Here is a 112,324-nt window from a genome sequence, read left to right as displayed (position 1 = left end):
CGACGAGAATGTACGGATAGGCCGTCGTCATGGTGATGGGCGCGAAATCCTTCACCGGATCGTAGGGCAGCGTCTTGTAGACGGCCGGGTTGATCGAGATCGGGCCGGACTGGCCGAGCAGCAGCGTGTAGCCGTCGGGCTCGGCCTTGGCGACGAGGTCGGTGCCGACGATCGAGCCGGCGCCGCCCTTGTTCTCGATCACGATCGGCTGGCCGATATTCTCGGAGACCTTCTTCGCCACGATGCGCGCCACCGAATCGGCGCCACCGCCCGGGGCATAGGGCACCACGAGCTTGATGGGCCTGGTCGGAAAATCCTGCGCGAACACAGGGTTCACCACGGCCGTCAGGACCAGCGCGCAGGCCGCACGCCTCATTATCGTCTTCATCGTTCCTCCAAGAGACTTCATTGCGCCATCGTTGAGAATGGCGCCGACAATCGCTACTAAAATATCGGCATGGGGCAATCTGGTGTGTCTGGCGCGGCGCTAAGCCGCCTACCCCCTCAACTGGGCGAGTCCGCGCTGCATCATGGCCTTGGTGTAGCGCTCCCGGGTGATCAGCGGCACGACGGCGTCCTTGTCCGGCGGGGAGGCGAACACGCCGCTCAGTTCCATCAGTTCGGCCTCGGCCAACTTGAAATTTCCGCGCTTCATGTAGCCCAAGGCACGGAAGAGGCGCTCCTCCTCAAGATAGTTGGGCTCGCGATTCCAGTCGTCGAGCTGATGCAGCGCCGAGGCAAAGCGCGCCATAACCTTCGCCTTGAACTGGGAAGTTACCCTCTGCATGCCATCCACCCGATCCTGTTGCCGGCCGGGATGGTGCGCGCACCGTCCCCTTGCCGCAAGCGGCGTGGCCAACACTGCGTGTCGATTGGATGACAAGAAAGCCAAACGGATCGCTTGCCGATCTCACCCTGCTCGTGATCGGCAGCAGCGCGGTGCTGATCGCCGTCATCCTGTGGTTCGACAATGCGCAGGGCGGACTGACGGGCAACGGCGTCTTCAAGAGCCTCGAACTGAAGCCCTGGGTGGTCGATCCGGCGAACGCGCGGCTCTACCCCTCCAACTATCTCTTCTACCCCGTCTACGGCGCGCTCTGCCGGCTGCTCGACCTGCTGGGTGTCTTTGCCGGCGATCCGCGGCGCCAGCTCACGATTCTGAACGCTCTCAGCGCGAGCCTCTGCGTCGGCGTGGCCTATCTCCTCGCGCGCGCGATCACCGGCAACCGCATCATTGCCCTGCTGACGGCTGCGTTCCATCTCTCGACCAGCCACGTGATGTTCCTCGCCATCGTCAACGAGGACATCATGCCGAGCTACACGGTGATGTTCGCCTCGATGGCGCTGGCCGCGGTCTGGCTGGCGCGGCCGACGGTGGCTCGGGTCGCTTCCGTCGCGGCGCTGTTCTCGATCGGCTGGCTGTTCGAATGGCGGCTGATGTTCCCCACCCTGCCGGCGATGCTCGCCGCCCTGTGGTTCTGCGAGCGGCGTTGGCCCTTCCGCTTCGCCTGGATCGCGCTTTTCCTCGGCACCATGGTCGCCACGGCCGCCCTCGTGGCACTGGCCTCGCGCGGCCATCCCGGCGCCGTCGGCCCGTTCGACCTCATCTGGACGGGCAAGGCCGTGCAGTCCGTGTGGGCGGGCTTCACCTGGCCCAAGGTCGGCTATCTGTGGGACGGCATCGTGGCCTACCTGCTGGGAACCGGCGTCACGACGTTCGACGGCATTCCCGGCTGGGACATCTGGCGCTTCACCACGACCTTCTGGCTGATCGGCATGGCCTGGGTGGCGGGTTCGGTCCTGTGGCCAACCCGGGGCGACGGACGGACCCGCGCCCTCGTCGCCGTGTTTGGCGTCACCTTCCTCGCGGGCGAGGTGTTCAACTTCTATTCCCAGCCGCAGGATCCGCAGATGCAGGTCAACGTCATGGCCTGGGTGACGCCGGCCTGGGCGCTGGTGCTGCTGGCGGCGCACCGTCGCTGGCCCAACCGTGGCCTTGCCGCCCTGGCCGCGCTCACCGTGGCGCTGTTCGCCTACAATGTCTGGAGCATCGCGCCGCTGCGCGGCCTGGACAGCAAGTGGCGCGCGGCCATCGAGCGGCTGGAGCAGCAGGGCGATCCCTCGCGCACCGTCTTCCTGCTGCACGATTTCGACTGGACGATGATCTATGCCTCGCTGCACTGGGGCACAGTGGAGCCCGGCGTCGCCGAACTCGGGCCCGCGCCGCAGGCGCTGCCGAAATTCAAATGGATCGGCTTCACCGGCGACGCCCTGCGCCATGCCGACTGGAGCACCGAGCGGCTGGTCGACTCACTGCGCCGGCAGATCGACCGCGCGCTGGAGCTGGGCTACGCGGTGCTGGTCGTGCGCCTCTGGGACATCTCCGACGCCCAGCTGCTGACCGAGACCGGCATGGTCGCCGACGCCGGCCGGCTCGGTGCGCTGCAACACCTGCTGCGCACCGACTATGTCGCGACGCCAGTATCGGTCGATCCGGTCGCGGGGTCCGTCTACCGGCTGCAGCGCGCCGCCGGCCGCTAGTGCATTATGATTTTCGGGCGCTATCGTCTGTGACTCAAAGGTCCCTCACTGCGTTCGGGATGACAGCTTTTCCGCAGCGACGCACCGCGCCAATCTCAACAAAATTGTCATCCCGAACGCAGTGAGGGACCTTTCACTTCTCCCAAGAAAGAATAGGATGTCAGCCTACATCGCGGCCTGCTGGATCCGCCGCTCGTCGAGGCCGACCGAGCGGGCCGTCTCGACGATGGCGGCCCAGGTATCGTCCGGCAGCGGCACGCCCTCGGCGAGGCGCTTGGCGCGGGTGCGCGTTTCCTGCTCGCCCGGCACCAGGATCTCGACACCTGGCGTCGCGGGCTTGGAGCCCTTCACGAACGAGACGTACTTGGCGATGTCCGTCGGGAAGAAGCCCTCGGCGTCGAACACCTTGGGGTCGACGTAGAAGGACAGCATGCCGTTGGCGAAGCGGCCGCGCTTGGGGTCCGTCGCGCCCGTTCCCGAGAGCGAGCCGCCCAGGATCTCGCACATGAAGGCGAGGCCCGAGCCCTTGTGGTCGCCGAAGGCGCGGATGGCGCCGGTGCCCTTGCTGTGGTCGCGCGGGCCGGTCGGCGTGTAGTCGCCGTAGAGCAGGTGCGGGTCGGCGCTGGGCTGGCCGTCCGGACCGATCAGCGCCCCCTCGGGGAGCTTCTTGCCGCCCTGGCTGGTCACCAGGACCTTGCCCTCGGCCACGATCGAGGTGGCGAAATCGAGGACCAGCGGATCCTCGCCCGGCCGCGGGACGCCGACGCAATAGGGCGCCGTCGAGAAGCGGCGCTCGACGCCGCCGAACGGCGCCACGAGGACGCTGCCCGAGGCGTTGACGAAATGGACCGAGACGAGGCCGGCTTCGGCCGCCATCTCCGCCCAGTCGCCGACCCGGCCGACATGGCCGGCATTGCGCAGGGTCACGGCCGAGAGGCCGTTCTTCAGGCACTTGTCGATGCCGATCTGCACCGCCTGCGGCGTCACGGTCTGGCCGAAGCCGTACTTGCCGTCGACGACGGCGATCACCGGCGTATCGACGAGGACGTCGACCTTCACGTCGGCGACGACGGTGCCGCTCTTCTTCTGCGAAGCGTAGCGCGGCACGCGCACCACGCCGTGGCTGTCATGGCCCGACAGATTGGCGCTGACGAGGTAGCGGCCGATGCGTCCGCCCTCCTCCTTCGAGCATCCCGCGGAGGCAAAGATGTCCGCGACGAAGGATTCGAGCTCCTTCGCCTTGATGGTCACGGTCCCCATGTCAGGACTTGCCGCGCTTCAGGCTGGCGACGTAGCCGCGGTTCCAGGTCGGGGTGATCCAGACCTCGTTGATCGTGATGTGCGCCGGCGCGCAGGCGACGTAACGGATCAGGTCGCCGACATCCTCCGACTGCGCCATGCGCTTGCGCTCGGCCGGGGTGATCGGCACCGGCCGCTTGTCGAGGATCGGCGTCGCGACTTCGCCCGGCAGCAGCGCGCAGGAGCGGATGCCGTTGACGCATTCCTCCTGGTTGATGGTGTGGCTCATCGCGACGACGCCGTGCTTGGCGGCCGAATAGGCCGGCCCCGAGAGCAGGCTCGGAGTGCGGCCGGCCATCGAGGAGGTGTGGATCAGCACGCCATCCTTTTGCTTGCGCATCATCGGCAGCACCGCGGTCGTGCAGTAGAAGGCGCTGGCGAGATTGCCGTCGATCACCAGCTCGGCATCGGCCGGCGTCAGCTTGGCCCACTGGCGGTTCAGGATGTTGAGGCCGGCATTGTTCACCAGGATGTCGCAACGGCCGTACGTCTTCTCGATCTCCTTGGCGATCTTGGTGACCGCGGCCGCCTTCATCAGGTCGCCCGGCTTCACCTCGGACGTGCCGCCGGCCTTCTTGATCATGGCCGCCGTTTCCTTGAGCGGCGCGCTGCGCCGGCCGGTCAGCACGATCGTGGCGCCCTCTTTCGCCAGCGCGACCGCCGCCGCCTGACCAATACCCGAGCCAGCACCGGTCACCCAGGCGACCTTGCCCGTCAACGAACCCATGAAAATCTCCTCAACGCTTCGCTTGGAAAGCGACGATTAAAGCACCTTGCCGGTGCTGTCGTCGATCAGATGCATGTTGCTGAGGTCGGCCCTCAGTTTCATCGACTGTGCTGCCGCCGCACCCGCGTTGGGATTGACGCGGCCGCAGACCTCTCGGCCGTTCACCGTGAAGTAGACCAGCGTCTCCATGCCCATCGGCTCGACGACGTCGATCAGCATGTCGAAATCGTGCTGGTTGGGCTCGATGTGCGGCCGGGTCTCGGTGATGTGCTCGGGCCGCAGGCCCAGCAGCAGGTTGGCCTTGCCGGCATGGGCGGTGTAACGCGCCGTCCGCTCGGCCGGCACCGGGAACGACAGCGTGTCGTTCACGCGGACGCGCAACGCGCCCGCCGCCTGCTCGAGCTGGCAGGAAATGAAGTTCATTGCCGGCGAGCCGATGAAGCCGGCAACGAACTTGGTGGCCGGCGAATGATAGAGGTCGTTGGGGGAGCCGACCTGCTCGATCAGTCCACCGTTCATCACCACCACGCGGTCGGCGAGCGTCATCGCCTCGACCTGGTCGTGGGTCACGTAGACCGTCGTCGTGCGGACCTTCTGGTGCACCTTCTTGATCTCGGTGCGCATCTGCACGCGCAGCTTGGCGTCGAGGTTGGACAGCGGCTCGTCGAACAGGAACACCTTGGGATCGCGCACGATGGCGCGGCCCATGGCAACGCGCTGGCGCTGGCCGCCCGAGAGCTGCTTGGGCTTGCGCTCGAGCAGCTCGGTGATGTCGAGGATCTGCGCCGCCTGCTTGACGCGCCGGTCGATCTCGTCCTTCGGCGTCTTCTTCAGCTTCAGGCCGAACGACATGTTCTCGTAGACGTTCATGTGCGGATAGAGCGCGTAGTTCTGGAACACCATGGCGATGTCCCGGTCCTTGGGCGGCACGTCGTTCACGACATCGCCGCCGATCGCGATGTCGCCGCCGCTGATCTCCTCCAGGCCCGCGATCATGCGCAGCGTGGTGCTCTTGCCGCACCCCGAAGGTCCGACCAGGACGATGAATTCCTTGTCGGTGATGTCGAGGTCGATGCCGCGAACGGCGAGGACTTCGTCGTACTTCTTGACGACCTTACGCAACGTTACCTGAGCCATGATTACTCTATCCCTTGGTCGCGCCGGCAGTGAGGCCCGCAATGTAGTAGTCCATGAGGAAGGCGTAGATGATGAGCGGCGGCGCGGCGCCGAGCAGCGCGCCGGTCATGATCTGGCCCCAGTTGAACACGTCGCCCTTGATCAGCGTCGTGATGATGCCGACCGGCAGCACCAGCTCGCTGGTCGAGGTGGTGAAGGCCAGCGGGTAGAGGAACTGCGCCCACGCGACGGTGAAGGTGAAGATCGTCGCGGCGATGATGCCGGGCAGCGCAACCGGGATGAAGATCTTGGTCAGCGTCTGCATCCAGGTGGCGCCGTCGATCAGCGCCGCCTCGTCGAGCTCTTTCGGGATCGACGCGAAGTAGCCGATCATGATCCAGGTGGCGAACGGCACCGTGAGCGTCGGGTAGAGGATGATCATCGTCCACCAATGATTCATCAGCTGGACACCGAACACCTCGTTCACCCAGGCGAACATCTTGAACAGCGGGATGAACAGCAGGGTTTCCGGGATCAGGTAGGTGAGGAACACGCCGGTCGCCAGCGTGGCCGATCCCCAGAACTTCATGCGCGCGAGCGCGAAGGCCGCGATCACGCTGATCAGCATGGTCAGGATGACGACGCAGATCGACACGATCGCGGAGTTCCGGAAGAAGACCAGGAACTGGTTCTGCGACAGGAGGTCGATGTAGTTCTGCAGCGTGGGGTTGGAGATCCACCACGGGTTCACCGCCGCCGAGATCTCCGCGCTGGTCTTCAGCGAGGTGATCAGCATGTAGATCGGCGGCATCAGGAAGAAGATGGCGAACAGCACGAGGAAGAAATAGGACCAGCGCAGCGCCCAGGTCCTGTCGCGGCTCATGCTGCCGTATTTGGGGCGGCTCGGCGCCCCGGTTGCGACTGCCGTGTTGGCCATCAGACTTCACTCCCCCGCTTGGTGATGTCGCGCAGGATGAAGGTCGCGGCGACGGCCAGGATGGGCACCATAAATAGCGACACGGCGGCGCCGAGCGGGATGTCGCCGCCCTCGATGCCGACGCGGAACGCCCAGGTGCCGAAGATGTGCGTACTGTTCAGCGGACCGCCCGCCGTCAGCACGCGCACGATGTCGAAGTTGGCGAAGGTGACGATCAGCGAGAACAGCGCAGTGATCGCGATGATGTTGCGCATCATCGGCAGGGTCACGTACCAGATGCGCTGCCACCAGGTGGCACCGTCGATCGAGGCCGCCTCGTAGAGCTGCTCGGGCACCGACTTCAGCGCCGCGAGGTACATGATCATGAAGAACGGCGAGCCGATCCAGACATTGACCAGGATCACCGAGAAGCGCGCCCAGCCCGCCTCGCCGGTCCACGGGATATTGCCGATGCCGAAGAGCGCCAGGATCCAGTTCAGCGCGCTGTAGGACGGGTCGAACAGCCACAGCCAGGCGAGCGTGCTCATGGCGGGCGGAATGACCCAGGGCACGAGCAGCATGCCGCGCCACTTGCGCTGGCCCTTCGAGGGAATGTTGTGGACGAAGTGGGCGACCACGAAGCCGATGATCGCCTTGAAGATCACCGCGGTGATCGCGAACAGGCAGGACTGGTAGACGACCAGCCAGAACGTGTCGCGGCCGAACAGGAAGTCGAAGTTCCCGAAGCCGACGAAGCGCGTCATGCCCTTGTTCAGGGTCGCGAGATAGATGGCAAAACCCGCCGGATAGGCGACCAGGGTTGCCAGGAGAAGGATCAGCGGCAGCGCCATCAGGAAGGCGATGGTCGACTTGCGCTGCATGAGCTTGTGAAGGCCGGTACGGCGATCGCCCGTCACGATGGCCGGATTCCGGGCGGCGATGTCTGCCATGTTTTACTCCCGCGGCGAGACCAAAGACGCAGTCGCAGGGACGCCGCGGTCAGGCGGCGTCCCCAACGGCTGCAGAACGACGCGTCAGTTGCGCGAGAAGCCCTCGAGCTCCTTCGCGGCCCAATCGAGCGTCTTGTCCATGGCTTCGCCCTTGGCGTACCGGACCACCATCTGGGTCTGGATCGCCTGGGTATAGATCTGCTCGGCGATCTTGTGCGGTGCGGGTGCCGCGGCGATCGAGAGCGTCTGGTGCTGGTGCGGGTTCGGGTAGTGGTAGAGCGTGCCCTTCGGCGGCCCTTCCTCGGCCCAGACCTTGAAGGTGGTGAGGTTGGCGAAGGCCGGCAGATCGTAGCCGCCGCTGGCGACCACCATCTTCTCCGCGGCCGAGGCCTGCGACAGGTAGGTGATCAGGCTCTTGGCCGCCGGCTGGTTCTTGCTGAAGTTCCAGACGCCCCAGAAGTAGGGGAGGAACGGCGCATAGCGGCCCTTCGGGCCGACCGGGAAGCCGTGCGTCCAGAGCTGTTCGGCAACCTGCGGCGCATCGCGCTTGGCGACGGCCCAGGCGCTCGGCGGGTTCATGATCAGCGAGCCCTGGCCCGAGACGATGAACTTGTTGTTCGAGGCGTCGTCCCAGGACGGGACGTCGGGCGGCAGGAAGGCCATCAGCTTCTTGTAGTAGTCGAGCGCCTGGCGGACCGGGTCGGACTTGACCGTGATGTCGCCCTTGGCGTTGACGAGTTGCGCGCCGAAGGCGTGGAAGATCGCGCCGGCTGTGTCGACATTGTCCGACGTCGTGCCGAGGCCGATGCCGAACGGATTGCCGCCCTTCTGGCAGGCTTCCGCCGCCTTCAGGAACGTGTCGAGGTTCCAGCCGTCGGCCTTCGGGGCCTCGCCGGCCGGGTACATCGCCTGGATGTCGATGCCGGCATGCTTCTTCAGGAGATCGATGCGCGAGCACGGTCCCTTGATCTGGCTGCCCGCTGTCGCCGGCACCGCGAGCCACTTGCCGTCGAGCTTGCCGAGATATTCGACGGTGCCGTTGACGGGACCGTTGGCCTTGATGAGCGGCTCGACGACGTCGTTCATCGCCACGAGCTGGTCGGAATAGCGGGCCGGCAGCCAGGTCGAGAAGGCCAGCACGTCGTGGCCCGACTTGGCCGTGCTTTCGGCGGCCGTGGTGAGCAGCAGCTTGTTGCCCTGGGAGGTGATGAAGTCCATCGAGACTTCAACCTTCTCCTTCTCGGCCCATTCCTTCACGAGATCCTCGGTCGCCTTGTTGGCGCCCGGCACCCAGTGATCCCAGAATCCGACGGAGAGCTTGCCGGCGGCGTAAGCGCCCCGGACGAACGGCGCAGCCACGAACGCTGCGGAAGCCGCAGCAGTACCGGCCACGAATCGACGACGATTGACCTTCCTCGAGACCATGTTTCCTCCTCAGAGCCGTTTCGAACGGCCGATTAACCCAGCCCGCGTCTGTGCGAAGGCGATGGCTCTCAAGCGGAGCCTTGCGGCGATGCTATGCACAAGACGCCGGTCAAGCAATGCATTTTGATATGCGGTTAGGAATCGAAGCGGATTTGACAGGTTGCAGGGAGACTTGGATGCTCCGCCGCCCTCGCCCCGGGCGAAGCCAAAATTCGCTCGGGAAATCACTGTGAAATCCACTTGGCCGAAAGGGCGTGCCCGCGTTTTGTGGCAGCCCGTCCCGAAAGAAGCGTAAACCTCCCTCATGAACACCGCCCTGACCGCCAATCCCTGGCTCGCCGCCGTCGCCCCCTCGCCCATCGGCGAGACCAAGCGTTGGGTCCTCAACCGCACTTTTCCCGCCGACCGGCCGCTGATCGACCTCAGCCAGGCGGTACCGGGCTATCCGCCGGCGCTGGAGCTGCGCCAGCACTTGGGCCAATTGCTGCTCGATCCCACGATGCACGGCTACACGCCGATCCTCGGCCTGCCGGTCCTGCGCGAGGCCTACTCGGCGCATCTCTCGGAATTCTACGGCGCGCCGATCGCACCGGGCGAAGTCGGGATCACGTCCGGTTGCAACCAGGCCTTCTGTCTGGCGCTCATGAGCATCGCCAAGGCCGGCGACCAGGTGATTATGCCGCGGCCGCATTACTTCAATCACGACATGTGGATGCGCATGCAGGGCGTCGAGCCGGTGTCGCTCGACTTCCGGCCGGGCTCCGGCGCCGTACCCAATGCCGAGGATGCCGCGAAGCTGATCGGCCCACGCACCCGCGCGATCATCCTGATCTCGCCCAACAATCCGACCGGCGCGGTCTATCCGCCCGAGACCATTCACGCCTTCTACGAGCTTGCGAAGAAGCACGGCATCGCCCTGCTGCTCGACGAGACCTACAAGGATTTCCTGCCCGAGGGCACGCGGCCGCACGACCTGTTCAGCCGGCCCGACTGGCGCGGCACGCTCGTGCACCTCTACAGCTTCTCCAAGGTCTTCGCGCTGACCGGCTACCGCGTCGGCGGCGTCACCGCGGGCGCCGCGTTGATATCGGAAATCGAGAAGGCGATGGACTGCGTCTCGATCTGCCCGCCGCGCCTCGCCCAAGAAGCCGCGCTCTACGGGCTGCGCAACCTGCTGCCGTGGGCGCGGAACAACACGGCCGGCCTCAAGGCGCGCGCCGACCTGCTGGGCCAGGGCCTCGAACGCTCCAACCGCTGGCGCCTCGTCAGCATCGGCGCCTACTTCGCCTATGTGGAACATCCCTTCCCCGGGACGCCCTCGACCGAAGTCTCCAAGCGCCTCGCCGACGGGGAGAACCTGCTCACTATTCCCGGCGACATGTTCGGCGCGGGCCAGGAACGCTTCATCCGCCTCGCCTTCGCCAACGTCACCGACGACAAGATCCCGACGGTGCTGGAACGGCTGGAGCGATTCGGCGTGTAGGCGCAAACGAAATAAACGCAATAAACGAAACAAATGAAACGGAGGGGCGGCCTCCCGGATTACCCCGATTCGCGTTCCTTTGGGTCAGTGATTTGAGAAGGCCGACGTAGAAGTGCGTCACTCCTTCCGCAGGATCTTCTCCATCGCCCTTCCTTTGGCGAGCTCGTCGATGAGTTTGTCGAGGTAGCGGATCTCGCGCATCGTCGGCTCCTCGACCTCCTCGACGCGCACGCCGCAGACCACGCCCTTGATGAGGGCGCGGGACGGGTTGGGCTTCGGAGCCTTGGCAAAGAATGTTTCGAAGTCGGTCTTATTCTTCAGCTGGGTGTCCAGCGCCTTGGCGCTGTAACCGGTCAGCCAGGCGATGATCTGGTCGACCTCCGCCTTGGTCCGCCCCTTCTTCTCCGCCTTGGTGACGTAGTGAGGGTAAACGCTCGCGAAGCTCGTCGTGTAGATGCGATGCTTTGCCATGAAGGCGATGCTAGCCTATCGGCCATTACCTTCAAGCTGATGAGGATCCGCGCCATGCCGCACGCCACCACGCCCGACGGAGTGAAGCTCTACTATGAGGAAGCGGGCACCGGCACGCCGATCCTGTTCGTCCACGAATATTGCGGCGACTGGCGTGCCTGGGAACCGCAGATGCGCTTCTTCGCCCGCCGCCATCGCTGCATCACTTACTCCTTCCGCGGCTATCCCGGCTCCGACGTCCCGGCATCCGGCGACATGTACGGCCAGCAATTTGCCGTCGATGACGCGAAGCACATGCTCGACCACCTCAAGATCCCGAAGGCGCATATCGTCGGCCTGTCGCAGGGCGCCTTCGCCACCGTGCATTTCGGCCGCTGCTATGCCGATCGCGCGCTCTCACTCACCCTTGCCGGGGTCGGCTCCGGTGCCGGTCGCGAAGGGCACGAGCAGTTCAAGAAGGATGCCGTCACGACGGCCGGGCTGATCCGCAAGGACGGCATGGCGAAGTATGCCGAGAGCCTGACGACCAATCCGACGCGCTCACGCTTCACAGTGAAGGACCCGCGCGGCTTCGCGGAGTTCTCGAAGCACCTCTCCGAGCATCCCGACGACGGCGCCGCCAACACCATGGAGAACTACCAGGGCAAGCGGCCGTCGCTCTACGACTTCGAGGAGGAATGGAAGACGCTCGACGTGCCGACGCTGATCATCTGCGGCGACGAGGACGATCCCTGCCTGCAGCCCAGCCTCTACCTGAAGCGCGTGCTGCCCAATGCCGGCCTCGCGATGTTTGCCAAGACCGGCCACGCGGTGAATCTCGAGGAGCCGGACGCGTTCAACCGCGAGCTCTGGAATTTCATCGTCATGTCGGAGGCCGGCAAGTGGACCGGCCGGCAGCCTGTCGCCAAAGGCGCCGGTCTTATCTGACCGTCACCGCGTGATTGAGCGGACCGAGGCCGCCGCCATAGTCTGGTGCGGTCTCGATGGCGGCCCGGACATAGGCGCGCGCACGGGCGACGGCGTCACGCAGCGACATCTTCTGTGCCAATCCCGCCGCGATCGCCGAGGCGAGCGTGCAGCCGGTGCCGTGCGTGTTGCGGCTTTGGATTCGCGCATCCTCGAAGCGGTCGAAACCTCCGTCATGGAACAGCAGATCGATCACCCGATCGCCCTCGAGATGGCCGCCTTTCATCAGGATCGCCTTGGCACCGAGCCGTGCGAGGCGCTCGGCCGCGCGGCACATGTCGGCCTCGCTCCGGACGGGAATGCCGGCCAGGACTTCCGCTTCCGGCAGGTTGGGCGTCAGCAGGGTTGCCATGGGCAACAGTACATCGCGCATCGCAGCTTCTGCGTCGCTCAACAGGAGCCGGTGCGCGCCCTTGCTGGCGATCATGACCGGATCGACAACGAGCGGAGCGGAGGGTGCCAGCCTGCCGATCGCGCCCGCCACCGCGCAGATCACCTCGGTGCTGTGCAGCATGCCGGTCTTGAGCGCGTCGGCCCCGATATCCTCCAGAACCACTTCGATCTGCTGGATGATGAAGGCAGGATCGATCGGCACGACACCGTGCACACCCTTGGTGTTCTGCGCCGTCAGCGCCGTGATGGCAGTCGCCGCGAAGCCGTTCATCGCGGTGACGGCCTTGATGTCGGCCTGGATACCGGCCCCGCCGCCGGAATCCGATCCGGCGACGATCAGCACGCGACCCTTCATGCCGCCTGCCGCGGTATCGCTTCGATGATCTGGTCGACGACGTTGCGCACGAGGTCGGAATCGTCGCCTTCGGCCATGACGCGGATGAGCGGCTCGGTTCCCGACTTGCGCACCAGGACGCGCCCGTTCCGGCCGAGCCTGGCCTCGGCCGAGGCGATCGCCTTGATCACGGCAGCCGCATCGAGGGCCATGGTCGCGTCGACCACGCGGACGTTCTTCAGCAGTTGCGGCACCGGCTCGAACGCCCGGAAAAGCTCGCTGGCCGAACGGCCGCTCCGCAGCAGGGCGGACAGCGCCTGCAAGGCCGCCATCAGCCCGTCGCCGGTCGTGGCGTGGTCGGTCATGATGATGTGGCCGGACTGCTCGCCGCCCAGATTGTAGCCGTCGGCCCGCATGCGCTCGAGGACGTAGCGGTCGCCGACCTGCGTGCGCACCAGCCTCAGCCGCCGCGCGTCGAGGTAACGCTCCAGGCCGAGGTTGGACATCACCGTCGCCACGACGCCGCCGCCCGACAGCACGCCGTTCTGCGTCCACTGATCGGCAATCGTCGCCATGAGCTGGTCGCCGTCGATCACCGCGCCGCGCTCGTCGACCATGATGACGCGATCGGCATCGCCGTCGAGGCCGATGCCGATATGGGCATGGTGCGCGACGACCTGCTCCTGCAGCACGCCGGGATGGGTCGAGCCGCAATTGCCGTTGATGTTGAAGCCATCGGGCGAGACGCCGACGCGAATGACGTCGGCGCCCAGTTCGGTGAGCACGGTTGGCGCCACCTTGTAGGCCGCGCCATTGGCGCAATCGATGACGACCTTGAGATCGCTGAGGTCGAGGCCGCGCGGCGCCGATGCCTTGACCGCCTCGATGTAGCGGCCCTGCACGTCGTCCAGCCGCTGCGCGCGGCCGATCGCGGCGGAGTCGGCAAGAACCAGGTCCGAGGGTGACATTACCAGCGCCTGGATCTCGGTCTCGACCGCATCCGACAGCTTGAACCCGTCCGGACCGAACAGCTTGATGCCGTTGTCCTCGTAGGGATTGTGCGACGCGGAGATCATCACGCCGACGTCGGCGCGCATCGAGCGCGTCAGGAAGCCGACGGCCGGCGTCGGGATCGGACCCAGGAGGAACACGTCGACGCCCACCGAGAGGAAGCCGGCGGTCAGGGCCTGCTCCAGCATGTAGCCCGACAGGCGCGTATCCTTGCCGATGACGGCGCGGTTGCGATGGGCCCCGCGGTGGAACACCTGCCCCGCGGCCATGCCGATGCGCATCGCCATCTCGGCGGTCATCGGGGCGGTGTTCGCACGACCGCGAACGCCGTCGGTGCCGAAAAGTGAACGAGCCATGATGGCGATTTTACCGCATCGCCTCGAAGACCGCGAGAGCCTGCCGTGTGGCTACCACGTTGTGGACGCGGACGATCGAAGCACCATGGCGCACGGCTTCGACGGCCAGAAAAGCCGAGGCCGGATCGCGATCGGCGGCCTTTTCGATGCCCGTCAGCCGGCCGATGAAGCTCTTGCGCGAGGAGCCGACGAGAACGGGGTAACCCGAATCCGCCAGCCGTCCCGCGCCTTTGATCAGGGCCAGTTCGTCCTCGACCTTCTTGCCAAAGCCGAGACCGGGATCGAGGGCGATGTCCCGTCGCTCGACGCCCTCCGCCTCGCAGGCTGCGGCGCGATCGAGCAGGAACCGGCGGACATCCTCGACGACATCGTCATAGGCAGGCCCGGCAAAGCGCTCCTCCGGCCGGCCGCGCCGGTGCATCAGCACGACGGCTGCCTTGCGCCGCGCGACCAGCGGCAGCATCGCCGCATCGTCGCGCAGCGCCGACACGTCGTTCACGATCCGCGCGCCGGCCATCAATCCGGCTTCGGCGACCAGGGCCCGACGCGTGTCGAGCGAGACGACGGCCCCTTGCCGGACCAGCCCTTCGACGACGGGAAGGATACGCCGGCATTCTTCCTCGGGAGAAACGGCGGCCGAGCCCGGACGTGTGGACTCGCCGCCGACATCGAGTATGTCCGCCCCTTCCGCGACGAAGCGCAGGCCATCGTCGATGGCCCGCGCCGGGTCGAGGCGTTCACCGCCGTCGGAAAAGGAGTCGGGCGTCACGTTCACAATCGCCATCACCAGAGGGCGATCGAGCGCGAGGCCCGCGAAGCGTCGCATCAAACGCCCGGCTGAGGCTCGGGGTTCGCGCCCGGCGCCGGGCCGGTGCTGGTCGGGACCGAGGCCCGGCGACGGCGATCCGAGGAGCCGGCGCCGCCGGTGTCGTCGCGCACGACCTTGTCGCCACGCAGGACCGTGCCGATCTCGTCGTTGCTCAGCGTCTCGTACTCGAGCAGCGCCTTGGCCACCGTATGCAGGTCCTCGAGACGCTCCGTCAGGATCGTGCGGGCGCGGCTTTCAGCCTCCTCGATCAGGCGGCGGACCTCCTGGTCGATCAGCTGGGCGGTCGCCTCGGAGACGTTCTGCGTCTGCGTGACGGCGTGGCCCAGGAAGACCTCCTGTTCGTTCGCCTGGTAGCGCACGCGGCCGAGCTTCTCGGACATGCCGTAGGCGGTGATCATGCCGCGCGCGGTCTGCGTCGCGACCTGGATGTCGCTGGCAGCACCCGTCGTCACGTTCTCCGGGCCGAACACCAGCTCCTCGGCGAGGCGGCCGCCGAACATGATGGCCAGCCGCGACTCGAGGTACTGCTTGGTGTGGCTGAGGTGATCGCGCTCCGGCAGCTGCATGGTGACGCCCAGCGCGCGACCGCGCGGGATGATCGTCACCTTGTGCAGCGGATCGCTCTTCGGCACGTGCATGGCGACCAGCGCATGGCCGGCCTCATGGTAGGCGGTGAGCGTCTTCTCCTCGTCGGTCATCGCCATCGAGCGGCGCTCGGTGCCCATCAGCACCTTGTCCTTGGCGTATTCGAAGTCGCCCATGGTCACGAGGCGCTTGCCGACACGCGCGGCGCGCAGGGCGGCCTCGTTCACCAGGTTGGCGAGGTCGGCACCGGAGAAGCCCGGCGTTCCACGGGCCAGCACGCGCGGATCGACGTCCGGCGCCAGCGGCACCTTGCGCATATGGACCTTGAGGATCTTCTCGCGGCCGCCGACGTCGGGGTTCGGCACCACGACCTGGCGGTCGAAGCGGCCCGGACGCAGCAGCGCGGGATCGAGCACGTCGGGACGGTTGGTGGCAGCGATCAGGATCACGCCCTCGTTGGCCTCGAAGCCGTCCATCTCGACCAGCAGCTGGTTCAGCGTCTGCTCGCGCTCGTCGTTGCCGCCGCCCAGGCCGGCGCCGCGATGGCGGCCGACGGCGTCGATTTCGTCGATGAACACGATGCAGGGCGCGTTCTTCTTGGCCTGCTCGAACATGTCGCGCACGCGGCTCGCGCCGACGCCCACGAACATCTCGACGAAGTCGGAGCCGGAGATGGTGAAGAACGGCACGTTGGCTTCGCCGGCGATGGCGCGCGCCAGCAAGGTCTTACCGGTACCCGGAGGGCCGACCAGCAAGCAGCCCTTGGGGATCTTGCCGCCCAGGCGCTGGAACTTCTGCGGATCCTTCAGGAAGTCGACGATCTCCTCGAGCTCGCCCTTGGCCTCGTCGATGCCGGCGACGTCGTCAAAGGTGACGCGGCCATGCTTCTCGGTGAGCAGGCGCGCCTTCGACTTGCCGAAGCCCATGGCCCGGCCGGTACCGCTCTGCATCTGGCGCAGGAAGAAGATGTAGACGCCGACCAGCACAAGCACGGGCAGCCAGCTCACGAAGATGCTGCCGAGGTTGACGCCCTCTTCCGCCGGACCCGCATCGACGCGGTCGACGTTCTTGATGAGCATCGGCATCAGCTGGTCGTCGGGCGGCGTGCTCGGCGCGTAGGTCGAGAATTTCTGCACGCCGTTGCGCGGCTCGCGGAAGCTGCCGCTGATCGTGTTGCCCTGGATGCGGACATCCTGGACCTGCCGCTGTTCAACCGCCCGGACGAACTCGGAGTAGGAGATCGTGTTGCCGGGAGACCGGGTCGCGCCACCCTGGAAGACGCTGTAGAGCAGCGCGAGCAGCAGGACGATGACGATCCACAGAGCAGCGTTACGATTGAACGGGTTCACGATGGCTTCCGTTTAAAGAGGGCTACGACCAAAGATGGGTTGCGGCCGCCGGGTCGCAAGCGAAAAATGCAGCTGGAATCAAGGGCTGCCTTCCTTTCCTGCCACTTTCGGGCCGGACAATCCACTCAAGCTGCCGCGAGTCGACAGCCTGACGCAGGACGAAGTGGCACCCCGACAGGGTGAAATCCTGACCGCGGCCTGATTTACCGCGTTCCGGCAGGGCAGACAGGCGGGCCAGCGCCCGGTCGAGCCGGTCCCGCCGCGGCGGATGATCGCCGCCGCCCAGGGCCTGCACGACCCGGCTCACCAGCCGGCGACGAAGATCCAGGGACAGGCCCTCGATGGTCGACCGGTCGATCGCGACGCTCCCATCCTCCCGCGCCTCGAGGAGCGCGATCCCGGCCCGGGCAGCCAGCATTTCCTGGCCGGCCCGCACCCGATCTGCATCCGGTTGGCCGGCTTCGATCGCGCCAGCCCCCATCGCACTGGTCAGGCGCAGGCGGGCACGCTCGAAGCGCGGATCGCTATTGGAGGGATCGTCGATCCAGGCGACGCCGCGCGCCGCGAGCGTTGCTGACAGGCGTGCCCGCGGCACCGCAAGTAGCGGCCGCAGGAGGCGGACCTCCGGCCATTCGACCAGCGCCGCCATGCCGGCCAGCCCGTCCGGGCCGCTCGCCCGGGCGGCGCGCATCGCGATCGTCTCGGCCTGATCGTCGGCATGGTGTGCTACCAGGAGATGAAGGATGCCGCGCGCCCGGCAGGCGTCGCGCAGCAGACGGTAGCGGGCCTCGCGCGCCGCCTCCTGCAGGCCCGCCTCCGGCTTGGCACCGGTCCAGCAGAGGACGAGGCTCTCGATCCCCTGACGCGCCAGCACACCTGCCGTAATCTGCGCTTCCTTGGCGGCTTCCGGCCGCAGGCCGTGATCGACGATCAGCGCCAGGACATGACCATCCAGCCCGGCCGCCCAGTCGTCCGCCAGCAGGGCGAGGCTTAGCGAATCGCGGCCGCCGGAAACGGCGACGGCAAGGTCGGGATGTGTCTCGAAAGGTGCGAACGGCGCCATCAGGCGCGCGAAAGTCGCTCCGTCGATGGGATGCGGTTCGGAGGGACGCGGCTCGACGGGACCGTTCACCCGCACCCGTTCTTCTGCCGCTCCTGGTCGATCCGGCGCTTCTGCAGGTCCGTCGCCCGCGGATAGTCCTGGTTGAAGCGGGCGAATACCGCGCAGGCATCGGGCTTGCGGCCCATCACGGACATGGTGATGCCGAGCTTCAGGAGATTGTCGGGCCCCTTCGGGCTGGTCTTGTAGACCTTGTAGCCCTCGGCGAAGGCCGTGAGGGCGTTGCCGTAGTCGCGACGCGCGTAATAGGTCTCGCCGAGCCAGTACTGGGCGTTGCCGGCCAGCTTGCTCTGCGGATTGCGCTGGATGAAGGTCTTGAAGCCGCGCTCGGCACCAGCGTAGTCGCCGTCCTGCAGCTTCTTGACCGACTCGTCGTAGAGTTGGTCCGCATTGCCAGTGCCTGCCGCAGGTGTCGGTGTCGGGGCCAACGGCGCCGCCGGAGCAGCCGCCTGGGCGCCCGGACGCGGCGCGGCGCCCCCGGGCTTGCCGGCCCCGCCCTTCTCCAATTGGTCGATCCGGTACTCGTAGTCAGCCTGCATCTTCTCCATCTGCTGCTGCAGCTTCGCGTTGCGATTCTGCAGCTGCTCGATCTGGCCGGTCATCATCGTGAGCGACTGCTGGAGCTGGTTGAACCGGTCTTCGAGGTAGACCGCGTCTCCCCCGCGCTGGGCCGCCGCCGCGGTCGGCAAGGCGAGAGCAACGAGTAGAGCAAACCGGGACGGAAGGATCTTCATGGCCGACGCTTTGTTCACATCAAACGCGGCCATTTTCAGGCATGACCGCCCCGCCTCCAAACGAAAAGGCTCCAAACGAAAACGCCGGTCGCATGGCGACCGGCGTTTCCTGTCCGCCTCGCAGCGAGGCGATCTCTATTCCAGGGCCGTGACGGCGCGGCGGTTGCGCGCCCAGGACGCTTCGTCGGAGCCGACCGGATCCGGACGCTCCTTGCCGTAGCTGACGGTCTTGATTCGCGCGGCGGGGATGCCCTGCGCGATCAGGTACTGGCGGGCGGCGTTGGCGCGGCGCTCGCCCAGCGCCAGGTTGTACTCGCGCGTGCCGCGCTCGTCGCAATGGCCTTCGACGGTGATCTGGTAGTTCGTGTACTTCTTCAGCCACTCGGCCTGACGATTCAGGGTCTGGCGACCATCCTCGCGAACCGTCGAGGAGTCGGTGTCGAAGAAGACGCGGTCGCCGACATTCTGCCGGAAGTCGCCGACCGATCCGGGGGTAACGGTCGTCGTGGCCGCAGATGCTGTCTGCGTGTCGTTGTTGCTGCAGGCTGCGATGAGGAACATCGCTGCAATGGCCGACAAAGCCCTGATCATGCTCATATTTCGATCCACTCCCTGACAGAAGCGACCCGGGCGAAAGGTACGCGCGGGTCGACGGCACTTACCATATACGTCGTTACTGCGGAATCAACGGTGACCATGCAGGGTCGGACGCGTCGGTCGGTGTCGGCACCTGCCGCTCGAAGCGGCCGGTGATATCGACCTGGTGCAGCGTCGCCGAACCGGCGCGGCCGCCCGAGCTGGGTTGCTGGCGGAAGAACATCAGCACGCGGCCGTTGGGTGCCCAGGTCGGGCCTTCGACGAGGAAGCCGCTGGCCAGCATGCGCTCGCCGCTGCCGTCGGACCGCATCACGCCGATGCCGAAGCCGCCCGATCCGATCTTCGTGAAGGCAATGAGGTCGCCGCGCGGCGACCAGACCGGCGTGGCGTAGCGCCCGTCGCCGAAGCTGACGCGGCGTTCACCGCCGCCGCCGGCGCTCATGATGTAGAGCTGCTGGGCGCCGCCACGGTCCGAGTTGAACACGATCTGCGAGCCGTCGGCCGAGAAGCACGGCGAGGTGTCGATGGCCGGCGAGTTGGTCAGGCGGCGCAGCTGCCGGCCGCGCACGTCCATCTCATAGAGGTTGGTGCGGCCGTTCTCCGCGATGCTCATGACGACCTTGCTGCCGTCCGGCGAGAAGCGCGGCGCGAAGCTCATGCCCGGGAAATTGCCCAGCAGCTCGCGGCGGCCGCTGTCGACGTTCTGCAGGTAGACGCGCGGCGGACCGTTGTTCTCGCCGTACGCCATGTAGACGATTTCCTGCAGGGTCGGCGAGAAGCGCGGCGTGAGCGCGATCGTCTTGCCGTCGGTCAGGTAGCGGTTGTTGGCGCCGTCCTGGTCCATGACGGCGATACGCTTGGTCCGGTTGTTGGCCGGGCCGGTCTCCGACACGTAGGCGACACGGGTATCGAAATACCCCTCCTCGCCCGTCACGCGCTTGTAGATCGCGTCGGAGATGATGTGCGCGAGACGCCGCCAGTTGCTGGGCTGGCTGGTAAACGAGAGCCCCGTCGCTTGCTGGCTGGTCACGACGTCCCACAGGCGGAAGTCGACCTTGATGTTGCCGCCGGCAGACGTCACCTGGCCGACGACGAGGCCGGCCGCTCCGACGCTGCGCCAGTCCTGGAAGCGTGGCGGCGCCGAGGCGTCGAGGTCCTGCTGGATGTAGGCGCTCGTGGGAATTACCCGGAACAGGCCGGAATTCTGCAGGTTGTTGCGGATCACGCCCGCCATCTGGGCGCCCACCGGATCGCCCTTGAAGTCGACGATGGCGATCGGCACCGGCTCGAAGCTCGGCCGCGTCATGTCGATGGTGAGCTGCGCGCGCGCCGCGCTCGCAGCGCCGATGGTGGCAAGGGCAACACCGCCCAGCAGGGTCGTCCGTCGGGGAAGCATCATGTCGGACCTCTTCATCTTAAGGTTTCTGTAACGCGGAGGGGTCTCAGTAGTCGCGTGGATCGAAATTGAACGTAATGGATTTCCAACTCGTGAACTTCTCCGGCGAGAGCGGCCACGGCTGGCAACGCGGATTCATGATGGCGCGGTGCGCGGCGTCAGCAGCGGCACGGAAGACCGGGTCGCTATTGTAGCGCCCCATATCACGCAGCTCAGCCTTAACCGGCGTGCCGTTCTGGTTCATTTCGACGGTCAGCGTGATGATCATAGCTTGATCACGGGAACCGCCCTGAGTGTTCCAGCACGGCCGGATCTTCTGGCGCACGCCCTCGATCTCGCTGGCCGTAACGACGGCGGCGAGGTTCGGCGCGGCGGGCGCCTGGCGCGTGACCTGCTGCACGGGCTTGGGGCTCTGCTCGGGCGTCTGGATCTTCTGTTGCGACTGCTTGTTCTTCAGGATGTCGTCGATCATCGAATCGACGCTCTGCTTGGGCGGCGCAGGTTTGGGCGGCGGCGGCTTCGGCGGCTCGGGCTTCTTCACCTCGGGCGCGGGCTTGGGCGGCTCCGGCGGCTTCTCGACCTTGGGCGGCTCGGGCTCCTTGGGCTTCATCGCCACGAGATCCTCGACGGGCTTGGCAGCCTCGGTCTTGGGCTTCTCCTCCGGCTTGGGCGGTGTCGGCGGCTTTGGAGGCTCGACGATCTCGGGCGGCTTGGGCGTGGGCGGCGACGGCGGCGGATCGGCCGACTTCACCGGCGGCGCCTTGGTCGTCTCCTGCGCGATCGGCGCGTCCTTGGGCTGCGGCGGGAGCGTGGCGACCTTCGGCGCGCCCGCCTTCTTGTCGATCGCCTCGAACTCGACCATCACCGGTTCGGGTTCCATCGGCGGCGGCTTGCCGAAGAAGTCGAGGTTGAGCACCGCCGCGCCCAGCACGAAGACGTGCACCATCGCCGACACGATGGCCGGTGTGCGCATCTCGATGCTGGCGGGGTAGCGTCGCACCATCGTCCTCTTCGTGTCCGTTTCTCTCAGCGCCGCGGAGCGGGCGCCTGTTGTTGCGGTTGTGCCGGCGCCTGAGGCGCGCGCGGCGCGGTCTGGCCCGGCGTGGCAGGCGTGACGGTCCCGCCGCCCCGTCCGAGCGCCTGCGCCTGCTCGCCGAGCAGGCCGAGTTGGCGGAAGCCGCTGTCGATCACGACGCCCATGACTTCCATCATCTTGCCGTAGTCGACGCTCTTGTCGCCGCGCATGAACACGCGCTGGTCGGGCTTCTCCTCGTGGATCGCCTTCAGCTTGGCCCCCAGTTCGGCGACGTCGTACTTGGTCTCCCCCAGGAACACCTCACCCTGCGCGTTCACCGAGACGACCATCGGCTCGTCCTTGCCGCCGACCTGCGTGGCGCTGGTCTTCGGCAGGTCGACCGGCACGCCGACCTGCAGCAGCGGCGCGGTCACCATGAAGATGATCAGCAACACCAGCATGACGTCGACCAGCGGCGTCACGTTGATGTCGGCGATGGGCGTATAGCTCCGCCGCTTGAACTTGCCGCCCGAGTTGGCGCCGGGGGCCGGAATGACGCCCGACATCAGACCTGTTCCTCGAGCTGACGCGACAGGATGGTGATGAACTCACCGGCGAAGGCCTCGAGCTGCTGGGCGTAGCGCGAGACCTGGCCCGACAGGATGTTGTAGGCGGCGGCCGCGGGAATGGCCGCGACCAGGCCGATCGCGGTGGCGAACAGCGCCTCCGAGATGCCCGGCGCCACGACCGCCAGCGAGGTGTTCTTCGACTGCGCGATGTGGCTGAAGCTGTTCATGATGCCCCAGACGGTGCCGAACAGACCGACGAAGGTGGCGTTGGCGCCGACCGTGGCCAGGAAGCCCAGCCGCTTCTCGATCGCTTCCATCTCGCGCTGGATGGTGACGCCCATCACCTGCTCGATGCGCTGGCGGAGCGCCGCGCGCGCCGTGGCGCTGGAGGCGAGGCCCTTGGAGACGGACCGGCGCCACTCACGCATGGCGGCCGAGAAGATGCTCGACATCGGATCGTCGGGCTTGGCGCCGACGCGGTCGTAGAGGTCTTCCAGCGAGACGCCGGACCAGAACGTGTCTTCGAAGGACTGGGCGCTGCGCTTCAGGGAGCGAAGACGGAGAACCTTTTCGAAGATGATCGCCCACGACCAGAAAGAGGCCAGCAGGAGCAGGATCATGATGGCCTTCACGACCCAGTCGGCCTGCATGAACAGGCCGTACACGGACATGTCGATTGTCCCCGTGCCGCCGCCGAGGGGGGCTCCGGCGACCTGCGCAAACGCGTCCATTTATGTTCTCCGTTGGTTCAAGAGGGTTGTATCCGAATATGGCGTGAGCGGGGCGATCCGCTCACCGCGACCTGGGCCAGGGCAGTCCGCACGAGCGGCGGCAATCGGACAGGCCGACCGCCCTCGCCCATGCAGGCGACGACGAGTTCGGCTCGAACCAGGATCTCTTCATTGCGGCGCGCATGCTGAATCATGTCCAGCGATGCACCACGCAACTCACCGCAGCTGGTGACGATCTCGATCGTATCGTCCAGCCGCGCGGGCTTGAGGTAGTCGATGGCGCAGCGACGCACGACCCAGTTGATGCCACGCTCCTCGCGCAGCGCCGTGTGCTGCTGTCCCAGCATCCGCAACAGTTCGGTGCGACCGCGTTCGAGGAAGCGCAGCCAGTTGGCGTAGTAGACGATGCCCGCGGCATCGGTGTCCTCATAGTAGACGCGCAGCGGCAGCACGTGGCCGCCGTCCTGGAGGCGGCCCGAGGTCGGCGCCGCGTTCACGCATCCTCCGGCGGATTGCCTGCGGCCAGGAGGTCGAGCTGCTGCTTCTGCCCCTTGGGCATCGCCAGGCCGAGATGGCGATAGCCGCTCTCGGACAGCAGCCGGCCGCGCGGTGTGCGCATCAACAAGCCGAGCTGCATCAGGTAGGGCTCGATCACGTCCTCGATGACATCGCGCTGTTCCGCCAGGGCGGCCGCCAGCGTCTCGGCGCCCACCGGACCGCCACCGTAATTCTCGGCGATGCAGGCGAGGTAACGGCGATCCATGGCGTCGAGCCCGCGCCCGTCGACTTCCAGCCGCGTCAGCGCCGCATCGGCCACCCGGGCGTTGACGCCGGCATCGCCGGCGACTGTCGCAAAGTCGCGGACCCGGCGCAGCAGGCGGTTGGCGACGCGCGGCGTGCCTCGTGACCTTTTGGCGATCTCGGCACTGCCGTCCGGCGCCAGCGACATCTTCAGGACACGCGCGGCGCGCTGGACGATGGTCTCGAGCTCGGCCGGTTCGTAGAACACCATGCGCAGCGGGATACCGAAGCGCTCGCGCAACGGCCTCGTCATGAGGCCGGAGCGAGTCGTGGCGCCGACCAGGGTGAAGGGCGGCAGCTCGATGCGCACGGAGCGCGCCGCCGGCCCCTCGCCGATCATCAGGTCGAGCTGGAAATCCTCCATCGCGGGATAGAGGACCTCCTCGATTGCAGGATTGAGACGATGGATCTCGTCGATGAACAGCACATCGTGCGGCTGTAGATTCGTGAGCTGCGCGGCGAGGTCGCCCGCCTTCTGGATCACCGGCCCCGAGGTCGCGCGGAATCCCACGCCCATCTCGCGCGCCACGATCTGCGCCATCGTCGTCTTGCCGAGGCCCGGCGGACCGTGCAGCAGCACGTGGTCCAGCGCCTCGCCGCGTCCCTTGGCAGCGGCGATGAAGATCTTGAGGTTCTCGCGGACCTGCTTCTGGCCGATGAAGTCGTCAAGGGTCTGCGGGCGCAGCGCCAGCTCCGCGGCGTCTTCCTCGGAGCGCTTGGCCGCTACCAGGCGTTCGGGCGCGGCGCTCATCGTGCAAGCTCCTGCAGGCCAGCGCGGATCACGGCATCAAGCTGGGCTTCGGCGCCGAGTCGCTGGGTGACGCGCGCGACGGCGCCAAAAGCCTCGACGCGCTTGTAGCCGAGATTGACCAGGGCCGAGATCGCATCCTCGTTGACCGACCCAGGTGTGCTCGCCGGCGCGCCGGGCTTGCTTGCCGCCGCGGGAATGGGTGCCACGCCAAACGCGGCCGCCTTGTCCTTCAGTTCGGTGGCGAGACGCGCGGCGAGCTTTGGCCCGACACCGGCCGGGCGGCTCAGGGTCGCGCGATCCTGCGCTGCAATTGCACGGGCGATCTCGTCCGGCGACAGGGTCGACAGGATCGACAGCGCCACGCGCGCGCCCACGCCTTGCACCGTCGTCAGGATACGGAACCAATCGCGCTCGCTGGTTTCGAGGAAGCCGTAGAGCGCGATCGCATCCTCGCGCACGATCGTCTCGACCAGCATGGTTGCCGCGCCGCCCACGGAGAGGTCGCGCAAGGTGCGGGCCGAGGCCGAGACGAGATAGCCGACGCCGCCCACGTCGATGACGGCGCTGTCGGTGTCGACCGAGTCGACGAGGCCCTTCAGCTTGGCGATCACAGCGCGGCCTCGATGCGGCGCGCCGTGGCGCGGTGATGGGCGTGGCAGATCGCGACGGCGAGCGCATCGGCGGCGTCCGCTTTGGCATCCACGCCGGGCAACAGCCGGCCGACCATCATGGCGATCTGGTTCTTGTCGGCATGGCCCGAGCCGACCACCGACTTCTTCACGAGATTTGTCGAATACTCGAACACTTCGAGGCCGGCGCGCGCCGGCGCCAGCATGACCACGCCGCGCGCCTGACCGAGCTTCAGGGTGGACCCCGGATTGACGTTCACGAAGGTCTCCTCGACCGCAGCCTCGACCGGCCGCTGCGCTTCGATGACGCCGGCGACGCCGTCGAACAATTCCCTCAGCCGCTCGGCCAGCGTGCCGGTCGTCGCGACCTTGACGACACCGTGCGCCACGTGGCGCAGCCGGTTGCCTTCGACCTCGATCACGCCCCAGCCGGTGAACCGCAGGCCGGGGTCGAGGCCGATCAGTCTCATCCCGCCCGGCTCAGGCCGCGAACTTCGCCAGAGCGTCGTCCGACACTTCGAAGTTGGCGTAGACGTTCTGGACGTCGTCGTTGTCTTCGAGGGCCGAGATGAGGTCGAGCATGGTCTGAACGGTGTCGCCCTCGATCGGCGCACCGGTCTTGGGACGCCAGGTGAGCTTGGCGACGCTGGGCTGGCCCAGCGACTTTTCGAGCGCCTCGCGCACCAGGTTGAAATCGTCCTGGGCGCAGTAGATCTCGTGGACGGCCTCCTCGCCTTCGCCGGTCACCACGTCGTCGGCGCCGGCCTCGATCGCCTTCTCCATCACCTCGTCGGCGCTGCCGACGGAAAGAGGGAAGCGGAATTCGCCCAGCCGGTCGAACATGAACGACACGCTGTTGGATTCACCGAGGTTGCCGCCATGCTTGGAGAAGCTCGACCGGACCTCGCCCGCGGTACGGTTGCGGTTGTTGGTCAGCGCCTCGACGATCACGGCAACGCCGCCCGGGCCGTAACCCTCGTAGCGCACCTCGTCGTAGTTCGCGTCCGCGTCGGGGCCCGAGCCGCGCTTGATGGCGCGATCGATCGTGTCGCGGGTCATGTTGGCGTCGCGCGCGGCGATCACCGCGGCCCGCAGGCGCGGGTTCGACGCCGGGTCGGCCGCCCCCAGCCGCGCCGCCGTGGTGATTTCACGGATCAGCTTGGTGAAGATCTTGGCCCGCACGGCGTCCTGACGCCCTTTGCGGTGCATGATGTTCTTGAATTGGGAATGCCCCGCCATCGCAGACAACCAGATTGAGTAACGAGATGAGCCGGCTATACCACTTCTCGTGGGTTTTGGCAGGCTGGAGACGTCCCAAGGGGGCTGTTGGGACAAAAAAAGGCGGGGGCCGAAGCCCCCGCTAAAAAACGTCGGAACCTTGATTCCGACGCCCCCTCTAACCTTGAAGACAGTTCGCCGATGCGGCGAAAAACCGTTTAACTTCAAAAGGATGCCGCTTTTTCCCCAGCCCGTCAATGACGCTCTTGGGGCACCGCTAATAGGTGTGCATGCCGCCTGCTGGATACAAGATGCAGGAAAGTCAGGCCGCCGGGGCGAGCCTGCCCCCCACCCGGACCGGCCGGATCGACTTGGCGAGCCCGGTCCGGTCGTCGGTTTCGACAACCGCCGCGCACAAAGTGCCCTCGCCCTCGGCCGGCGACAACCGCTCGCCCGGCATTTTCCGGATGAATCGCTGCATTGCGACCTCCTTCTTCATGCCGATCACGCTGTCGTAGTCGCCGCACATGCCGACATCGGTCTGGTAGGCCGTGCCGCCCGGCAGCACCCAGCCATCGGCCGTCGGAACGTGGCTGTGACTGCCCAGCACCGCCGAGGCGCGGCCGTCGCAGAAGTGCCCGATCGACTGTTTTTCGCTGGTCGCTTCACCGTGGACGTCGATCAGGATCAGGTTCGCACTGCCGCCAAGCGCATACTTCGACAGTTCAGCATCGAGCGCGCGGAACGGATCGTCGAGCGCGTCCATGAACAGGCGGCACATGACGTTGATCACGACGACCTTCTGACCGCGCGGAGTCTGGAAAAGGTTGGCGCCCCATCCCGGTGTGCCGGGCGGAAAGTTCAGCGGCCGCAGCAGGCGCTTGTCCTGTGCGATGTAGGGGATGATCTCGCGCTGGTCCCAGGCGTGATTGCCGGTGGTGATGCAGTCGACGCCCGCCTCGTGCAGCTCGGCGCAGATCTTGGCGGTGATGCCGAAACCGGCAGCCGCGTTCTCGCCGTTCACGACGACGAAATCGAGCCCCAGTTCGCGACGCAGCCGCGGCACTTCCTTGACGACCGCATCGCGGCCGGCGCGGCCGACGATGTCGCCGCAGAACATAATCTTCATCCGTTAGACAAAGGCGCAAGCGCGCCGGTCGGTCAACAGCCAATCCAACCGCTGGTCGTCGGCCCCGTGCGGCACCTCGGGCACGAGCTGCAGGTCGAAGCCGACGCCGATCGCCGTCACCAGGCGCTGCTTGCGCAGGTCGTCGAGCGTGCGGTCGTAGAAGCCGCCGCCATAGCCCAGCCGCCAGCCGTCGCCGTCGCAGGCGAGCATGGGCACCAGCAGTGCATCGGGTTCGAGGGCTTCGGCGCTTGCGGATGGGTGTAAGGTTCCGAACACACCGGCTTCGAGCGGGTCGCCCGGCTTCCACGCCCGAAACAGCAAGCGCTGGCCGCGCCCCTGCACCACCGGCAGGGCCAACTGGCATCCTTCGTCGAACAGCGCGTCCATCAGCGGCCTGATGTCGATCTCGTCCTTGATCGGCCAGAAGCCCGAGACGACGGCGGGCAATTCAACGGGACGTTCGAGCTGGAACATATCCACGAGCCCGGCAGCCGCGGCGCGGCGCTCATCCTCGGCAAGGCCTTGCCGGCGGGCCAGCATGGCGGCGCGAAGCGCCCGTTTGCTCTCGATCAGGGTCATGCCGGCATGAGGAATAAGTGGGGCGGCTCCACGATGGGCCGTGGCTCGAAGAACCTCCAAGGCCTGCAAAGCAGGTGGGCGTCGTGTAGCCAAGACCAGGGTCAAGGCCAGGAACAACTCCCAGGAGTTCTTATTGGCCCCGGGGTTTTTAGCGAACTACGCGCCGCGCAGAAATCCGCCCCGCGTCCAATGTAGGGACTCGGGGCGGTCGTCGCAATGAGAGGGAGCCGTACTGATGCAGATCCCTCGCGTTGCTCGGGATGTCAGGCACCGCCTACGCGGCGCCCGACACTTTCTTCGACATCTTGTCGACGCGCGCGGTGATCAGCTCCTCGAGCGCTGTGGCCAGCGTCTCGGCGCTGTCCGACGCTGTCGCACGGGCGCTCTCGGCCGCCTTGGCGACACCGCGGGCCTCACGACTTTCCTCGGCGAGCAATAGCGAGGCAAATACCAGAAGCTTGAACTCGGGCGTGCCGGGAAGCTGGCGACGGAGTTCCGTGACCTTCTCCTCGACATAGGCGGCCAGTTCCTGGACGCGTGCTTCCTCGCCTTCGCCACAAGCGAGATCGTAGCTACGACCGGCGATCAGAACCGAAACCTGCGGCATTTTCCGCTTCTCCTGTTTATTGCGCCTTATTCGGCGTTTGAGGGGACGTGCAGTTTGCCACGTCGCCTGCGGCGACGCACTCCCAGCCTTTGGACACGGCCTGGGGAGAAACGACGATTCGCTACGACTGGTCGGCAGCCAGCAGCGACCGGATATATTCCATGGCACGTTCGAGGCGGGCTTCGACCTCGGTCGCGACCCGCTTCAGCTCCTCGTGCTCGCCTTCGACCTTCGCGAGACGGGCCGCCAGTTCGTCGGAGCGCTCCCGTTCGACGCGCAGACGCTCGTCGACCATCGACTCGAGCCGGCTGAGCGCGCTGTCGACTCGGTCCGTTACGCTGGCTGCCTTGGACATCGTTCCCCCGACAGCGGATCGCCGTTGGTCACCCGGCTGAATCTGCTCCATCGCGAAAGGATAGGGGGTGTGCCTGTTAGCGGTCAACATCTTGACCCTGTGGAGGGCAAAGCCCCGCAATATGTTGGTTTTGCCCGCGTTTTTGCGCATTGACGCGTCAAGGGGTGGTCGTCATGTTGCGCGCCATTCGAAAAACCATATGGCATAAGCATAAAATGACCGATCAAACCGCTGCCTCGCGTGACATGGCGAACGCCATCCGGGCCTTGGCCATGGACGCCGTGCAGCTGGCAGATTCGGGTCATCCCGGCATGCCCATGGGCATGGCCGATGTGGCCACCGTCCTGTTCTCCAAGTTCCTGAAGTTCGACGCCTCGGAGCCCAACTGGCCCGACCGCGACCGCTTCATCCTGTCGGCCGGCCACGGCTCGATGCTGCTCTATTCGCTGCTGCATCTCACCGGCTACGCCGACATGACCCTCGACGAGCTGAAGAAGTTCCGCCAGCTCGGCGCCCGGACGGCAGGTCATCCCGAATACGGCCATGCGAGCGGCATCGAGACGACCACGGGTCCGCTGGGCCAGGGCCTCGGCAACTCGGTGGGCTTTGCGCTGGCCGAGCGCCTGCTGAGCGAGCGGTTCGGCCGCGACGTCGTCGACCATTTCACCTACGTGATCGCCGGCGACGGCTGCCTCATGGAAGGCGTCGGCCAGGAGGCCATCACCCTGGCCGGCCATCTCGGCCTCGGCCGCCTGATCGTGCTGTTCGACGACAACGGCATCTCGATCGACGGCCCGACCTCGCTGTCGACCTCGGAAGATCACAAGAAGCGCTTCGCCGCCGCCGGCTGGCACGTGCTCGCGGTCGACGGCCACGATGCCGAGGCCGTCACGCGCGCCATCCGCAAGGCGCGCAACGTCACCGACAAGCCCTCGCTGATCGCCTGCAAGACGGTGATCGGCTACGGCGCGCCGACCAAGGCCGGCACCGCCGCCACGCACGGCTCGCCGCTCGGCAAGGACGAGATCGCCGGCGCCCGCGCCAAGCTCGGCTGGAACCACGGCCCATTCGACATTCCCGAGGCGATCTTCTCCGCCTGGCGCAAGATCGGCGCGCGCGGCAAGTCGGCCCGCCGCAAGTGGAACAAGAACCTCGCCGCGATGGCCTCGGAGGATCGCGCCGAATTCGACCGCCGCCAGAAGGGCGACCTGCCGCCCGCCGTCGGCGAGGCGATCTCTGCCTTCAAGGGCAAGATCGCGGCCGAGAAGCCGTCCTGGGCCACCCGCAAGTCGAGCCAGGAAGCGCTCGAAGTCATCAACCCGGTGCTGCCCGACACGGTCGGCGGCTCGGCCGACCTGACCGGCTCGAACAACACCAAGACCGCCACCTTGAAGGGCGCCTCGCGGACTGATGCCACCGGCCGCTACATCTATTACGGCATCCGCGAGCACGCGATGGCCGCGGCGATGAACGGCATGGCGCTGCATGGCGGCATCATCCCCTACGGCGGCACCTTCATGGTGTTCACCGACTATTGCCGGCCGTCGATCCGCCTATCGGCGCTGATGGGCCTGCGGGTCATCTACGTGATGACCCACGATTCGATCGGCCTCGGCGAGGACGGTCCGACCCACCAGCCGGTCGAGCATCTCCCGGCCCTGCGCGCCATTCCCAACCTCCAGGTGCTGCGGCCCGCCGATGCCATCGAGACGGCGGAGTGCTGGCAGATCGCGCTGGAATCCAGGCACACGCCGAGCGTCATCGCGCTCACGCGCCAGAACGTGCCGACGGTGCGCGGTGCCGACGACGAGAACCTGTGCGCCAAGGGCGCCTACATCCTGGCCGGCGACGAGTCCGCGCCGATCCGCCTGATCGCCTCGGGCTCGGAAGTGCAGCTCGCCCTGGCCGCCCGCGATCTCCTGGCGCAGGAAGGCAAGGAGGCCGCCGTGGTCTCGATGCCGTCGTGGGAGTTGTTCGCAAGCCAGGACGACACATATCGAGCCAAGGTCATGGGCGGCGACGGCACGATCCGCGTCGCCTGCGAGGCGGCGACCGGCTTCGGCTGGGAACGCTGGCTCGGGGCCAAGGGCGCGTTCGTGGGCATGAAGGGCTTTGGCGCCTCGGCCAAGGCGACCGAGCTCTACAAGCATTTCGGCATCACGGCCGAAGCGATCGCGGAAGCGGCGCGCCGGCTGGCGCAATAACGGAGGGAAAAAGAAGATGGCTGTTCGTGTTGCAATCAACGGCTTCGGCCGCATCGGCCGCAATGTCATGCGCGCCATCATCGAATCGGGCCGCAAGGACATCGAGGTCGTGTCGATCAACGATCTCGGTCCGGTCGAGACCAATGCCCACCTCTTCCGCTTCGACTCCGTGCACGGCCGCTTCAACGGCGAAGTGAAGGTCGACGGCGACACGATCGACGTGGGCCGCGGCAAGATGAAGGTAACCGCCGAGCGCGATCCCTCCAAGCTGCCGCACAAGGAAATGGGCGTCGACATCGCGCTCGAGTGCACCGGCTTCTTCACCTCGAAGAAGGCGGCCTCGGCCCATCTCGAAGCCGGCGCCAAGCGCGTCCTGGTCTCCGCGCCGGCCGACGGCGCCGACCTGACGGTGGTCTACGGCGTCAACCACGACAAACTCACCAAGGACCATATCGTCGTCTCGAACGCCTCGTGCACGACGAACTGCCTGGCCCCGGTTGCCAAGGTCCTGCACGACGCGGTCGGCATCGACCACGGCTTCATGACCACGATCCACGCCTACACCGGCGACCAGCCGACGCTCGACACGATGCACAAGGACATGTACCGCGGCCGCGCCGCCGCGCTGTCGATGATCCCGACCTCCACGGGTGCTGCCAAGGCCGTCGGCCTCGTGCTGCCGGAACTGAACGGCAAGCTCGACGGCGTCTCGATCCGCGTGCCGACGCCGAACGTCTCGTGCATCGACTTCAAGTTCGTCGCCAAGCGCAAGACGGACAAGGAAGAGATCAACAAGGCCGTGAAGCTGGCCGCCGCCAACCAGCTCAAGGGCATCCTGGGCTGGACCGACCAGCCGAACGTCTCGATCGACTTCAACCATGACAGCCACTCGTCGACCTTCCACATGGACCAGACCAAGGTCATGGAAGGCACGCTTGTCCGCGTCATGAGCTGGTACGACAATGAATGGGGCTTCTCCAACCGCATGGCCGACACGGCCGTCGCGATGGGCAAGCTCGGCTGATCCCAGCTTCCGGCATCAAATCGAACGGGCGCCCCACGGGCGCCCGTTTTCGTTGCTGGAGCGCGCCACTCCAGTGGCGCTCATAGAATGCGTGCAACGAAAGAGACGAGCGCCACTGGAGTGGCGCGCTCCCAGCTATGAGTCTGCCTCGATGCCGCGGAAGGCGTCTTCCAGCGCGACCGGGCTGGGCGGCGGGCGCCAGTTGGATTGCCATTCGGCGAGGCCGACCAGATGGTCGAGCATCAGCTTCGCCGCCTTGCGGGCATCGCGCGCCAGCACGGCCTTCACGATGTCGGCATGGTCGTGCGGACCGGCGCAATTGTGAAAGCGCTCGGGGGCAGCCAGCGAGAAATGCATGGTCGAGCGCGTCAGCAGCCCGCGCAGCAGGCGCGTCAGTTGCTCGTTGCCCAGCAGCTCGGCCAGCAGCAGGTGGAAGTCGCCCGAGAGGCCGAACAGCCGGCCGCGATCGTCGTTGCGCAGCGCAGAGCGCTCCTCGGCGACGTGGGCGCGCAGCCGCTGCGCCGCCACGCTGTCGTGGCCTCTGCTGAGGCGCTGCACGATACCGGTCTCGAGCAGGGTGCGGACCTCGTAGATCTCGCGCACCTCCTGGATGGTGAGCGCCGGCACCAAGGTGCCGCGGTTCGGCACCGTCTCCAGCCAGCCCTCGTGCGCCAGGCGGTGAAGCGCCTTGCGCACCCTCTCGCGGCTCACCTTGAGCACGCGCGCCAGCGCCGGCTCGGCAAGCTTGGTGCCGGGCAGCAACCTGCCCATCAGTAGGGCACGACGGATCGCCTCGTACACGGCAAGGTCGGTCGCCACGTCGCCTTTGCGTGCGCGGGCAGCGGCGGTGCGGGAGGCTTTGGAGCGCGATCCCGTCATGTCAGGCGTGGTTGGATAATGTGCACATTCTGATTTCGTATGTGCACAAATCAGGCCAGTCGGGAAACGCTCTCCTCGGAAAAAGCGCGATTCCACGGGCATTTCACTTGGCACGCAGCTTGCGTCCTCTTCCTGTGAGGAGGAACGATGCAAACGACCCCGACGGGCCGCACGCTGGATGTCGAGGACCTCACGGTCCGCTACGGAACGTCGACCGCCGTCGACGGCGTGACGCTCGCCATCGAGCCCGGCGAGGTCGTCGCCCTGCTCGGCCCCTCGGGCTGCGGCAAGACCACCCTCCTGCGTGTCATCGCGGGTTTCGTGCGCCAGGCGGCCGGTCGCGTGCGCGTCGACGGCGCCGTTATCGACCACCTGCCGACCAACCAGCGCAACATCGGCATCGTCTTCCAGAACTACGCTCTCTTCCCGCACATGACGGTGGCGGAGAACGTGGCCTACGGCTTGCGCGCCCGCGGTGTGCGCGGCCCCGAGGTCGAGACCAAGGTCGCGCGCTTCCTCGAGACGGTGCAGCTCGGCGGCTTCAAGGAGCGCCTGCCCCGCCAGCTTTCGGGCGGCCAGCAGCAAAGGGTGGCGCTGGCACGGGCGCTCGCCATCGAACCCTCGATCCTGCTGCTCGACGAGCCCTTCGCCGCCCTAGACCGCAACCTCCGCCTCGACATGCAGATCGAGATCAAGCGCCTGCAACGGACGCTCGGCCTCACCACCATCCTGGTGACGCACGACCAGGACGAGGCGATGAGCGTCGCCGACCGCATCGCCGTCATGAACAAGGGCAGGGTCGAGCAGTTCGACACGCCGGTCGCGATCTACGACCAGCCGCAGACGCTGTTCGTGAACGGCTTCATCGGCACCACCAACCTGATGAACGGCAAGGTCGCTTCTCTGCAAAACGGCACCGCGACGGTCGCGCTGGATGCTGGCGCCAGTCTCACTTTGCCTGCGTCCGAGGGCCTCGGGATCGGCGCGCCCGTGCTGATGTCGGTGCGGCCCGAGCAGCTGGCTCTCTCCGCGGTTCCCGGTCCCGACGCATGGAAGGTCGAGCCGGGTCTCGCCCTGCCCATCGGCGCACAGCTCGTCCACGAGGCACGCACCGCCGATGGCGCGTTCCTCAAGATCATCGAACCGCGTCGCACGACCATGAGCGACGCGCCCCGCCTTTACTGCACGCTGGCCGCCGACGCGCGTCCCACCCTGTTCCCGCGTTCCACCTGACAACCACGGAGTCTCTTCCATGTTCAGTCGCAGACATCTGCTCGCCGGTGCGACCGCCCTCGGCGGCGCCTCTTTCCTTCCCTCGATCGCCCATGCGAAGGGCAGCGTTGCCGCCGCCATCTATCCCGGCAGCTGGGAGGAAGCCTTCCGCGCCATCGTGGCGCCGGCGCTGAAGAAGAAGGACAGCGTCGATCTCGAGCTGCAGCCGCTCTTCGCCGTCGACCAGGTCGCGAAGGCCAAGGCCGCGCGCGGTGCGCCGCCGTTCGACGCCTTCGTGCTCGATCCCGGCCCGCGCATCACCGCGATCCAGGACGGACTGTTCGACAAGTTCGATGCCAAGAAGATCAGCAACGCCTCCAAGCTGCCGGCCGGCCTGGTCGACGAATGGGGCGTCGGCGTCAACGCGCAGGTCGTGGGCATCGCCTACAATCCCAAGAAACTTCCCGCTCCCAAGGGCTGGAAGGATCTCTTCACCGATCCGTGGGTGTCGCGCCTCGGCCTGACGGGCTTCCAGACCACCTTCGGCACCGTGTCGCTGATCGAGATCGCCAAGGTGTTCGGCGGCTCGGAGACCAACATCGAGCCGGCGCTGGTCGAGCTGAAGAAGGTCCTGCCGAAGGTTGCCGCGGTCGGCCAGCCGGCCGCCATGCCCAGCCTGTTCCAGCAAGGCCAGTGCGACGTGATCTACACCAACACCCAGACCGTCGCGACGCTCAAGGGCCGCGGCGTCGACATCGAGTTCGTGAAGCCCGAGACGGGCGCCATCACCTTCCTGACGACCCTGCACATCGCCAAGGGCGCGACGGATGTCGAGAACGCCTACAAGTACATCGACATCGTCGCCGGCAAGGAAGTGCAGGAAGCACTCACCAAGCCGCCGTACAACTTCATCCCGGTGAACAAGGACGTCCCGCTCCCCGACTACCTGCCGATGAAGAACCTCGACGAGATGTCGACCTACATCCGTCACGACTGGGCGAAGATCAACCCGCTGCGCGCCGGCTGGATCGAGAAGTTCAACAAGGAAATGGCGAAGTGATCTTCGTTTTTGCCGGGGGCGCGCCACTCCAGTGGCGCGTCTTCTCATGATGCAAGAACGCGCCACTGGAGTGGCGCGCCCCCAGCGACGGCTGCCGTTTGCCGAGTGGCAGCTCGCGCTGCCGCTCGCGCTGGCCTTTGCATCGATCTTCCTGGCGCCGCTCCTCATGCTGGTCGGCGTCAGCTTCTTCAATGACGACAAGATCACGCAACCGGGCTTCGGCCAGTGGGCCAAGTTCCTCGGCGATCCCTTCAGCTACAAGGTGATCGCCGACACGATGCTGCTCGGCCTCAAGACGGTGTGCGCCACTATCGTGATCGGCTATCCGCTGGCGCTGATCTATCTCGATGCAGGACCGCGTCTGCAGAAGGTGCTGATCTTCATCATCGTCATGCCGCTGCTGCTCTCCGTGGTGGTTCGCACCTTCGCCTGGATCGTCGTGCTGGGCCGCGAGGGCGTGGTGAACACGCTGCTGATGCAGCTCGGCATCATCTCCGAGCCCTTGCGGCTGCTGCAGACCGAACTCGGCCTCGTGATCTCGCTGACCCAGATCGAGATGCCGCTGATGCTCCTGCCGCTGATCAGTGTGATGTCGCGGCTCGATCCCAATCTGCGCGACGCCTCGTCCGCCCTCGGCGCCTCGCGCTGGCGGACGCTGTTCAAGGTGATCGTGCCGCTCAGCATGCCGGGACTGGTCGCCGGTTGCCTGCTGGTATTCGCCAGCTCGACGACCGCCTTCATCTCGCAGACCGTGATCGGCGGCGTTCGCCTGATCTATCTGCCGCTGCTGATCTGGCAGCAGTCGCTGGTCGTCTTCAACTGGCCCTTCGCGGCCGTGGTGTCGCTCACGCTGCTCGTCTCGGTCCTGACCGTGGTGAGCGCGCTGTCCTATCTCGGCCGCCGCTCCGGAGGCTACGTCCATGGGTAGGCGCCGCAGCCTCGCCGACCTCTCCTACAGCCTCGTGGTAGGCACGCTGGCCACGCTGGCGCTGCTGATCATCGTGGCGCCGGTGGTGATCGTACTCACGACCTCCTTCACCGAGGGCCGCTCGCTCAAGTTCCCGCCGACCGGTTTCTCGCTGCAATGGTACGAGGCGCTGTTCGACGCCTCGAAGTCGCGCCAGATCCATCGCGCCGTCTACAATTCGCTCGAGGTCGCGGCCTGGTCGACCGGGTTCGGCATCCTGTTCGGCAGCATGGCGTCGCTGGGACTGGCACGCAGCCGCCACAAGCTCGCCCGCGCGGCCGACGGCCTCTTCATGTCGCCGCTGGTCCTGCCCGGCCTCACCTTCGGTCTGGCGGCGCTGATGTACTTCACCCTGATCGGCTTCCGGCCATCCATAAACCTGATCATCGCCGGCCACATGATCGTGACCGTGCCGTTCATCATTCGCACGACATCCGCCAGCATCTCGCAGCTCGATCCGGCGCTGAACGACTCCTCGCAGAGCCTGGGCGCCAGCTGGTTCTACACCTTGCGCCGCGTGACCCTGCCGCTGATTGCGCCCGGCATCTTCGCCGGCGCGTTCCTCGCTTTCATGGCGTCGATCGACAACGTCCCGGTGTCGCTGTTCCTGTCGACGGCGCGCACCGACATGCTGCCCATCCGCATGTGGGGCATGATGGAAGCCACGCTCGACCCGCGCATCGCCGCGGTATCCGGCGTATTGATCGCCGCGGCCTTCCTGTTGATGCTGATCATGGAATGGACGGTGGGATTGACCCGCCGCATGCGCGACTGACGAGGACCCGCCAATGGAACTGATCCCCCAGCCCCTCACGAAAGAAGCCTTCGCCCCCTTCGGCGACGTGATCGACGTGCCCGACGCTGCCGGCCGCACCTACTACGAGGACGCGCTGGGCAACCTGCGCCCGACCGCGCATGCCAGCCTCTCGGTCAGCATGAAGGCCGAGACGGCCGACCGGCCGCTGCGCAGCGACTATATGGAGCGCCACGAATTCTCCTCCCAGACCTTCGTTCCCCTCGACGTCGAGCGCTGGCTGATCGTCGTGGCGCCGCATGCCGCCGCGGGCGGTCCCGACGTGAGTGGCATGAAAGCCTTCGTCGCCACCGGCAAGCAGGGCGTCACCTATCGGCCGGACACCTGGCATCACGGCCTCACCGTGCTCGACCGGCCGGGCCGCTTCGCCGTCTTCATGTGGCGCGACGGCGGCAAGGGCGACGAGGAGTTCGTCCCGGTGCCGCCCTTCACAGTCAGCATTCCCTAAAGTCCTGCCGGAGTTTCATGATGCCCTACGAGGTCCGCCGCGATTTCATCGGCTACGGCGCCAATCCGCCCGATCCGAAATGGCCCGGCGGGGCGCGCATCGCCGTGAACTTCGTCATGAACTATGAGGAAGGCTCCGAGCCTTCCATCCAGGACGGCGAGGGCCATACCGAGATCGGCTTGAGCGATGCCGCCGGCATGGGCCAGTCGATCCAGGGCCGCGACCTCGCCGCCGAGGGTCTGTTCGAATATGGCAGCCGGGTCGGCTTCTGGCGGCTGATGCGTCTCTTCCAGGAACGCGGCCTGCCGATGACGATCTTCGGCTGCGGGCTCGCCATGGAGCGCAATCCCGAGGCCTCGGCGGCCATCGCCAAGTCGGGATTCGACGTCTGCTCGCATGGCTGGCGCTGGATCAAGCATTACGAGCTAGACGAGGCAACCGAGCGCGAGCACATCCGCAAGGCGATCGCGGCCATCCAGAAGATGACCGGCGAGCGGCCGCTCGGCTGGTACTGCCGCTATGGACCCGGCGTGAACACGCGCCGCCTCGTCGTCGAGGAAGGCGGCTTCCTCTACGACAGCGACTATTACGGCGAGGAGCTTCCCTTCTGGCTGACCGTCGACGGCAAGCCGCAACTGGTCGTGCCCTACTCCGTCACCAACAATGACGGCCAGTTCGGCGCCTCGATCGGCACGTCGGACCAATGGTTCTCTTTCGTGCGCGACGCCTTCGACATGCTTTATCGCGAGGGCGCGACGCATCCCAAGATGATGTCGATCGGCCTGCACATGCGCCTGATCGGCCATCCCGCGCGCGCCGTCGGCCTGCGGCGCCTGCTCGACCATATCCAGAAGCACGAAGGCGTCTGGGTGACTCGCCGCCTCGACATCGCGCGCCACTGGATCAAGACCCATCCCTATCCGGGCAAGGGCCTCAATGAGTGACAAAGGCTGCAGGGCCTTTGTCATCCCGAGCGCAGCGAGGGATCTTTGAGGCCACAGGAAAGGTCCCTCGCTACGCTCGGGATGACACCGTGTATTGTGGCAACCATGGACCACTCGGTGATCCTGGTACGCGACTGGAAGCAGACCGAAGCCGCGCTGCTGACCGCGCGCGCCTCGGGCACGGCGCCTGTCCTGCTGACGCCCGAGAATGCCGCCGCGATCTACGGCGCAGGTTATCTCGGCGCGCTGCAGGCGCGTGCGCGTGAGGAATTCCCCGACGTGGCCTTCACACTGATCGTCGATTGCGGCGACACGCCGGGCTACGCGCTCGCCTGCCTGCGTGCCGGCGTGCGCACGATCTCGATGGCCGAACACAATGAGAAGATTGCCGACATCGCCCGTCAGATGGGCGCCGAACTGGTAAGGAGACCTGCATGAGTTGGGAACCGACACGCGACTTCACGGGCTACGGCGCCAATCCGCCCGATCCGAAATGGCCCGGCGGCGCCCGCATCGCCATCAACTTCGTCGTGAACTACGAGGAAGGCTCTGAACCTTCCGTGCAGGACGGCGAGGGCTACACCGAAACAGGCCTCACCGAATCGAGCACCTCCTCGCAGGGGCTGAAGGGTCGCGATCTCGCCGGCGAAGGCATGTTCGAGTATGGCAGTCGCGTCGGTTTCTGGCGCATTCATCGCGCCTTCCAGGAGCGCGGCCTGCCCCTCACCGTGTTCGGCTGCGCGCTGGCGCTGGAACGCAACCGCCCCGCCGCGGACGCGATCAAGGCGGCCGGCTGGGACGTCTGCTGCCACGGCTGGCGCTGGGTGCGCCACTTCCAGCTTTCCGAGGCCGAGGAGCGCGAGCACATCCAGAAGGCCATCAAGTCGCTGGAGCAGACGGTCGGCGAGCGCCCGGCGGGCTGGTACTGCCGCTATGGACCCAGCGTGAACACGCGCCGCCTGCTGATCGAGGAAGGCGGCTTCACCTACGACAGCGATTACTACGGCGAGGAGTTGCCCTTCTGGCAGACGGTCGAGGGCAAGCCGCACCTCATCATCCCCTATTCGCTGACCAACAATGACGGCAAGTATGCCGCCGGCATGGTCCACGCCGACCAGTGGTTCGGCCTGGTGAAGGACGCGTTCGACGTCCTCTACAAGGAGGGCTCGACCCAGCCCAAGATGATGTCGGTCGGCCTGCACCAGCGCCTGATCGGCCATCCCGCGCGCATGGCAGGCCTCTGGCGTTTCCTCGACTATGTCCAGAAGCAGCAGGGCGTCTGGGTCACCAAGCGCCTGGACATCGCCAAGCACTGGATCGCGACCCATCCGTACCCCGGTAAAGGTCTCAACGAGTAGGCTTCAGACTTTGGCGCGCCCGGCAACCATGCGGACCTTGCCGGGCGACGCGAACCAGATCGAAATCGCGCCCAACGCACTGAAGCCCAGCGCCACGGCGAAGGCGATGCGATAGGCGCCTTCGTAATCGTACAGCACGCCGGTGATCCACGGCCCGGCGGCGCCGCCTGCCAGCAGCGAGACCATGATGATGCTGAAGATCGAGCCGAAGTGCGGGCCCTCGAAGATCTCGGCCACCACCGATCCCATCAGGCTGGTGAAGGAATAGCCCAGCACGCCCTGCGACAGGACCATGAGGTAGAGCAGCGGCTGCGACGGGCCGGCGCCCAGCGCCAGGAGCGCCGCGTAGCAGATCACGAAGCCCGTCCCCGCGATCGTCCAGACGATCTCGCGGCCGATACGATCCGACAGGGCGCCCAGCAGGATCTGGCCCGGGATGCCCACCATCGCCACGAGGCCCAGCGCCCAAGCCGCCTGCATCGGGCTGAAGCCGGTCTCGACCAGGTACTTGGTTTGGTGGACCTGCACGGCGTACCAGGCATAGCCCGTGCTGAAGAAGCCGATGCAGAGCCACCAGAAGCGTCCCGTGCGGACGGCTCGGGCAACCGTCCATTCGATCGCCACCCATTTCGGATCGACGATGGAAGCCGCCCGGCGCGCCGCGGCCGCGCCTGCTTCCTTCGCGCCGTCGGGCAGTAGACCCATATCCTGCGGCCGCTTGGTCACGAACAGGTTGATCGGCAGCAGCACGAACAGGGTCATCAGGCCGAGCGCCCAGCAGGCGCTGCGCCAGCCGTCCTTCAGGATGATGGTCTGCAGCCAGGGCAGGATCAGGATGGCACCCACGCCGACACCGGAGAAGGCCAGCCCAGTCGCCAGCGCGCGGCGGCGCACGAACCAGTTGGGCAGATACTGCGACTGCACGGAGAAGCTCATGCAGTTCGCCCCCGCACCGACCAGCACCCCAAGCGTCGCGTAGAGCTGCCACGGCTCGCTGATCACCGTGGCGCTGAGCAGGCCGGCCGCCGTCAGGACGACGCCGATCTCGATCACGAAACGAGGCCCGCGCCGGTCCATCGTCCGGCCGACGACGGGGCTGATCACGGCCGACACCAGGAAGCCGAAGGAGAAGGCGCCCGCCGCCAGGCCGCGGTCCCAGCCGAATTCGTCGACGATGGGCGGGAACATCAGCGAGAAGGCCGTGCGGGTGGTGACGCTCACCGCGACGGTGAGGAAGGCGATCAGGATGATGACCCAGCCGAAGAAGAACGGCAGGCGCGCCGCGAACGACGTGGGCCGCGCGGGCATTTGAGGAGACGGCACCGATTCTTCCTTATCCGTTTCGCCAGTCGCATTGTGGCCTGAAGGGGTACCCAGCCTGTCCATAGCTCCGCCCCGCGGTCAATGACGTGGCAGGTAGTCGGAACCGCCGGGGCTTGAACCGGCCCTCCGGCACCGCTATCACCGGCTCCGTTTCCCCTTGAATGAACTGATTTGGGAGCTGGCCCGTGAAGATCACCCGTACCGTCAAGAAGATCCTCGACAACTACGAGAGCGATTGCCCCGGCACCAAGGCCAACCTGGCCCGCATCCTGATGCACGGCCGCCTGGGCGGCACGGGCAAGATGGTGATCCTCCCGGTCGACCAGGGCTTCGAGCACGGCCCGGCCCGCTCCTTCGCGCCGAACCCGGACGCCTACGATCCGCACTATCATTACCAGCTGGCCATCGACGCCGGCCTGAACGCCTATGCCGCGCCGCTGGGCCCGCTCGAGGCCGGCGCCGACACCTTCGCCGGCGCCATCCCGACGATCCTCAAGTGCAACTCGGCCAACTCGCTGTCGACCAACAAGGACCAGGCCGTGACGGCCACCGTGGCCGACGCGCTGCGCCTCGGCTGCTCGGCGATCGGCTTCACGATCTATCCGGGCGCCGAAGACCAGTACGAGATGATGGAAGAAATTCGTGAGCTGTCGGCGGAAGCGAAGGCGTTCGGCCTCGCCGTCGTCATGTGGTCCTATCCGCGCGGCGGCAAGCTCGACAAGGCCGGCGAGACGGCGATGGACGTCTGCGCCTACGCCGCCCACATCGCGGCCCTGCTCGGCGCCCACATCATCAAGGTGAAGCCGCCGACCAACGTGCTGTGGCAGCCCGAGGCGAAGGCCGCCTACGAGAAGGCCAATGTCGACATCTCGACGATGGCCGCGCGCATCAAGCACGTGATGCAGGCGACCTTCAACGGCCGCCGCATCGTCGTCTTCTCGGGCGGTGAGTCGAAGGACCTCGAGGGCCTGTTCACCGAGATCCGCGGCCTGCGCGACGGCGGCGCCAACGGCTCGATCATCGGCCGCAACACCTTCCAGCGCCCGCGCGCCGAGGCGATCGACATGCTCGACAAGATCATCAGCATCTACCAGGGCAAGATGTAAGGACGGCCGTCAACCGATGCACACGAAGGGCGCTGGGCAACCAGCGCCCTTTTTGTTTGAGGCGGCAACGTTCAAGGCTTGGCGGGTATCTTTCGCGCGACCACTGTGTACAGCCACCTGGGCCGGCCGGAAAAAAGCTGGCGATGCCAGGTTATGGTTGAGTGCGCAAATCCGAGGATTGACAGATATTCCCGAACGAGGCGCGGCGGCAGCTTCCACCATGTCCCCCAATCCTCGGGCCGCCGATGATTGCCTTGGAACCTCGGCGCCGTCAGAAAGCGCCCAAAGCGGCCGTGCGGTGCGACATCGGTGACGATCACAGCCTCACGCGCCAATCGGGCGCCATTCTGCAGAGCCAGGAATGGATCGCGCAGATGCAAGAGAATGCTTCCGAAGACAGCTATGTCCACTGGCCCGATCGAGACGGGAATATCGTAAACAGTCCCATACGCGACCCGGGCTCTCGAGTTGAACGCTCCATGGGCAAGCCAGTAGCCGTTGTTGATCAATCTCATGTGTCTTCGACGCTCATTGTCGGTCTTGAGGCTGTCGGCAACCGAGAACGGAATAATGTCCCAAGGCCAATCCTCCGACAGGTCGTAGGAGACGACGTCCCCGCCCAGCTTCTCCATATGGAAACTCAAGAAGCCCGAGGCTGCGCCCACATCCAATACGCGCTTGCCCCTGAAGTCGTGCTGTCCAAGGTACTGTCGAATACCCGACCTCAAATCCCACTCTCCTGAGACGGCACCGTGACCGGGGATATCCATGGAGTGATAGAAATAGCATTCCGAGATGCTATCGACGGCACGCGTTTCAGCGAAAGGTGTCGTGGCAATGGGTGCAATCGTCATCCGGTGACTTTAGTACCGCGATCAGCGTCGTGCGAGATGCTCCGCTGAAGAGCTGCCAGAGAAGCTCGGCCTTCGCGATGCGATAGAAGCAGAGGAAGGCCGTGGTTCTCCGCAATCGCTTCCTCTACGCTGCCGGAAAGCAGGCGAAACGACCTGCTTCCGGAGGAAACATAAATGCGCCTGACACGCCGCGCCGCGCTTGGCGGCCTCTTGTCCACGCCGCCCGCTTTGGCCGCGGCGCCCGCAATCGCGCAGTCGCGCGATTGGCCCAACCGACGGCTTCGGCTTCTCGTTCCCAGTGCGGCCGGCGGCTACGAGGTCTACGCCCGCATCCTGGCGCCGCGACTCGCCGAATTGCTGGGACAGCCCGTGGTGGTCGACAACAAGCCCGGCGCCAACGGCATCATCGGCATGCAGGAGGTCCAGCGCAGCCCGCCCGACGGCTACACCTTCATGTTCGCCCATATCGGCGCCATCTCCATCGGCAGCAGCATCTATCCCAACATGCCGCTCGATCCGGTGGACGACCTGGCGTCGATCTCGGTGGCCGTCACCTCGCCGCTGGTCTGGGTGGTGACGCCGTCGCTGCCCTTCAAGTCGATGCCGGAGTTCATCGCCAAGGCGAAGGCCGAGCCCGGCCAGTGGCGCTACGGCCTGCCCGCGTCCGGCAGCATCCCGCACCTGGTCGCCGAGGACACGAAGATCCGCCACAAGCTCGACATGCCCGCCGTGCCCTATCGCAGCACGCCGCAATCGCTGATGGCGGTGATCAGCGGCGAAGTGCCGATCACGGTCGACAGTCTCGGCGCCAGCGCCGGCCACATCGCCGGCGGCAAGCTGCGCGCGCTGGCCGTCACTTCGAAGGAGCGTTCGGAGAAGCTGCCCGACGTGCCGACCATGATGGAACTCGGCCTCGATCCGCGCGAATGGGTGGCCTGGTACGCCTTCATGGCGCCCAAGGGCACGCCGGACGATGTCATCCAGAGACTGAACACGGTGATCAACCAGGCGCTGCAGGAAGAGGCCATTGCGACCAAGATCCGCGAGCTGGGCGCCTCGCCGCGCATCACGACACCGGCCGAGACGCTCGCCTTCATCACGCAGGAGCGCGCCGATTTCGGCGCCATCGCCAGGGCTGGCAAGATTCGCGTCGAATAGGCCGGGCGAAGTTCGGCTCGTCAGTCGACCGGATAGATTCCGTGCAGGACCGCGTCGAAATGGTCCTCGATCGCCGTGGTGCAGCTGCAGGATTTCTTCCGGAGCGCGGCGGCGTCGTTCACCTTGAAGACGCCGCGGCGCGTCTCGATGACGCCCTGCTCGCGAAACTCACGGACCACGCGCGTGACGAAGGTGCGTCCCGCGCCCAGCATCTCCGCCAGCTGGTCCTGCGTCATCTGGAATTCCGAACCGTTCGTGCGCGCCATTGCCGCCAGCAGCCACTTCGCCGTCCGCTGGCTGATCGTATGAGAGGCATTGCAGGCGGCCGTCTGGAACACCTGGGCCAGCAGGCAATCGGAGTAGCGCGAGAACCAGTGGCGCAGCGCGATGGACTCGAGCTTGGCCGTCTCCAGTGCCGCAGTCTTGATGCGTAGAAATCGTCCGGCGGCGCGGACCTGCGAGGCGGCGAAGGCCGGAAGCCTTCCATTGGACACGATCCCGCCGACCGCACCCTCGCGCCCGACCAGCGCGACTTCGATACTGGAACCACTTTCCTCGACCCACACACAAAAGCTTGCCATCGCAGAGCCGCACGGGAACCATGTCTGCAACACGTCTTCTCCGGCCTTCTGAAGAACGTCCTTTGCCTGCAGATCCACAATCACCATGTGCGGCGCCAGCCGCCGGCGATCCTCCTCCTTCAGGATAGCGAGGAGAGCGTTGCCAAGAAGATCCTCCGCGGTAGGCGCAGTCATCGATCGTATCTCCGGACGAGGTCATGCGGATTGTCGACTTGTGGACCGACGCGCTTCGTCAGCCATGGTACCGAACGCACCGCTTGCGCGAGGAGAGGATCATAGCGAAGTGAGTGCGTCGCTCGACGCAAAATCCGTCCTGGTGATCGAAGATCAGTTCCTGATCGCCATGGATACCGAGCAGGCCTTGCGCAAATCGGGCGCCGTCGATGTGCGCCTGGCGTCCTCCGTGCGCGACGCGCTCCAGATGCTGACGGGTTTCGTGCCCGATGCCGCCGTCCTGGATTTCGTCCTGGGCGACGGCACGGCTGCCGATGTCGCGGGAACGCTGACCGACTTGCAGGTCCCGTTCGTGTTTGCGACCGGCTACGACGACAACGTGGCGATCCCGGCGCCCTACAGGCACGTTCCCATCGTGCGAAAGCCATTCAGCGTCGAGGAGCTGGTATCCCGGCTCAACCTGGCTGTGGGGATGGCCACCAGGGAGATCTGTTGATCTAGAGCAGGCCGTTGTCGCGGACGTACTTTGCGATCTCTCGGGAGATGAGCTCGTGGGCGGCCCGGTTCGGATGGCCATCGCCCACGATGTACAGATTGGCGCCCTTGGCCTTCTCGCGCTGGAAGGCCTCGGTGAGGTCGAGTAGCCGGATGTCGCCGACGATGCGCTGCAGGGCTTTGGGGGCGGAGTAGTAGTTCGTCGGCAGATAGACCACGAGCAGCTCGGCGCCCATCTCGTCCGTCAGCCGTTCCATCTCGCGCAGCAGGAACGCCAGCGCCTCTTCCTTCTTCTCGTCGCTCGGCGTGCTGTAGGCGGCGCGGCCATATTCGATGCGGCCGCGGATCACGTCGATGCCATGCGACAGCCATGTCAGCGGATCGAGGAAGTCGCCCGCGAGGTGGCGCTGGAATCGGCGCACGCCGTCGCTGCTGGGCGGCGCGATCGACGGTTCGCCGGCCCCGTTCCAGGCGACGTGCGAGGCGCTGAAGCAGAACGGATAATAGGATGGCAGGCACGGCATCACGTTGCGCTCGAAATGATGCGCGATGATGCCGTAGACGACGAGCTTCGGAGCGAGGTCGCTGTTGCGGCGCAGGATCTGCAGCGACTGGGTCGTGCCGTAAGCCGCCATCGCGAAGTTCGAGACGGTGGCGTCGAGTTCGCGCGCCAGATGCCGGGCGTAGGTGTCCTGGTTGGGCAGCGCATAGCCCCAGGTGAACGAGTCGCCGATCGCCAGCACGTCGACGCGTTCCGGGCTGCGCTGTCCCGGCCCATCGACCCGTGCACCGCGGTCGTCGGTATAGATGTCGAAGGCGAAGGGCTGGCGGTCGGCAACGGCGGGGTAGATGCGCTTCGCGTGCGAGCTGGGATTGGCCCTCGCGCCTATCTCGGGGTCGAACACCAGAAGGCCGTCGCCTTCCGACATCAGCGGGATGCGCGGAACCGTCAGGTAACTGGCGACGGCTATGCCGGCAAGGAGGCTGACGGCGGTCGACACCAATACGAGAAGAACGGTCTTCCTGACTTTGCTCATGATTCCCGGCGAGAAGGCTCTTGCCAGTTAGCCGGACTGCCGCGCGAAGACAACGGCGGCATTTTCGCCTTCCTACCCCTCGACGGGGCGCCGGCTTCCGCATACACCACACCAAAATCAGGCATCCCGTGACCCGTCTCTATCTCATCTCCCCCGCCCGCATCGAGCATCCCGCGCTCTTCGCCGACGAGCTGCGCGCCGCCCTCGACGGCGGCGACGTCGCGGCCTTCCAGCTGCGGCTGAAGGACGTGCCCGACGAGGCGATCATCCGCGCCGCCGACACGCTGCGGCCGATCTGCCAGCAGCGCGGCGTGGCCCTGATCATGAACGACCGCCCCGACCTCGCGGTGAAGCTCGATTGCGACGGCGTCCATGTCGGCCAGGACGACATGCCCTACGCCGAGGCACGCCGCATCGTCGGCCCCGACCGCCAGGTCGGCGTCACCTGCAAGGACTCGCGGCATCTCGCCATGGAAGCGGCCGAGGCCGGCGCCGACTACGTGGCCTTCGGGGCGTTCTTTTCCTCCACCACCAAGCAGGTCACGACGCCTGCCGATATCGAGATCCTCCAATGGTGGAGCGAGATCATGGAAGTGCCCTGCGTGGCGATCGGCGGCATCACCGTCGAGAACTGCCAGCCCCTGATCGCGGCCGGCGCCGATTTCCTGGCGGTGGCCGGCGGCGTCTGGGATTACAAGGACGGCCCGGAAGCCGCGGTCCGCGCCTTCAACGAACTCTTCGCCGCGCACGGCTCAGCGGACGGGCAGCCATAGCACGTCCTCGATATGGCGCGCGCCGCTCGCCAGCATGACCAACCGGTCGAAGCCGAGCGCGATGCCGGAGCAGTCCGGCAGGCCGTGGTCCAGTGCGGCCAGGAAATCGTCGTCGACCGGCCAGCGCACGCCGTAGAGTTCGTCCTTCAGGTCCATGTCCGCCACCAGACGCTGCCGCTGGATGGCCGGATCGGTCAGTTCGCCGAAGGCATTGGCCAGTTCGACGCCGCAGACATAGAGCTCGAAACGCTCCGCCACCCGTGGATCGCCGGGCTTGGCGCGGGCCAGCGCCGCCATGGAGATCGGGTATTCGCAGAGGATCGTCGGGCGGCCCATGCCGAGCCGCGATTCGATCTTCTCGAACATGATGCGGAAGAAGACGTCTTCCCAACTGTCGCCGGCATGCATGGCGATGCCCGACGCGCCGGACAGCGCCTCGGCATTGCCGATGGTCGCGAACAGGTCGACGCCGGCGTAGCGCACGAAGGCCTCCGCCACCGTCAGCCGCTCCGGTTCGGCCCTGGGGTCGCAGACATGGCCGGACCAGCGCAGCTCATCGACGCCGGTCGCGGCCAGCAGCGCCTTGCAATCGGCCATGATCGTCTCGTAGCCCGTGCCGGCGCGGTACCATTCCAGCATCGTGAATTCGGGATGATGCAGGGCCGAGCCCTCGGCGTTGCGGAACACGCGCGCGAACTGGAAGATCTTCGGCAGTCCGCCGGCCAGAAGCTTCTTCATCGCGAATTCGGGCGAGCTGTGCAGCCAGCGCTCGTGGCTCTCGCCGTCGGGCAGCTCCCATTCGGTGGCAAAGCCGGTGAGATGGACCTCGGCGCCGGGCGCGGCCTGCAGGATCGGCGTCTCCACCTCGACGAAGCCTTCGGTGGCGAACCACTGCCGCATCGCGGCCTGGACGCGGGCACGCATCTGCAGGTGCGGCAGGCGCCGGGCAAGCCTGTCGGGACGCCATGCGGTCATGCCCGACCATCGCACGCGAATCGCGCGACGTGTAGGCTGTCATGATGACGCCCAAGCAGATCGACGCCTACTGCCGGAAACTGCCCGCCACGACGCGAACCGTGCAATGGGAAGGCGTCACCGTCTTCAAGGTCGGCGGCAAGATGTTCTGCCTGATCGGCCCTCCCGGCCATTCCGTTGCCCGCCTCTGCTTCAAGTGTCCGCCCGAGCATTTCGAGGCGCTCTCGCATGCCGAGGGCTTCAGACCGGCGCCCTACCTTGCCCGCGCGAAATGGGTCGCCCTCGAGGAGCCGTCGGTCCTGACACCGGCCGAGACGCGGGCCTACCTGAAGCAGGCGCACGCCGTCATCGCGGCTGCCCTGCCGAAGAGGAAACAGGCCGAATTGGGCCTGAAATAGCCCCAAAACGCCCCGGGCCGCCCGGTTGCGACCCCGCGCTGCCTTTGATAGAAGGCCCGCGCCGGCCTCGTCCCGCTCGCTGCGGGAGAGGCCGAATTCCATTCATCCGAGACAGCGGTAGGGCCGGGTAACTCCATGAAAGTCCAAGTCAATTCCATCCGAGCCGGCAACGTCATCGAGTACAACGGCAAGCTCTGGGTCGCCTCCAAGGTGCAGCATATCAGCCCCGGCAAGGGCGGCGCGTTCGTGGCCATCGAGGCCAAGGCGCTGCGCGAGGGCAACAAGCTGCAGGAACGCTTCCGCTCGGGCGAGACCATCGAGCGCGTCCATATCGACGAGCGCGAGTGCACCTACCTGTTCAAGGACGAGAACGGCTTCACGTTCATGGACAAGGAAAACTTCGAGCAGCTCGTGGTCGGCGCCGACGTCCTGGACGAGGACCAGTCGCGCTGGCTGCAGGACGGCATGGAAGTGACCGTATCGCTCTATGAAGGCGCGCCGGTCGGCGCCGAGCTGCCCAAGACCGTCGTTCTCGCCGTCACCGAGGCCGACGCCGTGGTGAAGGGCCAGACCGCCTCCTCGTCCTACAAGCCGGCCATCGTCGAGGGCGGCATCCGCGTGATGGTGCCGCCGCATATCGGCGTCGGCACGCGGCTGGTGATCAACACCGAAGAGGGCACTTACATGGAACGCGCCAAGGATTAGGCGCGCACCGTGGCCCTCCCCACCAACCGTCCCCCGCGAGAGACCCCGGTCGCCCGCGTCGGCCGCGCCCCGATGGGCGAGGGCCGCGAACGCTCGGGACCGCCCGAGCGGAAGTCGCTGGCGCAGCGCTCGGCCACCGTCACCGTGATGATCCGTGCCGCCTTTGCCGCCGCCAAGAATCTCAAGCGCGACTTCGGCGAGGTCGAGCATCTGCAGGTTTCCGAGAAGGGTCCGGGCGACTTCGTCAGCCACGCCGACATCAAGGCCGAGCGCACCCTGCGCGCCGAGCTGTCGCGCGTCCGTCCCGACTACGGCTTCCTCGGCGAGGAAGGCGGCGAGACCAAGGGCGACGGCCGCAACCGCTGGATCGTCGATCCGCTCGACGGCACGACCAACTTCCTGCACGGCGTCCCGCACTTCGCCATCTCGATCGCGCTGGAGCGCGAGAAGGAGATCATCGCCGGCGTCATCTACCAGCCGATCTCCGACGAGCTGTTCTGGGCCGAGAAGGGCAACGGCGCCTATATCGACACGCCGAACGCCCGCTCGCGCCGGCTGCGCGTGTCGGGCCGCAAGGAGCCGGCCCGCGCGCTGGTCGGCACCGGCATGCCTCATGTCGGCAAGGGCAACCACGCGGCCTATCACGCCAAGCTGGCCGCCGTGACCGAACGCACGGCCGGCGTCCGCCGCTGGGGCGCCGCGGCGCTCGACCTCGCCTTCGTGGCGGCCGGCCGCTACGACGCCTTCTTCGAGTTTGGCCTGGCGCCGTGGGACGTCGCAGCGGGCATCCTGATGGTGCGCGAGGCCGGCGGCCTCATCGGCGACATCGCGGGGCAGCCCTACGAACTCGGCGGTCCGTCGATCCTCGCCAGCAACTTCGGCCTGCGCGATTCGATGGTCGAGATTCTGTCCAAGGCCTGATCTCTGCTGCATTGCCGCAAGCGGTTGAGCGCTGATCGACCATTCGTTATGGTCGATCCGCCAAATCCCTTGGAAAGGCAATCGGTTATGCCCCCCTCTTCGGCCGCTGCACGCAGCCTTGCCTTCGCCGTGATCGGCGTCGGCGCGGCGTCGTTCGCGGCCCATGGGCAGAACGTCACCGCCTTCAATCCCTATACCGGCACCGGCCTGCAGGGCGGGCCGATCCCGCAATACGTGGCGCCGGACGCCGCCGCGACCGCAAATGCCAATCCGACGGCCGGGCCGGCTTTCAATCCCTGGTCGCCTCGCGGCCAGAGCCCGGCGGCCCAACCCAATGCCGGACCGCCCGTCGTGGCCTCCGTGCAGACTCCGGGCGCGACCCTGCCGTCTCCTCCTCCGGGACCGATCAAGAGCCGTATCGTGGCCGTCCCCGAGCTGACGACGAACCGCAAGCCCCGCGATGTACCGGCTCCCGTGACCATCGCGCCGGCCCCCGTCGCCAAGCCCGCGCCCAAGCCGGAGGCCCCTCCGGTTGCCGTTCCTGTTCCAGTGCCGCCGCCACCGGCATCCGCTGCAAAACCTGCCATGGCGGCAGCCCCTCCGCCCCCACCTCCTGCTGCCCCGCAAACCCAGATGGCGGCGATCGCGCCGGCGCCATCGCCACCGCCCGCTGCGCCAGCGCGCAGCGCCGTGGCCGTGACGGTGGCATTCACCGCCCGATCGACCGAACTTTCGGATGCGTCCAAGGCCGAACTCGACCGCCTCGCCAAGGACATCACCGAACGCACGCTGCGCCAGGTCGAGCTGCGGACCGTCGCCGACAATGGCGATCCGGACAGCCGCAAGATCTCGCTGGCGCGCGCGCTGATCGTGCGGAACTACCTGATGGACAAGGGCGTGCGGTCCAAGATCGAGATCGCCGCCATCGTGGGCGATGGCGGCGAACGGGTGGAAATCCTGGTGCCCAAGACATGAGTTCCCGCAAGCGCCACCCAGGCATCGGATGACCGCATGAGCAATCCGCTTCCGTATCTCGTCCGCATGTTGCTGTTCCTGGCGATCGTGATCTGCATCGCCTACCTGCTGCACCATGACCTGCTGCGCGTGTTCATGAACACGCCGATCCTCAACAGCGTGATCGTGGGCGTCCTCCTGGTCGGCATCTTCTTCGTGATGCGCCAGGTCCTCTCGCTGTGGCCCGAGGTGCGCTGGCTGCGACGCTTCCAGCATCGCGAGCCCGGGGCGCCCGTACTCGACACGGGCTCGATCGAGCTGATGGCGCCGATGGCCGCCATGATGGGCGACCGCCAGGACAATTTCCGCCTGTCGCCGACGGCGACGCGCGCCATGCTCGACGGCATCGCCAGCCGCCTCGACGAGCGGCGCGAACTCAGCCGCTACATGATCGGCCTGCTGATCTTCCTCGGCCTGCTCGGCACCTTCTGGGGCCTGCTCGAGACGATCGGCGCCGTCGCCGACGCCATCGTCGGCATGCAGGTCACGGGCGGCGACGCCGTGCAGATCTTCGCCAAGCTGAAGCAGGGCATCGAGGGACCGCTCAAGGGCATGTCCACGGCCTTCGGCGCCTCGCTGTTCGGCCTCTCCGGCTCGCTCGTGCTGGGCTTCCTCGAGCTGCAGGCCAGCCAGGCACAGGGCCGGTTCCATACCGAACTCGAGGAATGGCTGGCCGGCGCCACGCGCCTGTCCAGCGGCACCCTGCAGGCCGAAGGCGAACAGGGCGTCTCGGCCTATGTCGAAGCCCTGCTGGAGCGTACGGCCGACGGTCTCGACGACCTCACGCGCACGCTCCGCCGCAGTGAAGAGGGCCGCGAACAGGCAGCCGTCGCCAATGCCACCCTGGTCGAGCGCCTGTCGTCGCTGACCGAGAGCATGCGCTCGCAGCAGGCGCTGCTGGCGCGGCTCGCCGAACAGTCGATCGAGCTGCGCGGCACCGTCGCGCGCCTGACCGAACGCAAACCGGAGACCGACAGCGAGGCGCTGCTGGCGCACCAGCGCAATCTCGAAGCCGGCCTTGCCCGCCTGATCGATGAGAGCGTGCGCAGCCGCACGGCGCTGGCCGACGAGCTGCGCGGCGAGTTCCGTCTGCTGGCCCGCACCATCGCGTCGACGCGCGGCGCGACGCCCGGCGACGACTGATCGCCATGGCAGCCGCATCCCGTCGCCGAGGAGGAGGCTCAGCCGATTATACCTGGCCGGGTTACGTCGACGCGCTGACGACCCTGCTGATGGTGCTGATCTTCCTGCTGTCGCTGTTCAGCGTGGCGCAGTTCACGCTGACCGATACGCTGAGCAACCGCGACAACGCCATCGACGCCCTCAACAAGCAGCTCGGCAGCCTCGCCAGCGTGCTGTCGCTCGAGAAGGCGGCAAGCGACAACCTGAAGCAGGACCTCGAGAAGCTCACCTTGCAGCTTCGCAGCAACCAGGCCGAGCGCGATCGCCTGGGCGCCGATCTCGCCGCCCAGCGCACCGCTTCCGACGCGCTGAAGATCGAGCGCGACCAGCTCACCGAGCGCCTGACCTCGATGATGGCGGAACGCGAGCGTCTCGCCGCCTCGCTCGAAAGCTCCAACAAGGAAGCCGCCGCCAAGGCCGGCGATCTTCAGAAGGAGATCGAGCGCCAGCGGCTGGAGCTCACCCGCCTCGCCGCCTCGCTGGCCGCCGCCAACCAGGACAAGGGCAAGCTGTTCGGCGATCTCACGGAGGAGCAGAAGCTCAGCGCCGAGCAGAAGGCCGCCGTCGTGCGCCTCACCGCCGAGCTGTCCGCCCTCAAGGGCGAGCTGGCCCGCCTCAGCACCGTGCTCGACGCCGCCGATGCCAAGGCCAAGGAGCAGCAGGCGCAGATCGTCGACCTCGGCCAGAAGCTCAACCGGGCGCTCGCCAGCAAGGTCGAGGAGCTGGCGCGCTACCGCTCCGAGTTCTTCGGCAAGCTACGCGAAGCGCTGAGCGGGCAGCAGGACATCCAGATCGTGGGCGACCGCTTCGTCTTCCAGTCGGAAGTGCTCTTCGCCTCCGGCTCGGCCAAGCTCCAGGAGAGCGGCGAGAAGCAGCTCGCCAACGTCGCCCAGCGCCTGGTCGAGCTCTCCGCCGGCATTCCCAAGGACGTCAACTGGGTGATCCAAGTCGACGGCCACACCGACAACAAGCCGATCGCCAGCGCACAGTTCCCGTCGAACTGGGAGCTGTCGGCGGCCCGCGCCATCGCCGTGGTCAAGTTCCTCCACAGCGAGGGCATCCCGAACGATCGCCTCGTGGCGGCCGGCTACGGCCAGTACCAGCCGCTGTCCTCCACCGACACCGCCCGCAACCGCCGCATCGAGCTCAAGCTGACGAACCGGTAGTCTCATTGGAGCGCGCCACTCCAGTGGCGCTCAAGCTTCGCCGGGACGACCGCACATGAGCGCCACTGGAGTGGCGCGCTCCATGGCTACAGCAGCCCAAGCCTCTTCAGCTCCGCTGCCATTTCCGGCGGCATGTCGGCGGTGTCGCCGCTCGACAGGTCCGGCGGCGCGCGCTCGGGATCGAAATAGCGCCAGCCCTGGAAGGCCTTGCAGGCGCGCGGCGCGGTCTGGATCAGCGTTCGCTTGAGCTTGATGCGGCAGAACTTCTTGCCGCTTTCCTCGTCGAAATCGTCCTCGAAACCGACCAGCTCCTGGCGTACCCGGATCACGCCGCGGATCACCCAGTAGAGCGACCCGCCCTTCAGCTCCTCGCCGCGCCGTGGCGAGTTGCGGGTATAGACCCAGTGCGGCGAGCGGGGCGACTGCCGGCGCTCCTTGCGCCGTGCCGCCTGGACCTTCTTCATGTGAGCGAGATCGTCGACGCCGACCGCGAGCTTGATGAGATGCAACGTCATCGCTTGCGATTAGTACGCCGCAGGCCCCTTGCTCAAGCGCCGCCTATCCACAACGTGACCTTCCCGCCACAGCCTGCGAGAATCGCCGGCCGGACCTCAGACTCCACATTGTTTGCACAATCCGCGCTCTAATGTCCGGTCGCGTTTTTGCGGGGGTTCTCATGAATCGGTCGACGCTGGCTGCCTTGGTTGTGGCCCTGATGCTGGGCTCCGGCATTGCGGGTTACCTGATCGGGAGGCCGGGCGATTCCCTCGACCGACCGGTGCCGACCCGCACGGCAACGGCGACGCCGCCAACGGCCGCTCCCCCGGCACCGATGCCCGCGCCGGCGCCGGCCCCGACAGCGGCTCCGACCCCGCCGACGCCGACTCCCACCCAGCAAGCGGCAGCACCGACGCCAACTGCCCAGCCGCCGGCCGCTCCTTCCGATCCGTTCGCCTTTCGCCGCGTCGGCATCGATTCGAGCCGCACCGAAGCCGAAGCCTGCCTCGGCTTCAACAAGCCGCTTGCCACCGGTGACGTGAAGTACGGCGACTTCGTCCGGGTCGAACCGGAGGCCAAGACCGCCTTGCGCACCGTCGACGACCGGCTGTGCATCGCCGGCCTCACCTACGGCCAGGACTATACCGTGAAGTTGCTGGCAGGCTTCCCCGGCAGCAATGGCGAGAAGCTGCGCAGCGAGCAGAGTGTGAGTGTCGCGCTGGGCGCCCGCCCCGCCGTCGTGACCCTGCCTGGCAAGGGCTTCATCCTGCCGCGCGGCAGCGCCGCCGGCCTGCCGGTCACGACCATCAATGTCTCCAAGGTCGGCATCTCGGTCTATCGCGTGAACGAGCGCGGCATCGATCGCTTTTCCGCCGACCGGTACTACGACGTCTCCTTTCCCGGCTCCGAGCCGCTCACCCGCGAATGGTCGCTGCGGAGCTGGCTGAACGGCAGCAACGGCGCCGAGCAGTGGAGTGGCTCGATGGAGGTGCGCAACGTGCCCAACCAGGCCGTCGTGACCGCCTTCCCGATCCGCGAGACCGTCCAGGACTGGAAGCCCGGCGCCTATTTCGTCGTGATCTGGAACGCCGCCAAGCCGCCGGCGCGCGACTATGACGAGGATGATTCCCTCGCCGGCGCGGCTGCCGGCATGTGGGTGATCGATACCGATATCGGCCTCACCTCCTTCAGCGGCGACGATGGGCTCAACGTCTTTGCGCGCTCGCTGCAGACCGCTCGGCCGCTGCCCGGTATCGAGGTCACGGTCCTGTCGCGTGGCAACGAGCCGATCGGCAAGGTGGTCACCGGCGCCGACGGTCGCGCCTCCTTCGCCGCCGGCCTGCTGAAAGGCACCGGCGCCGCCGAACCGGTCGCGGTCATGGCGCAGGATCCGGCGAAGAAAGACTTCTCGCGCCTCGAACTCACCAAGTCGGCCTTCGACCTGTCCGACCGCGGCGTCGACGGACGGCCGCAGCCCGGCCCGGTCGATGCCTTCCTCTACACCGAGCGCGGCGTCTATCGGCCCGGCGAGACGGTGCAGCTGATGACGCTGATGCGCGACGACGCCGCCAATGCGCTCGCCAACCTGCCCGTCACCCTGATCGTCAAGCGACCCGACGGCAGCGAGTTCACGCGCTTCACCCATGCGCTGCAGGGCTCGGGAGCGATCTCCCAGGCGATCGACCTGCCGAAATCGTCGCGCCGCGGCCGCTGGTCGGTGACCGCCCATATCGATCCCAAGGGCGCACCGGTCGGCCGGGTCGAATTCTCGGTCGAGGATTTCGTCCCCGAGAAGCTCAAGGTCGAACTGACGCCCGAACAGGCGATCATCCGGCCCGGCACCGTGAACCGCTTCGGCATCTCGGCCGATTTCCTCTACGGCGCACCGGCCTCGGATCTCACCGTCGAAGCCGACATGCGCATCATGCTCGACGATACCCCCTTCCCCCGCTTCGCCAAGTACCGGTTCGGCCCGGACGACGAGCGCGAGAAGTTCGAGCAGCAATTCATCGAATTGAAGGGCGAGAACACCGACCAGGCCGGCAAGTCGCGCCTCGAATGGGCCGGCAACCTTGCGAAGGACACGGTGCTGCCGGTGCGCGCCTATCTGCAGGCCCGCGTCTTCGAGCCGGGCGGCGGCCGCGCCACCAAGACCGACAAGTTCGTGCCGGTCCGCACGCGCGACACCTATCTCGGCGTCTACCCGACATTCGAAGGCCGCTATTCGCGCGAGGGGTCCGACACCGAGTTCGACATCGTGGCGGTCGATGCCGCGGGCACACAGGTCGCACGCCCGTCGGTCGAATACCGTATCGAGCGCATCACCAACACCTACCAGTGGTTCCAGGTCGACGGCCGCTGGCAATGGCAGTCGGTCACCAACACGAGGCTCGTGACCGCGGACAAGGTGACGCTGAAGGCCGATGCACCGGTCCGCCTGTCGCAGCGTCTCGACTGGGGCCAGCACAAGCTCACCGTCATCGACAACGACAAGAACACCTCGACCAGCCTCACTTTCTATGTGGGCTGGTATGGCGGCACCTCGACCGAGGAGGCGCCCGACACGCTGCGCGTCGCGAGCGACCGGCAGAACTATGCGCCGGGCGACACGGCCCGCCTGCGCATCGAGGCGCCGTTCGCCGGCGAGGCGCTGATCGCCATCGCCACCGACCGCATCGTCTCCACCGTGCCGGTGCCGGTGCCGGCCGGCGGCACGACCGTCGAGATCCCGGTGAAGGCCGAATGGGGCGCCGGCGCCTATGCGCTGGTCACCGCCTGGCGGCCGTTGTCGGCACCGGCCGAACGCACGCCCACGCGCGCGATCGGCGCCGCCTGGCTCGGCCTCAATCCGGCCTTGCGCACGCTCGGCCTCCAGATCGGCACGCCGGAGAAGATAACGCCCCGCCAGCGCATCGAGGTGCCGGTGAAGGTGTCCAACTTGCAGGCCGGCCAGGAAGCGTTCGTCACCCTGGCGGCCGTCGACGAAGGCATCCTGCAGCTCACCCGCTACAAGACGCCCAACCCGGCCGACTATTATTTCGGCAAGCGCCGCCTCGGCGTTGCCATGCGCGACGATTACGGCCGCATGCTCGACACCAGGGCCGACGAGCTCGGCCGCATCCGCGCCGGCGGCGACGCCGGCGAGATCGGCGGGCTCGACGTCGTGCCGACGCGCACCGTCGCGCTGTTCAGCGGCCCGGTGAAGCTCGACGACAACGGCGAAGCGAAGATCGCCTTCGACATTCCAGACTTCATCGGCCAGCTCCGGCTGATGGCGGTCGCCTACGACAAGAACCGCGTCGGGTCGGGCGAACAGCGCCTGTTCGTTCGCGACGCGGTCACCGCCGACGTCGTGCTGCCGCGCTTCCTCGCGCCGCGGGATCTCGGGCGGGTCGCGTTGTCGCTGCACAATGTCGACGGCCAGGCCGGCGACTATCGCGTCACCCTGACCGCCAGCGGCTCGGTCTCGCTCGAACGGCCGGTGACCGAGACCAGGCGGCTCGCCGCCAACCAGCGCGAGTTGCTGACTTGGCCGCTGCGCGCGGGCGACGCGGGCCTTGGCAAGGTGACGGTGGCCGTCCAGGGTCCTGGCAACTTCGCCGTCGAGCGCGAATGGGACATCCAGGTGCGGCCGGCGCAGACGCCCAGCGCCGTCGACACGGTCGCGCGCCTTGGGCCCGGCAACGAGGCCACGGTCGACCGCAACGTGATCGCCTCCTTCGCGCCCGGCACCGCGCAAGTCAGCGCCTCGCTGACCCGAATTCCCGGCATCGACGTCGCGGGCCTCCTGCGCGCGCTCGACAAGTACCCGTTCGGGTGCCTCGAGCAGACCACGAGCCGCGCCATGCCGCTGCTCTACTACAACGACGTGGCCTTGCTCGGGTACGGCCCCGCCGATCCGCGCATCAACGACCGGGTGCAGGATGCGGTCTACCGTCTCGTCGACATGCAGTTGCCCGACGGATCGTTCGGCATGTGGGGCCCCTTCTCCACGCCGGCCGCCGAATGGCTGCAGACCTACGTGCTCGACTTCCTGGTGCGTGCCAACCAGCAGCAGATGACGGTGCCCTCGGCATCGCTGCAGCGCTCCCTGAACTGGCTCAGCAGGACCGCCGACAAGTTCTCGCCGAATGCCCAGGCCTATGCCTGGTACGTGCTGGCCAAGTCGGGCTTCGCCGATCCCGGCAGGGTCCGCTACTTCCAGGACACGAAGGCGGCCGAGATGAAGGGCGGCATCGCCTGGGCGATGCTGGCGGCGGCGCTGAACCAGGTGGGCGAGCCGGGCCGCGGCCGCCTCGCCTTCGCCACCGCGCGCCAGCGCATCGACGAGCGCGACCCGTCCGACTATTACGGCTCACCGCTGCGCAACCGCGCCGCCCTCGTCACGCTCGCCGTCGAAGCCGGCGGACGCGAGGGTCTGACCGAGGTGACGGCCCTCGTCGGTGAGCGGCTCGCCGCCTCGATCGGCCTGACCACCACCCAGGAGCAGGCGTGGCTGGTGATGGCCGCCCGCGCGATGAGCGGCAGCGCGCAGCTCGCCTACTCGGTCGACGGCCAGCAGCGTCAGGCGGCGGCCGAACCGATAGTGATCAATCCCGACGCGGCGGCCCTCGCGCGCGGCCTCAAGCTGCGCAACGACAGCGACCGTCCGATCTGGATGCAGGTGACGGCGCGCGGTGTGCCGGTCGATCCGCAACCCGCGGCGACGGCCGGCTTCAGCGTCCAGCGCGAGTTCCTGAAGCTCGACGGCGAGCCCAGCTCGCTGGCACGTGTCGTACAGAACGAGCGGCTGATCGTCTCGATTTCGGGCCGCAATCTCGAGGGCGGCTACCACGAGGTGGCGCTGCTCGACCTGCTGCCGGCGGGCTTCGAGATCGAGGCGGTGCTGAACGACGAAACGGCGAAAGCCTTTCCGTTCCTGCCCGATATCACCGGGACACGCATCGCCGAGGCGCGCGACGATCGCTTCTTCGCGTCCTTCAACATGGGCACCCGGCCCTATCAGACCTGGTGGGATTCCTCGGCCCGGAACCCGAACTCCTATCACGTCGCCTATATCGTGCGCGCCGTGACACCCGGCACCTATGCCGTCCCCGCGACGAACGTGTCCGACATGTACGCACCGCGCGTCTATGGCCGGACGGCGATGCGTGCGCTCACGATCGTTCCAGCCGGCACCCGGTAACGGCATGCGCTTCGGGCGTCTCCTCGTCGGCCTTGCCGTCGCCGCCACGACCCTGGCTGCGACGGGACTGGCGCTCGACCGCGCCTTCCCGCCCGACCTGTCGCGCTATCAGGAGCGGTCGACGGAGGTGGTCGACGCCAACGGCCGACTATTGCGCGCCTTCACTACGGCGGACGGCAAATGGCGCCTCAAGACCACCGTCGACGACGTCGATCCGCTCTATCTCGCCTTGCTCAAGGCCTACGAGGATCGCCGCTTCGACGAGCATTGGGGCGTCGACCCCTTGGCAGCACTACGCGCCGCCAAACAGCTCGCCGAGCGCGGCCGCATCGTCTCGGGCGCGTCGACGATCTCGATGCAGGCTGCTCGCCTGCTCGACCAACCCAGGCCGCGCAGCTTCACGACCAAGGCCATCCAGTCGGCCCGCGCGCTGCAGCTAGAGTGGCGCTACTCCAAGCGCGAAGTGCTGGCGATTTATCTGACCCTCGCGCCGATGGGCGGCAATCTCGAGGGCGTGCGCGCCGCGTCGCTGGCCTATTTCGGCAAGGAGCCGCGCCAGCTGAGCGCCGCCGAGGCGGCCCTCCTGGTCGCCATCCCGCAGTCGCCCGAACGGCGACGTCCCGACCGCGCCTCTGCCGTGGCGCAGAAGGCGCGCGACCGCGTGCTGGAGCGCGGCGTCGAGCATGGCGTGATCGACGCAGCCCTGTACGAGATGGCGCGCAGCCGTCTCGCGCCCGACCGCCGGCTCGCTCTGCCCATGCAGGCGCCGCATCTCTCGACCTGGCTGGCAGGACAGTCGCCCGGCGCGGTCGTGCCGACCACGGTCCGCTACGAGCTGCAGCAGGCACTGGGCCAGCTCGTCTATGAGGAACGCCGCGCACTGGCGGACGGCCCCCAGATCGCCATGGTCGTCATCGACAACCGCACGGACGGCGTCGTGGCCTGGCTGGGCGGCGACAATTTCTTCGGCCGCGCCGGACAGGTCGACCTCGTGCGCGCGCGCCGCTCGCCGGGATCGGCGCTGAAGCCGCTGATCTACGCCATGGCGTTCGACGACCGCATCCTGCATCCCGAGACCTTGGTCGACGACGTGCCAGCGCGCTTCCGCGACTGGCTGCCACGCAACTTCGACCGCGACCACCAGGGCGCGGTGACGGTGCGCCGCGCGCTGCAGCAGTCGCTGAACGTGCCGGCCGTGCTGGCACTGGAGAAGGTCGGGCCGCAGCGCTTCCTCTCGACGCTGCGCACCGCCGGCGTGTCGCCCGGCCTGCCGCCCGGCGACAACGGCAATTCGCTGGGTGTGGCACTGGGCAGTGCCACGGTCTCGCCGCTCGAGATGGCCGGCCTCTATTCCGGCCTCGCCAACGGCGGCACCTTCGCCCCGCCGCAGGTCCGGCGCGACCGGCCGCAGCCCCCGCCGCTCCGCCTCATGGGACCGACCGCCGCCTGGTACGTCGCCGACGTGCTGGCCGAAGCGCCGCTGCCCGAAGGCTTCGCCTCCCTGCCGGTGGCGCTCCGCGAGCGCCGCATCGCCTTCAAGACCGGCACCTCGGCCGGCTATCGCGACGCCTGGGCCGCGGGCTACAGCGCCAATTGGACGGTCGTCGTGTGGGTTGGCCATGCCGACGGCACGCCGCGCCCCGGCCAGCTCGGCCGGCTCGCGGCGCTGCCCGTCCTGTTCAAGGCGTTCGGCCGCCTGCCGGCTGAGGACAATCGCGCCGTCCGGCCGCCCGCCGATGCGATCAAGGTCGCATCCTATCGCGAGCTGCCGCCGCGCATGCGCACGCTCGCCCCTTACGCGGAGACGAATGGCGGCCCGCGCATTGCCTACCCCCCGACCGACGCCCGCATCGAGCTTGCCCCGCGCGAGGCCGTGCCGTTGAACGCCATGGGCGGTCAGGGCCGCCTGCGCTGGCTGGTCGACGGCCGCCCGCTCGACGGCACGCAATGGATCCCCGACGGCGCCGGCATCGCGCGGCTCGCCGTCGTCGATGAGGCCGGCCGCTCGACCTCCGTCACCGTCAGGATCGTCCAGCGGCAGTAGCGGCGGTCAGACGACGAAGGCCAGCGCGACCGACCCGACGAGCGACAGGGCGAAGGCCAGGTTGATGATCCGGTTGGTGCGGGGATTGCGGAAGAAGCGCGTGAGCGCCGCGCCGGCCAGCAACCACGCGACATTCACCACGGCGATGACCAACGTCAGCACGACGAGCTTCAGCGCCACGTCGGCCGCGAGCCGGTCCGGCAGCAAGGTGAACCCCGAGTAAAGCGCGGCCATCGCGACATAGCCCTTGGGATTGACCAGCGACAGCAGCAGCCCCGCCGCAACGGTCGGCGGTTCCCCTTGCGCACCTTCTTCCGACAGAGGCGGCGCAGTGGCGATCCTCCAGGCCAGCCACAGGAAGTAGAGCGCGGCCAGCACCGCGACGACAGGCGCCACGCCGGGTACAGCGAGCAGCAGGCCGACCATGCCGCTGGCCACGATCGCCATCACCGCGACCATGCCCACGACGATGCCCGCGAGATAACCAATGCCCCGGCGCGCCCCGAACGCCGCACCGGCGGCCGCAAGGCTGAGCGTCGCCGGGCCGGGGCTGCCGGCCAGTGCGATCGCGGCGATCAGGAATCCGGGAAGTACGTCCATGCCGGCGATTTGACGCCGGGCATGGACTTCCGTCTTGAACGTTCGTGAAGCTCAGTCGTTGACGGTATCACGACACCTCATTCAGGGGCCGCCGAATCTCGATTCGTCTGATTCGTTTGTTTCGATTATTTCGTTTGTTCGCCCGGACTTCGACTTTTTTCAGCGGCCAGTCAGGCCTTGGCTTTCAGTGCCTGCGCCACCTTGGACGCCGGCTCGCGGCCGAGTGCCATGCAGATCTCCCGACCGGCCTTGGCAATGGCGTCGAGGTCGACCCCGTGTTCGATGCCGAGACCATTCATCAAGTATATCACATCCTCGGTGCCGACGTTACCCGAGGCGCCCTTGGCATAGGGGCAACCACCGAGACCCGCGACCGCGGTGTCGAACACGGCGACGCCGCGCTCCATGACGGCGAGGATGTTGGCCAGCGACTGGCCGTAGGTGTCGTGAAAGTGCGCAGCGATCTTTTCGCGCGGCATCTTCTCGGCGACGGCATCGATCATCGCGACGCATTCGCCCGGCGTGCCGACGCCGATCGTGTCGCCGAGCGAGACTTCGTAGCAGCCCATGCGGAACAGCCGCTCGGAGACCTCGGCGACCTTGGCGGGCGAGACCTTGCCGTCATAGGGACAGGCGATCACGGTCGAGACGTAGCCGCGCACCTTCATGCCGTGCTTTTGCGCCGCTTCCATCACCGGTGAGAACCGCTCGAAGCTCTCGTCGATCGAGCAGTTGGTGTTCTTGCGGCAGAAGGCCTCGGAGGCCGCGGTGAAGATCGCGATCTCGCCGACATTCGCTTCGACCGCGCCGTTCATGCCCTGCTTGTTGGGCACCAGCACCGGATAGCTGACGCCCGGCTTGCGCTGGATGCGGGCCATCACCTGGTCGGTGTTGGCCATCTGCGGCACCCACTTGGGCGATACGAAGCTGCCGGCTTCGACCGCGGAATGGCCGGCGGCCGACAGCGCGTCGATCAGGGCCACCTTGGCCTCGACCGGAACCGGCTTCGCCTCGTTCTGCAAACCGTCGCGCGGCCCCACTTCGACGAGCCGCACGCGCTTGGGATGATTCATCGTTGCCTCCCGTTGATGCGCCACATACTGCACCAACGGGACGCTCGCCGGAGGAGGATATTTCGCCTCTTACGGCGTCTGCGAAATATGCGCAGTGTGGTCGTGTCCGGGATGGCTGAACACGATCTCCAGCGTCCGCAGGTAGGTATGCAGGCCAGCATCCTGGATCGGCAGGACGTGGGCATCCGCTCCGGACTCGTTGTGATGCGAGTGCCAGTAGCCGGGCGGCGTGATGAAGCTGGCGCCGGGCGCCCAGTCCTCGCGACGGCCGTTCTTGATCATGCCGGTTTCGTCGAGCTCCGTGCCGATCATCGTGTAGCAGCCGGGCTTGCAGTCGATGACGAAATCCAGCGCCACCGATTCGTGCCGGTGCGGGTACTGGATCGCGTCCTTCGGCAGGAGGCCGAACATCGTCCACATCGTGTGGGTGATGGTGCGCGTGGCGGGAAAGTTCTTGTTGGCCAGCAGGACGCTGACGCGATTGGCGTGCGCGGTCTTCGGATCGGAAGCGATCTCGCTGAGCTTATGCTGGGCCTTGCTGTGCTGGTAGAAGGTCGGCTTGAAGCGCGCGACCGACGGCGCGGCGCCGAGATAGCGCAGCAGCGGCGCATCGTGCACCCAGTAGAGGCCGGCCTCGCCGTCCGAATGATGCATGGCATGGCCGTGCGCCGGCAGTACGATGTAGTCGCCCTGCGACCAGGGGATCGTCACGCCGCACGCGTCGGTGCGCCCGTTGCCGCGGAACACGAAGAACACCTGGCTGGTCGCCTCGGCCGAGGTCATGACCGAGCCGCGGACGATGCGGATGAAATTGGCGCACAGCGCTGGGCTCGTCGCCGGACCGACGATCCCCAGCTCCGCGCTGACATCGAGCGGCTGAACGCGCGTCGGGCCCTCGTCGAAGAAGGATGGCGAGAAGGTCTGGTACGGCACCGGCGGAATGATGCCCTGGCGGATTGGGTTCGCAGCCGAACCATAGTCGAAATATTGCGCGTCGCTCGTCAGCAGGTCGTCGTTGGGGAAACTCTCGATATCAGCCACAGCCCACTCCTCGTCTGAATTCACGTAGGGATGGCCTTGTAATATCGACTCATTTCAAGTTCGAGAAGGCGATTTCGCTTTCGCGCCGCAGCCCTAGACCACGGTCTCCTTGAGTTTTCCTGCACGCCCCAGCACGAAAGCGACGGCGGCGAGCGCCAGTACCGTGAAAGCGATCAACAGCGTCGCAACGGCGGTGATGGTCGGGTTCACTTCGAGGATCAGTTCGTTGAACATCTTCTTCGGCACGGTCTCGTACTTGCCGGCGATGAACGAGGTCACGATCACCTCGTCGAAGCTGCCGATGAAAGCGAAGATCCACGCCGCGAAGACCGAGGGCGTCAGGTTGGGCAACACGACCTTGCGCATCGTATAGCTCCACGAGGCGCCGAGGCTCCAGGCGACCTGCTCGATCCGCTGGTCGAACTCGCGGATCGCCACGCCCAGCACCATCATGACCAGCGGCACGTTGAGCAGCGTGTGGGCGACCACCAGCCCCACCAGCGAGCCCAGCAGGCCGACCTTGGCCAGCGCGAGATAGAGCGCGATGGCCACGATGATCGTCGGCACGATCAGCGGCGCCATGAAATTGCCCTCGGCCCAGTCGCGGCCCTTGAAGGTGCCGCGCCGCAGCCCGTAGGCCGCCAGCCCGCCCAGCACCAGCGCCGCTACCGAGGAGATCGCGGCGACCAGGGTCGAGGTCCACATCGCCTCCATCCAGCGCGGATCGCCGAAGAAGGTCTCGTACCAACGCAACGACAGGCTGGGCGGCGGGAAGGTCAGCGCCCGCGCCGAGGAGAAGGACATCGGGATCACGATGACCAGCGGCACGGTGAGGAAGACGAGGCCGAAGATGCCCATGGCCGCGAGCCCGCGCCGGGTCCAGACCGAGCCGCCGATCATGCTCCAGAGGCCCTCCGGTCGAGCCGGCGATAGGCCGCGAAGATCAGCAGCGTCACGATCAGCAGGATCGTCGAGATCGCCGAGGCCTGCTCCCAGCGCGGGATCTGGTTGATCAGCGTGTCGAGCAGGTTGGAGATCATCGGCACCCGGCCGCCGCCCAGGATGGCGGGCGTCACGTAGAAGCCGAGACAGAGGATGAAGACCAGTAGTGCACCGGCGGCCAGCGCCGGCAGAGTGAGCGGGAAATAGACCTTCCAGAAGATGGTGCGCGGCGGCGCGCCCAATGAGGCGGCGGCCTGCAGCAGGCGGTCGTCGATGCGGAGCATGGCGGCGAACAGCGGCAGCACGAGGAACGGCAGCAGGACATTGGCCATGCCGATCGTCACACCCAGCTCGTTGTAGAGGAAGGAGACCGGCTCATCGGTGAGACCGCTCCATTGCAGCGCGCGGTTCACCATCCCGCCATTGCCCAGCACGACGATCCAGGCATAGGTGCGGACCAGGATCGAGACCCAGAAGGGCAGCACGACCAGCGCGATCGCGATCATGCGGCCGCGGCTGCCGAGGCCGCGCATCCAGTGCGCCAGCGGATAGCCGATGACGATGTTGGCCAGGGTTGCGATCAGCGCGATGCGCATCGTGTTGCCCAGCACGCGCAGATAGACCGGCGCTTCGAGCAGGCCCTCGTAATGTTCGAGCGTGAAGCCCCGCCCCTTCTCCCAGAAGGCGAGGCCCAGCATGTAGACGATGGGTGCGTTGAAGGCGACGACCATCAGCACCAGCAGCGGTGCGATGAATCCGAAACCTTCGAGGCGAGTCGTCCGTGTCATTTGTTCATATCATTGCTGGGGGCGCGCCACTCCGTGGCGCGATCATGATGATGAAAGACGCGCCACTGGAGTGGCACGCCCCCGGCGATGAGCCCAATCACAGGCTGAGCTTGAAGGCTTCCCACTTCTTGTTCACGGCCTCGCCGTTGTCGGCCCACCACTGGGCATTCTCGAAATACTGCACGTCCTTGTTCTGCTTGCTGGTCGGGAACTGCCAGAGCTTGTCCTGAGGCAGCAGCTTGTCGAGGTCCGGGCTGGGACCGGTGTAGGAGATGACCTCCGCGGCCTTCGCCTGGTTCTCCGGCAGCGACATCTCGTGCATCAGCTTCCAGGCCGTCGCCTTGTCGTCGGGCTTGGAGCCCTTGACGACGCAGATGAAAGAGAGATCGGCCTTGCCGCCCGCAAAGTTGAGGCCGAAGGCCGGATCGCCGACGACGCGGCCGGACCAGCAGATCGAGTACTGGACTTCGTTGTCCTTCATGAGCTGCGGCGGCTGGGCGCCCGCCTTCCACCAGACGGCGACATCCTTCTTGATCTCGTTCAGCTTCTTGAAGGCGAGATCGACATCGAGCGGGAACAGCTTGTCGATCGGCACGCCGGCCGCCTGCAGCGCGAACGGCAGGCAGTAATGCGGGAAGTCGGGCAGGCAGCGCTTGCCCGGGAAGGCCTTGGTGTCGAAGAACTCGGTGAAGTTCTTCGGCTCCTTGGCGCCCTTGCGCCACGCCATGATGGTCGAGAAATACTGGTAGCCGAAACCGTACTCGTCCTTGGCCTCGGGAAACATCGCGGCCGGATTGACGGCGGCCCAATCAACCGGCTCGATCAGGCCGAGCTTCTTGGCCTGCAGCACGACGCCCGAGCCCAGCTCGAACAAGGTCGTGCTGGTCTGGCCGCTCTCGACCAGCGCACGCAGCTTGCCGAGCGAGCTGGGACTTTCGCGCACGACCTTGAGGCCGGTCTTCTGGAACAGCGGGTCGATGTAGCCTTTCTGGATCGATTCGCCCGAGGCCCCGCCTGATTCGATCATGCGGATTTCCTTGGACTGCGCGCGGGCGGTCCCGGACAGGAGGCTCACGGCCGGCAGGGCGGCGGCTGCACCGACGAAAGTACGTCTCTTCATCTCGATCCTCTTTATGTTACCGGCCAGACATCGGCCGACTCCCACGAAACGCTGACACGCTCTCCCGGCGCGTAGGCCGTGCCCAGGAACGGCACGGCCGCCACGACCGATTGATTGCTTTCGAGGGCGAGGTGGTAGCGCACCATCTGCCCGAGATAGATCGCCTCGACGACGCGCGCCGGCTTGCCCTGCCCGTCCGCCATGAGCCGCACGCGCTCCGGGCGCACCACGCCCTGGCGGCCGTCGGGCAGACCGACAAAGTTGGCGATGCCTAAAAACTCCGCCACGAAGCGGTTCGCGGGCTTGAGATAGGCTTCCGTCGGCGCGGCGACCTGCTGGGTACAGCCCTTGTCGAGCACCATGATGCGATCCGACAGCGACAGCGCCTCTTCCTGGTCATGCGTGACCAGCAAGGTCGTGACTCCCAGCGTGCGCTGGAGCTGCTTCAGTTCGACCTGCAGCTCCTCGCGCAGCTTGCGGTCGAGCGCGCCCAGCGGCTCGTCGAGCAGCAGGATGTCGGGTTTGAAGACGACGGCCCGCGCCAGCGCCACGCGCTGCTGCTGGCCGCCTGAAAGCTGCGACGGACGGCGGTTCTCGAAACCGTCGAGGCGCACCAGCTTAAGCGCATCGCGCGCCAATCTGTCGGCCTCGGCGCCGCCGATCTTGCGGACGCCCAGTGGGAACAGGACATTCTGCAGCACCGTCATGTGCGGGAACAGCGCGTAGGACTGGAAGACCAGCCCGATATTGCGTTCCTGTGCCGTCGCATTGGTGACGTCGCGGCCGCCGATGAAGATCCGCCCCGAGGTCGGCCGGTTGAGGCCGGCGATCAGCGACAGGAGTGTCGTCTTGCCCGAACCGCTTGGCCCCAGGATGGTGACGAACTCGCCCTGCGTCACCGAGAGGTCGACCGAGTCCGCAGCGGCAAACGTGCCGTAGCGCTTGGTCACCCCTTCGAGACGGATATCCGACATCTAGGCGCGCGCCACTTTGGCCATGGCACGGTCGGCGGCGGCCAGCGTCTCCTCGATGACCGGCTTGTCGTGCGCCGTCGACAGGAACCACTTGCCGGCCTGCTGGGCGCGCACGCCCTCTTCCTGCAAAGCCGCATGCAGCGCCAGCATGGCGTCGCGGTCGCAAGCCGCCGATTCGCGATAGTTTTTCGGCGCCGGACTCGACGTGAAGAAGGTCTGGAAGATCGCGGGCATGCCCTGCACCAGGATCGGCAGCTTATGCTTGGACGCCAACGAAGCGAGGCCCTGCATCAGCTCCGTACCGCGCGCCTCGAGCTCGCGATAGACCGCGCCATCGCCTGCTTCGAGGACATCAAGGGCTGCCAGCGCCGCCGCCATGCTCTGGACGTTACCGTTGTAGGTGCCGCCGTGCATCACGCCCTTGTCGAGCAAGGTGTCCATGATGTCGCGCCGCCCGGCGACCATCGCCAGCGGGAAGCCGGCGGCGACCGCCTTTGCATAGATGCTGAGGTCGGCGGTGACGCCGAACTTGCCCTGGGCACCGCGCAGGCCGACGCGAAAGCCGGTGATCACCTCGTCGCAGATGAAGAGCGCGCCGTGCTTGTCGCAAAGCGCACGGACGCCTTCGAGGTAGCCTGGCGCGGGCGGAATTGCCCCGCCATTCACCATCACCGGCTCCATGATCACGCCCGCGATCTCGCCGCGATGGCGCTCCAGCGTCTGCTCCAGCAGATCGAGATCGTTCCAGGCGCAGACCGCCACGTCGCCCAGCACGCTGGCCGGCATGCCGGGCGAGCCGGCGACCGGCACTGGCGCATCGGCGGGCCCTGCCTCGTTCAGCGGCGGCCGGGCGCTGATATAGGCCTGGTCGCTCCAGCCGTGATAGTGGCCCTCGAACTTCAGGATCTTGGTCCTGCCGGTGAAGGCGCGGGCGAGACGGAAAGCCATCAGCACGGCTTCCGTTCCCGACGTCGAGAAGCGCACGACTTCGGCGCCGGGCAGCAGGCCGCACAGTCTCTCGGCCAGTTCGGTCTCGCGCGGGTTCTGTGCCGCGAAGAGCTGCCCCTCGCCCAGCGACGCGGCCACGGCGTCGATCACCTTCTTCGGCGCGTGTCCCAGAATGGCCGGGCCGTTGCCCAGCACGTAGTCGATATGCACGTTGCCATCGACATCGTAGAGCCGCGCGCCCTCGCCGCGGGCGAAGAACAGCGGCACCGGCACGCTGGCATAGCGCACGTTGCTGCTGACGCCGCCGGCCAGGTGCTTTCGGGTCTTCTCGTAGAGCGCGATCGATTTCGCGTAGGAGCGCATGTCCCTCACCCAGCAAGATTGATGCCCGCGGCGCGGCGACCGCAGAAAATTGTGATCACGAATTGGATCGAGCCTAATGGCCGCTTCTCACCCCAGCAATGCATTTTTGTGATCACAAATTCGGTTACTGTGCGCTAAGCTTCGCAACCGATGCCCCGCACCGTGCCTCCTCCGGATGCCGCCGACACCTCGCTGCGCCAGCAAGTGTACGAGTCGCTGCGCGAGGCGCTGACCATGGGCCGCTTCGCGCCGGGCCAGAAAGTCACCTTCCGTTATGTCGCCGGCGTGCTGGGCGTCAGCCTGACGCCGGTACGCGAGGCGCTGCGCCGCCTGGTGGCCGAAGGTGCCTTCGAGATGAACCCCAACCGGTCGGTCCGCGTGTCCTTGATGACGCGCGACAAGGTCCTGGAGCTGCGCGACATCCGGATGGAGCTGGAAGGCCTGGCGTCCGCCAAGGCTGCACTTTCAGCGACACGCAGCCAGATCGCCGACATCCGCCGCATCGCCCGAGAGATCATCGTCGCCCGCAATCGCGGCGACAGCGCCACCGACCGCCAGAAGGTGCGCGAGTTCCATTTTGCCGTCTATGCTGCTGCGGGGCAGCCCAACTTGCTCCGCCTGATCGAAAGCCTGTGGCTGCAAACCGGGCCCTACATGAATCTCCTCTACCCCGACTTCATCTCTTCTTCGCGCGGTCCTGCCGGCCGGCAACGCCTCATCGAAGCGCTGCAGGCACGCAACGCAGCGGCCGCGCGCCGCGAGATGGCGGACGATATCCGTCGTGCGCTGACCTATGTCGCCGACCTTGCCGACGAGAACGGCAACATCGCGCCGGCAGCCCCGACGACCACCAGGAAGCGCCGCAGTCCGTTGGCGGGCGCCACCGCTTTCGAACTTCAAGCCAACTGATCAGGAGGACACATCAATGGCCACACAACTCAGCAATCAACGCATCGCCTGGTTCAACGGCAAGTTCGTGCCCGAGAACGAGGTCATGATCCCGTTCCGCGACCGCAGCTGGAAGTACGGCGACGGCGCCTTCGACATGACCCGCACCTTCAACGGCGCGCCCTTCCGGCTGAAGGAGCATATCGACCGCTTCTACCGTTCGCTGCGCTACCTGCAGATCGATCCCGGCCTCTCGCCCAAGGAGATGATCGCCCACAGCGAGGAGGTCGTGGCGCGCAACGAGCATCTCCGCGCCGAGGTCGGCGACTGGTGGCTGGGCCAGCGGGTGAGCCGCGGCGTCGACGCCGTCGGTGACGAGGGTTGGGACAATGTCGGCCCTCAGGTCGTGATCGAGATGACGCCGCTGCCGCTCGCCAAGCGCGGCAAGCTCTATCGCGAGGGCGCCGAGGTGATGACCACGACGGCGCGCCGCATCGCGCCGTCGATGCTCAGCCCGCGCGCCAAGACGCACAACTATCTCAACATGATCATGGCCGAGAAGCCGATCAAGGCGCTCAATCCGGACGCCTGGCCGGTCCTGCTCGACGAGAACGGCAATCTGGCCGAGGGCCTGGGCAGCAACATCTTCATCGTGCGCGAGGGTGCGCTTTTCACCCCGTCGGAGCGCTACGTGCTGCCGGGCGTCAGCCGCCAGATGACCATGGACATGGCCAAGCAGATCGGCGTCGAGTGCACGCCGGGCGACATCGACATGTTCGACGCCGCCAATGCCGAGGAGATGTTCCTCACCTCCACCAGCCTCTGCATCCTGCCGGTGAAGAGCTTCAACGGCGCGCCCGTCGGCGCCCCTTCGACAAGCTCAGGGCAGGCTGGCAAGGCGCCCGGCCCGATCACGAAGAAGCTGATCGACGCCTATTCCAAGAGCGTCGGCTGCGATTTCGTCGCCCAGTACCTGAAGTTCTCGCAGTAGCGAACGGCGCGCTTCGCAGTGCACGGAGAGGGGGAGACTTCCCCCTCTGCCGGGCGTAGACTCCTCCTCGTGGTAGATCGCGCTCCGTCGTGATCACGACGGGCCGCGACCTTCGGACTCTCGTTCGCAAGGAGGCAGTCATGGCGACGCAGAACCACATCCGCAATCCCCTCGAATGGGGATGGGATCATCTCAAGCAGACAAGCCAGGCTGTCGGCTCGGCGGCCAATACGATGGACGGCGCCTGGGAGGATCGTGCTTCGGCGCCACCCACGGTTCGCCGCATCACCGCCGCGGATGTCGGCGATGCCCTCGCCAAGGGTGTGCGCGACTTCGGCGCCTGCCGCACAGACGTCGTCATGCTCTGTCTCCTCTATCCCCTTGCGGGCCTCGTGATCTCGCGCACGGCCTTCGATTACGGGATGCTGGCGCTGGTCTTTCCGCTGATCGCGGGTTTCGCCCTGATCGCGCCGCTGTTCGGTCTCGGCCTCTACGAGATCAGCCGCCGCCGCGAGCGCGGCCTCGAAACACGCTGGACGGATGCTTTCGCCGTCGCGCGGTCGCCCAATATCGGGCCGATCATGGTGATGGGCCTTCTGCTGCTGACGATCTTCTGCACGTGGCTGTTCGCGGCGAACCTGCTCTATACCGTCACCCTCGGGCCGGATGCCCCCGTCTCCGCCGAGGCCTTCGTGCGCGATGCGCTGACCACGAAGCGGGGCTGGACGATGACCGTCGTCGGCATCGGCGTGGGCTTCCTCTTCGCCCTCCTCGTCCTGGTGATCAGCGTCGTGTCCCTGCCGATGCTGCTCGACCGCAATGTCGGCGTCGGCACCGCCATCGCGACCTCGGTCCGCGCCGTGCGGATGAACCCGGGGCCGATGGCGATGTGGGGCCTGATCGTCGCCGCGAGCCTGCTGATCGGCGCACTCCCCTTGCTGATCGGACTCGCCCTCGCGCTGCCGGTCCTAGGCCATGCGACGTGGCATCTCTATCGAAAGGTCGTCGCTTAGGCCCCATTGTCATCCCGAGCGAAGCGAGGGAACCTTCGTGATCAGTAAAGGTCCCTCGGCCCTTGGTCTCGGGATGACAAGATGTGTTGGGGGAGAATGCTCGACTGGAGCGTGAAACAGCCGACCGACGGCATCGTAGTCGTGGGCGCGGCGCGGCGCGGCGCGGCGCGGCGGTAGGGCCGCCGCAATGGAGCGCCCAACGGTGTCAAGGAGCGCAACCGAAATAAACGAAATAAACGAAACGAATGAAACGGACCCGACCCGGGGAGAAATTCCCGGTTTCGGGGACCTGGGTAATGCGAGAATCGGTGCATGGACGTCCTGGATAACTCGGCTGGCCTGCGCAAAGCCACGACACGCAGCCAGGACGCCATCGCCCCCATCTGAATGCAGGGCTATCGCATATGCCTCAAAAGGCCGTGGTCGTTGGCGTTTTGAAGAAGGCGAAAGGTCCCTCGCTTACGCTCGGGATGACAATTCTGTTGGGATTTGCGCAGCGCGCCGATCAAACAAACGGTGTCATCCCGAGCGTAAGCGAGGGACCTTTGTCTCATATACGATAGCCCTGCATCTGAATGGGGAAGCAATCGAGGTCCGATCGCCCGATCCATGTCCGAAAGACTCTAAGTCAGGCGCGTCGCCAGACGATCTGCTGCGTGCGGTTGGTGCGGGCGGCGAAGTCCGGGCCGGACAAAGTGAGCCGATCGCCGTCGAGCTTGATGTGTCGCGCCGAGCGCAGGCCGACCAGCGCCTTGTTGGTCGAGAGCTCGATGGAATGGAATACCGTTCCATCGACGATCTCGTAGCTGCCGGCATAGGCGAAGCACTCGCTGCCATCGGCACGCATGATGGTAGCGCTCACCTGGCCCTGCGGCGTATAGAGGATGTAGCCACAAGCGTCGGCGCCCATCGGGTACTCCGGCGGCCGGCCGTCCCCGTAGAGGTACGACCAGCTCTCGAGCCGCCAGCCGCCGAGCAGTGCGCTCATTCGAACTCGACCAGCTCGGCGCCCTCGGGCACCTGCTCACCGACGGCATAGCGCAGGCTCTTCACCTTGCCGTCGGCCGGCGCGGCCAGCGTGTGCTCCATCTTCATGGCTTCGAGGACCAGCAGCGCCTGGCCCTTGCTCACCGTGTCGCCCGCCTTGACCCGCAGGTCGATGATCTTGCCCGGCAGCGGCGCGCGGACCATCGCATCGGCCGAGGCCGTCGCTTCGTACTGCGTGACGTCGAGCGGATCGACCAGCCGCAGGCGGCGGCTCTCGCCATCCATGAACAGCGTGTAGTCGATGCCGCCATCAAGGGCGGTGCGCCGCACGGCGGTTGCCAGGAACGTATCCTCGCCCAGTCCGACCGACAGGCGCCCGTCCGCCAGGTGCTCGACCCGCGCCTCGCGAGAACCCTCCGGCAGCTCCAGCTGCAGGCCGCCATTACGCAGGCGACGCGCCAGCACGACGACTTCGCGCTCGCCGTCCTTCCAGCGCACTTCCTCATGGCCTTCGTCGAGCAGGCGGAAACCGTTCTGCGTGTTCCACGGCGACCACGGATCGGTCTCCACCGGCTTGGAAGCGTCCCGCCATTCGAGCAGGCGCGCCAGGGTGGCCACGGCGAAAGCGCGGTCGCCGGCAGGCGCCGGCTTGGTGAACAGCGTCGCGCGATGGCGCTCGATGAAGCCCGTGTCGACCTCGCCGCCAACGAAGGCGGGATGCGAGCACAGGGCCTTCAGCAGCCCCGAGTTGGTCGTGACGCCCACCACCTCGGTCTCACCCATCAGCGCCGCCATGCGGCGCATCGCCGAGGTGCGGTCGCGGTCGTGCACGATCACCTTGGCGATCATGGGATCGTAGAACGGCGTCACCGTATCGCCCTGGCGCACACCGGTATCGACGCGCACATGCGCGCCCTCCTCCGGCAGCTTCAGGTGCACCAGCGTGCCGGTCGAAGGCAGGAAGTTCCGCGCCGGGTCCTCGGCATAGAGACGGACCTCGACGGCATGCCCGTCGATACGCAGCTCGTCCTGGGTGAGCGGCATCTTCCCGCCAGCCGCCACAATGAGCTGCCATTCAACCAAGTCCTGGCCGGTGATGGCCTCGGTCACGGGATGCTCGACCTGCAGCCGGGTGTTCATCTCCATGAAGAAGAACGTGCCGTCCTGGTCGGCGATGAACTCGACCGTGCCGGCGCCCTGGTAACCGATGGCCCGCGCCGCCGCGACCGCCGCCTCGCCCATCTGCTTGCGCCGCGCCGGGTCCATGTTCGGCGCCGGCGCTTCCTCGATCACCTTCTGGTGCCGGCGCTGGATCGAGCAGTCGCGCTCGAACAGGTAGAGACAGCCGCCATGCCCGTCGGCGAAGACCTGGATCTCGATGTGGCGCGGCCGCGTCAGATACTTCTCGACCAGCACATGATCGTCGGCGAAGGAGGCCTTGGCCTCGCGCTTGGCCCCGGCCAGCGCATCGGCGAACTTCTCGGCGCTCTCGACCACGCGCATGCCCTTGCCGCCGCCGCCGGCCGACGCCTTGATCAGCACCGGGAAGCCGATCTTCACGGCCTCGCTGGCCAGCAGCTCCGGCGACTGGTCGTCGCCGTGATAGCCCGGCACCAGCGGCACCCGGGCCTTCTCCATGATCTTCTTGGCTTCGCTCTTGGAGCCCATGGCGCGGATCGAGGCGGCCGGCGGTCCGATGAACACGATGCCCGCCTGGGCGCAGGCATCAGCGAATCCGGCATTCTCCGACAGGAAGCCATAGCCGGGATGCACCGCCTGCGCGCCGGTCCGCTTTGCCGCGTCGATGATCCGGTCGGCCATGAGATAGCTCTCACGCGCCGCCGAAGGGCCGATATGGACGGCCTCGTCGGCCATGGCGACGTGCCGCGCATTGCGGTCGGCGTCGGAATAGACCGCCACCGTCTTGATTCCGAGCCGCCTCGCCGTCTTGATGACCCGGCAGGCGATCTCGCCGCGATTGGCGATCAGGATCTTGGAGAACATCAGACGGCCCATTTCGGTTTGCGCTTGTTCAGGAAGGCGCTCATGCCCTCGATCGCATCGTCGCTCGTGCACTGGACGGCGACGTGCTCGCCGATCAGGTCGGCCGCCAAACCGGTGTGTGGCATGGAATCGATCTCGGTGATCAGCTTCTTGATCAGGGTCTGGACCGAGGGGGCACTGCGCTTCAGTTCGCCGGTCAAGGCCGCCACCGTCGCGTCGAGCGCATCCTCCTCGACGACCTGATCGACCAGGCCGATCCGCAGTGCCGTCGCCGAATCGAAGGTGCCGCCGTGCATCAGCAGCTGCCGCGCCATGCGCGGGCCGACCGCCTGGATCAGGACGGGAATGGCGATGCCCGCCAGCAGGCCGTTGCGCGCCGAGGTGAGGCCGAACCGCGCCGAGGAGACGGCGACCGAGAAATCGCAGGCCAGCATCAGGCCGACGCCGCCGCCCACCGCCGCCCCCTGGACGCGCGCGATCGACGGCTTGGGAAAATCGTAGACCGCCTGGATCGCGGCCATCAGGGAATCGGCGCCGACCTTGCGGGTGATGGCGTCCAGTTCGGGCCAGGTCAGGACCCAGTTGAAGTCGCCGCCGGCACAAAAGACCGGCCCGTCGCTGGCCATCACGAGCACGCGCACTGTCTCGTCGGCCGCAAAGGCCTCGAGGGCTTCGATGATCGCGCGCGCCGTGTCGCCGTCGAAGGCATTCATCTCCTTCGGCCGGTTGAGGGTGAGCGTCGCCACGCCGCCCTCGATCTTCGTCAGGATCGTGTCGGTCATGACCGGATCACATCCGGAAGACGCCGAACTTGGTCGGACCGATCGGCTGGTTCATCGAGGCCGAGAGAGCAAGGCCCAGGGTCATGCGCGTGTCGACGGGATCGAGGATGCCGTCGTCCCACAGCCGCGCCGTCGCATAGTAGGGATGGCCCTCGCGCTCGTACTGTTCGCGGATCGGCTGCTTGAACTTCTCTTCCTCGTCCTTCGACCAGGCACCGCCCTTGCCCTCGATATTGTCGCGCCGGACGGTGGCCAGCACGCTTGCCGCCTGCTCGCCGCCCATCACCGAGATGCGCGCCGAAGGCCACATCCACAGGAAGCGCGGGCTGTAGGCGCGGCCGCACATGCCGTAGTTGCCGGCGCCGTAGCTGCCGCCGACGATCACGGTGAACTTGGGCACGTTCACGGTCGAGACGGCGGTCACCATCTTGGCGCCGTCGCGGGCGATGCCGCCGGCCTCGTACTTCTTGCCGACCATGAAGCCGGTGATGTTCTGCAGGAACAGCAGCGGGATGCCGCGCTGGCCGCACAACTCAATGAAGTGCGCCGCCTTCAACGCCGATTCGTTGAACAGGATGCCGTTGTTGGCGACGATGCCGACCGGATAGCCCCAGATGCGGGCGAAGCCGGTGACGATGGTCGTGCCGTAGAGATGCTTGAACTCGTCGAGTTCGCTGCCGTCGACGAGACGCGCGATGATCTCGCGGATGTCGTAGGGCGTGCGGGTGTCCATCGGCACGACGCCGTAGAGTTCCTCGGCGGAATATTTCGGATCGCGCGGCGGCAGCAGCGACGCCGACGGTGACTTCTTCCAGTTGAGATTGGCCACGATGCGGCGCGCGATGCCCAGCGCATGGCTGTCGTTCTGCGCATAGTGATCGGCGACGCCCGAGGTGCGGGCATGAACGTCGGCGCCGCCCAGGTCTTCGGCGCTCACGACCTCGCCGATCGCGGCCTTCACCAGCGGCGGGCCGGCGAGGAAGATCGTGCCCTGCTTGCGCACGATCACGGTCTCGTCGCTCATCGCCGGCACGTAGGCGCCGCCCGCCGTGCAGGAGCCCATCACCACCGCGACCTGCGGGATGCCCTGCGCCGACATGTTGGCCTGGTTGTAGAAGATGCGGCCGAAATGGTTCTTGTCGGGGAACACTTCCGGCCATTGCGGCAGGTTGGCGCCGCCGGAATCCACGAGATAGAGGCAGGGAAGCCGGTTCTCCATCGCCACTTCCTGGGCGCGGAGATGCTTCTTCACCGTCATCGGATAGTAGGTGCCGCCCTTCACGGTGGCGTCGTTGCACACGATCACGCATTCGACGCCGCTGACGCGGCCGATGCCGGTGATGACGCCGGAGCCCGGCGCCTCGTTGTCGTACATGTCCAACGCCGCCAGCGGCGACAGTTCCAGAAACGGAGAGCCCGGATCGAGCAGCGCCCGCACCCGCTCGCGCGGCAGCAGCTTGCCGCGGGAGACGTGCCGCTTGCGCGACTCCTCGCCGCCGCCCAGGCGGACCGTGTCGGTGCGGCGACGCAAATCCTCGACCTGCGCCCGCATCGACAGGGCGTTGCGCTTGAAGGTGTCGGAACGGGTGTCGATCTCGGAGGAAAGTACGGTCATGTCCCGGGCAACCTGCCCGGACCGGTGACTACGTGCAAGCCGGCGGTTACGGCAGGCGAGAGAGCGACCGCCAGTGCGCGCCCTGTGCCATGAAGGCCTTCTGGTTGGCGAGGGCGGCGGCAAAATCAGGATCGCGCTCGGCCAGTTCCTTGACCACGATGTCGCTGTTCTTGCGGAAGGCCGCCAGCACGTCCGGCGACCATTCGCGAACGACGACTCCCGACGCTTTCAGCTTCTCGAGCGCCAGCCCCTGCACATTGGGGGACCGGCTGAGCATCCAGGCGATATTCGCCTGGCAGGCCGTCTCGATCTGGACGCGCAGCGAGGCCGGAAGGGCCTGCCACTTGTCCTTGCGCATCAGGAAATCGAGGACCGCGGACGGCTGCTGCCAGCCCGGCATGTAGTAAGGCAGGCCGAGCTTGTCGAAGCCCAGCGCCGCGTCCATGGCCGGCGTCGACATCTCGCCGCCATCCACGTTGCCCTGCTGCAGCTTGTAGAAGAACTCACCCGGCGGCAGCGGCACCGGGGTCGCCCCCATGCGGGCGATCACGTCAGCCGCCAGCTTGCCGTAGCGCAGGCGCTGGCCCTTGAAGTCGGCCACCGTGTTGACCTCGCCGCGGAACCAGCCGCCGCCCTTGGGGCCCTGGATGCCGCACGGAATGCCGGCGATGCCGAGCTTGTCGTAGGCCTCGCGATGGATGCGGGAGCCGTCACCGTCGAGCATCCAGGAGGTCATGTCTTCGGGTCCGAGGCCGAACGGCACGGTGGCGAACACGTTGAAGACCGGCGCCTTGCTGGCGGCGTAGCCCGACCAGGTGAAGGCGGCCTCGAGGTCGCCCGACTGGATGGCGTCGAGCATGTCGGCCGTGGGCGAAATCCGGCCCGGCTCGACGATCTTGATGGCGAAAGCCCCGGCCGTCATGTGCTTCACGGTCCGGGTGAAGACGCGCACGCCCTCGCCCGAGCCGGGCAGGGCGGGGTTGAACGCGGTCTGCATCTGGATGACGCGCCCGGTCGAACCGGCGGCAACGGGTTTCGCCGGTACCATCTTGCTGTCCTGGGCGACAGCAATCCCTGTCGCCGACAGCAAGCCCGCAGCGAGCACGAGTAGTTTCAAAAAGTTACGGCGCACGACCGACCATCCGTCGCCCGGCTCCCCCAAAAGCTCCCCCGGATCGCTTTGCGCGACCTTCACACCGGATGATGTTCGCACGCGGAGTGATCGGGAACAAGGGGAAGGCGGGCCTATAAAGCAGCCAAACCACGGCCGATCAGGATCCGCTGGACGTCGCTGGTGCCCTCGTAGATCTGGCAGACGCGGACGTCCCTCCAGATCTTCTCCACCAGGTAATCGGAAACGTACCCGTAGCCACCGTGGATCTGAATTGCGGCCGAGCACACTTCCTCGGCCATCTCGGACGCATATAGCTTCGCCATTGCGGCCTCGGTGAGGCATGGACGGCCGGCGTCGCGCAGCGTTGCCGCATGCAGCACCATCTGCCGTGCAACCGTCACCTTGGTCGCCATGTCGGCGAGCCGGAACAGCACCGCTTGGTGGTTCGCGATCTTGGTGCCGAAGGCCTCGCGCTCCTGGGCGTAGCTGCGTGCGGCCTCGAACGCCGCCCGCGCCATGCCCACCGATTGCGCGGCGATGCCGATGCGTCCCACCGACAGGTTGGCCAGCGCAACGCGATAGCCCTCGCCCTCCCCGCCCAGCATCGCGTCGGCGCCGACGGTGCAATCCTCGAAGGCGATCTGGCAGGTGTCGGACGATTTCTGCCCGAGCTTCTTCTCGACCGAGGCGACGCGGTAGCCCGGCGTACCGGTCGGCACGATGAAGCAGGAGATGCCGCGCTTGGACGATGACGGATCGGTGACGGCGAAGACCAGCGCCATGTCGGCGGTGCGGCCCGAAGTGATGAACTGCTTCACGCCGTTCAGCACCCAGTCGTTGCCGCGCTTCTCGGCCCGCGTCTTGAGGTTCGAGGCATCGGAACCCGCCTGCGGCTCGGTCAGGCAGAAGGCTCCCAGCACCTCGCCGCGCGCCAGCGGCTTCAGCCACTTCTCCTTCTGCTCGGGCGAGCCATAGGCCAGCAGCGCCGCGCAGTCGGGTGAGTTGTTGACGCTCATCACCGTGGAGAGCCCGCCATCGGCCGCCGCAATCTCTTCCAGCGCCAGCACGTAAGACACCATGTCGGCGCCGGCACCACCCCATTCGGGCGGCACAGTCATGCCCATGAAGCCGAGACGGCCCATCTCCGCGAGCAGCGACCGCGGGATCTCGCCGGCTGCTTCCCAGGCCCGCACATGCGGCAACACCTGCTCCTGCGCGAAGGCCCGGGCGGTGTCGCGGATGAGCGTCTGTTCCTGGCTGAGCAGCATGGCTACCAGGGCAATTCGGTGCCGTCGTAGTTCAGGAAGCGGCCATTGTCGGCAGGCTTCAGCCCGTCGATCACCTTCACCATGGCCGGCACGCTCTGCTCGATGGTCAGCGTGGCCGCCGAGCCGCCCATGTCGGTCTGCACCCAGCCGGGATGCAGCACGACACAGATCAGGCCCTTCGGGGCGAGATCGACCGACAGGCCCTTCCATTCCATGTTCAGCGCCGCCTTGCTGGCGCGATAGGAATAACGGCCGTTGTTGGCGAAGGTGATGCTGCCCAGCCGGCTGGAAATGGCCACCAGCTTGCGGTCCTTCGAGGCGGCGACATGGTCGGCGAAGGCCTCGGCCATCATCAGCGGCGCCAGCGCATTGACCTCGAAGGTCTGCCGCCACACCGCCGGATCGAGCGACCCCAGCACCGTGGCCTCCGTCCCCGAAACGCCGGCGTTGCAGATCAGCACGTCGATCGCCTCGCCCTTCAGTTTTGCGGCTAGCGCCTTCACGGCCGCGTAGTCGGTGACCTCGAGCGTGTGGGGATGGATGTCGCCCTTCACCTGCTTCAATGCCTCAGGGGCGCGCGCGCAGGCATGAACCTTCCAGCCCTTGGCAGCGTACTGTTTCACGAAGTCGAGCCCGAGGCCGCGCGCGGCGCCGGTGATCAGAACAGTACTCAAGCGGCGTCTCCTGTATTAGGTGCGATTGAGCAGGCGGCTGCGCTGACGCTGCCAGTCCCGCTCCTTGATCGAGGCGCGCTTGTCGTGCGCCTGCTTGCCGGCGGCCAGCGCGATCTCGATCTTGGCCCGGCCCCTCTCGTTGAAATAGACCTGCAGCGGCACGACGGTGCGGCCCTCGCGCTGGATGGCGCCGATCAGCTTGTTGATCTGGCCGCGATGCAGCAGCAGCTTGCGCGCCCGCCGGGGCTCATGGTTGTTGCGGTTGCCCGAGGCGTAGATCGGGATGTTGGCGTTGAGCAGCCAAGCCTCGCCACCCTGTTCCGTGACATAGGCTTCGGCGATCGTGCTGCGCCCGCCGCGCAGCGACTTGACCTCGGTGCCGGTCAGCGCGAGCCCGGCCTCGAAAGTCTCCTCGATGAAGTAGTTATGCCGCGCCTTGCGGTTCTGGGCCACAACGGTGCGGTCCAGTTCCGGTTTATTGGCCACAGGACTCTCGGTGAGTTTCTAGGACTCTTAATCTAGTTAGTGAGGCCGGCATGTACCATGGCCTCGTGCACGGCCTTCTTGCTGCTCTCGGCGATCGGCACCATCGGCAGGCGCATCTCGGCGCTGCACTGGCCGATCAGCTCGGCGGCGTACTTCACCGGACCGGGGCTGGTCTCGCAGAACATCGCCTTGTGCAGCGGCATCAGCCGGTCCTGCAGCTCGAACGCCTTGTCGAGGTCGCGCTTCTTCCACGCATCGTGCATGTCGCCGCAGAGGCGCGGCGCCACGTTGGCCGTCACGGAAATGCAGCCGTCGCCGCCCTGCGCCAGGAAGCCCAGCGCGCTCGCATCCTCGCCCGAGAGCTGGATGAAGCCCTTCTTCGCCTTGAGGCGGGTCAGGGTGGGACGGGCCATGTCGTAGCTGGCATCCTTGATGCCGATGATGTTCTTGACCTGCGACAGCCGGATCACCGTTTCGACCTGCATGTCGCCACCGGTCCGCGGCGGCACGTTGTAGAGCAGGATGGGGATGTCGACGGCCTCGGCCACCGCCTTGAAGTGCTGGAACAGGCCTTCCTGGGTCGGCTTGTTGTAATAGGGCACGACCAGCATGGCGGCGTCGGCACCGACCTTCTTGGCATGCTGCGTGAGCTCGATCGCCTCGGCGGTCGAATTCGAGCCGGTACCGGCGATCACCGGCACGCCCGAGCCCTTGGCCGCGCTGATGCAGATTTCGATGACGCGCTTGTGCTCTTCCATCGAGAGGGTCGGCGATTCACCGGTAGTGCCGCACGGGACCAGCCCGTCGGTGCCTTCCTCGATCTGCCAGGCCACGAACTTCTCGAATCCCTTCTCGTCCACCGATCCGTTCTTGAACGGGGTAATCAGCGCAACGAGCGATCCGGTGAACATGGCTTTCCTCCGATTTTCCCTTGGCAATTCACCTTATTAAGCCTCGGGGTTTGGCCCTGCAAGGTGAGCAACTCGCCATTGTGATGCCGCAACTGTCTGCCTACGATTCCTAGCGTGAAAACCAAGAAATCCCCCCTCATCTTGCTGGCCGCCTTGCTGGCGGCCACCCCCGCCCTGGCCCAGCCGGCAGGCCCGACGACCGGCGTGCGGCGGCTGCTGGGCGATGTCGAAAAGCCTGCTCCCGCACCGACCGTGCAGGGAAACTCCGCGACACCGCCCGCCGCGGCCCCCCTGACGTCCCAGCCCGTCTCGGCCAATCCACTCAACGCCGCGGAGACGGCCGCTTTTGCCGCCGCCCTCAAGGCCATCGACGAGAACCGCTGGGCCGACGCGCAGGCCGCGGTCGCGAATTTCCGCAATCCTCTGCTCGACCGCTATGTCGCCTGGAGCATCCTGCGCGCCGCGCCCAGGACCGAGGCGAGCTTTGCCGCGACCTGGCGCTTCCTGCGCGAGCAGCCCGACTGGCCCGAGCCCGAAGTGCTGCGCCGCCAGGCCGAGGAGCGGATCGGCCCCGAGACGCCGCCCACCGAGGTCGTGCGGTACTTCACGGCCTTCCCACCCCTCACCAGCACCGGCCATATGCGCCGGCTCGAGGCGGCCAGCACGGCGGCGCCCAACGACGTTGCCCGCTTCGCCCGCGACACCTGGCAGAACGCCACGCTGCGTGGCTCGGACGAGAACGATTTCCTCAATCGCTACGCCCAGCTCCTGACCGGCCCCGACCAGATCGCCCGCTTCGACCGTATCCTGCGCGAGGGCCGCCACGAGGTGGCGCGCGGTCTCGTGCCGAAGCTGCCGCCCGACTATCAGCCGATCGCCAATGCCCGCCTTGCCATGGCGACGCGAGCGGCCGATGCCGGCACGCTCCTGAAGGCTGTTGCCCCCGCACGTCTCGCCGAAGCGCCGCTGCGCTTCGAGCGGATGCAGTGGATTCGCCGCACCGGCACGCTCGACGAAGCCAAGGCAGCCCTTGCCGGGCCGATCCCGAACCAGACCGATGCCTGGTGGACCGAGCGCAACCTTGTCGTGCGCGGCCTGCTGGATGCCAATCGACCCGCCGATGCCTATGCCGTCGCCATCGGCCACGGCCTCACCAAGGGCGTCGCCTTTGCCGAGGGCGAATTCCTGGCCGGCTGGATCGCACTGCGCCAACTCAAGAAGCCGGCCGATGCGCTGAAGCATTTCTCGACGCTGTACGACGGCGTCTCCACCGACATATCGAAGAGCCGCGGCGCCTACTGGCTCGCCCGCACCTACGAGGCGGCCAAGCAGACCAAGGACGCCAACGACTGGTACGCGCGCGCCGCCGGCTACGGCCAGACCTTCTACGGCCAGCTTGCAGCCAAGAAGCTCCAGGGCGTGAACCCGAAATTGCCGGTCGATCCCGTCCCGACCGCTGCCGAGAAACAGACGCTGGCCGGCCGCGAGCTCGCGGTGATGGCGCGCTATCTCGGACAGGCCGGAGACTACGAGCGGGCGCGCCCGTTCCTGCTGCGCCTTGCGCGCTCGATCACGACGCCGGGCGAGGTCGCCCTGCTGGCCGAGCTTGCCCTCGACCTGAAGCGGCCCGACGTGGGCCTCACCGTGGCGCGCCGCGGCGCGGAGAACGGCGTGGTGCTGTTCGACGCCGCCTTCCCGATCGTCGATCTCGGCGCCACGGGCTCGGTCGAGCGGGCGCTGGCCATGGCGCTCACCAAGCAGGAAAGCTCGTTCAACTCGGCCGCCGTCTCGACCTCCGGCGCGCTCGGCCTGATGCAGCTCCTGCCCGGCACGGCGCGCGACGTGGCGGGACGGGCGAAAGTGCCCTTCATCCAGGACAAGCTGACCCGCGACCCCGCCTACAACGTCCAGCTCGGCAGCCAGTACCTTGCCGAGATGCTGCAGCGCTTCGGCGGCTCCTACGAATTGGCACTTGCGGCCTACAATGCCGGCCCCAACCGGGTGGCGCGCTGGCTGGAAGCCGGCAACGATCCGCGCACGGGCAAGATCGACATGGTCGACTGGATCGAGATGATCCCCTTCCGCGAGACCCGCAATTACGTACAACGCATCATGGAAGGCGTGAACGTCTATCGCGATCGTCTGAACGGCCAGTTCAAGAGCGTCCCGCCGGCGACGGGACGGTCGTAAGAAAGCCCGACCTCTATCAAGGAAGAATGCTACCGATCAGAGCCCATGTCGCTCCGGCAATTCCTCGACATCTCGACGTTCAACTGTCAACGGTGCCGGCAGAGCGCGCAGCTGCTTGATCGTCGCCGGGATAGATGTAGCTGCCGGATAGATCGTCATCACGTCGCCGGAACGCACGACGACAAGTTCCCGATCCTCTCCGAACGCGACATCCTTCGGCAGGCGAATGGCTTCGCTATTTCCGCTGCGGAAGGTTCTGGTTCTCGTAATCGTCATAACATTCCCTTCTCAGCCTTCGACAGACGGCAGGTCAAGAGCCGAGCGTAGCCGTCCCTTGCCGCGGACGTAGAGTGTGGAGTCGGGAGCCGACGCGAGGAGATCGACATACGGCTTGAAGCCGTCGACGACCTTGTTGAAGGGGATCGAGCCACAGCCAGGAACCATGCAGTCGAGCTTGCCCTTCGGACAGGTGCTGTAGCGGCAGAGCCGGCCGAGATAGCGGTCGCTGTCCGGCTCGAACAGAAACACGTCGACCCGGTTGCTGGGCGTGCTGACTCCCGTGCCCGCCTTGAAGGCGGCAGTCAGAGATTGCGCCAGGGCCCGGCGCATTTCTTCCAGACGGTCCTGGGCGTCCAGCCAGACCGCCAGATCGAGATCACCACATTCGTGCCAGACCTCGATGCGCGCGCGGCGGTACTCCGAAAAGCGTGGCACCTCCTTCCACAGCCGCTTGGCGACGGAGCCGATGACGGCCACGGCCTGCACCTCCGCAAACGCGGCGAATGCATCCGCCACCACATCGGCAGCCATGCGGAACTCCCGCTGCTGGCGCAGCAAGTACTGGTTCTGTTGCTCGATCTTGGCGCGCCGCATGGCGTCACCCCAGCAGCTTGATGAAATTGCGTTTGCGCTGGTGGCGCTCCTTGAGCGCCTCCATATAGGCCTTATGGCTGCCAGCATCGCGCAGCCTGGCCATACGGGCAATCAGCTTACAGGCCGTCTCGTAGTTCCCGCTGCCACCGACGGCGACGTGTGATTCGACTCGCGCTGCATAGACCGCGAGCGCCTCCGCCGGATGGGTCTTCTCGCTCGCTTCGGCGAGGGCGTCCGTGAGATATTGCCCGACACGGGGATGGCTGCGCACGGCCGCCCACGCCGCATCGTACATCTTCTCTTCCATCAGGACGTGAATGAAGACATCGGCCGCAGCGTCCCCTTTCATGGTCTGGTCCGCCGCTGCTTTCGTCTCCAGGTATGCCAGCGCGCGCTCGCCCGCGGCTTTGCCGGCGAGCTGCCGGAGCCGCCGATAGAGCTCCAAGTTTGGAGCCTTCTCGAACGCCTTCCACAAGCGAGCGGCGGCATCATCCTTCCGACCCGCCTTCAATAGGAGTTCGACGACAAACAGCACCAGCCGTTCGTCCGGCCGCCCGTCCTCGAACATCCAGAGCCCTTCCTCGGCCCGCCGCAGCGCTTCTTCCGTACGGCCCTGCGCCCGGCAGAACTCTGCCAGCCGCAGATAGGCCCATGGCGACGAGAGATTCCGAGCACGCAGCGCAATGCGCGCTTCGACGTCGCCGTCGCGTTCCGCAAAAAAGTCGATGATATCAACGAGCCGGCTGGGGTCGTCCCCGTTTTCCGGCTTTCGTGCCGGCGGCGGCAATTTCTCCCAAGCTTCAACAGCAAGGCGCCGATATTCGGCGAGCCCCACCTCTCCCAACGCCTCGGCATAGCGCACCAGGGCCCGGTAGAAAGTATCGTATTCCTCGGACATCTCGCGCGCAAAGAGATCGCGCGCGAGTGTGACCGGTTCAGGCTTAGCCACCAGACAGGCGGTGAGATGGATGTCGCTAGCCTGTTCAAGCAGGGAGTGGCCATGGCCATCGGAATCGTCGATCGACTCGATCGCTCCCTCGATACGGTCGATGGCGTGCAGGGCGAGCTTCAGGGCCAGAATGGCATGCTGTCCCTCGGCAAGCTGGGCGACGGCATCGAGGGCTGCGCCGATATTCTCGGCCCAGCCCTCCACCTCGCCATAGTCGACGAAGCCTCTCGTGCGGGTGGCGCTGTCGATCGCGCGCCGCAGTTGCTTCTCAAGGCCCTTGGCGTTGCCCGGCGCAGCCGCCGCGGCAGCGATGCCCAGCTTGCGGAACAGCGCCGCATCGCGCTCGGCAAGATCGACGATCATGTCGGCCAGGGCATCGACACCCTTCTGCTTCAAGTGCGCACGAATGTGGTCGAGAGTGGTCGGCGCTTGGCCCTCGTCGCCCGTCTCGTTCACAGCAAGTGCGACCGCCACCATGTGCTTGCACATATCGCTGTCGTCGTAGGCCGGGCATGAGCATTCGCCGCCCACGGTCTTGCCTCGCCCCGTCAGCACCGTGCGGTAGTCCTCCGAACCCGCGACCTGCGCAAGCACCCGGTTGCGTTCGATCGACAGAAGCTCGACCTGGCCCTTGCGATGATAGTCCTCGCCGCGGGCGAACACCTTGTCGCCGGCCAGCTTGCGCAAGACCGCGATGTCGAAGCGGGGCTGACGGCGCGTTTTCATACCGGCGGCCGCATCCGCTCTCATCGTGCCGCGATATCTATCTTATTGTCCGTCGCCAGGACCTTGACCCACACACGCTTTACCATCGGCAAGCTTTCCAGCAGGTGTTGTCACCCGGCAATCCGCTGCACGGCAGCTGCCGGCAACGGCCCCTTGTTCACGGCCGCGATCGCCTCTTCGAGGTGTTGCAAGGTCGAGTAGCCGACCAGCATCGTCGAGACGTTCGGGTGCGAGATCACGAAGCGTTCGCCGAGTTCGGTGAGGCTGCCCGCTGCGCCCTCCTTCACCAGCGGCTCCAGTTGCTTGGCGCGCTCGACGTCGCCTGCGAAATCGGGCGCCGAGCCGATCGGCGGGACCTGCTGCTGCGCGAGCGGATGGCGGTCGGTCGTGCCGGCGAGCGCGCCGCCCGCCAGCGCGCGGATGATGATCGTGCCCATGTCGGCGGCCTTGGCGCGGTCGAGCAGGCGACCGTAATCGAGGCCGGGCGCGCCCTTTGGCATCGCGCCGCCTGCGCTAGGATTGAGCGCGTTGTAGACGACCTGCACCGTGTCGAAGAGCTTCGAATCGACAGCCTTGAGGAGCGCGGCGGGTTCGCCGACGCCGCTGAAGCCGATGAAGCGCGTCTTGCCCTGCTTGCGCAGCTTCTCCAGCGCGGGCACCACCTCGTTCAGCGCGATCTCGACGTCTAGATTGTCGCCGCCGTCCTTGGCCGTCAGCGGATTGTGGAGTTGCAGCAGGTCGACATGGTCACGGCCCATGCGCTTCAGGCTCTCCTCGGTCGATTGCGCGATGAAGGCTGCGACATTGCCGCGGGCCGCCGCGGTCAGGCGAAACTTGGTACCGACCACGACGTCGGCCTTCAGGGCGTTCAGCACGCGGCCGAGATTCTTCTCGGACTCGCCGTCGCCGTAGCGCGCTGCCGTATCGAAATAGTTGATGCCGGCCTCGATCGCGCGCGCGACGGCCCGCTCCTGATCGGCCGCCTGGCCCTTGGTGAAGAGACCGCCCACCGCACCGGCGCCGTAGCCCAGCACCGAAACCTCGAGGCCCGTCCGGCCAAGTTTGCGCTTCTGCATCATTCGCTCCCTGTCATTTCATGAAGTGCGCAACGACCGTTCCGGGCGTCACTCTTCGATGCGGACTTTGCCCGCCTCGTTATCTACGACCACATGGTTATCGTAATAGGTCACGATCGGCCTGGCGCCGAAGGCGGCCTCCATGCGGGCTTCCCACTCCGGCGTGTACCAGGCCTGGGCCGCGGCCTCGGATTCCCAGAGATAGACTCCGCCGCCGCCCGCCTCGCCGTTGAGGTAATACTTCCGCAACAGGCCCTTGGCGCCGAGTGCCGTATAGGTGGGTGCGGACTTTCGCGCGGCCTCGACCGCGGCATCGCGGGGCCGCTTGGTCATGGGGATTTGAACGATGGCGACGAACATGCTTGTTAGCCTACGGTCTACGCCGTTTCGGAGCAATTGAATGGCCGTTCCCCTGCCCGGCATCGAGATGTGCGTCTTCGACGCCTACGGCACGCTGTTCGACTTCAACTCGGCGGTGGCGCGCCATCGCAGGGCGGTCGGGCCTTCCGCCGACGCGCTCGCCGAGCTGTGGCGGCAGAAGCAGATCCAGTACACGTGGCTGCGCAACGCCATGGGAACCTACGCCCCCTTCTGGCAGGTGACCGGCGAGGCACTCGACCATTGCCTGGCCGCCCATCGCATCGCCGATCCCGCCATACGCGAGAAACTGATGGGCGCCTACCTGGCGCTGGAGCCGTTTCCCGAGGCACCGGGCATGCTGGCCTGTCTCGCGCGCGGCGGCATGCGGACCGCGATCCTGTCCAACGGCAATCCCGGCATGCTCGATCCGATGGTGGCAGCGTCAAATCTCGCCAACCATTTCGAGGCGGTGCTGAGTGTCGATGAGGCCGCCGTCTTCAAGCCCGATCCGCGCGCCTATCGCCTCGTCGAGGCGCGCTGCGGCGTGACGCCCGACAAAGTGTGTTTCCTCTCATCGAATTGCTGGGACGCCCATGGCGCCGCGCAGTTCGGCTTCCATACCGTCTGGGTGAACCGCACCGGCGCGCCCGACGACAACCTGCCCGGCACGCTCGCGGCCGAAATCCGCGATCTGTCCGGGCTTCCCGACCTGATTGGTGTTTCACGATGAGTTCGCTTCCGACTTTTGCTGATGTCCAGGCCGCCGCCCGCCGTCTCGACGGCGTGACGATCCGCACGCCGCTGCTCGAAAATGAGCGCGTGAACCGCAAGCTGGGCGGGCGCCTGTTCCTCAAGGCCGAGTGCCTGCAGCGCACCGGTTCGTTCAAGCTGCGCGGCGCCTACAATTTCCTCGCCTCGATGAACGAAGCCGACCGCGCCAAAGGCGTGGTCGGCTGGTCGTCGGGCAATCATGCGCAGGGACTGGCCGAGGCGGCACGCCTGATGGGCATCAAGGCCACCATCGTGATGCCGGCCGATGCACCGGCGCTCAAGGTCGCCAACACGCGCGCGAGCGGCGCGGAGGTCGTGCTCTATGACCGCGTGAAGGACAGCCGCGAGGAGATCGGCCAGGGCATCGCCGCGAAGACCGGCGCCACCATCGTGCCGCCCTACGACCATCCCTGGATCCTGACCGGCCAGGGCACCGCCGGCCTCGAGATCGCCGAACAGGCGAAGGCAATCGGCGTCACGCTCGATGCCGTGGCGGCGCCCTGCTCCGGCGGCGGGCTGGCGACCGGCGTGGCGCTGGGCGTCAAGGGCATCAGCCCGACGACGAGCGTTCATGCCGGCGAACCGGCCGGCTTCGACGATCTTGCCCGATCGCTTAGCTCCGGCACCAAGCAGAAGAACGAGAAGCTTTCCGGCTCGATCTGCGATGCGCTGCTGGCGCCGACGCCGGGCGACGTCACCTTCCCGCTGGCCCAGCAGGTCCTGGGACCGGGCCTCGTCGTCACCGATGACGAAGTGCTGGACGCCATGGAACTGGCCTTCCGCGAGTTCAAGCTGGTACTCGAGCCGGGCGGCGCCGTGGCGCTGGCCGCGGCGCTTACCGGCAAGCTGACCGTGAAAGGCCGCGCCGTCGCCGTCGTCTGCTCGGGCGGCAACGTCGATCATGCCACGTTCAAGCGGGCGCTCGACCGGGCCGCTGCATGATCTCTCGCGGCCGCGACCGGCGCGACTGGCGGGTCATCCTCTGGCTCAGCCTGGGGAGCGCGCTGATCAGCGCCTATTTCGGCTACGCAGTCGGCGAAGCGGAAGTGCCAGGCTGGCGAGCGGCGCTGTCAGGCATGGCGAACTCGCTCGTCATCGCCACGCCGATCATCCTGTTCGAGGTCAAGGGACAGAAGCTCGGCTTCATGAGGCGCCTGCGGCGGCTGCCGCTCATCTGGTACTTCCTCTTCAGGGTGATCTTCTACTCGGTCGTCATCGTCGGCGGGCTGATCGTGACAAGCGCGACGATCGGCCCCCGGGGCTTCCAGTTCGACGCGACGTTCCGCGATTCGCTCGTCTTCGCCATATCGATGTCCACGATCGTCAATCTCCTGTTTCAGGTCGGCCTCCTGCTGGGCTTCCGGACGCTCTCGAACCTGGTGACCGGCCGCTATTCGAAGCCACAAGCCGAGCAGAGGGTCTTCCTGCTGATCGACATGAAGAACTCGACCGGCCTCGCGGAAAAACTGGGACCGGTCCGCTTTCACGAGCTGCTCAACGACTTCTTCCGTGACGTCGCCGATGCCGCCCTCGAATGTGGCGCGGAGATCCACAAATATGTGGGCGACGAGGCGATCCTGACCTGGCCACAGGCTAAGGCCTTGGTCGACGGCGCCTGCCTTGCCTGCCCCTTTGCCGTGCAGCAGCATATTGCCAACAATGCCGCGCAGTACCGTCGGCGCTTCGATGCTCTTCCGGAGTTCCGCGCCTCCGTGCATTGCGGCGAGATCGTCGCCGGCGAAATCGGCGACGTCCGGCGTGAGATCGCCTATGTCGGCGACACGCTCAATGTCGCCGCGCGCCTCCTCGAATCCTGCAAGACCCTGGGCCGCGATGTGCTGGTGTCGGCCGAATTGCTGGCGCAGGTCCCTCTGCCGGCCGACCTGCGGGCCGAGCCCCTGCCGACGCTGACGATCCGCGGTCGCGCCGCGCCGCTCGCGATCGCGGCGCTATCGCTGCGCGCAGGCCAGGATCAGGTCTGACTCACCCGTCTTTGCGCTTGCCCGGCGACTTCAACTGCGCGAGCAGGCTGCCCAGGATGCCCTTGGGCAGGAAGATGATGAACAGGACCAGCAGAACGCCGTAGACCAGATTGTCCCAGCCGACGGCCTTGGTTCCGAAGCCGATGCGCAGGACCTCGGCCAGCATGATGGTGATGATGGCGCCGATCGTCGGCCCCAGGGCCACGTAGATGCCGCCCACCACGGCGGCAAACACCATCTGCAGCGAGACCGCGATGCCGCTCACCGTGTCGGGCGAGATGAACATCTGGTACTGGCCGTAAAGGGCGCCCGCCATCGCCGTCATGACGGCGCTGATCACGGTGATGCGCAGCTTCTCGGCCGTCACGTTGACGCCCGCCGCCGCCGCCGCGTCCTCGTCCTCCGAGATCGCCTCCATGGCATAGCGGCTCATGCTGCGGTCGATCCAGTACCAGACCGCCAGGCCGCCGGCCCAGACCCCGAGCGCGATCAGGTACCAGACGACCTTGTCGTCGAACTGCAGGGCCAGGAAATGGCTGCCCTTGGTGCGCTCCGGCGTGTAGCCCAGCGAGCCGCCGGTATAGTCGCGGGTGGCGATGATGATCTGCAGCACGATGCCCGACAAAGCGAGCGTCACCAGCGCAAAATAGTGGCCGGTGATGCGGAAGCGGAAGCAGGGATAGGCCACGACCAGCGCCAGCGCGCCTGCACAGAGCATGGCCGCCGGAATGCCGATCCAGGGTGAGATGCCAAGGTGGTTCCACAGCAGCGCCGTCACATAGGCGCCGACGCCCATGAAGCCGCCATGGCCCAGCGACACCAGCCCGAAGCGCCCCATCATCGACCACGACGTGTAGGCGAACGACCAGATGAGGATCAGCACCAGGATGTGCAGATGGTAGGGGTCGCGATAGACGAAGGGCAACGCGACCAGCGCGGCCAGGCCGATGCCCCAGGCGAGCTGCTTGTTCATGAGCGCTTCGCCAGCAGGCCGGCGGGCCGGATGAACATCATCACGATGAAGAAGGCGAAGGCCAGCACGTAGCCCCATTCGAGGTCTGAGAAGAGGCCGCCGAGCGAGATGATCTCGGCGAACAGGAAGGCCGCCACGAAGCCGCCCACGAAGTTGCCCAATCCGCCCAGCACGCAGATCAGGAAGGTGATCGGGCCGAACGACAGGCCGACGAAGGGATGGACGTCGTACTGCAGCACCAGCAGGCAGGCCGCGAGTCCGGCCAAGCCGCCGCCCAGCGCCGAGGTGACGAGGTAGATCTTCTTCGTGTCGACGCCCATCAACGCCATGATCTGGCGATCCTGCGCGATCGCGCGAATGGCCGTGCCAGTGTAGGTCCGCGTCATGAAGAGATAGACGGCAACCATGCCGATCAGGGCCGCGCCGAAGGCCAGCAGGCGAGCATAGCTGAAGTGCATCTCGCCCAGCGCCAGCACCGGCAAACGGATGCCGAGATTGCGGAAGTCGATGCCGAAGGCCACCGTGGCGAAGCTCTGCAGCACGAACAGCACGCCGCCGGTAGCGAGGAGCTGGTTGATGGGCGGCGCGCCCAGCAGCGGCTCGATCACCAGGAAGTGCAGCAGCGCTCCCAGCGCGGCGACCAGCAGGATGCAGAGGGGTGCGGCGACCCAGTACGGCATCTGATAGACCGAGAACAGGTAGTACATGCCGTACATGCCGATCATCACCAACTCGGCGTAGCAGATCCACGTCACGTCGATGACGCCGAAGATCAGGTTCAGCCCGAGCGCCAGCAGCGCCAGGACGCCGCCCAAGAGGATGCCGTTGACCAGCGCCTCGAGCAGGTAGATGTCGAAAATTTCCATCATCGCTTCACCTGCCGGGGGCGCGCCACTCCAGTGGCGCGATCTTGATTGGCGGCCCAACATGACGCGCGACTGGAGTCGCACGCCCCCAGCGTCCGGGATCGGGATCAATTACTTCCCCATTCAGATGGGGAAGTGCCCCGTCATACGGGGCGATGGGGCCATGGGCGTTGCAAAATTCATGACCCCTCCGTCGGCGTAAAACGCCGACACCTCCCCATTTGAATGGGGAGGAAGGTGATTCTACTTCGAACGGAAGGACTCTAAACACCGAGATACGCCTGACGGATGGAATCGTCGGCCAGCAGGTCGGCCGAGGCGCCGGAGGCACGGATCGAACCGGCCTCCAGCAGGTAGGCGCGGTCCACGACCTTCAGCACCTGCTGCACGTTCTGCTCGACAATCAGCACCGTGAGGCCGCCCGCTCGGATGCGCTTCACCAGCTCGAACACCTGCTGCACCACGACGGGCGCGAGTCCGGCCGACGGCTCGTCGAGCAGCAGCAGCTTGGGATCGCTCATCAGCGCGCGCCCGATGGCGCACATCTGCTGCTCGCCGCCCGACATGGTGCCGGCCAGCTGGTTGCGCCGTTCCTTCATCCGCGGGAACAGGTCGAACACGAAGTCCATGCGCTCGCGATAGCGGGCGCGCGCCTCGGGCATGTAGGCGCCCATGCGCAGATTGTCCTCGACGCTGAGCCGCGGGAACAGGCGCCGATTCTCCGGCACGTGCGCGACACCGAGGCTCACGATGAGGTGCGCCGCGGTCGCCAGCACGTCGGTGCCCTGCATCGCGATCGAGCCCTTGGTCGGGCGGATCAGGCCGGAGATCACGCGCATCAAGGTCGTCTTGCCGGCGCCGTTGGGGCCGATGACGCCCACCGCCTCGCCCGCCTTGACGTCGAGGTCGATACCGAATAGCGCCTGGAACCGGCCGTAACCGGCGTCGATCGATCTGAGTTCAAGCATGATGCGGCCCCGTCAGCGCTTGGTCGCGCCGCTGCCGCCGCCGGCAGCAGCCGCCGCGGCCGTGGCCTGCGTGGCGTGGGCATCGGTGCCGAGATAGACCTCGATCACGCGGGGATCGTGCGACACCGCACTCGGCAGGCCCTCGGAGATCTTCTCCCCATGGTCCAGCACCATGACGCGGTCCACGACCTTCATCAGCACGCCCATGATGTGCTCGACCCAGATGATGGTGATGCCGAGCTCGGTGCGGATCTTGCGCAGCATCTCGGCGGCCTGGTCCATCTCGGTCTCGTCGAGACCGCCCAGGCTCTCATCGGCCAGCAGCAGCTTCGGCCCGGTGGCGATCGCCTTGGCGAGTTCGAGCTTCTTGAGGCCCGCTGCGCCCAGCCCGTCGACGCTGGCGGCGCGGTCCGTCGGCAGGCCGACCATGTCGAGCGCCTTCTCGGCGGCTTCCTCGGCCTTGGCCAGGCTGTGGCTGCCCTGGCCGTAATAGCCGGCCAGCGCCACATTCTCGAAGATGGTGAGCCGGCGGAACGGCCGCGGGATCTGGAAGGTCCGTCCGACACCACTGTTGATGATGCGGTGCGACGGTAGCCCAGAAATCTCCTTGCCGTCGAAACGGATCGATCCCGATGTCGGCGGGAACGTTCCCGACAGCATGTTGAAGATCGTGCTCTTGCCCGAGCCGTTGGGACCGATCAGGCCGAGAATCTCGCCCTGATCGACCTTGAACGACACGTTGTTCACGGCCGTGAACCCGCCGAAACGCTTTACCAAGCCCTCTACAACCAGCACGGCCCGCCCCTTGTTCGTTGCGGCCGTGGCCTACTGGTTGCTGAAGCCCGAGGTCTTGGGCAGCGGCAGCACCGGCTCGCGCTGCTGCTGGCTCTTCGGCCACACCACGTACGACTTGTCGTCGACATACTGGATGATGACCGGGAAGGAGCGCTCGTTCTGGCCGGCGATCGGCGAACCCTCGCCCGCGAACTTCACGCCGAAGCCCAGCATGGTGCCGCCTTCCGGCAGATCGACCTCGAGAGCCGCCTTGCGCAGCGCATCGGGATCGACGCCGCCATGCTTCTTGATGGCGCGCGGCAGTACCTCGGTGAAGAACACATAGGCGTTGGAGGCGGCGATGCCGACATGCGCCGAGCGGATCGCGACGCCCGGCTTCAGCTTGTCGAACTCCTCGCCGACCATCTTGATCACCGGCGGCAGCTTCGGGTCGAGCGTCGCCTGGTTGGCGAGCCAGATCGAGATCGGGTCGATGTTGAACACGTAGTTCACATCGCCGCCCATGCCGTCCTTGAGCTTCTCGTAGACGCCGTAGCCCGCGCCGTGGCCGACCAGCGCGCCGAACTTCAGCCCCTGCTCGCGCGCCTGGCGGGCGAACAGCGTGATGTCGGGATTGTAGCCGGTATGGAAGATCACGTCCGGACGGGCGCGCTTCAGCTTGGTCACCAGCGCCGACAGGTCGGGCGCCGTCGCCGAATAGCCTTCCTTCATGACGATCTGGAAGCCGGCCTTCTTGGAGCCCGCCTCGTTGCCCTTGGAGACGTCGACGCCGTACGAGCCATCCTCATGGATGATCGCCACGCGCATGTCCTTCGGCTCCTTGCCGAATTTCGCCTTGGCGTTCTTCTCGATCATGTCGGCGGCCATCAGGCCGAACTGCTGGCCCGAAGCCTGCGGGCGAAACGTGTATTTCAGGTTCTTGTTCTCGACCACGCCCGTGGAAATACAGGTGGTGATCCACATGAAGTTCTTGAGCTGCTCGACGCGCGCCGCGACGGGCACGCATTGCGCCGAGGAGAAGAACCCCATCACGAGGTTGACCTTCTCCTGCTCGATCAGGCGCACCGCCTCGTTGATGGCGACGTCGGGCTTGCTCTGCGCGTCGGCGTAGACGGCCTCGATCTTGTAGCCCTCGACTCCACCCTGCTTGATGAAATTGTCGATCATGATCTTGGCGCCGGTGTAGTTCAGCTCCGAGCCGCCGCCGGCCAGCGGGCCGGTCAGGTCGTAGATGACGCCGATCTTGATCTTCTTCTCCTGGGCCTGGGCGGAAACCGCCATGCCCAATGCCGCGACGGCGGCAACCGCCCCACCTAAAATGCGGACAGCCCTACGCATGAGCATAAACTCCTCCCATAGACTTCTAATATTCGTTGTCCCCATCACAGGGAACGCGGGAGGTTCTGTCAAGCGTTTCGCGTCAGCGACCTTCTCCCGGCGTTAGAATCTCGAACATCATTCCCGCCGGCGGATCCATCATCGAAAACAGCGCGCCGAGCTTCGGGATCTCTCCTTCTAGTTTCAACGCACCGTTCGCCAGCGCGTCGGGAATGGTGAGCTTGCGCATCACGATCTGGTCCATCGTGGCGCGCGTCGTCGTGACGGACACATCGGCGTTCGCCGCCGTCTCGCCCATGCGATGCGTGAGCGTGCTGTGCTTCAGGGTGAGCGCCAGCGTCTCGTTGCGATCGGTGAAACGCCAGTTGACGACCAGCGACTGTCCCGCCGCCTTCGCCGCGTCGAGACGGATCGACAGCATGTCGAAGAAGACGTCGCTGGTGAGGCCCGCCAGCGTGTCGGCGCTCATGCCGGGACGCACCGGTATCTGGAAGACGCCATGGCGCAGCTCCTGCGCGCCGTAGAGGAAGGCGTTGCGCCACGTAGCGGACTCCGCCTGGTAGCCCATCTGCTCCAGCGCATCGGCGCAGAGCCCGCGAGCCTCCTTGTTGTTCGGCTCGGCGTAGACGATTTCCTTCATGACCTGGGCGACCCAGCGGAACTCGCCCCTGGCGAAGTCCAACCGCGCCTTCTCGATCACCGCGGCCGCGCCGCCCATGTATTCGACGAACTTCTTCGCGGCCGGCGCCGGCGGCAGAGGATGGAGGTTGCACGGGTTGCCGTCGTACCAGGAGAGATAGCGCTGGTAGACCGCCTTCACATTGTGGCTGACCGATCCGTAATAGCCGCGCGCCGACCAGCGCTCGGCAAGACCGGGCGGCAGGTCGATCACCTCGGCGATCTCGGCCGGACGCCAGCCGCGATTCATGTAGCGCAGCGTCTGGTCGTGGATGTGCTTGTAGAGGTCGCGCTGGGCCTCGAGGTAGTCGATGATCTTCGAATTGCCCCAAGTCGGCCAGTGATGCTGGCCGATCAGGATCATGGTCTTCGGCCCGTACATGGCGATGGCGTCGCCGATATACTTGGCCCAGATGCGCGGATCGCGCGCTACGGCGCCCCGCAGCGGGATGAAGTTGTGCAGCAGCGGGCAGGCATTCTCCGCCATGTTGAGCACGCCGAGCTGCGGATAGAACATGTGCATCTCGGCCGGCGCCTCGGTCTCGGGCGCGAGCTGGAAGACGATCTCGATACCGTCGATCGTGTGCGTCTCGACCGCCTTGGAAATCGACTGCGTCGGCGCGATCAGGCCCGGCGTGCCGCGCGCCACGCTCTTGCCGAGGCCGGCATCGACCTGGCCACGGGCGCCGCGCGGCAGCATCGTGCCGAACTGGAATTGCGCGCGACGCGACATTGGCGGTCCCGCCAGCACGTTCTCGCCCGAGATGGCTTCCATGAATCCGGCCGGCGCGATCACCCGCACTTTACCGGCCTTCACATCAGCCTCGTCGACCACGCCGCGCACGCCGCCGTAATGGTCGATATGGCTGTGGGTATAGATCACGGCGAGGACCGGCTTGTGCGGCCGGTGCGCGTAGTAAAGGTCGAGCGCGGCGCGCGAGACCTCGGCGGTCGTCAGCGGGTCGATCAGGATCAGGCCGCTGTCGCCCTCGATCACCGTCATGTTGGCGATGTCGAAGCCGCGCAGCTGGTACAGCCTGTCAGTGACCCTGAAGAGACCATTGGCGAGGTTGAGCCGCGCCATGCGCCACAGGCTGGGATTGACCGTGTTGGGCGCCAGCTCGCCGTCGATGAAGGCGTATTCGCCCAGGTTCCACAGGACCGTGCCGCCGCCGGTGCGGACGATGCCCTCCGGCACCGTGGCAATCAGCCCGCGCTTCACCGCCTCGAAGTCGGCGGTGTTCGAGAACGGCAGGTGCGCCGCCATCGCGGCATTGGCGGCCTTGGTTGCGGGTTCGGCGTCGCGTGCGGCGTCGAGGTGGGAGGATGGAACCGGAACGGCCGACGCGGACGCCATGAACCCTAGCCCTCGACCTTGATGTTGTTTTCCTTGACCACCTTGATCCATCGCTCGGTCTCGAACTTCACTCGATCGAGATAGGCCTGCGGCGTGCTGCCGGTCGTGAAGAAGCCCAGCTCGGCGAACCTCTTCTTCACGGCGGGATCCTTGAGCGTCTCAAGACAGAGCGCATTCAGCTTCTCGACGATGGGCGCCGGAAGACCCGCCGGTCCCACGAGCCCGAAGAAGGCCGCGCTCTCCAGGTCCTTCATGCCGAGCTCGGCCACGGTCGGAACGTCGGGGCAGACGGTCGAGCGTTCGGGCGACGCAACGGCGATGCCGGTGAGACGACCCGCCGCGACATGCGTGCCGGTCGGCAGCACGACGTCGATCATGATCGGCAGATGGCCGCCCATGACATCGCGCAACGCATCGGCCGCGCCCTTGTAGGAGACGCTCTCCAGGTTGAGTTTGTTGCGGGTGCGGAACAGTTCGCCCCACAGATGCGGCTGGTTGCCCATGCCCGACGTCGCGTAGCGCACGCGCTGCGGCTGCTTGTTCACCCACTCGGCGAACTCGGCATAGTTCTTGGCCGGCAACGCCTTGCCGTCGATCGCCAGGAGATCGGGGATGTCGACCAGGGTCGAGATCATCTGGAAATCCTTGAGCGGATCGAACGGCTGCTTGAGGCCGAGCGCGACATTGGTCGCCATCGTCGCGGCGCCCAACAGCAACGTATTGCCGTCCGGCTTGGCCTTGGCCACCGCGTCCATGCCGATGATGGTGTTGCCGCCGCCCTTGTTCTCGACGATCACCTGCTGGCCGAGCATCCCCGACAGCTTCTCGGCGACGATGCGGCCGGCCGTATCGGTCGAGCCGCCGGCCACGTAAGGCACCACCAGCCTTATCGGCTGGCTGGGCCAGGCCTGCGCCCGCACCGCGGAGGCGCCGACAATCGTCCAGCCGGCGGCGCCCGCCAGCACATTCCTTCTCTTGATCATGATCACACCCTCGAACGAACGCTAACCTTCGACCTTGATATTGTTGTCCTTCACCACCTTGGTCCACCGCTCGGTCTCGAACTTCAGCTTTTCGAGATAGGCCTCCGGGGTGCTGCCGGTCATGAAGAAGCCCAGTTCGCTGTACTTCTTGATGACTTCGGGATCCTTGATGATTTGCTGCACCAGCCCGTTCAGGCGGTCGACGATCGGCCGCGGCACGCCGGCCGGCGCTACGACGCCATAGAACACCGCGCTCTCCATATCCTTCATGCCGATCTCGGCGACCGTTGGAACGTCGGGACAGATCGTCGAGCGCTCTGCCGAGGCCACGACGATGCCGGTCATGCGGCCCGCCGCGACGTGGTTACCGGTCGGCAGCACGACGTCGATGATCACCGGCACATGGCCGCCCATCACGTCGCGCAGCGTGTCGGCCACGCCCTTGTAGGCGACATTCTCCATCTTGAGCCCGGTGCGGGCGCGGAACAGCTCACCCCACAGATGCGGCTGGTTGCCGACGCCCGACGTCCCGTAGCGCACCTTCTCGGGCTGCTTGTTCACCCATTCGACGAACTCAGCGAAATTGCGCACCGGCACGTTCTTGTTGACGGCGATCATGTCGGGAATGTCCGCCACCGTGGAGATCGGCTGGAAGTCCTTGAGCGGATCGTAGGGCTGCTTCAGGCCGAGCGCTGCGTTGGTCGCCAGCGTCGTCGTGCCGAGCAGCAGCGTATGGCCGTCGGGCTTGGACTTGGCCACCAGTTCCATGCCGATGATGGTGTTGCCGCCGCCCCTGTTCTCGACGATCACCTGCTGCCCGAGCAGCGCGCCCATCTTTTCGGCGACGATGCGGCCGGCCGTGTCGGTGGCGCCGCCAGGAATGTAGGGAACGACGATCTTGATCGGTTGGCTGGGCCAGGCCTGCGCCCGCACGGCCGAAGCCCCGACGATCGTCCAGCCGGCGGTTCCCGCCAGCACGGTACGCCTCTTGAGCATGATCCCACCCTCGCTTTGTTTTCTTGGGAGGCAGGATCGCAAACGCGCGACGGCCGCGCAATCAGGCGCGGCCGTCGATTATTGCAGTCGAACCGGCTACTCGGCGGGCTTGGGCGCCGCCGCGATGGCGTGCACGTCCTTCTCGCTGGGCAGCATCGACAGGGCCAGGAAGGAGCAGAAGGCGACGCCCGCCAGCACCGAGAGCAGCACGGGGAAGCCCGCATCCTTCACCGCCGGGCCGATCAGCGCCACGACGAAGGAGCTGACGCCGAAGCCGATCGCCAGGCGCACGCCGGTGACGCGGCTGCGCATGCGGTCGTCGATGTAGCGCACGATCATGGCGTCGGTGAACGGAATGGCGCCGAACACCAGCAACATGAAGGCGATGGCCGTGAGGAACAGCGCCCAGCCCTGGACCTGCGAGGCGATCAGGAACAGCGGCACCTGCAGCAGCACGATCGGCAGGTAGATGTTCTTCAGCGGATAGCGGTCGATCAACTTGCCGACCACAAGCTGCGCCAGCGAGGCCAGCGAGAAGATGACGAACAGCATCGTCGCCAGCACCGTCGGATCCTGCGCAAGTTCCCTGGCGCGGATGCTGAGCAGCTCGCCGTTTCCGTTGGTCGTGAAGTTGAAGATGATGCTGCCGGTCACCGCGGTGAAGGTCATGATCCCGAACACGCGCGCCATCACCGACGGCGGCAGGTCGAGCATCTTGGCCTTGCGCTTGGCTGGCGCCTCTTCCTCGCGCGGCACCAGTGCCACGAAGGCGACGGCGCAGATCAGGCAGATGACGCCCGGGATGATGAACGCCGCCTGCCAGCCGAAGCGCTGGGCGATGTAGACCGAGAGGCCAGCGGCGATGGCGATGCCCATGTTGCCGGCCAGGCCGTTCACGCCGATCGTGAAGCCGGGGTTCTTGGCCTTCTGGACCAGCATCGGAATGCCGACTGGGTGATAGATCGAGGCGAAGGCGCCCATCAGGGTCAGCGCCGCGCCGATCTGCCACTTGTTGCTGCAGAGCGCGATGATCAGCGCCGAGACCCCCATGCCGACGAAGAAGATCACCATCATGATCCAGCGGCCCCAATGGTCGCCGAGGCGGCCGCTCACGATCGAGCCGGCGCCAAACATGAAGAGTGCGCCATAATTGAAGGGAGTGAGCTCGGTCCACTCGACGCCCCAGACGCCGGCGATGACGCCCCAGGAATAGGCGAAGACCACCAGGATCCAGTGATCCATGGCGTGGCCGATATTGAGCAGGATCGAGGTGGGACTGCCGTGGCTCATCTTGTTGGTTCCTCCAGACCTGGCAGGGTAGGCGTGGCTCGCCTGTCTGTCTCGCGCTATAATGCCAACCAATGTCGCAAAACACCCAAGCCGATCCGCGCTCGACGAACCCGGAGGACTACCAGCGGGTGCCGCGGGCGGTCGCGGCCATGCCCAAGGATTTCGCCGACGGCTTCGAGATCGCGCCGCACCGCCATCGCCGCGCCCAGCTCATCTATGCGACGGCGGGCACCATGCGCATTTCGACGGAAGAGGCCGTCTGGGTGGTGCCGCCGCAGCGCGCACTGTGGATGCCGCCCGGCGTGCGTCATTCCATCGTGATGTCGGGCGACGTGACCATGCGCACACTCTATCTGCGCCAGGACGCGGCCGAAGGCATGCCCGAGGTCTGCCGGGTGCTGCACATCTCTCCCCTGCTGCGCGAGCTGATCGTGCGGGCGACCGAAATGCCGGTGCATTACGACGAGCGCGGCGCCGCCGGCCATGTCGAGGCGCTGATCCTCGACGAGCTGCACCACGAACCGTCGCTACCGCTGCAATTGCCCATGCCGCGCGACAAGCGGCTCCAGCGTCTCTGCTCCGCCCTGCTGGCGGCTCCCGGCGATCAAAGGACCCTCGAGGAATGGGCGGGTTGGGCGAATGCCAGCCCCCGCACCCTCGCCCGCCTGTTCGTGACGGAGACCGGCCTGACCTTCGGGGCCTGGCGCCAGCAGGCGCGCGTCCTCGAGGCGATGGGCCGGCTAAGCGGCGGCCAGGCCGTGACCGATATCGCCCTCGACCTTGGCTATGACAGCGTCAGCGCCTTCAGTGCGATGTTCCGCCGGGCGGCAGGCGTGTCGCCCAGCGCCTATCGCCCTTCACGCTAAAAGCCCTGTGTGTTGTGAGGGGATTTTGCATGCCATTGCAAATGGTTAGCAAAGAAGATTGCTTGACGCTGAAGGGTAATAATCCCCCAATGCGCCCCCTGTTTAGGGTAATCTAAATCGTCGTTTACCGGAGTGTGTCGCTACTCCCCGCCGCCGCTTGGAGTTTATGTTGAAGCCGACCGATATCGCCAATCCCGACTACTTCCATAAGGTCGTCGATTGCCAGTGGGCATGTCCTGCCCACACGCCAGTCCCCGAGTACATCCGGTTGATCGCGCACGGACGCTATTCCGACGCGTACATGATCAACTGGAAGTCCAACGTCTTCCCGGGAATCCTCGGCCGCACCTGCGACCGCCCCTGCGAGCCGGCGTGCCGGCGCAGCCGCGTCGAAGACGAGAACCTCGTGAAGGGAAAGAAGGAGCCGGTCGCGATCTGCCGGCTGAAGCGCGTCGCCGCCGACTACAAGGACGACGACGACATCAACGCCAAGATGCCCAAGGCGCCGGAGAAGAACGGCCGGCGGATCGCCTGCATCGGCGGTGGCCCCTCGTCGCTCACGGTCGCGCGCGACCTTGCCGTGCTGGGCTACGAGATCGTCATCTACGACCAGGATCCCAAGCTCGGCGGCTTCATCCGCACGCAGATCCCGCACTTCCGCCTGCCCGAATCGGTGATCGACGAGGAAGTCGGCTACATCACCGGCATCGGCAACGTCGAGTTCCGCCACCAGAGGGTCGACTCGCTGAAGGCCGTGCTGGCCGAAGGCTATGACTCGGTGTTCGTCGGCTCCGGCGCACCGCGCGGCCGCGACCTCGACGTGCCGGGCCGCAAGGAAGCCGCCGCCAACATCCATATCGGCCTCGACTGGCTGTCGTCCGTCTCGTTCGGCCACATCACCAAGGTCGGCAAGCGCGTGATCGTGCTGGGCGGCGGCAACACCGCGATGGACTGCTGCCGCACCGCCCGCCGCCTGGGCGGCGAGGACGTGAAGGTGATCGTCCGGTCCGGCTTCGACGAGATGAAGGCCTCGCCCTGGGAAAAGGAAGACGCGATCGGCGAGGATATTCCCATCCTCAACATGCTCGTTCCGAAGGAAGTCCGCCACGAGGGCGGCAAGATCAAGGGCGTGCTGTTCGAGAAGGTGGTCGCCAAGTACGACGACAAGGGCCGCCGCAGTCTCGTGCCGTCGGGCGAGCCCGACGAGTTCCACGAGTGCGACGACGTCCTGGTGGCGATCGGCCAGGAGAACGCCTTCCCGTGGATCGAGAAGGACGCAGGCATCGAGTTCGACAAGTGGGGCCTGCCCCAGCTCAACGAGAAGACTTTCGGCAGCACGCATCCGAAGGTGTTCTTCGGCGGCGACGCGGCCTTCGGCCCGAAGAACATCATCTGGGCGGCCGCGCACGGCCATGACGCCGCGATCTCCATCCACAAGGTGCTGATCGGCGAGAACCCCGAGGAGCGTCCTGCCCCCGGCGTCAACGTCGCCAGCCAGAAGATGGGCATCCACGAGTGGAGCTACGATAACGCCCCCACCATCGACCATCGCCTGAAGGTTCCGCATCGCCCCAAGAAGGAAGCGCTGAAGGACATCATGGCCGAGGTCGAGCTGGGCTTCGATCCGCAGCTTGCCTTCAAGGAAGCGCAGCGCTGCCTGAACTGCGACGTCCAGACGGTGTTCAGCGGCCAGCTCTGCATCGAATGCGACGCCTGTGTCGACATCTGCCCGATGGACTGCATCACCTTCACCGAAAACGGTGAGGAGAAGGAGCTGCGCCTGCATCTGACGGCGCCGGCGATGAATCCGACGCAGGATCTCTATATCGGTGACGGCCTCAAGACCCAGAGGGTCATGGTCAAGGACGAAGATGTCTGCCTGCATTGCGGGCTGTGCGCCGAGCGTTGCCCGACCGGCGCATGGGACATGCGCAAGTACTACATGGAAATGACACAAGCGGAGCACGCATGCCGCAAGCAATAGCCGCCGTTAACGACTTCGTCGTCAAGTTCGCGAACGTCAACGGATCCGGATCGGCCTCGGCGAACGAGCTGTTCGCCCGCTCGATCCTGCGCATGGGCGTGCCCGTCAGCCCGCGCAACATCTTCCCGTCGAACATCCAGGGACTGCCGACCTGGTACGAGGTGCGCGTCACCGAGAAGGGCTATCTCGGCCGTCGCGGCGGCGGCGTCGACATGATGGTGGCGATGAACCCGCAGACCTGGGCGGAGGACGTGAAGGAGATCGAGCCGGGCGGCTATCTCTTCTACGACTCGACCAAGCCCATGCCGGCGTCGATGTTCCGCGAGGACATCAACGTGATCGGCGTGCCGCTGACGGCGATCACCAACGCCACCTACTCCGACCCGCGCCAGCGCCAGCTCTTCAAGAACATCATCTATGTCGGCGCGCTCTCGGTGCTGCTCGACATCGACGAGAAGGAAATCCAGCGGCTGTTCGGCGAACAGTTCAAGGGCAAGGAAAAGCTGATCGACTCCAACGTCAAGGCGATGAACCTTGGCCGTGACTGGGTGAAGCAGCATGTCGATCCGGAGCTGGTGAAGATCAAGGTCCGCCACGCCGACAATGTCGGCGACCGCATCTTCGTCGAGGGCAACAGCGCGGCCGCGCTCGGCGCCGTCTATGGCGGCGCCACGGTCTGCGCCTGGTATCCGATCACGCCGTCTTCCTCACTGGCCGAGGCCTTCCAGGCCCATTGCAAGAAGTTCCGGCACGACAAGGAGACCGGCAAGGCCAAGTACGCGATCGTGCAGGCCGAGGACGAGCTGGCCTCGATCGGCATGGTGATCGGCGCGGCCTGGAATGGTGCCCGCTCCTTCACCGCGACCTCCGGCCCCGGCATCTCGCTGATGACCGAGTTCATCGGCCTCGCCTACTTCGCCGAGGTCCCGGCGGTGCTGGTGAACGTGCAGCGTGGCGGTCCCTCGACCGGCATGCCGACGCGCACGCAGCAGTCGGACCTTCTGGGCTGCGCCTACGCCTCCAACGGCGACACCAAGCACGTGCTGCTGTTCCCCGAGGATCCGCGCGAGTGCTTCGAGTTCACCGCCGACGCGCTCGACCTCGCCGACCGGCTACAGACGCCGATCTTCGTCATGACCGACCTCGACATCGGCATGAACCATCGCCTGTGCAAGCCGTTCGCCTGGGACGAGAACCGCGTCCTCGACCGCGGCAAGGTGATGACGGCCGAGGATCTCGACGCGGGCAAGACCTTTGGCCGCTACCTCGACGTCGACGGCGACGGCATCCCGTTCCGCACCTATCCGGGCACGCACCCGACCAAGGGCTCCTACTTCACGCGCGGTACGACCAAGGACGAGTTCGCGCGCTACTCAGAGGAAGGCCCGGTCTATGTGCGCAACATGGAGCGCCTGCAGAAGAAGTGGGAGACCGCGAAGAAGATCGCGCCGCAGCCGCTGCGCTATTCCTCGCCCAAGCCGACCCGCTTCGGCGTGATCTATTTCGGCTCGACGAGCCCGGCGATGGACGAGGCGCTCGACCATCTCGAGGCCGACGGCCATCACGTCAACGCGCTGCGCGTGCGCTCCTTCCCCTTTGCGCAAAGCGTCGAGGATTTCATCCACGAGCACGACCGCGTTTTCGTCGTCGAGCAGAACCGCGACGCGCAGCTCCGCACCATGCTGCTCAGCGAATACACGCTCGACGCGCGCAAGATCGTGCCCGTCCTGCACTATGACGGCACGCCGATCACGGCGCGCTTCATCGCGACCGACATCGCCAAGAAGCTCGGTCAGTTCAAGGTTGTCTCGTTCGACAAGGCCGCGTCATGACCTACATCGCCAAGCCCCGTCTCCATCACCCCTCGCTGGTCAAGAACAAGGCGGGCTACACCCGCCGCGACTACGAGGGCGCCGTCTCGACGCTCTGCGCCGGCTGCGGCCACGATTCGATCAGCGCCGCCATCATCCAGGCCTGTTACGAGCTCGACATCCTGCCCCATCAGGTCGCCAAGCTCTCGGGCATCGGCTGCTCGTCGAAGGCGCCGACCTATTTCGTGGGCGCCAGCCACGGCTTCAACACCGTACACGGCCGCATGCCGTCGGTGATGACCGGCGCCAACCTCGCCAACCGTGACCTGATCTACATGGGCGTGTCGGGCGACGGCGACTCCGCCTCGATCGGCCTCGGCCAGTTCGCCCACGTCATGCGGCGCGGTGTGAACATGACCTACATCGTCATGAACAACGGCGTGTACGGCCTGACCAAGGGCCAGTTCTCCGCCACCGCCGACAAGGGCTCGATCAGCAAGAAGGGAGTCGCCAACTCCGACTCCTCGATCGACATGGTGTCGCTGGCCATCCTGATGGGCGCCACCTTCGTCGGCCGCTCCTTCTCGGGCGACAAGCATCAGCTCGTACCGCTGATCAAGGCGGCGATGGACCACAAGGGCGCCGCCTTCCTCGACGTCATCAGCCCCTGCGTGGCCTTCAACAACCATCCGGGCTCGACCAAGAGCTACGACTATGTGCGTGAGCACAACGAGGCGCTGAACCGCATCGACTTCATCGAGACCCGCGAGGAGATCACCACAGACTACGAGCCGGGCTCCATGAAGATCGTGCAGCAGCATGACGGCTCACTGCTGCGCCTGCGCAAGCTCGGCGAGGAGTATGATCCGTCCGACAAGGTCTCGGCGATGAAGCGCATCCAGGAAGGCATGCACGCCGGCGAGGTCGTGACCGGCCTCCTCTACGTCGATCCGACGCCGAGCGACCTGCACGCCAACCTGAACACGGTCGACGTGCCGTTGAACTCGCTGAACGCCCCGGAACTCTGCCCCGGCACCTCGGCGCTCGACAAGATCAACGCCAGCCTGCGTTAACCCATACGCCGAGAGTAAAGCGAGCGCGCCCTGCAGGGCGCGCTCTTTTGATTCTAGAGGTCGACCCTCTCCTCGGCGACCGACTTGCGCTTTTCCATGTTGAAGCGCCCGGCATAGATCGGCCTTTCGCCGGTCGTCGGGCCGGGATACTGCACGATCAGGATCTCGCCGCCGGTCTCGGTCCTGAATTCGCCCTCGAAATGCGGATCGGGGTGATAGAGCATCGTGCCCGGCGTGCAGGTGCGTCCGTCGATCGTGAAGTCGCCCTTCAGCACCAGCCAGACCTGCGCGAAGCCGTGATAGTGCTCGGGATGATAGGCGCCCGGCTCCAGCCGCAGGATGCCGGCATTGGGCTGGGTCGGGTCCTCGGGCCGGGGATGGAACAGCATCTTGCCGGTCTCGCCCGGCCAGCGAATCGTCTCCCATTCGATCTCGTCGAGATGGCGCACCTGGTAGGGCTTGTGATCGCGTCGCGAGGCTTCGCGCGTCGTATCCAGCGCCGCGTTGGCCGCCGCCGTGTCGGGAACATGCTTGCTCATGGCTTGCTTTCCTCCTTCTTCATTGACGAGAGATGCCACCAATCCGGCACGTCGGCCGCATCGGCGGGCTTCGCCACCGACATCAGCACCTGCGCCTGCCCGCGCCCGGCATTCTCGGCGCGATGCGGCTGCTGCGAATCGATCAGGATGCCGTCGCCTGCCTTCAGCCGGTACGTCGCGTCGCCGACATGGAACAGCACCTCGCCCGACAGCACGTAGCAGTGCTCCTGCCCGGGATGGGACACGGTCCCCTCCATGCCCTTGGCGCGCGGGAAGACGAGATGAAAGACCTCCATCCGGTCGAGCGGTGCGCCGCCGCCAAGATGGCGCCAGCGATAGCCTGTCGCCGCCGCCTCCTGCAGCCCGCCCTCGCCGGCGCGATGCACGGCGACCTTGGTCTTGGCCGGCGCGCCGTCGTTGGGGAACAACTCGTGCAGCCCCAGTCCCAGCACGTCGGCGAGCTGGATCAGGTTGGCGATCGAGGCCGCCGCCTGGCCACGCTCGAGCTTCGACAGAAACCCTTCCGAAACCCCGGCGCGGCCCGCCACATGCGCCAGAGTGAGGCGGGCGCCCGTCCGCGCGGCGCGCAGGCGGCGGCCGATGTCGCGTGTCGTCTCGGCGATGCGGTCGGCTGATTTGCTCATCCTTTCCGCATAGGCCGGACTTTCCTGTAAGGCAAGTTCTCTTTCTCCACTGGCACGCCCTGGAATCGCGTAGGCTCTGCCCATGGACGACACCGCGACAGGCTTCCACCTCGGCGAGGCCGGCTTCTTTCCCTGGGGTACGCGTTTCGATGCCGTGATCCCGGACTTCGAGGGGACGGGCTATGCCCGCCGCACCCTGCCCTGCGCCGAAGCCTACGGCTTCGTCACATGCTCGGCCGAACCGTCATCGCCGCGGCCCGACCGGCCGGTCCTGACCGTCACCTACGAGTTGGCCACCACCGCCAAACCCTCCAGGGACCTGTTCGCCCAGCTCGTCATCCGCCTCGGCGCCCCTCACAAGATCAAGCGCGACGAGCTTTCCCCCTATGCAAGCTCGCCCGATCATGTCGTGCTGTACGCCAACTGGAAAACGGCCGATGGCATCCCCATCGCCCTCTCCCTCTCCGGCGCGCCGCGCGCCACGGAGTTCGGCGACAGCGCCGGCTCGCTCTATCTGAGCTGGGGCAATCTCGAGGCAGCCGCCGAGCCCTGGATCAAGGAGTGGCATGCCAACAACGGCGAGGTCGCGCGCGCGGCGCAATCGATTGGCAAGATCGAAGCCTTCTTCGTCGGCTACGACGTGAAAGCGAGCGACGCCGACGATCCGCGCCGAATCGCCAACCGATGCCTGAACTCGCCCGAATTGCTCGACACGCCAAAGTCGATCGCGGATCCGCTCGGCGACAAGGGCTTCGCGCTATGGAGCGACGCGGCGGGCCAGCGCTGGCATCTCTCGACCGCGGCCTGCACCGTCGTGCTGGGCCAGCCCGACACTTCGGTGGTGAAGGTCGCCAGCATCGAACCAGCGCGTGGCGGCGGCTACGCCTCCATCGACATCGGCTCCTGGTGGGTGCGCGACGCGTGGAAGTCGCGCTCGATCGAAGAGGCCGTCCGCGCCCTGAAGCGCGTGCCCGGCCTCACCATCGAGCGCTACTCAGGGCACGACGCCTAGAACGCCCGTCTCGCCCGGCGCGCGCTTCAGCGAAAGATGGGTCGCGTGCCACTGGCGCAGCGACGGCCGATGGCCGATCGAGACGACCGTGGCCTGCGGCAGCCGCTCCTTCAGCACGCCGTAGACCGCCGCCTCGTTGGCCTCGTCGAGCGAGGCCGTCGCCTCGTCGAGGAACAACCAGTCGGGCTTGAAGACCAGGGCCCGCGCGATGGCCAGCCGCTGCTGCTCGCCGCCCGACAGGATGTTGCTCCAATGCGCCTCCTCGTCGAGGCGGCTCGCGAGGTGGCCGAGCCGCGCCGCTTCCAGCGCCTGCACGATCTCGGCATCGCTCGCCGTCGAGTTCTCGTCGGGATACTTCACCGCGTCACGCAGGGTCGCGATCGGGATGTAGGGCTTCTGCGGCAGGAACAGCACGCGCGCGCCGGCCGGGATCAGCACCCGCCCGTGCCCGAACGGCCAGATGCCGGCCAGTGCCCGGAACAGCGTGCTCTTGCCCGAGCCGCTGGTGCCGGAGATCAGCGTCCACGCGCCCTTGGGCAGGGTGAGGTTCAGGTCCTTGAGCAAGGTCTGCCCATTGGGCAATTCGAGATCGATGCCGCTGGTGCCAACATCGGCGCGACCGGTCTCGGCCAAAACCGTGATCTGCTCCGCCGGCTTCTCGTCGATCGCGGTCTGCAGGCCCTTCAACCGGTCCATCACCGCCCGCAGCTCGGCCACGTTGGTGTAGTTGTCGACGAAGAAGGACAGCGCCGTCTGGACCTGCCCGAACGCCTGCGCCGTCTGCATGACCACGCCCAGCGTGATGGCGCCCGCGAAGAAGCGCGGCGCCGTCACGATGTAGGGGAAGATGATCGCCAGCTGCCCGTAGCCGATCTGGTAGAAGATCAGCTGCGTCTCGGTGACCAGCACGCGCCAGGCATTGTTGAAGACGTCGGTGAATTTCTCTTCCAGCACCGCATTCTCGCGCGGCTCGCCACGATAGAGCGCAATGCCCTCGGCATTCTCGCGCACCCGCATCATGCCGAAGCGGAAGTTCGCCTCATAGCGCTGCTGCAGGAAGTTGAGTGGGATCAATCGGCGGCCGACCAGGTTGGCCAGCCACGTACCGAGGAAAGCGTAGATCAATGCCGCCCAGACCATGTAGCCTGGGACCACCACATCCAGCCCGATAGACGAAAGCGACACTGGCCCAGACAGCCGCCACAGGATGACCAGGAATGCTACCAGCGTCGCCACGGCGCTGATCAAGCCCAGCAGCAGGGTCATGGTGTAGAGACCAAGTAGCCGCAGATCCTCGGCGATGCGCTGGTCAGCATTGTCGACCTTGCGTTCGAGCTCGATGCGGTAATAGCCACGCCCATCCAACCAGTGGTCGAGATAGTGACCCGTCAGCCATCGCCGCCACCGCAGGCGCAGATAGGGGCTGACCAGCCCCCGTGCGACCCCGAAGGCGATAAACAGTGCGGCGATCCAGCCGAAATTAATCATCTCGGTCCAGAACGCCGCTTCGTTCTTGTTCTCCAGACTGTCGTAGAAGCGCCGGTTCCATTCGCTGAAGGCGACATTGACCTCCACACTCGCCAGCGTGAGCCCGATCGCGCCCACGAGCAGGGCGATGGCGATCCAGCGCTCCTCCGACCGGAAGTATGGGATCACCAGCCGCCACCAGTCGACGAAGTAGGAACTCACGCTCTTCATGCAGGAAATCCTTTCGGGCGGCACACTGCCGAGACAGGGCGACGATGACAACGGCGCGCGCGGCGGCTATAGCGCGGCACAATGGATACGACCACACTCGCTTCCCGCCGCGCCGCAGTCGATGTGATGATGGCCTGCCTCGACAAGGGCCAGCCGCTCGATGATGCACTGACCCAGCATCGCGGCTTTGCCGCCCTCGACCCGCGCGATCGCGCCTTCGTGCGCCTGCTGCTGGCCACCACCCTGCGCCACCTGGGCGAAATCGAGGGCGTGCTGTCCGGCCTTATCGAGAAGCCGCTGGAGGGCGCCAACGCGGTCGGCCGCCAGGTCCTGCGCCTGGGCGCCGCCCAGCTGATGTTCCTCGGGACGCCGCCGCACGCCGCCGTCGATACGTCGGTGCGCCTGGTCGAGGAGGCCGGCCTGCATCACCTGAAGGGCCTGGTGAACGCCGTGCTGCGCCGGATCTCGCGCGACGGCGACGCCCTGCTGGTCGATCGCGACCCGGCCCGCCTCAACACGCCGCGCTGGCTGTGGGAGAGCTGGATCCACGCCTATGGCGAGGATGCGACGCGCGCCATTGCGTCCGCGCACCTCAGCGAGGCGCCGCTCGACCTCACCGTCCGTCGGGATGCCGATTTCTGGGCGGGCCAGCTCGAGGCCGAGAAGCTGCCGACCGGCACCTTGCGGCGGACGGGCGGTGGCCACATCGCCGAGCTGCCGGGCTTCGCCGAGGGGACATGGTGGGTGCAGGACGCCGCAGCCGCCCTGCCGGCGCGGCTCTTGGGCGACATCACCGACAAGCGCGTCGCCGATCTCTGCGCCGCCCCGGGCGGCAAGACGATGCAGCTCTGCGCCGCCGGTGCCCAGGTGACGGCCGTCGACATTTCGGCCCGCCGCATGACCCGCCTCGGTGAAAATCTCGCGCGCGCCGGCCTGTCAGCCAATCTCGTGACAGCCGATGCGAGCAAGTGGACGCCCGAGGAGAAGTTCGACGCCATCCTGCTCGACGCACCCTGCTCCGGCACCGGCACCCTGCGCCGCCATCCCGACATCGCCTGGCTGAAGGACGAGGAAGATGTCGCGCGACTGACCGTGACGCAGGACCGCCTGCTGGTGCGCGCCCTCGATATGCTGAAGCCTGGCGGCACCCTCGTCTATGCGGTCTGCTCGCTGCAGGAGGACGAAGGCGTCGAGCGGATCAACGGCCTGCTGGTCCGCAACCCTCAGGTAAAACGCATGCGCGTGACGCCCGAGGAACTGCCCGGCCTCGAAGACGCCATCACCCCGCGGGGCGACGTCCGCACGTACCCTTTCATGTGGGCCGACCGCGGCGGCCTCGACGGGTTTTATATCGCAAGACTCACCACAGCCTGATTCTTTGCTGGGGGCGCGCCACTCCAGTGGCGCGTTCCAGACTCCAGAGCTGTCTCTTCTCCCCATCTGACGCTGCCGACGATTGTCTC

Annotated in this window: 108 protein-coding genes and 1 other RNA gene (1 of these 109 cut by a window edge); 38 read left to right on the top strand and 71 right to left on the bottom strand. The window is 66.5% G+C overall.

The genetic code is table 11. The annotated features are described in order from the left end of the window. Together AC1ROX_RS25005 and AC1ROX_RS25000 are read right to left on the bottom strand one after the other, a co-directional pair. A protein-coding gene (locus AC1ROX_RS25005; protein ID WP_493130325.1) for a Bug family tripartite tricarboxylate transporter substrate binding protein crosses the window boundary here: on the bottom strand, positions 1-388 show its start. Its footprint begins 584 nt before the window's first position; the window shows 388 of its 972 coding nt (coding positions 1-388); its start codon is at positions 386-388; its stop codon lies beyond the left edge, outside the window. Positions 389-496: 108 nt separating this feature from the next. Further along, complete coding sequence (locus AC1ROX_RS25000; RefSeq protein ID WP_493130323.1) at positions 497-751, bottom strand: hypothetical protein; 255 nt, start codon at positions 749-751, stop codon at positions 497-499. 125 nt (positions 752-876) lie between these two features. Between AC1ROX_RS25000 and AC1ROX_RS24995 the strand changes: the two genes are divergently transcribed. Further along, entirely contained in the window at positions 877-2,541 is a 1,665-nt protein-coding gene (locus tag AC1ROX_RS24995; RefSeq protein WP_493130321.1) for a hypothetical protein, read from the top strand. A 165-nt stretch (positions 2,542-2,706) separates the two neighbouring features. Here the strand turns inward: AC1ROX_RS24995 and AC1ROX_RS24990 are convergent, their stop codons facing one another. The 6 genes from AC1ROX_RS24990 to AC1ROX_RS24965 all read right to left on the bottom strand — a co-directional run bounded on the left by AC1ROX_RS24990 (position 2,707) and on the right by AC1ROX_RS24965 (position 8,974). Continuing rightward, complete coding sequence (locus AC1ROX_RS24990; protein WP_493130319.1) at positions 2,707-3,801, bottom strand: malate/lactate/ureidoglycolate dehydrogenase; 1,095 nt, start codon at positions 3,799-3,801, stop codon at positions 2,707-2,709. Between the two features lies 1 nt (position 3,802). Further along, entirely contained in the window at positions 3,803-4,567 is a 765-nt protein-coding gene (locus tag AC1ROX_RS24985) for an SDR family oxidoreductase (RefSeq protein ID WP_493130316.1), read from the bottom strand. Positions 4,568-4,603: 36 nt separating this feature from the next. Beyond that, positions 4,604-5,704, bottom strand: coding sequence for an ABC transporter ATP-binding protein (locus AC1ROX_RS24980; protein WP_493130314.1), 1,101 nt, complete (start codon positions 5,702-5,704; stop codon positions 4,604-4,606). 7 nt (positions 5,705-5,711) lie between these two features. Continuing rightward, positions 5,712-6,620 (bottom strand): carbohydrate ABC transporter permease, encoded by a 909-nt coding sequence (locus tag AC1ROX_RS24975; RefSeq protein ID WP_493130312.1) that lies wholly within the window; start codon positions 6,618-6,620, stop codon positions 5,712-5,714. Next, entirely contained in the window at positions 6,620-7,549 is a 930-nt protein-coding gene (locus AC1ROX_RS24970; RefSeq protein WP_493130310.1) for a carbohydrate ABC transporter permease, read from the bottom strand. The genes AC1ROX_RS24975 and AC1ROX_RS24970 overlap by 1 nt, the downstream gene beginning before the upstream one ends. Positions 7,550-7,633: 84 nt before the next feature. Continuing rightward, positions 7,634-8,974 (bottom strand): ABC transporter substrate-binding protein, encoded by a 1,341-nt coding sequence (locus AC1ROX_RS24965; protein ID WP_493130308.1) that lies wholly within the window; start codon positions 8,972-8,974, stop codon positions 7,634-7,636. A gap of 304 nt (positions 8,975-9,278) precedes the next feature. On the opposite strand from AC1ROX_RS24965, the gene AC1ROX_RS24960 reads away from it, so the two are divergent. Next, complete coding sequence (locus AC1ROX_RS24960; RefSeq protein ID WP_493130306.1) at positions 9,279-10,457, top strand: aminotransferase; 1,179 nt, start codon at positions 9,279-9,281, stop codon at positions 10,455-10,457. Positions 10,458-10,574: 117 nt separating this feature from the next. Here the strand turns inward: AC1ROX_RS24960 and AC1ROX_RS24955 are convergent, their stop codons facing one another. Next, a complete protein-coding gene (locus AC1ROX_RS24955) occupies positions 10,575-10,928 on the bottom strand; it encodes a DUF2200 domain-containing protein (RefSeq protein WP_493130304.1) in 354 nt (117 codons plus the stop codon). A gap of 54 nt (positions 10,929-10,982) precedes the next feature. On the opposite strand from AC1ROX_RS24955, the gene AC1ROX_RS24950 reads away from it, so the two are divergent. After that, positions 10,983-11,855: an alpha/beta fold hydrolase gene (locus tag AC1ROX_RS24950; protein WP_493130302.1), complete on the top strand. Its 873-nt coding sequence runs from the start codon at positions 10,983-10,985 to the stop codon at positions 11,853-11,855. Here the strand turns inward: AC1ROX_RS24950 and thiD are convergent. The 21 genes from thiD to AC1ROX_RS24845 all read right to left on the bottom strand — a co-directional run bounded on the left by thiD (position 11,848) and on the right by AC1ROX_RS24845 (position 28,982). Beyond that, complete coding sequence (gene thiD / locus AC1ROX_RS24945; RefSeq protein ID WP_493130300.1) at positions 11,848-12,642, bottom strand: bifunctional hydroxymethylpyrimidine kinase/phosphomethylpyrimidine kinase; 795 nt, start codon at positions 12,640-12,642, stop codon at positions 11,848-11,850. The genes AC1ROX_RS24950 and thiD overlap by 8 nt on opposite strands. Further along, positions 12,639-13,988 carry a phosphoglucosamine mutase gene (glmM, locus tag AC1ROX_RS24940; RefSeq protein WP_493130297.1) on the bottom strand — a complete coding sequence of 450 codons (1,350 nt, stop codon included), beginning with the start codon at positions 13,986-13,988 and terminating at the stop codon, positions 12,639-12,641. The genes thiD and glmM overlap by 4 nt, the downstream gene beginning before the upstream one ends. 10 nt (positions 13,989-13,998) lie before the next feature. Further along, positions 13,999-14,814, bottom strand: coding sequence for a dihydropteroate synthase (gene folP / locus AC1ROX_RS24935; protein ID WP_493130295.1), 816 nt, complete (start codon positions 14,812-14,814; stop codon positions 13,999-14,001). Then, on the bottom strand, positions 14,814-16,751 hold the full coding sequence (gene ftsH, locus AC1ROX_RS24930) for an ATP-dependent zinc metalloprotease FtsH (RefSeq protein ID WP_493130292.1): 1,938 nt from the start codon (positions 16,749-16,751) through the stop codon (positions 14,814-14,816). The genes folP and ftsH overlap by 1 nt, the downstream gene beginning before the upstream one ends. 22 nt (positions 16,752-16,773) lie before the next feature. Beyond that, positions 16,774-17,883: a tRNA lysidine(34) synthetase TilS gene (gene tilS, locus AC1ROX_RS24925; protein WP_493130290.1), complete on the bottom strand. Its 1,110-nt coding sequence runs from the start codon at positions 17,881-17,883 to the stop codon at positions 16,774-16,776. Then, positions 17,880-18,605 (bottom strand): tol-pal system protein YbgF, encoded by a 726-nt coding sequence (ybgF, locus tag AC1ROX_RS24920; RefSeq protein ID WP_493130288.1) that lies wholly within the window; start codon positions 18,603-18,605, stop codon positions 17,880-17,882. Before ybgF ends, tilS begins: the two co-directional genes overlap by 4 nt. Positions 18,606-18,740: 135 nt before the next feature. Then, on the bottom strand, positions 18,741-19,202 hold the full coding sequence (gene pal / locus AC1ROX_RS24915; protein ID WP_493130286.1) for a peptidoglycan-associated lipoprotein Pal: 462 nt from the start codon (positions 19,200-19,202) through the stop codon (positions 18,741-18,743). Positions 19,203-19,278: 76 nt separating this feature from the next. Further along, positions 19,279-20,601 carry a Tol-Pal system beta propeller repeat protein TolB gene (gene tolB, locus AC1ROX_RS24910; protein WP_493130284.1) on the bottom strand — a complete coding sequence of 441 codons (1,323 nt, stop codon included), beginning with the start codon at positions 20,599-20,601 and terminating at the stop codon, positions 19,279-19,281. Between the two features lie 43 nt (positions 20,602-20,644). After that, the gene (locus tag AC1ROX_RS24905) at positions 20,645-21,601 is read right to left on the bottom strand and encodes a hypothetical protein (protein ID WP_493130282.1); all 957 of its coding nucleotides are present in this window, start codon (positions 21,599-21,601) and stop codon (positions 20,645-20,647) included. Positions 21,602-21,624: 23 nt separating this feature from the next. Continuing rightward, the gene (tolR, locus tag AC1ROX_RS24900) at positions 21,625-22,179 is read right to left on the bottom strand and encodes a protein TolR (RefSeq protein WP_493130280.1); all 555 of its coding nucleotides are present in this window, start codon (positions 22,177-22,179) and stop codon (positions 21,625-21,627) included. Next, complete coding sequence (gene tolQ / locus AC1ROX_RS24895) at positions 22,179-22,913, bottom strand: protein TolQ (protein WP_493130278.1); 735 nt, start codon at positions 22,911-22,913, stop codon at positions 22,179-22,181. Before tolQ ends, tolR begins: the two co-directional genes overlap by 1 nt. 17 nt (positions 22,914-22,930) lie before the next feature. Next, on the bottom strand, positions 22,931-23,410 hold the full coding sequence (gene ybgC, locus AC1ROX_RS24890; protein WP_493130276.1) for a tol-pal system-associated acyl-CoA thioesterase: 480 nt from the start codon (positions 23,408-23,410) through the stop codon (positions 22,931-22,933). Next, positions 23,407-24,465 carry a Holliday junction branch migration DNA helicase RuvB gene (gene ruvB / locus AC1ROX_RS24885; RefSeq protein WP_493130274.1) on the bottom strand — a complete coding sequence of 353 codons (1,059 nt, stop codon included), beginning with the start codon at positions 24,463-24,465 and terminating at the stop codon, positions 23,407-23,409. The genes ybgC and ruvB overlap by 4 nt, the downstream gene beginning before the upstream one ends. Beyond that, positions 24,462-25,076 carry a Holliday junction branch migration protein RuvA gene (ruvA, locus tag AC1ROX_RS24880; RefSeq protein ID WP_493130272.1) on the bottom strand — a complete coding sequence of 205 codons (615 nt, stop codon included), beginning with the start codon at positions 25,074-25,076 and terminating at the stop codon, positions 24,462-24,464. Before ruvA ends, ruvB begins: the two co-directional genes overlap by 4 nt. Next, positions 25,073-25,564 (bottom strand): crossover junction endodeoxyribonuclease RuvC, encoded by a 492-nt coding sequence (gene ruvC / locus AC1ROX_RS24875; protein ID WP_493130270.1) that lies wholly within the window; start codon positions 25,562-25,564, stop codon positions 25,073-25,075. The genes ruvA and ruvC overlap by 4 nt, the downstream gene beginning before the upstream one ends. A gap of 10 nt (positions 25,565-25,574) precedes the next feature. Next, positions 25,575-26,333: a YebC/PmpR family DNA-binding transcriptional regulator gene (locus AC1ROX_RS24870; RefSeq protein WP_493130268.1), complete on the bottom strand. Its 759-nt coding sequence runs from the start codon at positions 26,331-26,333 to the stop codon at positions 25,575-25,577. 301 nt (positions 26,334-26,634) lie between these two features. Further along, positions 26,635-27,441, bottom strand: a complete 807-nt coding sequence (locus tag AC1ROX_RS24865; RefSeq protein ID WP_493130266.1) for a TIGR00282 family metallophosphoesterase — start codon at positions 27,439-27,441, stop codon at positions 26,635-26,637. A 3-nt stretch (positions 27,442-27,444) separates the two neighbouring features. Beyond that, the gene (locus AC1ROX_RS24860) at positions 27,445-28,020 is read right to left on the bottom strand and encodes a 5-formyltetrahydrofolate cyclo-ligase (RefSeq protein WP_493130264.1); all 576 of its coding nucleotides are present in this window, start codon (positions 28,018-28,020) and stop codon (positions 27,445-27,447) included. Positions 28,021-28,041: 21 nt separating this feature from the next. Beyond that, positions 28,042-28,197, bottom strand: a non-coding RNA gene (gene ssrS / locus AC1ROX_RS24855) — 6S RNA. A 97-nt stretch (positions 28,198-28,294) separates the two neighbouring features. Further along, positions 28,295-28,627, bottom strand: coding sequence for a cell division protein ZapA (locus AC1ROX_RS24850; protein WP_493130262.1), 333 nt, complete (start codon positions 28,625-28,627; stop codon positions 28,295-28,297). 121 nt (positions 28,628-28,748) lie between these two features. Further along, positions 28,749-28,982 carry a hypothetical protein gene (locus AC1ROX_RS24845; RefSeq protein ID WP_493130260.1) on the bottom strand — a complete coding sequence of 78 codons (234 nt, stop codon included), beginning with the start codon at positions 28,980-28,982 and terminating at the stop codon, positions 28,749-28,751. A 215-nt stretch (positions 28,983-29,197) separates the two neighbouring features. On the opposite strand from AC1ROX_RS24845, the gene tkt reads away from it, so the two are divergent. Further along, a complete protein-coding gene (gene tkt / locus AC1ROX_RS24840) occupies positions 29,198-31,186 on the top strand; it encodes a transketolase (RefSeq protein ID WP_493130258.1) in 1,989 nt (662 codons plus the stop codon). Positions 31,187-31,202: 16 nt separating this feature from the next. After that, positions 31,203-32,210, top strand: a complete 1,008-nt coding sequence (gene gap / locus AC1ROX_RS24835) for a type I glyceraldehyde-3-phosphate dehydrogenase (RefSeq protein ID WP_493130256.1) — start codon at positions 31,203-31,205, stop codon at positions 32,208-32,210. Between the two features lie 135 nt (positions 32,211-32,345). Here gap and AC1ROX_RS24830 read toward each other — a convergent pair whose 3' ends face one another. Next, positions 32,346-33,029, bottom strand: coding sequence for a GntR family transcriptional regulator (locus AC1ROX_RS24830; RefSeq protein ID WP_493130254.1), 684 nt, complete (start codon positions 33,027-33,029; stop codon positions 32,346-32,348). Positions 33,030-33,236: 207 nt separating this feature from the next. Here AC1ROX_RS24830 and AC1ROX_RS24825 point away from each other — a divergent pair, with 207 nt between their 5' ends. The 8 genes from AC1ROX_RS24825 to AC1ROX_RS24790 all read left to right on the top strand — a co-directional run bounded on the left by AC1ROX_RS24825 (position 33,237) and on the right by AC1ROX_RS24790 (position 39,892). Next, complete coding sequence (locus AC1ROX_RS24825; protein WP_493130252.1) at positions 33,237-34,322, top strand: ABC transporter ATP-binding protein; 1,086 nt, start codon at positions 33,237-33,239, stop codon at positions 34,320-34,322. 19 nt (positions 34,323-34,341) lie between these two features. Beyond that, positions 34,342-35,361 (top strand): extracellular solute-binding protein, encoded by a 1,020-nt coding sequence (locus tag AC1ROX_RS24820; protein WP_493130250.1) that lies wholly within the window; start codon positions 34,342-34,344, stop codon positions 35,359-35,361. A gap of 46 nt (positions 35,362-35,407) precedes the next feature. Further along, positions 35,408-36,289 (top strand): ABC transporter permease, encoded by an 882-nt coding sequence (locus AC1ROX_RS24815; RefSeq protein ID WP_493130248.1) that lies wholly within the window; start codon positions 35,408-35,410, stop codon positions 36,287-36,289. Next, positions 36,282-37,103, top strand: a complete 822-nt coding sequence (locus tag AC1ROX_RS24810; RefSeq protein WP_493130246.1) for an ABC transporter permease — start codon at positions 36,282-36,284, stop codon at positions 37,101-37,103. Before AC1ROX_RS24815 ends, AC1ROX_RS24810 begins: the two co-directional genes overlap by 8 nt. A gap of 13 nt (positions 37,104-37,116) precedes the next feature. Then, on the top strand, positions 37,117-37,590 hold the full coding sequence (locus AC1ROX_RS24805) for an ureidoglycolate lyase (protein WP_493130244.1): 474 nt from the start codon (positions 37,117-37,119) through the stop codon (positions 37,588-37,590). Between the two features lie 17 nt (positions 37,591-37,607). Then, complete coding sequence (locus AC1ROX_RS24800) at positions 37,608-38,534, top strand: polysaccharide deacetylase family protein (protein ID WP_493130242.1); 927 nt, start codon at positions 37,608-37,610, stop codon at positions 38,532-38,534. Between the two features lie 105 nt (positions 38,535-38,639). Beyond that, positions 38,640-38,972 (top strand): hypothetical protein, encoded by a 333-nt coding sequence (locus AC1ROX_RS24795; RefSeq protein ID WP_493130240.1) that lies wholly within the window; start codon positions 38,640-38,642, stop codon positions 38,970-38,972. Next, complete coding sequence (locus AC1ROX_RS24790) at positions 38,969-39,892, top strand: allantoinase PuuE (protein ID WP_493130238.1); 924 nt, start codon at positions 38,969-38,971, stop codon at positions 39,890-39,892. The genes AC1ROX_RS24795 and AC1ROX_RS24790 overlap by 4 nt, the downstream gene beginning before the upstream one ends. A 3-nt stretch (positions 39,893-39,895) precedes the next feature. Here AC1ROX_RS24790 and AC1ROX_RS24785 read toward each other — a convergent pair whose 3' ends face one another. Next, on the bottom strand, positions 39,896-41,200 hold the full coding sequence (locus AC1ROX_RS24785) for an MFS transporter (protein ID WP_493130421.1): 1,305 nt from the start codon (positions 41,198-41,200) through the stop codon (positions 39,896-39,898). A gap of 200 nt (positions 41,201-41,400) precedes the next feature. On the opposite strand from AC1ROX_RS24785, the gene AC1ROX_RS24780 reads away from it, so the two are divergent. Continuing rightward, positions 41,401-42,321, top strand: a complete 921-nt coding sequence (locus AC1ROX_RS24780; protein ID WP_493130236.1) for a class I fructose-bisphosphate aldolase — start codon at positions 41,401-41,403, stop codon at positions 42,319-42,321. Between the two features lie 71 nt (positions 42,322-42,392). Here the strand turns inward: AC1ROX_RS24780 and AC1ROX_RS24775 are convergent, their stop codons facing one another. After that, on the bottom strand, positions 42,393-43,175 hold the full coding sequence (locus tag AC1ROX_RS24775; protein ID WP_493130234.1) for a class I SAM-dependent methyltransferase: 783 nt from the start codon (positions 43,173-43,175) through the stop codon (positions 42,393-42,395). A gap of 174 nt (positions 43,176-43,349) precedes the next feature. On the opposite strand from AC1ROX_RS24775, the gene AC1ROX_RS24770 reads away from it, so the two are divergent. Next, positions 43,350-44,333, top strand: a complete 984-nt coding sequence (locus AC1ROX_RS24770) for a Bug family tripartite tricarboxylate transporter substrate binding protein (RefSeq protein ID WP_493130232.1) — start codon at positions 43,350-43,352, stop codon at positions 44,331-44,333. A 20-nt stretch (positions 44,334-44,353) separates the two neighbouring features. Here the strand turns inward: AC1ROX_RS24770 and AC1ROX_RS24765 are convergent, their stop codons facing one another. Continuing rightward, the gene (locus tag AC1ROX_RS24765; protein WP_493130230.1) at positions 44,354-45,088 is read right to left on the bottom strand and encodes a Crp/Fnr family transcriptional regulator; all 735 of its coding nucleotides are present in this window, start codon (positions 45,086-45,088) and stop codon (positions 44,354-44,356) included. Between the two features lie 109 nt (positions 45,089-45,197). Between AC1ROX_RS24765 and AC1ROX_RS24760 the strand changes: the two genes are divergently transcribed. Next, the gene (locus AC1ROX_RS24760) at positions 45,198-45,584 is read left to right on the top strand and encodes a response regulator (RefSeq protein ID WP_493130228.1); all 387 of its coding nucleotides are present in this window, start codon (positions 45,198-45,200) and stop codon (positions 45,582-45,584) included. Between the two features lies 1 nt (position 45,585). Here AC1ROX_RS24760 and AC1ROX_RS24755 read toward each other — a convergent pair whose 3' ends face one another. Next, positions 45,586-46,620, bottom strand: a complete 1,035-nt coding sequence (locus AC1ROX_RS24755; RefSeq protein ID WP_493130226.1) for an SGNH/GDSL hydrolase family protein — start codon at positions 46,618-46,620, stop codon at positions 45,586-45,588. Positions 46,621-46,748: 128 nt separating this feature from the next. On the opposite strand from AC1ROX_RS24755, the gene thiE reads away from it, so the two are divergent. Then, the gene (gene thiE / locus AC1ROX_RS24750; RefSeq protein ID WP_493130224.1) at positions 46,749-47,393 is read left to right on the top strand and encodes a thiamine phosphate synthase; all 645 of its coding nucleotides are present in this window, start codon (positions 46,749-46,751) and stop codon (positions 47,391-47,393) included. Here the strand turns inward: thiE and epmA are convergent. Next, positions 47,373-48,368 carry an EF-P lysine aminoacylase EpmA gene (gene epmA, locus AC1ROX_RS24745; protein WP_493130222.1) on the bottom strand — a complete coding sequence of 332 codons (996 nt, stop codon included), beginning with the start codon at positions 48,366-48,368 and terminating at the stop codon, positions 47,373-47,375. The genes thiE and epmA overlap by 21 nt on opposite strands. Positions 48,369-48,409: 41 nt before the next feature. Between epmA and AC1ROX_RS24740 the strand changes: the two genes are divergently transcribed. From AC1ROX_RS24740 to AC1ROX_RS24715, 6 genes are all read left to right on the top strand, one after another. Next, positions 48,410-48,766, top strand: coding sequence for an MmcQ/YjbR family DNA-binding protein (locus AC1ROX_RS24740; protein ID WP_493130220.1), 357 nt, complete (start codon positions 48,410-48,412; stop codon positions 48,764-48,766). A 135-nt stretch (positions 48,767-48,901) separates the two neighbouring features. Beyond that, positions 48,902-49,471 (top strand): elongation factor P, encoded by a 570-nt coding sequence (efp, locus tag AC1ROX_RS24735; protein ID WP_493130218.1) that lies wholly within the window; start codon positions 48,902-48,904, stop codon positions 49,469-49,471. Between the two features lie 72 nt (positions 49,472-49,543). Further along, a complete protein-coding gene (locus tag AC1ROX_RS24730; protein ID WP_493130419.1) occupies positions 49,544-50,392 on the top strand; it encodes an inositol monophosphatase family protein in 849 nt (282 codons plus the stop codon). Positions 50,393-50,479: 87 nt separating this feature from the next. After that, positions 50,480-51,367 carry an OmpA family protein gene (locus AC1ROX_RS24725; RefSeq protein WP_493130216.1) on the top strand — a complete coding sequence of 296 codons (888 nt, stop codon included), beginning with the start codon at positions 50,480-50,482 and terminating at the stop codon, positions 51,365-51,367. 36 nt (positions 51,368-51,403) lie between these two features. Then, complete coding sequence (locus tag AC1ROX_RS24720) at positions 51,404-52,549, top strand: flagellar motor protein MotA (RefSeq protein ID WP_493130214.1); 1,146 nt, start codon at positions 51,404-51,406, stop codon at positions 52,547-52,549. A 5-nt stretch (positions 52,550-52,554) separates the two neighbouring features. Beyond that, positions 52,555-53,754: a peptidoglycan -binding protein gene (locus AC1ROX_RS24715; protein WP_493130212.1), complete on the top strand. Its 1,200-nt coding sequence runs from the start codon at positions 52,555-52,557 to the stop codon at positions 53,752-53,754. Positions 53,755-53,840: 86 nt separating this feature from the next. Here the strand turns inward: AC1ROX_RS24715 and AC1ROX_RS24710 are convergent, their stop codons facing one another. Next, a complete protein-coding gene (locus AC1ROX_RS24710) occupies positions 53,841-54,269 on the bottom strand; it encodes a DUF1489 family protein (RefSeq protein ID WP_493130210.1) in 429 nt (142 codons plus the stop codon). Positions 54,270-54,430: 161 nt separating this feature from the next. Here AC1ROX_RS24710 and AC1ROX_RS24705 point away from each other — a divergent pair, with 161 nt between their 5' ends. Continuing rightward, positions 54,431-59,437, top strand: coding sequence for an alpha-2-macroglobulin family protein (locus AC1ROX_RS24705; protein WP_493130208.1), 5,007 nt, complete (start codon positions 54,431-54,433; stop codon positions 59,435-59,437). Further along, positions 59,403-61,481, top strand: a complete 2,079-nt coding sequence (pbpC, locus tag AC1ROX_RS24700) for a penicillin-binding protein 1C (RefSeq protein ID WP_493130206.1) — start codon at positions 59,403-59,405, stop codon at positions 61,479-61,481. The genes AC1ROX_RS24705 and pbpC overlap by 35 nt, the downstream gene beginning before the upstream one ends. A gap of 6 nt (positions 61,482-61,487) precedes the next feature. On the opposite strand, the gene AC1ROX_RS24695 is transcribed toward pbpC, so the two are convergent. The 8 genes from AC1ROX_RS24695 to AC1ROX_RS24660 all read right to left on the bottom strand — a co-directional run bounded on the left by AC1ROX_RS24695 (position 61,488) and on the right by AC1ROX_RS24660 (position 69,330). Next, positions 61,488-62,081, bottom strand: coding sequence for a LysE family translocator (locus tag AC1ROX_RS24695; protein ID WP_493130204.1), 594 nt, complete (start codon positions 62,079-62,081; stop codon positions 61,488-61,490). A 170-nt stretch (positions 62,082-62,251) separates the two neighbouring features. Further along, positions 62,252-63,154, bottom strand: coding sequence for a hydroxymethylglutaryl-CoA lyase (locus AC1ROX_RS24690; RefSeq protein ID WP_493130202.1), 903 nt, complete (start codon positions 63,152-63,154; stop codon positions 62,252-62,254). Between the two features lie 69 nt (positions 63,155-63,223). After that, positions 63,224-64,195: a hypothetical protein gene (locus AC1ROX_RS24685; RefSeq protein WP_493130200.1), complete on the bottom strand. Its 972-nt coding sequence runs from the start codon at positions 64,193-64,195 to the stop codon at positions 63,224-63,226. Positions 64,196-64,288: 93 nt separating this feature from the next. Then, the gene (locus tag AC1ROX_RS24680) at positions 64,289-65,095 is read right to left on the bottom strand and encodes an ABC transporter permease (RefSeq protein ID WP_493130198.1); all 807 of its coding nucleotides are present in this window, start codon (positions 65,093-65,095) and stop codon (positions 64,289-64,291) included. After that, entirely contained in the window at positions 65,092-65,925 is an 834-nt protein-coding gene (locus tag AC1ROX_RS24675) for an ABC transporter permease (protein ID WP_493130196.1), read from the bottom strand. Before AC1ROX_RS24675 ends, AC1ROX_RS24680 begins: the two co-directional genes overlap by 4 nt. A 97-nt stretch (positions 65,926-66,022) precedes the next feature. Next, entirely contained in the window at positions 66,023-67,045 is a 1,023-nt protein-coding gene (locus tag AC1ROX_RS24670; RefSeq protein WP_493130194.1) for an extracellular solute-binding protein, read from the bottom strand. An 11-nt stretch (positions 67,046-67,056) separates the two neighbouring features. Beyond that, positions 67,057-68,019 carry an ABC transporter ATP-binding protein gene (locus tag AC1ROX_RS24665; protein ID WP_493130192.1) on the bottom strand — a complete coding sequence of 321 codons (963 nt, stop codon included), beginning with the start codon at positions 68,017-68,019 and terminating at the stop codon, positions 67,057-67,059. Beyond that, entirely contained in the window at positions 68,020-69,330 is a 1,311-nt protein-coding gene (locus AC1ROX_RS24660) for an aspartate aminotransferase family protein (RefSeq protein ID WP_493130190.1), read from the bottom strand. It abuts the gene before it with no gap. Between the two features lie 150 nt (positions 69,331-69,480). On the opposite strand from AC1ROX_RS24660, the gene AC1ROX_RS24655 reads away from it, so the two are divergent. From AC1ROX_RS24655 to AC1ROX_RS24645, 3 genes are all read left to right on the top strand, one after another. After that, entirely contained in the window at positions 69,481-70,239 is a 759-nt protein-coding gene (locus tag AC1ROX_RS24655; protein ID WP_493130188.1) for a GntR family transcriptional regulator, read from the top strand. A 16-nt stretch (positions 70,240-70,255) separates the two neighbouring features. Beyond that, positions 70,256-71,209 carry an aminotransferase class IV gene (locus AC1ROX_RS24650; RefSeq protein ID WP_493130186.1) on the top strand — a complete coding sequence of 318 codons (954 nt, stop codon included), beginning with the start codon at positions 70,256-70,258 and terminating at the stop codon, positions 71,207-71,209. A 140-nt stretch (positions 71,210-71,349) separates the two neighbouring features. Further along, on the top strand, positions 71,350-72,222 hold the full coding sequence (locus tag AC1ROX_RS24645; protein ID WP_493130184.1) for a DUF2189 domain-containing protein: 873 nt from the start codon (positions 71,350-71,352) through the stop codon (positions 72,220-72,222). A 628-nt stretch (positions 72,223-72,850) separates the two neighbouring features. On the opposite strand, the gene AC1ROX_RS24640 is transcribed toward AC1ROX_RS24645, so the two are convergent. From AC1ROX_RS24640 to dapA, 9 genes are all read right to left on the bottom strand, one after another. Next, positions 72,851-73,210, bottom strand: a complete 360-nt coding sequence (locus AC1ROX_RS24640; protein WP_493130182.1) for a lipocalin-like domain-containing protein — start codon at positions 73,208-73,210, stop codon at positions 72,851-72,853. After that, positions 73,207-75,213 (bottom strand): acetyl/propionyl/methylcrotonyl-CoA carboxylase subunit alpha, encoded by a 2,007-nt coding sequence (locus AC1ROX_RS24635; protein ID WP_493130417.1) that lies wholly within the window; start codon positions 75,211-75,213, stop codon positions 73,207-73,209. Before AC1ROX_RS24635 ends, AC1ROX_RS24640 begins: the two co-directional genes overlap by 4 nt. Further along, positions 75,213-75,995 carry an enoyl-CoA hydratase/isomerase family protein gene (locus tag AC1ROX_RS24630; protein WP_493130180.1) on the bottom strand — a complete coding sequence of 261 codons (783 nt, stop codon included), beginning with the start codon at positions 75,993-75,995 and terminating at the stop codon, positions 75,213-75,215. Before AC1ROX_RS24630 ends, AC1ROX_RS24635 begins: the two co-directional genes overlap by 1 nt. Before the next feature lie 7 nt (positions 75,996-76,002). After that, a complete protein-coding gene (locus AC1ROX_RS24625; RefSeq protein WP_493130178.1) occupies positions 76,003-77,610 on the bottom strand; it encodes a carboxyl transferase domain-containing protein in 1,608 nt (535 codons plus the stop codon). A 46-nt stretch (positions 77,611-77,656) separates the two neighbouring features. Further along, the gene (locus AC1ROX_RS24620; protein WP_493130176.1) at positions 77,657-78,658 is read right to left on the bottom strand and encodes a TRAP transporter substrate-binding protein; all 1,002 of its coding nucleotides are present in this window, start codon (positions 78,656-78,658) and stop codon (positions 77,657-77,659) included. Between the two features lie 197 nt (positions 78,659-78,855). Beyond that, positions 78,856-79,992: an acyl-CoA dehydrogenase family protein gene (locus AC1ROX_RS24615; protein WP_493130174.1), complete on the bottom strand. Its 1,137-nt coding sequence runs from the start codon at positions 79,990-79,992 to the stop codon at positions 78,856-78,858. 2 nt (positions 79,993-79,994) lie between these two features. Then, positions 79,995-80,666: an SDR family oxidoreductase gene (locus AC1ROX_RS24610; RefSeq protein WP_493130172.1), complete on the bottom strand. Its 672-nt coding sequence runs from the start codon at positions 80,664-80,666 to the stop codon at positions 79,995-79,997. A 15-nt stretch (positions 80,667-80,681) separates the two neighbouring features. Then, positions 80,682-81,152: an SsrA-binding protein SmpB gene (smpB, locus tag AC1ROX_RS24605; RefSeq protein WP_493130170.1), complete on the bottom strand. Its 471-nt coding sequence runs from the start codon at positions 81,150-81,152 to the stop codon at positions 80,682-80,684. A gap of 32 nt (positions 81,153-81,184) precedes the next feature. Continuing rightward, positions 81,185-82,063 carry a 4-hydroxy-tetrahydrodipicolinate synthase gene (gene dapA / locus AC1ROX_RS24600; protein ID WP_493130168.1) on the bottom strand — a complete coding sequence of 293 codons (879 nt, stop codon included), beginning with the start codon at positions 82,061-82,063 and terminating at the stop codon, positions 81,185-81,187. Positions 82,064-82,177: 114 nt separating this feature from the next. Between dapA and AC1ROX_RS24595 the strand changes: the two genes are divergently transcribed. After that, entirely contained in the window at positions 82,178-84,253 is a 2,076-nt protein-coding gene (locus AC1ROX_RS24595) for a lytic transglycosylase domain-containing protein (RefSeq protein WP_493130166.1), read from the top strand. A 36-nt stretch (positions 84,254-84,289) separates the two neighbouring features. Here the strand turns inward: AC1ROX_RS24595 and AC1ROX_RS24590 are convergent, their stop codons facing one another. The 5 genes from AC1ROX_RS24590 to AC1ROX_RS24570 all read right to left on the bottom strand — a co-directional run bounded on the left by AC1ROX_RS24590 (position 84,290) and on the right by AC1ROX_RS24570 (position 88,237). Continuing rightward, a complete protein-coding gene (locus tag AC1ROX_RS24590) occupies positions 84,290-84,529 on the bottom strand; it encodes an antitoxin (RefSeq protein WP_493130164.1) in 240 nt (79 codons plus the stop codon). A 12-nt stretch (positions 84,530-84,541) separates the two neighbouring features. Further along, on the bottom strand, positions 84,542-85,126 hold the full coding sequence (locus AC1ROX_RS24585) for a hypothetical protein (protein WP_493130162.1): 585 nt from the start codon (positions 85,124-85,126) through the stop codon (positions 84,542-84,544). A gap of 4 nt (positions 85,127-85,130) precedes the next feature. Next, positions 85,131-86,801, bottom strand: a complete 1,671-nt coding sequence (locus AC1ROX_RS24580) for an SWIM zinc finger family protein (protein ID WP_493130160.1) — start codon at positions 86,799-86,801, stop codon at positions 85,131-85,133. Positions 86,802-86,911: 110 nt separating this feature from the next. Continuing rightward, positions 86,912-87,877: an aldo/keto reductase gene (locus AC1ROX_RS24575; protein ID WP_493130158.1), complete on the bottom strand. Its 966-nt coding sequence runs from the start codon at positions 87,875-87,877 to the stop codon at positions 86,912-86,914. Between the two features lie 48 nt (positions 87,878-87,925). Then, complete coding sequence (locus AC1ROX_RS24570; protein ID WP_493130157.1) at positions 87,926-88,237, bottom strand: monooxygenase; 312 nt, start codon at positions 88,235-88,237, stop codon at positions 87,926-87,928. A 40-nt stretch (positions 88,238-88,277) separates the two neighbouring features. Between AC1ROX_RS24570 and AC1ROX_RS24565 the strand changes: the two genes are divergently transcribed. Genes AC1ROX_RS24565 through AC1ROX_RS24555 form a run of 3 tightly spaced genes read left to right on the top strand, consistent with a single transcriptional unit; the run spans position 88,278 to position 90,990 of the window. Beyond that, positions 88,278-88,967: a haloacid dehalogenase type II gene (locus AC1ROX_RS24565; protein WP_493130154.1), complete on the top strand. Its 690-nt coding sequence runs from the start codon at positions 88,278-88,280 to the stop codon at positions 88,965-88,967. Continuing rightward, a complete protein-coding gene (locus AC1ROX_RS24560) occupies positions 88,964-89,950 on the top strand; it encodes a threonine ammonia-lyase (RefSeq protein WP_493130152.1) in 987 nt (328 codons plus the stop codon). Before AC1ROX_RS24565 ends, AC1ROX_RS24560 begins: the two co-directional genes overlap by 4 nt. Beyond that, on the top strand, positions 89,947-90,990 hold the full coding sequence (locus AC1ROX_RS24555; RefSeq protein ID WP_493130150.1) for an adenylate/guanylate cyclase domain-containing protein: 1,044 nt from the start codon (positions 89,947-89,949) through the stop codon (positions 90,988-90,990). Before AC1ROX_RS24560 ends, AC1ROX_RS24555 begins: the two co-directional genes overlap by 4 nt. A gap of 1 nt (position 90,991) precedes the next feature. On the opposite strand, the gene AC1ROX_RS24550 is transcribed toward AC1ROX_RS24555, so the two are convergent. The 9 genes from AC1ROX_RS24550 to AC1ROX_RS24510 form a co-directional block, all read right to left on the bottom strand. Beyond that, entirely contained in the window at positions 90,992-91,963 is a 972-nt protein-coding gene (locus AC1ROX_RS24550) for a branched-chain amino acid ABC transporter permease (protein WP_493130148.1), read from the bottom strand. Further along, positions 91,960-92,832 carry a branched-chain amino acid ABC transporter permease gene (locus AC1ROX_RS24545; protein ID WP_493130146.1) on the bottom strand — a complete coding sequence of 291 codons (873 nt, stop codon included), beginning with the start codon at positions 92,830-92,832 and terminating at the stop codon, positions 91,960-91,962. The genes AC1ROX_RS24550 and AC1ROX_RS24545 overlap by 4 nt, the downstream gene beginning before the upstream one ends. Positions 92,833-93,092: 260 nt before the next feature. Then, entirely contained in the window at positions 93,093-93,797 is a 705-nt protein-coding gene (locus AC1ROX_RS24540; RefSeq protein WP_493130143.1) for an ABC transporter ATP-binding protein, read from the bottom strand. A gap of 12 nt (positions 93,798-93,809) precedes the next feature. Next, on the bottom strand, positions 93,810-94,592 hold the full coding sequence (locus tag AC1ROX_RS24535) for an ABC transporter ATP-binding protein (RefSeq protein WP_493130141.1): 783 nt from the start codon (positions 94,590-94,592) through the stop codon (positions 93,810-93,812). A 30-nt stretch (positions 94,593-94,622) separates the two neighbouring features. Next, positions 94,623-95,936, bottom strand: coding sequence for an ABC transporter substrate-binding protein (locus AC1ROX_RS24530; RefSeq protein WP_493130139.1), 1,314 nt, complete (start codon positions 95,934-95,936; stop codon positions 94,623-94,625). Between the two features lie 76 nt (positions 95,937-96,012). Beyond that, complete coding sequence (locus tag AC1ROX_RS24525) at positions 96,013-97,965, bottom strand: alkyl/aryl-sulfatase (protein ID WP_493130137.1); 1,953 nt, start codon at positions 97,963-97,965, stop codon at positions 96,013-96,015. Between the two features lie 5 nt (positions 97,966-97,970). Beyond that, positions 97,971-98,948 (bottom strand): Bug family tripartite tricarboxylate transporter substrate binding protein, encoded by a 978-nt coding sequence (locus AC1ROX_RS24520; protein WP_493130135.1) that lies wholly within the window; start codon positions 98,946-98,948, stop codon positions 97,971-97,973. A 21-nt stretch (positions 98,949-98,969) separates the two neighbouring features. Then, entirely contained in the window at positions 98,970-99,944 is a 975-nt protein-coding gene (locus AC1ROX_RS24515; protein WP_493130133.1) for a Bug family tripartite tricarboxylate transporter substrate binding protein, read from the bottom strand. A gap of 96 nt (positions 99,945-100,040) precedes the next feature. After that, positions 100,041-101,234 carry an MFS transporter gene (locus AC1ROX_RS24510; protein ID WP_493130131.1) on the bottom strand — a complete coding sequence of 398 codons (1,194 nt, stop codon included), beginning with the start codon at positions 101,232-101,234 and terminating at the stop codon, positions 100,041-100,043. Positions 101,235-101,305: 71 nt separating this feature from the next. On the opposite strand from AC1ROX_RS24510, the gene AC1ROX_RS24505 reads away from it, so the two are divergent. The 4 genes from AC1ROX_RS24505 to AC1ROX_RS24490 all read left to right on the top strand — a co-directional run bounded on the left by AC1ROX_RS24505 (position 101,306) and on the right by AC1ROX_RS24490 (position 106,968). After that, a complete protein-coding gene (locus AC1ROX_RS24505; protein ID WP_493130129.1) occupies positions 101,306-102,100 on the top strand; it encodes an AraC family transcriptional regulator in 795 nt (264 codons plus the stop codon). 169 nt (positions 102,101-102,269) lie between these two features. Further along, positions 102,270-104,084 (top strand): FAD-dependent oxidoreductase, encoded by a 1,815-nt coding sequence (locus AC1ROX_RS24500; RefSeq protein WP_493130415.1) that lies wholly within the window; start codon positions 102,270-102,272, stop codon positions 104,082-104,084. Continuing rightward, positions 104,069-105,916 (top strand): 2-oxoacid:acceptor oxidoreductase subunit alpha, encoded by a 1,848-nt coding sequence (locus tag AC1ROX_RS24495; RefSeq protein WP_493130127.1) that lies wholly within the window; start codon positions 104,069-104,071, stop codon positions 105,914-105,916. Before AC1ROX_RS24500 ends, AC1ROX_RS24495 begins: the two co-directional genes overlap by 16 nt. Further along, positions 105,913-106,968, top strand: a complete 1,056-nt coding sequence (locus AC1ROX_RS24490; protein ID WP_493130125.1) for a 2-oxoacid:ferredoxin oxidoreductase subunit beta — start codon at positions 105,913-105,915, stop codon at positions 106,966-106,968. Before AC1ROX_RS24495 ends, AC1ROX_RS24490 begins: the two co-directional genes overlap by 4 nt. 53 nt (positions 106,969-107,021) lie before the next feature. Here AC1ROX_RS24490 and AC1ROX_RS24485 read toward each other — a convergent pair whose 3' ends face one another. Next, positions 107,022-107,507, bottom strand: a complete 486-nt coding sequence (locus tag AC1ROX_RS24485) for a cupin domain-containing protein (RefSeq protein WP_493130123.1) — start codon at positions 107,505-107,507, stop codon at positions 107,022-107,024. Then, the gene (locus AC1ROX_RS24480; protein WP_493130121.1) at positions 107,504-108,151 is read right to left on the bottom strand and encodes a helix-turn-helix domain-containing protein; all 648 of its coding nucleotides are present in this window, start codon (positions 108,149-108,151) and stop codon (positions 107,504-107,506) included. Before AC1ROX_RS24480 ends, AC1ROX_RS24485 begins: the two co-directional genes overlap by 4 nt. Before the next feature lie 82 nt (positions 108,152-108,233). On the opposite strand from AC1ROX_RS24480, the gene AC1ROX_RS24475 reads away from it, so the two are divergent. Next, entirely contained in the window at positions 108,234-109,163 is a 930-nt protein-coding gene (locus AC1ROX_RS24475) for a hypothetical protein (protein ID WP_493130119.1), read from the top strand. On the opposite strand, the gene AC1ROX_RS24470 is transcribed toward AC1ROX_RS24475, so the two are convergent. Continuing rightward, the gene (locus tag AC1ROX_RS24470) at positions 109,146-110,861 is read right to left on the bottom strand and encodes an ABC transporter ATP-binding protein/permease (RefSeq protein ID WP_493130117.1); all 1,716 of its coding nucleotides are present in this window, start codon (positions 110,859-110,861) and stop codon (positions 109,146-109,148) included. The two genes, AC1ROX_RS24475 and AC1ROX_RS24470, sit on opposite strands and share 18 nt — an antisense overlap. An 81-nt stretch (positions 110,862-110,942) precedes the next feature. On the opposite strand from AC1ROX_RS24470, the gene AC1ROX_RS24465 reads away from it, so the two are divergent. Continuing rightward, the gene (locus tag AC1ROX_RS24465; protein ID WP_493130115.1) at positions 110,943-112,235 is read left to right on the top strand and encodes an RsmB/NOP family class I SAM-dependent RNA methyltransferase; all 1,293 of its coding nucleotides are present in this window, start codon (positions 110,943-110,945) and stop codon (positions 112,233-112,235) included. The last annotated feature ends 89 nt before the right edge of the window (positions 112,236-112,324 follow it).

This window comes from Reyranella sp. GW821-FHT14A01, assembly GCF_058803965.1.
The sequence above is the reverse complement of the archived record's forward strand: the minus strand, read 5'-3'. Positions and strand labels throughout refer to the sequence as shown.

Bases quoted from the DNA above. Each gene is read 5' to 3' on its own strand.
- AC1ROX_RS25000 (WP_493130323.1), bottom strand. From the start codon at position 751: ATGGCGCGCTTTGCCTCGGCGCTGCATCAGCTCGACGACTGGAATCGC.
- AC1ROX_RS24995 (WP_493130321.1), top strand. From the start codon at position 877: ATGACAAGAAAGCCAAACGGATCGCTTGCCGATCTCACCCTGCTCGTG.
- AC1ROX_RS24990 (WP_493130319.1), bottom strand. From the start codon at position 3,801: ATGGGGACCGTGACCATCAAGGCGAAGGAGCTCGAATCCTTCGTCGCG.
- AC1ROX_RS24985 (WP_493130316.1), bottom strand. From the start codon at position 4,567: ATGGGTTCGTTGACGGGCAAGGTCGCCTGGGTGACCGGTGCTGGCTCG.
- AC1ROX_RS24980 (WP_493130314.1), bottom strand. From the start codon at position 5,704: ATGGCTCAGGTAACGTTGCGTAAGGTCGTCAAGAAGTACGACGAAGTC.
- AC1ROX_RS24975 (WP_493130312.1), bottom strand. From the start codon at position 6,620: ATGGCCAACACGGCAGTCGCAACCGGGGCGCCGAGCCGCCCCAAATAC.
- AC1ROX_RS24970 (WP_493130310.1), bottom strand. From the start codon at position 7,549: ATGGCAGACATCGCCGCCCGGAATCCGGCCATCGTGACGGGCGATCGC.
- AC1ROX_RS24965 (WP_493130308.1), bottom strand. From the start codon at position 8,974: ATGGTCTCGAGGAAGGTCAATCGTCGTCGATTCGTGGCCGGTACTGCT.
- AC1ROX_RS24960 (WP_493130306.1), top strand. From the start codon at position 9,279: ATGAACACCGCCCTGACCGCCAATCCCTGGCTCGCCGCCGTCGCCCCC.
- AC1ROX_RS24955 (WP_493130304.1), bottom strand. From the start codon at position 10,928: ATGGCAAAGCATCGCATCTACACGACGAGCTTCGCGAGCGTTTACCCT.
- AC1ROX_RS24950 (WP_493130302.1), top strand. From the start codon at position 10,983: ATGCCGCACGCCACCACGCCCGACGGAGTGAAGCTCTACTATGAGGAA.
- thiD (WP_493130300.1), bottom strand. From the start codon at position 12,642: ATGAAGGGTCGCGTGCTGATCGTCGCCGGATCGGATTCCGGCGGCGGG.
- glmM (WP_493130297.1), bottom strand. From the start codon at position 13,988: ATGGCTCGTTCACTTTTCGGCACCGACGGCGTTCGCGGTCGTGCGAAC.
- folP (WP_493130295.1), bottom strand. From the start codon at position 14,814: ATGCGACGCTTCGCGGGCCTCGCGCTCGATCGCCCTCTGGTGATGGCG.
- ybgF (WP_493130288.1), bottom strand. From the start codon at position 18,605: ATGAAGATCCTTCCGTCCCGGTTTGCTCTACTCGTTGCTCTCGCCTTG.
- pal (WP_493130286.1), bottom strand. From the start codon at position 19,202: ATGAGCATGATCAGGGCTTTGTCGGCCATTGCAGCGATGTTCCTCATC.
- tolB (WP_493130284.1), bottom strand. From the start codon at position 20,601: ATGATGCTTCCCCGACGGACGACCCTGCTGGGCGGTGTTGCCCTTGCC.
- AC1ROX_RS24905 (WP_493130282.1), bottom strand. From the start codon at position 21,601: ATGGTGCGACGCTACCCCGCCAGCATCGAGATGCGCACACCGGCCATC.
- tolR (WP_493130280.1), bottom strand. From the start codon at position 22,179: ATGTCGGGCGTCATTCCGGCCCCCGGCGCCAACTCGGGCGGCAAGTTC.
- tolQ (WP_493130278.1), bottom strand. From the start codon at position 22,913: ATGGACGCGTTTGCGCAGGTCGCCGGAGCCCCCCTCGGCGGCGGCACG.
- ruvB (WP_493130274.1), bottom strand. From the start codon at position 24,465: ATGAGCGCCGCGCCCGAACGCCTGGTAGCGGCCAAGCGCTCCGAGGAA.
- ruvC (WP_493130270.1), bottom strand. From the start codon at position 25,564: ATGAGACTGATCGGCCTCGACCCCGGCCTGCGGTTCACCGGCTGGGGC.
- AC1ROX_RS24870 (WP_493130268.1), bottom strand. From the start codon at position 26,333: ATGGCGGGGCATTCCCAATTCAAGAACATCATGCACCGCAAAGGGCGT.
- AC1ROX_RS24865 (WP_493130266.1), bottom strand. From the start codon at position 27,441: ATGAAGATTATGTTCTGCGGCGACATCGTCGGCCGCGCCGGCCGCGAT.
- AC1ROX_RS24860 (WP_493130264.1), bottom strand. From the start codon at position 28,020: ATGACCCTGATCGAGAGCAAACGGGCGCTTCGCGCCGCCATGCTGGCC.
- AC1ROX_RS24850 (WP_493130262.1), bottom strand. From the start codon at position 28,627: ATGCCGCAGGTTTCGGTTCTGATCGCCGGTCGTAGCTACGATCTCGCT.
- AC1ROX_RS24845 (WP_493130260.1), bottom strand. From the start codon at position 28,982: ATGTCCAAGGCAGCCAGCGTAACGGACCGAGTCGACAGCGCGCTCAGC.
- tkt (WP_493130258.1), top strand. From the start codon at position 29,198: ATGACCGATCAAACCGCTGCCTCGCGTGACATGGCGAACGCCATCCGG.
- gap (WP_493130256.1), top strand. From the start codon at position 31,203: ATGGCTGTTCGTGTTGCAATCAACGGCTTCGGCCGCATCGGCCGCAAT.
- AC1ROX_RS24825 (WP_493130252.1), top strand. From the start codon at position 33,237: ATGCAAACGACCCCGACGGGCCGCACGCTGGATGTCGAGGACCTCACG.
- AC1ROX_RS24820 (WP_493130250.1), top strand. From the start codon at position 34,342: ATGTTCAGTCGCAGACATCTGCTCGCCGGTGCGACCGCCCTCGGCGGC.
- AC1ROX_RS24815 (WP_493130248.1), top strand. From the start codon at position 35,408: ATGATGCAAGAACGCGCCACTGGAGTGGCGCGCCCCCAGCGACGGCTG.
- AC1ROX_RS24810 (WP_493130246.1), top strand. From the start codon at position 36,282: ATGGGTAGGCGCCGCAGCCTCGCCGACCTCTCCTACAGCCTCGTGGTA.
- AC1ROX_RS24805 (WP_493130244.1), top strand. From the start codon at position 37,117: ATGGAACTGATCCCCCAGCCCCTCACGAAAGAAGCCTTCGCCCCCTTC.
- AC1ROX_RS24800 (WP_493130242.1), top strand. From the start codon at position 37,608: ATGATGCCCTACGAGGTCCGCCGCGATTTCATCGGCTACGGCGCCAAT.
- AC1ROX_RS24795 (WP_493130240.1), top strand. From the start codon at position 38,640: ATGGACCACTCGGTGATCCTGGTACGCGACTGGAAGCAGACCGAAGCC.
- AC1ROX_RS24790 (WP_493130238.1), top strand. From the start codon at position 38,969: ATGAGTTGGGAACCGACACGCGACTTCACGGGCTACGGCGCCAATCCG.
- AC1ROX_RS24785 (WP_493130421.1), bottom strand. From the start codon at position 41,200: ATGCCCGCGCGGCCCACGTCGTTCGCGGCGCGCCTGCCGTTCTTCTTC.
- AC1ROX_RS24775 (WP_493130234.1), bottom strand. From the start codon at position 43,175: ATGACGATTGCACCCATTGCCACGACACCTTTCGCTGAAACGCGTGCC.
- AC1ROX_RS24770 (WP_493130232.1), top strand. From the start codon at position 43,350: ATGCGCCTGACACGCCGCGCCGCGCTTGGCGGCCTCTTGTCCACGCCG.
- AC1ROX_RS24765 (WP_493130230.1), bottom strand. From the start codon at position 45,088: ATGACTGCGCCTACCGCGGAGGATCTTCTTGGCAACGCTCTCCTCGCT.
- AC1ROX_RS24755 (WP_493130226.1), bottom strand. From the start codon at position 46,620: ATGAGCAAAGTCAGGAAGACCGTTCTTCTCGTATTGGTGTCGACCGCC.
- epmA (WP_493130222.1), bottom strand. From the start codon at position 48,368: ATGACCGCATGGCGTCCCGACAGGCTTGCCCGGCGCCTGCCGCACCTG.
- AC1ROX_RS24740 (WP_493130220.1), top strand. From the start codon at position 48,410: ATGATGACGCCCAAGCAGATCGACGCCTACTGCCGGAAACTGCCCGCC.
- efp (WP_493130218.1), top strand. From the start codon at position 48,902: ATGAAAGTCCAAGTCAATTCCATCCGAGCCGGCAACGTCATCGAGTAC.
- AC1ROX_RS24730 (WP_493130419.1), top strand. From the start codon at position 49,544: ATGGGCGAGGGCCGCGAACGCTCGGGACCGCCCGAGCGGAAGTCGCTG.
- AC1ROX_RS24725 (WP_493130216.1), top strand. From the start codon at position 50,480: ATGCCCCCCTCTTCGGCCGCTGCACGCAGCCTTGCCTTCGCCGTGATC.
- AC1ROX_RS24720 (WP_493130214.1), top strand. From the start codon at position 51,404: ATGAGCAATCCGCTTCCGTATCTCGTCCGCATGTTGCTGTTCCTGGCG.
- AC1ROX_RS24715 (WP_493130212.1), top strand. From the start codon at position 52,555: ATGGCAGCCGCATCCCGTCGCCGAGGAGGAGGCTCAGCCGATTATACC.
- AC1ROX_RS24710 (WP_493130210.1), bottom strand. From the start codon at position 54,269: ATGACGTTGCATCTCATCAAGCTCGCGGTCGGCGTCGACGATCTCGCT.
- AC1ROX_RS24705 (WP_493130208.1), top strand. From the start codon at position 54,431: ATGAATCGGTCGACGCTGGCTGCCTTGGTTGTGGCCCTGATGCTGGGC.
- AC1ROX_RS24695 (WP_493130204.1), bottom strand. From the start codon at position 62,081: ATGGACGTACTTCCCGGATTCCTGATCGCCGCGATCGCACTGGCCGGC.
- AC1ROX_RS24690 (WP_493130202.1), bottom strand. From the start codon at position 63,154: ATGAATCATCCCAAGCGCGTGCGGCTCGTCGAAGTGGGGCCGCGCGAC.
- AC1ROX_RS24680 (WP_493130198.1), bottom strand. From the start codon at position 65,095: ATGATCGGCGGCTCGGTCTGGACCCGGCGCGGGCTCGCGGCCATGGGC.
- AC1ROX_RS24675 (WP_493130196.1), bottom strand. From the start codon at position 65,925: ATGACACGGACGACTCGCCTCGAAGGTTTCGGATTCATCGCACCGCTG.
- AC1ROX_RS24670 (WP_493130194.1), bottom strand. From the start codon at position 67,045: ATGAAGAGACGTACTTTCGTCGGTGCAGCCGCCGCCCTGCCGGCCGTG.
- AC1ROX_RS24665 (WP_493130192.1), bottom strand. From the start codon at position 68,019: ATGTCGGATATCCGTCTCGAAGGGGTGACCAAGCGCTACGGCACGTTT.
- AC1ROX_RS24660 (WP_493130190.1), bottom strand. From the start codon at position 69,330: ATGCGCTCCTACGCGAAATCGATCGCGCTCTACGAGAAGACCCGAAAG.
- AC1ROX_RS24655 (WP_493130188.1), top strand. From the start codon at position 69,481: ATGCCCCGCACCGTGCCTCCTCCGGATGCCGCCGACACCTCGCTGCGC.
- AC1ROX_RS24650 (WP_493130186.1), top strand. From the start codon at position 70,256: ATGGCCACACAACTCAGCAATCAACGCATCGCCTGGTTCAACGGCAAG.
- AC1ROX_RS24645 (WP_493130184.1), top strand. From the start codon at position 71,350: ATGGCGACGCAGAACCACATCCGCAATCCCCTCGAATGGGGATGGGAT.
- AC1ROX_RS24640 (WP_493130182.1), bottom strand. From the start codon at position 73,210: ATGAGCGCACTGCTCGGCGGCTGGCGGCTCGAGAGCTGGTCGTACCTC.
- AC1ROX_RS24635 (WP_493130417.1), bottom strand. From the start codon at position 75,213: ATGTTCTCCAAGATCCTGATCGCCAATCGCGGCGAGATCGCCTGCCGG.
- AC1ROX_RS24630 (WP_493130180.1), bottom strand. From the start codon at position 75,995: ATGACCGACACGATCCTGACGAAGATCGAGGGCGGCGTGGCGACGCTC.
- AC1ROX_RS24625 (WP_493130178.1), bottom strand. From the start codon at position 77,610: ATGACCGTACTTTCCTCCGAGATCGACACCCGTTCCGACACCTTCAAG.
- AC1ROX_RS24620 (WP_493130176.1), bottom strand. From the start codon at position 78,658: ATGGTACCGGCGAAACCCGTTGCCGCCGGTTCGACCGGGCGCGTCATC.
- AC1ROX_RS24615 (WP_493130174.1), bottom strand. From the start codon at position 79,992: ATGCTGCTCAGCCAGGAACAGACGCTCATCCGCGACACCGCCCGGGCC.
- dapA (WP_493130168.1), bottom strand. From the start codon at position 82,063: ATGTTCACCGGATCGCTCGTTGCGCTGATTACCCCGTTCAAGAACGGA.
- AC1ROX_RS24590 (WP_493130164.1), bottom strand. From the start codon at position 84,529: ATGACGATTACGAGAACCAGAACCTTCCGCAGCGGAAATAGCGAAGCC.
- AC1ROX_RS24585 (WP_493130162.1), bottom strand. From the start codon at position 85,126: ATGCGGCGCGCCAAGATCGAGCAACAGAACCAGTACTTGCTGCGCCAG.
- AC1ROX_RS24580 (WP_493130160.1), bottom strand. From the start codon at position 86,801: ATGAAAACGCGCCGTCAGCCCCGCTTCGACATCGCGGTCTTGCGCAAG.
- AC1ROX_RS24575 (WP_493130158.1), bottom strand. From the start codon at position 87,877: ATGCAGAAGCGCAAACTTGGCCGGACGGGCCTCGAGGTTTCGGTGCTG.
- AC1ROX_RS24570 (WP_493130157.1), bottom strand. From the start codon at position 88,237: ATGTTCGTCGCCATCGTTCAAATCCCCATGACCAAGCGGCCCCGCGAT.
- AC1ROX_RS24565 (WP_493130154.1), top strand. From the start codon at position 88,278: ATGGCCGTTCCCCTGCCCGGCATCGAGATGTGCGTCTTCGACGCCTAC.
- AC1ROX_RS24560 (WP_493130152.1), top strand. From the start codon at position 88,964: ATGAGTTCGCTTCCGACTTTTGCTGATGTCCAGGCCGCCGCCCGCCGT.
- AC1ROX_RS24555 (WP_493130150.1), top strand. From the start codon at position 89,947: ATGATCTCTCGCGGCCGCGACCGGCGCGACTGGCGGGTCATCCTCTGG.
- AC1ROX_RS24550 (WP_493130148.1), bottom strand. From the start codon at position 91,963: ATGAACAAGCAGCTCGCCTGGGGCATCGGCCTGGCCGCGCTGGTCGCG.
- AC1ROX_RS24545 (WP_493130146.1), bottom strand. From the start codon at position 92,832: ATGATGGAAATTTTCGACATCTACCTGCTCGAGGCGCTGGTCAACGGC.
- AC1ROX_RS24540 (WP_493130143.1), bottom strand. From the start codon at position 93,797: ATGCTTGAACTCAGATCGATCGACGCCGGTTACGGCCGGTTCCAGGCG.
- AC1ROX_RS24530 (WP_493130139.1), bottom strand. From the start codon at position 95,936: ATGCTCATGCGTAGGGCTGTCCGCATTTTAGGTGGGGCGGTTGCCGCC.
- AC1ROX_RS24525 (WP_493130137.1), bottom strand. From the start codon at position 97,965: ATGGCGTCCGCGTCGGCCGTTCCGGTTCCATCCTCCCACCTCGACGCC.
- AC1ROX_RS24520 (WP_493130135.1), bottom strand. From the start codon at position 98,948: ATGATCAAGAGAAGGAATGTGCTGGCGGGCGCCGCCGGCTGGACGATT.
- AC1ROX_RS24515 (WP_493130133.1), bottom strand. From the start codon at position 99,944: ATGCTCAAGAGGCGTACCGTGCTGGCGGGAACCGCCGGCTGGACGATC.
- AC1ROX_RS24510 (WP_493130131.1), bottom strand. From the start codon at position 101,234: ATGAGCCACGGCAGTCCCACCTCGATCCTGCTCAATATCGGCCACGCC.
- AC1ROX_RS24505 (WP_493130129.1), top strand. From the start codon at position 101,306: ATGTCGCAAAACACCCAAGCCGATCCGCGCTCGACGAACCCGGAGGAC.
- AC1ROX_RS24495 (WP_493130127.1), top strand. From the start codon at position 104,069: ATGCCGCAAGCAATAGCCGCCGTTAACGACTTCGTCGTCAAGTTCGCG.
- AC1ROX_RS24490 (WP_493130125.1), top strand. From the start codon at position 105,913: ATGACCTACATCGCCAAGCCCCGTCTCCATCACCCCTCGCTGGTCAAG.
- AC1ROX_RS24485 (WP_493130123.1), bottom strand. From the start codon at position 107,507: ATGAGCAAGCATGTTCCCGACACGGCGGCGGCCAACGCGGCGCTGGAT.
- AC1ROX_RS24480 (WP_493130121.1), bottom strand. From the start codon at position 108,151: ATGAGCAAATCAGCCGACCGCATCGCCGAGACGACACGCGACATCGGC.
- AC1ROX_RS24475 (WP_493130119.1), top strand. From the start codon at position 108,234: ATGGACGACACCGCGACAGGCTTCCACCTCGGCGAGGCCGGCTTCTTT.
- AC1ROX_RS24470 (WP_493130117.1), bottom strand. From the start codon at position 110,861: ATGAAGAGCGTGAGTTCCTACTTCGTCGACTGGTGGCGGCTGGTGATC.
- AC1ROX_RS24465 (WP_493130115.1), top strand. From the start codon at position 110,943: ATGGATACGACCACACTCGCTTCCCGCCGCGCCGCAGTCGATGTGATG.